Here is a 111,762-nt window from a genome sequence, read left to right as displayed (position 1 = left end):
GTTGCGCATCTGGGCCAGCTGCTCGCGGAAATCTTCCAGGTCGAAGCCCTTGCCACTCTTGACCTTGTCGGCCAGCTTGGCGGCTTTCTCCTTGTCGACGGTGCGCTCCACTTCCTCGATCAGCGACAGCACGTCGCCCATGCCGAGGATGCGGGACGCGAGTCGGTCCGGGTGGAACGGCTCCAACGCCTCGGTCTTCTCGCCCATCCCGATGAACTTGACCGGCTTGCCGGTGATGTGGCGCACGGACAGGGCCGCACCACCACGAGCGTCACCGTCCGCCTTGGTGAGGATGACACCGGTGAGCGGCAGCGCCTCGTTGAAGGCCTTGGCGGTGTTGGCCGCATCCTGACCCGTCATGGCATCGACCACGAATAGGGTCTCGACCGGCTTGATGGTGGCGTGCAGATCCTGGATCTCCGCCATCATCTCGCTGTCGACGTGCAGACGACCGGCGGTATCGACGATCACCACGTCATAGAACTTCTTGCGCGCCTGATCGATGGCGGCGGTGGCGATCGCCACCGGCTTCTGGGTCACGTCGCTGGGGAAGAAGTCGACCGCGATGTCGCTGGCCAGGGTCTCGAGCTGCTTGATCGCCGCCGGGCGATAGACGTCGGCACTGACCACCAGCACCTTCTTCTTGTGGCGCTCCTTCAGCAACTTGGCCAGCTTGGCCACTGTCGTGGTCTTACCGGCACCTTGCAGACCCGCCATCAGTATGATGGCCGGCGGCTGGGCGGCCAGGTTGAGCTGCTCGTTCGCCTCGCCCATGACGGAGACCAGCTCGCCATGCACTATCTTGATGAACGCCTGGCCCGGGCTCAGGGACTTGGCCACTTCCTGGCCGACGGCCCGCTCCTTGACCCGCGCCACGAAGTCACGCACGACCGGCAGGGCGACGTCCGCCTCGAGCAGCGCCATGCGCACTTCACGCAAGGTATCCTTGATGTTCTCTTCGGTCAGCCGACCACGGCCACTGACATTGCGCAGGGTGCGCGAGAGTCGTTCAGTCAAATTCTCAAACATGACGCATTCCGGTTCTTGGCGTAACAAATGAGGCATTATACCCCAGTCAGCACTATGAGGACGATTACTCACCGCTTGCGGTGGCTAGCTGCCATCGAATGGACAGGTGAAATAAATGGGGGGCATTATACCCCAGTCAACGCCAGAGGACGATTATTCACCGCACGGGGTGACCACCTGCTACTTATATATGGGCAGTTAGCTCCTGGCACAACTGGCGAGCATATCTTGTGCAAGGTATACTGCCCCTCTTATCCATAAAGCTTGCTTAACAACGACCTGGTTATGATCGTGATCTCTGTTCTGGCCCTGGCGTTTTACCTGCTGGCCATCATCGCCTCACTGCACCTGCTGCTCAGTGCCAAGCCCGTCGGGCAAGTGTCGCTGTTCGCCTGTGTCGGCCTGGCCCTGACCGCCCATGGCATCGCGGTGGGAAGTGAAGTCCTGGCCACTCACTCCGGCCAGAATCTCAGCATGTTGAACGTCGCCTCCCTGGTCAGCCTCATCATCAGCTGCTTCATGACCTGCGTCACCCGCCGCTTCAACGGCTGGATCCTGCTGCCCGTGGTCTATAGCTTCTCGGCCTTGCTGCTCGCCGCCAGCGCCCTCATTCCCGGTCGCTACATCACCCACCTGGAGGCTCACCCCCAGCTGCTGCTGCACATAGGGCTCGCCCTGATGGCCTACTCGGTGCTGATGATCGCCTGCCTGTTCGCGCTACAGCTCGCCTACCTGGACAGGCAGCTTAAATCCAGAAAAATTAGCAACTTGCCCGCCATGCCCCCGCTGATGACGGTGGAGAAGCGGCTGTTCCAGCTGATCTCGGCCGGCCTGTTCCTGCTGACGCTCTCCATCGCCTCCGGCCTGTTCTTTCTGGAGGACATGTTCGCCCAGGGCAAGTCCCACAAGGCGGTCCTCTCGATCCTGGCCTGGTGCATCTATGTGCTGCTGCTGTGGGGTCACCACACCCGTGGCTGGCGCGGTCGCAAGGTCATCACCCTGAGCCTCATCGGCAGCGTCATCCTGACCCTGGCCTACTTTGGCAGCCGTTTCGTCAAGGAAGTCTTGCTGAGCTGATGGCTCAACCCTCACCCACACATCCAACAGGAGCCCCTTCTTGGACAGTATCTCAACGAGCACATTACTGATTGTTCTCGTTATCTTGATCCTCTTGTCTGCTTTCTTCTCAAGTTCCGAAACCGGCCTGATGTCCCTCAACCGCTACAAGTTGCGGCATCTGGCCCAGACCAAGCACAAGGCTGCCCGTCGGGTAGAAAAACTGCTGGCTCGCCCGGATCGCCTGCTGGGACTGATCCTCATCGGCAACAACCTGGTCAACATACTGGCGTCCGCCATCGCCACCATCGTCTGCATCCGGCTGTTCGGGGATCTCGGGGTCGCCATCGCCACCTTCGGCCTGACCCTGGTGGTGCTGGTGTTCGGGGAGGTTACCCCCAAGACCCTGGCGGCCATGTACCCCGAGAAGATCGCCTACCCGGCCTCCTGGGTGCTCAAGGGGTTGATGGTGCCGCTCTACCCCTTCGTCTGGCTCATCAACGGCATCACCACGCTGCTGCTCAAGCTGATGCGGTTGAACCACACCAAGGATGCGCACTCCCTCAACCCCGAGGAGCTGCGCACCATAGTCAACGAGGCGGGCAGCCTCATCCCCCAGCACCACCAGGAGATGCTGCTCAGCATTCTGGATCTGGACAAGATGACGGTGGAAAACATCATGGTGCCGCGCAGCGAGATCGCCGCCATCGACATCAACGACGACTGGAAAACCATACTGCGCCAGCTGGCTCACTGTGCTCACACCAAGATCCTGCTCTATCGCGACAATATCGACGACGTTGTCGGATTTTTACACGCACGTGACGCCCTCAGGCTGGTTGCCAGAGACCAGTTCAGCAAGTCCAGCCTGCTGCGGGAGGTCGATCCCATCTATTTCATTCCGGAGGGGACGCCACTCAACGTGCAGTTGGCCAAGTTCCAGCGCAACAAGGAGCGGATTGGGCTGATCGTCGACGAATACGGCGATATTCAGGGGCTGATCACCCTGGACGACATACTGGAGGAGATAGTCGGCGACTTCACCACCTCCATGACACCGACGCCGAGCGACGAGGTCCACCCCCAGCCGGACGGCTCCTTCCTGGTGGAAGGCTCCGCCAGCATCCGCGAGCTGAACAAGGAGATGAACTGGCACCTGCCCATCGACGGCCCCCGCACCCTCAACGGGGTGATCCTGGAGTACCTGGAGGAGATCCCCCAACCCAACATCAGCGTCAGGCTGGCAGGCTATCCCATCGAGATCCTCGAAGTGGAGAACAACATGGTGAAAATGGCGCGGATCATACCGCATCTATACCGTGACGAGTCGGGTTACGAGGATTGAAAAAAGGCTGCCGATGGCAGCCTTTTTCGTCTCACTCGCTCTCTTCGTCCGGCTCCAGCACCAGGGTCGGGATCAAGTCACCAAACACCTTCTGCAGCTCGTCGCGATTGGCCAGCAAGTCTTGCAGCGTGTAGCTGTCCATCACCGCCAGGAAGGCGTTCATCGCCTCCTTCAAGGCATTCTTCAGCAGACAGACCGAGACGATGTGGCAGGCGGGGGAGTTGCAGTCGATCCCGTCCAGATTGCCTTCCAGCGCCCGGATCACCTGGCCGATGTTGACGGTGTCCGGCGCGCAGGCCATGCGGATCCCGCCATTCTTGCCACGCTGGGACTGCAGATAGCCCAGCTTCACCAGCTGATTCACCACCTTCACCATGTGATTGCGGGACACGCCGTACAGGGCGGACACCTTGGCCACGCTCGACAGCTCCCCCTCCGGCAGGGTCGCCAGATAGAGCAGGGCTCTCAATCCAAAATCGGTATAACTCGTTAGTCTCATAGTGCCTATGGCGCATAGCGCAAAATTGTTTGTTGATTCAGATCAATTAAACATCTAGGATGCAACTTATTAAGTGACATTTTAAATGCTCAATTAGTAAGGACCTCTTATGTTAGATCAAGCCACCATCGCCGTCATCAAAAGTACCATTCCCTTGCTCGAATCGGCGGGGCCTGCCCTCACCCAGCATTTCTATCAGCGCATGTTCAGCCACAACCCCGAGCTGAAGGATATCTTCAACCTGGCGCACCAGCGCAGTGGTGGCCAGCCGCTGGCCCTGTTCAACGCAGTCGCGGCATACGCCAAGAACATCGACAACCTGGGTGCCCTGGCCGGCGCGGTGGAGCGCATCGCCCACAAGCACACGGGCTTCATGATCCAGCCGGAACAATATCACATTGTAGGTAGTCATCTCTTGGCCACGCTCAAAGAATTGGGTGGTAGTGCGGTCACCGAGGAGGTGCTGGATGCCTGGGGCAAGGCCTACGGGGTGCTGGCCAACATCTTCATCGGCCGCGAGAGCGAGATCTATCAGGAGAAGGCGACCCAGGCCGGTGGCTGGCAAGGCCCCCGCCCCTTCCTCATCAAGGAGAAGCGGGTGGAGAGCGAGCTCATCACCTCCTTCGTGCTGGCCCCCAGCGATGGCCAGCCCGTGCTGCACTTCAAGCCGGGTCAATACCTCAGCATCCAGCTCAACCACCCGCAGCTGGAGTATCAGGAGATCCGCCAATACTCCCTCTCCGATGCACCCAACGGCCGTGATTACCGCATCAGCGTCAAGCGCGAGGCCGATGGCCAGGTATCCAACCTGCTGCACGACCAGCTGCAAGTCGGTGATGAGGTGGCGCTGATGCCACCGACCGGCGACTTCTTCCTGCAAGCCGACGCCGGCACGCCCGTGGTGCTGCTCTCCGCCGGGGTCGGCCTCACTCCCATGCTGAGCATGCTGAACCAGCTGCTGGCCAACGGGCACGACGCCGACATTCGCTGGCTGCACGCCTGCGAACAGGGTGCCTTGCACGCCTTCAAGGAGGAGATCCGGGAGAAGAGCCGGCAGCACGCCAGATTGCAGAGCCGGGTCTGGTATCGCGCGCCTGCCGAGCAGGACGTACTGGGAGAAGACTACGACTTCGACGGCACCATGGAGCTGGAGCAGGTCGCGGCGCTCATCCCGGCCAACGCTCATTACTACTTCTGCGGCCCCCTCGGCTTCATGCAGGCGGTGAAACGGCAACTGTTGGCCTTCGGCGTCGCCGAAGAGAGGCTGCACTACGAGGTCTTCGGCCCCCATCAGGATCTGTGAGTCCTCACTCTCGCTCATGATGCGATGCAACAAGGCCCACGAACGCAGGTTCGTGGGCCTTGTCATAGCAGGAGTCGCAGCGAGTCGGGCTTAGCGCATCGCCTTGGCGCGGGCGATCGCATTGGCGGGCATGCGATTGCCGAGCCGGCTCAGCAGGCTGGCGGCCTTCTGATGGCGGGCCTTGTCACCGATGACGGCGCCGTGCAGCCAGTGGTAGGCCTCCTCGTAATCCAGCGGACTGCCCATGCCCTGCAGCAGCATCTCGACCCATTCCATCTGCGCCCGCTGGAACCCCAGGCTGGCGGCTTCCCGCATCAGGGTCTCGGCCCGCACCAGATCCTTCTGGACCAGGATCCCCTTCCAGTAGTAGCGTCCCAGCTGCTCCAGCGCCGGTGCCAGCCCCTGGTTGGCCGCCTCCCACATGTATTGCACCCCGATCTGGGCGTCGGGCTTGATGCAGACCCCCCAGGCCAGCATGTCCCCCCACAGGAACTGATAGGCGGGGATCTTCATCACAGAGGCGCGCGCCTCTATGTCCTGGGTCAGCTGGCATCTGTCCTGCTTCACCTGGGTCAGATGGCGCCCCTGCTCTATCCAGTTGAGCAGCTCGTCCTGTCGATAGAGTGGCACCGCCTGCAGATCCCCCGTGGTCAGGGGCGCCGGCGTGGCCGCCTTGGGCAAGGGCGCCGCGACGGGCGCCGTCGGCAGCGGGGCAGCCGGCACAGGAACAACAGGTGCGGCTGGCGGTACAGCCAGTGCGGCCGTGGAGGGTAACGGGGTGGCTGCGGCAGCGATAGAGGCGGTGGTCACAGCAGGCGTCGCTGCACTGGAAGCTGCCGATGACAGGGCGGCAGAAGACGCCGGGGCGATCGCTACCGGGGTCTTGGTTGGGGCGGCCGAGACCGGCTCGGCCCCCTGCGAGGGGAGGCTGACGAGACAGATAAGGCCGATTAGGGTACTGGGTTTCATCATGAGGATCTCCTGCTGCCCTCTGTTATCGGCAGCAAACCCCAACCCCTTAGCCCGCCGCGGCGGATCGCCATAACGACAAAGGGGAGCCGAAGCTCCCCTCATGCACGCGCTGGTGCTTATTTGACGAAGTCGACGCCCAGCTGGATGTCGGCCTTCAGGGTGGCCAGCATGCTGTCCATCGCCTCTTGCTCGAAGGCACTCAGCTTGCCGTAGTCCAGCACGGCTTCGACGCCGTTCTTGCCAAGCAGGATGGGCTGCGCGAAGAAGGTGGCGTGCTCGCCATTGCCTTCCACGTAGGCGCACTCGATCACGTTGGCTTCGCCCTGCAGACCCTTGATCAGCGACAGACCAAAGCGGCAGGCTGCCTGACCCATGGAGAGGGTGGCGGATCCGCCACCGGCCTTGGCTTCCACCACTTCGGTACCGGCGTTCTGGATGCGCTTGGTCATGGCAGCCGCTTCCTCGGCGGTGAAGCTGGCGCCTTCGATCTGGGACAGCAGCGGCAGAATGGTCACGCCACTGTGACCACCGATCACGTTGACACGGATCTTGTCGATGTTCAGGCCCTTGGCAGCGGACACGAAGGTCTCACCGCGGATCACGTCCAGGGTGGTGACGCCGAACAGGCGACGCTTGTCATAGACGCCGGCCTTCTTCAACACTTCGGCGGCGATGGCGACCGTGGTGTTGACCGGGTTGGTGATGATGCCGATCAGCGCCTTCGGGCAGCTGGCCGCGCACTTCTCTACCAGGTTCTTGACGATACCGGCGTTGATGTTGAACAGGTCGGAACGATCCATGCCGGGCTTGCGCGCCACACCGGCGGAGATCAGTACGACATCGGCGCCGACCAGAGCCGGGCTCGGATCTTCACCGCAGAAACCTTTTACTTTCACGTCAGTCGGGATGTGGCTCAGATCGGCCGCGACACCCGGGGTGACCGGGGCAATGTCATACAGGCTCAGCTCGGAACCAGCAGGAAGGCGATTTTTCAACAGCAGAGCGAGGGCTTGGCCGATGCCACCGGCGGCACCCAGAACGGCAACTTTCATGATCAACTCCATGTTCAAGCGTAGGTTTAAGGTTGTTTCTTGTTGGGGGTCAAAGCTGTTTCTTATTGTGCGCCTCACCTTAAAGGATCCCCCGATAAAAAACAATCTGATAACAGTTGTAATCACGGGTTCTGTGAGCCAGGGAGCAAGCGGTGACGAAAACGGAGAGGAATATGCGATAAATGGGACGGAAAGCACAGATTTCCTGTGCTTTCCCTTCCATTAAGGGGTAATTACGACTGCTTCAGGACTGGAATGCCAGTGCTCTGCGCTCACACCAGCGGAAACCAATTGTTAACAATCCATTCATGGTCAGATAGAGCGCACCGGCCACGGTGAATACCGCCAGGGTGTCATAAGTCTGGGCGTTGAGACGCTGGGCCAGACCCATGATATCCATGATGGTGATGGTGCTGGCGAGGGAACTGCCCTTGAGCACCAGGATCACCTCGTTGGAGTAGGCGGGGACCAGCCGGCGGGCGGCATGGCGCACCTTCATCCACAGGGTCTGCCCGGCCGAGAAACCGAGCGCCCGACAGGCTTCCACCTCACCGGCGGGGATGGCGTCGAGCGCCCCCTTGAACAGCCGGGTGGAATAGGCCGCCGTGTTGAAGCCCAGCGCCAGCACGGCACAGAACCAGGGCTGCTTGAGCAGCGGCCAGAGCGGCCCGGACTTGAGCCACTCGAACTGACCCGGCCCATAGTAGATGAGGAAGATCTGAATGAGCAGCGGGGTACCGGTGAAGAGCAACACCCACAGCTGTACCAGCTGGGTCGCCACCGGCAGGCGTCGCTCCAGCACCCAGGTCATGGCGGCCGCCAGCAACACCCCGAGCAGCAAACTAAGTGCCGTGAGCTGCAGGGTGATCGCCAGACCACCCAACAGGGTCATGAGATAGTCCTGCATGATCAGCCTCCGTACCGGCGGGTATAACGGGCAGCCTGCTTGAGCGCGAGCTCGCTCACCAGGCTGATCGCCAGATAGATGAGGGCCGCGGCGGCATACCAGGTGAAGGGTTCATAGGTGCTGGCCGAAGCCATCTGGGCCTGACGCATCATCTCGTTCACCCCGATGAGGGAGACCAGCGCCGTGTCCTTGAGCAGCACCAGCCACTGGTTGCCGAGACCCGGCAGGGCGTAACGCCAGGCCTGCGGCAGCACGATGCGAAAGAAGATGTGGGCCTTGCCAAGACCGAGCGCCAGCGCCGCCAGACGCTGCCCGGCGGGCACCGCATTGAGCGCCGCCCGCAGGGTCTGGGTGGCATAGCTGGCAAACAGCAGGGAGAGCGCCAGCACGCCGCAGGCGAAGGGGCTGAACTCCACATACTCACCGGTGATGAGGAACAGCACCTGGGTCGAGCCGAAGTAGATGAACAGCACCACCAGCAGCTCGGGCAGGCCACGGATCAACGTGGTCAGCGTGGCCACCGGCCACACCAACCAACTGCGCTTGCTGAGCTCGGCCGCGCTGAATCCCAGAGCAAGCGCCATGCCCCCGACCAGTGATGCCAAGGCCAGCCCCAGGGTCATCCAGGCTGCATCCAACAACAGGCTCAACATGGCTTACTGCGCGAAGTATTTGTCGAAGATTTTCTGATAGGTACCGTTGGCCTTGATCTCGGCCAGGCCCTTGTTCAGCTGGGTCAGCAACTCCTGATTGCCCTTGGCCACGGCGATGCCAAAGCCGGTACCGAAGTACTTGGCGTCGGTCACAGGGGTACCGATGACGGCATAATCCTTGTGCTGCTTGAGCCAGTCGGCGGCGACGGCGGTATCGGCGAACACCCCGTCGGTACGGCCGTTCATCATGTCGAGGAAGGCGCTCTGGTAGCTGGCGTAAGGCACGGTGAGCAGGCCCTTGCTGATCCACTTGTCCACCAGATAGGACTGGTGCGAACTGCCGTTCTGCACGCCGACGGTCTTGTCGACCAGCTCTTCCGGACCCTTGAAGGCATCCTTCTTGGTCACGAACACCGCGGAGTTCACATAGTAGATGTCGGAGAAGTCGACCTGGGCGGCCCGCTCCGGGGTCACGTCCATGGCGGCGATGGCGGCATCATAGCGACGGAACTTGAGGCTCGGGATCAGGCTGTCGAAGGCCTGATTGTGGAAGCTGCACTCCAGCTTGACCTGGGTACAGATGGCGCGGGCCAGATCGATGTCGAAGCCCTGGAACTCGTTCTTGTCATCCAGGTATTCGAACGGCGCATAGGTGGCCTCGGTGGCGAACTTGATCTCTTTGGCCAGCACCGTGGTGCTCAGCAGGCCCATGGCCGCAACCAACAACAGACTCTTTTTCATGACAGCTTCCTTATCGATTCAGTATCAATGCATCAAGAATTCGGCAAACCGGCTGGTTTGCGGGGCCTGGAAGATGGCGGCACTACCGGATTCGATGATCCGCCCCTTTTCCAGATAAATGACCTGACTGGCGACCTTGCGGGCAAACTCCACCTCGTGGGTGACCACCACCTGGGTGATGCCGGTCTGGCTGAGGGTACGGATGATCTCCGCCACCTCCTTGGTTATTTCAGGATCGAGCGCCGCCGTCGGCTCGTCAAACAGCAGCACCTGCGGATCCATCATCAGGGTACGCGCGATAGCGACCCGCTGCTGCTGACCACCGGAGAGCCGGGCGGGCCAGGCGTCCCGTTTGTCGGCCAGCTGCAGCTGGGCCAGCAGGTAGGCGCCCTTCTCGATGGCAGCCTCACGGCTCATGCCGAGCACCTTGACGGGGGCCTCGATCAGGTTCTCCATCACGGTCAGATGGGGCCAGAGATTGTACTGCTGGAACACCATGCCCACCTTGCGGCGCAGCGCCTGCGCCTGACGGTTGAATTCCGCGGTCGACAGGGAGGACGGGAAAGAAAATTCACTGTCGCCAATGCGCAGAACACCGGCATCCGGGGTGTCCAGCAGGTTCATCATGCGCAGCAGCGAACTCTTGCCCGCACCGCTCGGGCCCAGCAATACCAAGGTTTCGCCGGGTGCGGTCCGAAAGCTGACCTGTTGCAGTACCGGCACCTTGTGCCAGGATTTTTCGATGCCGATTAATTCAATACCCATACGACCTAATTGAATAAGTTTTCAAAATTTCGTCCCGATTTTAGCTGCAACATGGGTGGATGCAAGCTAAATTTGAATCGATATGCAGAACAAGCGCCGCTTCCTTGCCAAAATAGGCATATGAATGCAAAATAGCAGCGCTGTTCGTATCTGCCGCCTGAGCGTGACAGGCGGTCACACCCCTCATTCGTGAGTCCAAGATGAAACATAACGACAAGCAAGAAAAACTGGCCAAGGCCTTTAAAGCCTTGCTGAAAGAAGAGCGATTCGGCTCCCAGGCAGAGATAGTCACTGCCCTGCAAGAGATGGGCTTCGAGAACATCAACCAATCCAAGGTCTCGCGCATGCTGAGCCGCTTCGGCGCCGTTCGCACCCGCAACGCCAAGATGGAAATGGTCTACTGCCTGCCGGTGGAACTGGGTGTCCCCACCACCTCCAGCCCACTCAAGAACCTGGTACTGGATGTCGACCACAACGGCGCCCTGGTGGTGATCCACACCAGCCCGGGGGCGGCCCAGCTGATCGCCCGCCTGCTCGATTCCCTCGGCAAGGCCGAAGGCATCCTCGGCACCATCGCCGGTGACGATACCATCTTCATCACCCCGACCAGCGATACCGACATCGAAGAACTTTACCTCTCGGCGCTCGAGCTGTTCGAGCAGACCCCTTAATCAGGAATGCCGTCCCCCTCTGGCGGCGCCACCTGAACGAAAAATCCCGGCCTAGGCCGGGATTTTTGCTATGGGCGTAGCAACAGGCTTATTTGCCCTGCGCGACCAGAAAGTCTATCGAGGGTGCGAAGAAGGCCGCCCCGGTCACCGCCCTGGTGAAGCGCAGCAGGTGATCGAAGTGGCTGCCCTCCCCCTTGTACATGCTGGCCAGCATGGCATTGAAGTGCTGCGGGGTGCGGCAGCAGGAGATGAAGTAGAGCCCCTGCTCGCGCATGGTGCCCCAGGGCATGCTCTGGCGCAGTATCTCCATGGACTCGCCCTTGGGGGTCTTGAGGTTGACCCGCTTGATGTGGGAGGTCAGCGGCTTGTCGGCCGACTCGTACTCGATGTTGTCGAGCTTGGTGCGGCCTATGATGTCTTCCTGCTCCTTGCGCGCCAGCTTCTCCCAGTCGCTCAGGGCATGGACCCAGCGCTGCACGTGGATGTAGGAGCCGCCGGCGAACTCACCGCCCTCGAGCAGCGCCACCTCGGCCCTGTGCTCACCCTGGGGGTTCTCGGTGCCATCGACGAAGCCAGTCAGATCCCGGCAATCCTGGTTGCGGAAGCCATTGACCTCCTCGGCCAGCTCCACCAGACCGGCCAGCAGCGCCATCACGCGCTGCCCGGCATGGTGCAGCACATCGACCCGGTCGGCGCGCAGCTGCACGAACAGATCAAAGGGCGTATTCGGCGCCTTGTTACCATTGGCTTCCTGAGCCATAAAGCCGCGGAACTGGGGCGGCCGGGCGACCGGATAGAGCGCATCCCAGCCATCGGCACCCACGGCGACCAGACCGGAGAAACCGGCGGCGGGAAAATCGGCACTCACCGCATCCCACAGGGTGGGCAGCTTGGCCAGGCGGGCGGCCAGCTCGGTTGCATCGCCGGTGCGATTGAACATCAGATAGAGGGCATGCAGATTCGGCTCTGCACAGATCCCGGCTTGGGCTTTCATTTCTCTCTCCAAAGGCATGGGTAAAGGCGTGGCGCGATTATAAACCAGAGCGAGTCCAATTCCTTGATTTCACATCGCTATCAGGACGAGAACAGCACCAGCGCATGGGGCGCGACCTCGACCCGCGCCCTCGCGCCCTCGAGGGGCTCGCCTATGCTGGCCTCCAGCACCTGGCCCGCACACTCGACCTGCACCCGGCAGTGATGGCCGAGGAACTGCTGCTCCCGCACCCTCAGCTCGCCATCCTCGGCCGCCGTCAGCACCAGTTGCTGGGGCCTGAGCATCAGCTGCAGCCGCTCGCCCACGGTGTGGCCGTGGGGTTCGCTGCCACGCACCAGCCCCAGCGCGGTTCGCACGCAATGGCTGTCCACCACCTCGGCGGCCAGGTAGTTCACCCCGCCTAGAAACTCCGCCACGAAGCGGTTCTGCGGGCGACGATAGAGCTGCTCCGGCTGACCCACCTGCTCGATGTGGCCGGCACGAAACAGCGCCAGCCGATCGGCGAAGGCGAACGCCTCCTCCTTGCTGTGGCTGACGAAGATGGCCCCTATCCCCTGCTGCTTGAGCAGGGCGCGGATCTCGAGGATCAGCTTCATCCGTACCTGGGTGTCGATGTTGGAGAAGGGCTCGTCCAGCAGCATCAGCCGCGGCTTGCACACCAGGGCGCGGGCGATGGCGACCCGCTGCTGCTGGCCACCGGAGAGCTGATGGGGGTAGCGATCCCCCAGCCCCTGCAGATTGACCAGCGCCAGCGCCTCGTCCACCTGCTGCTGGCGCGCCGTGCGGCGCTGGTTCGCCAGCCCGAAGCCGACGTTCTCGGCCACCGTCAGGTGCGGGAACAGGGCGTAATCCTGGAAGATCATGCCGATGTTGCGCGCCTCGGGCGGCACGCTCAGGCCGGGTTCGTCCAGCAGGCTGTCGCCGAGACGGATGCGACCCTCTGCCAGCGGCAGCAGGCCGGCGATGGCCTTGAGCAGCGTGGTCTTGCCGCAGCCGCTGGCCCCCAGCAGGCAGACGATCTCGTTGTCGGCCACCTGCAGGGAGAGCCGCTCCAGCACGTTCTGGCCGTTATAACGGCAGCTTACCTTCTCTACTTGCAAGCAAGACACGGCTCAGTTCCTCTCGTTTCGTGGCCTCCCCCGCCGATGGCTGGGACGCGTTCATATTCTGTGGTGACGGGCCTAGTGGCCCGGGCTGTCCAGGCTGCGGTTGACCCAGATCAGCGGCAGCAGCCCCACCAGCACTATGACGATGGCGCCGAGCGCCCCCCGCTCCAGCATCTCGTCCGAGACGAACTGATAGACGTGGGTCGCCAGGGTATCGAAGTTGAACGGCCGCAGCAGCAGGGCGGCGGGCAGCTCCTTCATGGATTCGATGAATACCAGCATGGCGCCGGCGAACAGGCCGCGCCGCACCAGTGGCAGATGAACCCGGCGCAGCATGCCGCCAGAGCCCTGCCCCAGGGAGCGGGCCGCCATGTCGAGGCTGGGGGAGATCTTGCCCATGCTGCTCTCCACCGAGCCGATGGCGATGGCCACGAAGCGCACCAGGTAGCCGAACACGATGGCGGTGAGGGTGCCGGTCAACAACAGGCCGGGGCCCTGCTGCCCAAGCCACTCGGCCAGATCGTTGATGCCAAAATCGAGCGCCGTCAGCGGCACCAGCACTCCGATGGCGAGCACAGTGCCCGGCATGGCATAGCCCATGGCGGCGATGCGCAGCGGCAGCAGGCTGCGGACGCCCCCATCAAGGCGCCGGAAGAAGCCGAGCAGCAGGGCTATCCCCATGGCGAGCAGGGCGGTCAACGTCGAGATGGTCAGGCTGTTGCCGGCGAAGCGGACGAACTCCGGGGTCCAGGAGAGCTCGAAGTAACGTACCCCGTAATCGAGCAGGATGGCGAACGGCAGCGCGAAGCCCGCCACCACCAGTCCCCAGCACCAGAGCCCGGCCAGCAGGCGAGGCAGCCCCCTGAGCGGATAGCGCAGCGGCGGCTCATGGCCCATGGACTTCTGGAACACCTGCTGGCGCTGGCGGGAGCGGCGCTCGACGGCGATCAGCAGCACCACCGCCAGCAGCATCAGGCAGGAGAGGCGGGCGGCGGTGGCCAGGCTGCCGTAACCGAGCCAGGTGTCGTAAATCGCGGTCGTGAGCGTGTTGATGGCGAAGAAGTGGACGGTGGCGAAGTCCGCCAGGGTCTCCATTGCCACCAGAGAAACGGCGACCATGATGGCGGGGCGGGCCAGCGGCAGGCTGAGGCGGCGAAAACTCTGCCAGGGGGTGCAGCCGAGCAATCGGCTGGAGTGAATGAGGCTGACCGACTGCTCCAAAAACGAAGCACGGGCCAGCAGGTAGACATAGGGGAACAGCACCAGCGCCAGCACCCAGGCGGCCCCGCCGAGGGAGCGGATGGCCGGGAACCAGTAATCGGTGGGGGTGTTCCAGTCAAACAGGGTGCGCAGCCCCGCCTGCAACGGACCCGAGTAATCCAGCAGGTCGGTATAGACGTAGGCCACTATGTAGGAGGGCATGGCCATGGGCAGCATCAGCGCCCACTGCAGGGCGCGGCGCCCCGGCACCTGGCACATGGCCACCAGCCAGGCGGTGGGAACCCCGAACAGCAGGCTGAGCAGCACCACCCCCAGCACCAGGGCCGAGGTGTTGGCGATGTAGTCGAGCAGCACAGTATCGGCGAGGTGGCGAAACAGCTCCCCGTCCGCCGACAGGGCAGAGAAGATCAGGGCGATAACGGGCAAACCCAGCAGCAGGGCGGTGGCCCAGCTGCCGGCAATCCAACCAAAATTTTTCATGGGACCACAGTGATTGATGGGGCCTTTGGCCCCATCTGATTACAAGTCGAACTTCACTTCATCCAGCAACTGCAAGGCATCCTTGCGGTACTTGGCGTATTCGCTGACCGGCATGGCGTCAGACTTGAAACTGCCCCAGGACTTGACCATGGCGGAAGGCTCGACCCCGGCCTTGACCGGATACTCGGCATTCACATCCGCATAGAGGTGCTGGGCGGTGTCGCCAGAGAGGAACTCCATCAGCTTCTGGGCAGCTTCCTTGTTCTTGGCATACTTGGTCATGGCCACGCCACTCACGTTGACGTGGGCACCGCGGTCGGCCTGATTCGGGAAGTTGATGTAGACCGCATCGGCCCAAGACTTCTGGGCGGGATCCTTGAGCATGGCGCCCAGGTAGTAGCTGTTACCCAGCGACAGATCGCAGATGCCGTCCTTGATGGCCTTGACCTGATCCCGATCGTTGCCCTGCGGCTTGCGCGCCAGGTTGGCCTTGACCCCTTCCAGCCAGGTCTTGGCGTCCGCCATGCCGTGATGGGCGATCATGGAGGAGACCAGCGCCACATTGTACTCATGCTTGCCGCTGCGAGTACAAATTTTCCCTTTGTATTCAGGCTTGACCAGATCTTCGTAGCTGATGGTGTCGAGCTTGCCGAGACGATCCTTGCTGGAGTAGATGGCGCGTACCCGGGTGGTCAGGGCGAACCACTTGTTGTCCGGATCCCGATAGATGGACGGGATGTTCTCCTGCAGGATCTTGCTGTCCACCGGCTGCACCAGATCCTTGTCCACCAGATCGGTCAGGCGGCTGATGTCGACGGTCAGCATCAGATCGGCCGGGGAGAGCTTGCCTTCCCGCTCCAGACGCTCGTTCAGCCCCTCTTTGGCGAACACCACGTTGACCTTGATCCCGGATTCTTTCTCGAACTGCTGGATGATGGGCTTGATCAGCTCATCCTGCCGGTTGGAGTAGACGTTTACTTCAGCGGCGGCAAATGCCGACTGGGCAGCCAGGGTAGAGAAAGCCAGTGCCAGCATCTTCATTTTCATCATCCGTTCCTTGAGTTGTGCATCGAGTGATAACAATTTGCGTTTGCATTCTGCATGAGGCACGACGGCGGGATCAAGGTGGTTTACAGAGGTAGGATCACATATTTAACCGTTGACCGAAGAAAAAGACCGGATGGAATCCCACCCAGCCTCTCGATGACTTAGAGTCACGGTCTGATTGGCCATCAAGGCATGGCGTCAGCCTGCCTTGGCTGATGTCCGGCCTGGGCCCATGCCTGCTCCGGGAAGAGGATGCGGGATCAGAGCGCCTCGTCGTCGCTCTCGCCGGTGCGGATCCGCACCGCCTGCAGCAGGTCATAGACGAAGATCTTGCCGTCGCCGATCTTGCCGGTGTAGGCCGCCTTGCAGATAGCCTCTATCACCCCCTCCACGTTGTCGTCGGCGGTGGCGATTTCCAGCTTCACCTTGGGCAGGAAGTCGACCTGATACTCGGCTCCCCGGTATAATTCGGTGTGCCCCTTCTGGCGGCCAAATCCCTTGACCTCGGACACGGTCAGGCCTTCGACCCCCAGGTTGGCGATGGCCTCGCGCACGTCGTCCAACTTGAAGGGTTTGATAATCGCAGTAATCAGCTTCATCTGGTTGCTCCCAATCCATGGTATGTCATGGATTGGTCATCAATTCTTGTGCCAAGTATTTTTATTGTTTATTTTCATAAAGATAGGCTTTAACCCTTGGACTGCTAAGACCCAAGATCACCAAGGAAGCGCATCTCGCCCCATAATGAGGCACCAAGCTGCACCAGACTCCCTTGATGCACCAAATGAGAGCATCACCCCATGTTAGTCATCTCCAACAGCGTGATCATTCCCTGGCACGAGCTGCAGTTCCAGACCATGCGCGCCCAGGGCGCCGGCGGTCAGCATGTCAACAAGACGGACTCCGCCGTCTGGTTGCGCTTCGATTACCGCGACTCCCCCAGCCTGCCGGACCTTTACAAGGAGGGGCTGGAGAAGCTGAGCGACAGCAGGGTCCATGACGGCTTCATCCAGATCAGGGTCGAGACCCATCGCAGCCAGGACATGAACCGCAAGGAGGCCATGAGCCGGCTGACCGAGCTGCTGAAGAAGGCCGCCTGGCGCCCCAAGGCCCGCCACGCCACCAAGCCGACCCGCAGCTCCCAGCGCAAGCGGGTCGACGCCAAGAAGCGCAAGGGGGACATCAAGTCGGCCCGCGGCAAGCCCGTGCTGGAATGACCCCGACTGCCCACGCCAAGGAACCAACACAGATGAGATACAGCTTCTGCGACAGCGCCCAGGGTCCCCTGCTCGTCGCCATCGACAAGGACGGGCTGCGTTATGTGGAGTTTGTGCGGGGTGAGCGGCCCGTGATGCCGGCCCCCGAGTGGCTGCGGGACGATGTCGCGCTCGCCCCCTTCGTCGCACAGTTCGAGGCCTACTTCGCCGGCCGCTTGCGGCGCTTCACGCTGCCGCTCGCCGCCAGGGGCACGCCCTTCCAGCAATCTGTGTGGCACGCCCTGTGCGACATCCCCTATGGCGAGACCGTCAGCTACCTCGACATAGCCCGGGCCATCGGCAATCCCAAGGCGGTGCGCGCGGTGGGGGCCGCCAACGGCCAGAACCCCTTGAGCATCATAGTGCCCTGCCACAGGGTCATAGGCCGCAACGGCGAGCTGACCGGCTACGGCGGCGGCATTCCCATCAAGCGCTGGCTATTGGCGCTGGAGCAGGAGGGCAGCGGCTTTGAACTGACCCCGCCCGGCGTTTAGCAAAATGAACATAGTATGAAGAATCGCCTCAGAAGGGCTTCAGACAGGGGCTGGCATGATGACCTGACACTTGGATGGTATGGCTCATCCCTCATTCAAGTGGCACCCATGTGACGCTTCCAATCTGTCTTTTCCCCGCGCCTCCTCTGAGGCGCTTTTTTTGTGCCCGAAAACGGCCACGAAAAGGCCCGCCGAAGCGGGCCTTGACCGAAAGTAGCTGACTCGGGGCTCATCAGAGGGCGAGGAACAGACCCGCCAGTGAGGCGCTCATCAGGTTCGCCAGCACCCCCGCCAGGATGGCACGCATGCCGTAACGGGCGATGAAAGCCTTGCGCTCCGGCACCATGGAGCCCAGGCCACCGATGAGGATCGCCATGGAGGAGATGTTGGCGAAACCGCACAGGGCGAAGGTGACTATGGCCTTGCTCGACTCGTTCAGGGTCTGATCCTGCACCAGGGCGATGAAGGCGACGAACTCGTTGATGACGATCTTGGTCCCGATCAGGGCGCCGGCGGCCTGGGCCTGATCCCAGGGTACCCCGATCAGCCAAGAGACGGGGGCGAACAGCCAGCCCAGGATGATCTGGAAGCTCAGCTCCAGCCCGGCCAGATCACCCACCCAGCCCAACAGACCGTTGAGCAGGGCGATCACCCCGACGAAGGCCAGCAGGGTGGCGCCGACTGCCACAGCTATGTTCAGCCCCGCCATGGCGCCGTCGGCCGCCGCCTCGATGACGTTGGTCGCGCGCGGGATCTCCACGTCCTGATGGTTGTCCACCTCATCTGCGGCAGGCGGTACCAGGATCTTGGCCATGGCCAGACCGGCGGGGGCCGACATGAAGGCCGCCGCTATCAGGTATTTCAGCTCGACCCCGATGCTGGCATAGCCCACCAGGGTGCCGCCGGCCACCGAGGCCAGGCCGCAGCTCATCACCGCGAAGAACTGGGAGTCAGACATCTTGGAGAGGTAGGGCTTGACCACCAGCGGCGCCTCCACCATGCCGACGAAGATGTTGGCGGTGGCGGAGAGACTCTCGGCCCGGCCTGTGCCCAGCAGCTTCTGCAGGCCGCCACCGAGCAGGGCGATGACCCTCGGCATCAGGCCGATGTGGTAGAGGATGGCGATGAGGGCAGAGAAGAAGATGATGACCGGCAGCACGTTGAAGGCAAAGATGAAGCCCAGCTTGAACTTGGCCAGATCGCCGAACAGGAAGGCGATCCCCTCCTGACCGTAGCCGATCACGCTGCTGACGCTCTCGCTGACCCCGTTCAGCACATGCTGGCCGGCGGGCAGCCAGAGTACCAGGCCGGCGAAGAGCACTTGCAGGCAGAGGGCGAAACCCACTGTTCGCAACGGGATACGACGACGATTATCAGAACAGAGTGCGGCCAGAGCCAGGATACAGAGGATGCCGAGCAGGGCGATCATGGGGATTCCATCAGGTGAGGCAGAAGATGGGCGCGGATTCTGCGCTCCCTGCCCCGTCACTGCAAGCCCACTTGGTTACGACCCTGTTAGCAAAAACGTTTGCACGACACCGGTTGCGGCAACTGGCTGATTTGGCTAGATTTTAGTATCAGCGGAAAGCCAGTGTTTTTATACAGAAACGATCATTCCCCTGTGCCGGACAATTTACCGCCGAGCCAGGGAGCAAGCCGCTGCTCCCAATAGGGATCTGGGCCGAAGCTCTCCTTGAGAAAGTCGATGAACAGCCGGATCTTCGGATCCAGGTGCTCGCGCCTGACATAGACAGCGTGCACCGCCATCTTCTGGTTCGGCCGCCATTGGGGCAGCAGGGGGATGAGCTGGCCGGACTGCAACTCCTTGTCCAGCAGGTAGTTGGCGACATAGGCGATGCCGAGCCCGGCCAGGGCCGCGTCCCGCACCGCCTCCGCCAGATCCACCCGGTAGTTGCCCGCCACCTGCACCGTCTGCCGCTCCTTGCCCTGGCGGAACGACCATTCGTGGTAGCGCCGCTCCCGGCTCTGGTAGGTGATGCAGTTATGCTGGGCCAGATCCTTCGGGTGCAGCGGGGTGCCGTGGCTCAGCAGATAGTCTGGCGAGGCCACCAGCACGAAGCCTATGTCCGCCAGCCGCTGCCCCACCAGCGCCTCCGGCTTGTCCTCGTAGGTGGTGATCCAGAGATCCAGTCCCTCATCCACCAGGTTGGTGCGGTGATCGAACAAGGAGACCTCCAGCTCCAGCTCGGGGTAGCGATCCTGGAACGCCTTGAGGCGCGGGATCACGTGCAGCCGGCCAAAGGACTGACCGACCCCCAGGTGCAGGACGCCACTCACCTTGCCACGTCGCTCCGCCACCATGGAATCCGCCTCCTGCGCCACCGCCACCAGGGCGCGGCAGTGGCGGGCATACTCCTGGCCGAGTTCGGTCAGGGAGAAGCTGCGGGTGGTGCGCTGCACCAGCTGGGCACCGAGCGCGGCCTCCAGCAGCGCCAGCTGCTTGCTGATGTGGGACTTGGAGACACCGAGCCGACGCGCGGCGGCGGAGATGCCCTGTTCACGGACCAGGGCATCGAAGATCAGCATTTGAGGGAGGCGTTGCAGCACGGGGTTACCAGATAGAGGAGCCTGCCGCCATTATTCCAGAGTAGTCCGGTGAGGCCTAGCGGCCGAGCGCCTGCTTCACCGCGGCCAGCAGGGGATCCGCACCCGGATTCTGGCTGGCGCCATAGCTCGCGATCAGCTTGCCATCGCGTCCGATCAGGTACTTGTGGAAGTTCCAGCCGGGGGCATCGCCACCGGCGGCGGCAAGCCCCTTATACAGGGGGCTGGCATCGGATCCGCGCACGGCGATCCGGTTGAACATGGGAAAGGTCACGCCGTAGTCACGGCGGCAGACGGTGGCGGTCTTGCCCTCATCCCCCGCCTCCTGCCAGAAGTCATTGGACGGAAAACCCAGGATGATCAGCCCCTTATCCTTGTAGCTCTGGTAGAGCGATTCCAGATCCCGGAACTGGCCGCGATAGCCGCAGTAGGAGGCGGTGTTGACCACCAGCACCACCTTGCCCTCGGTCAGCTGGCAGAGGTTATGGCGCCGGGTGCTGTTGAGCTCCCGTTGCTCCACATTGAAGTAGTCGGGGCAGGCGGCCAGCGCCTGGCCTGCGCCGAGCAATAACAACAGAGTGAACCATTTCATCGGGCAACTCCTTTTGAACAGATGAATAGCATACGTATCCGCCGCGGCTCCGGTTCATTTCATGCTCAGTGCAGCGCTATGCCCGTCAGCCAGCCATGGCCCCAGAAGATGAGCAGCGCCGTGAGCGCCAGCCCCGCCCCCACGCAGATCCCCGTGCCCTGCCAGCTCGCCGCCGGGCGCGGTTTCTGCTGCCAGTCCCGCACCGAAATCCAGACGATGCTGACCAGGGCCCATATTCCCAGGCCTCCGAACAGCACCAGGGAGCGCGCCTCGCTGTTCACCGTCAGATGAGCCCCCGCCCACAGCAGGGTACCGATGAGCTGGGGGTGCACCAGCCAGCGCCGGAAGTGGTTGGCCCCCTGCCCGGCACAGAGCAGGATCAGTGCGACGGGCATCAGCCCCATCGCCAGGGCCGGGCCCCAGGCGGGCAGAAAATAGAGTGGCATGGGGCTGGCGCTGCGCCAGCCAGCGAGGATGCAGGCGATGGCGACGAACACCAGTAGCGAGAAGAGTCCCTTGTAACGCTGCACTCCCAGCCGGTCGCGCAGGCGGGCACGGTGGGTCACGGCGAAGCAGGGATAGAGGTGGATCAGGGTAAATAGCACTACCCCCAGGGTCAGCAAGATCATGGGTTGCTCCTCGCACGTTGCCCCTAAGTATGGGGGGGTTCACTATGCCGCAAAGCAGACGGGCAGAATACAAAAACCATATAAAAGACAGCGAGATAATGAAAATGAAAAAAGCCGATCCAGGGATCGGCAAGGTGCGTCAGAGGGTCTGCCAGCAGGCAAGCAACCACATCCGCTACACGGGGCAGAGGGTGGCCGGTGCCCTGCACCGGCCAGAAGAGGGACTAGTTGCGCAGCATATAGAGGGCCGCGACGTTGCGGGCCGTGAGCTGCAGGTTGGTGGTGGCGGTCGCCAGCGCCTCCGGCAGGGACATGGCGCGGTTGACCACGGCAAACACCGCGTCCAGGCCGTGCTCGTGCACCACGCCGTAATCGTCGGTGATACAGCCGGAGATGCCGATCACCGGCTTGCCGAACTGCTTGGCGCAACGCGCCACCCCGATGGGGGTCTTGCCGTGGATGGTCTGGCTGTCGATCCGCCCCTCGCCGGTGATGACGAGATCCGCATCGGCCACCGCCTCGGCCAGCTTCAACGCCTCGATGACGATCTGGATGCCGGGCTTGAGCTCGGCGCCCAGCAGCCCCACCAGGGCGGCGCCCATGCCACCGGCGGCGCCCGCCCCCGGAATGGCCTTCACCTGTTTGCCGAGGGCCTGCTCGATGCAGTCCGCATAGTGCGCCAGATTGGCGTCCAGCTGGGCCACCATCTCCGGGGTTGCCCCCTTCTGCGGGCCGAACACGGCGGAGGCGCCTTTCGGGCCGCACAGCGGGTTGTCCACGTCACAAGCCACCTCTATGGTGAGACCGGCCAGGCGCGGATCCAGCCCGCTCAGATCGATGCGCGCCAACTCACTCAAGGCCCCGCCGCCCAGGGCGATGGGGCTGCCATCGGCCTTGAGCAGCTGGCCGCCGAGTGCCTGGATCATGCCGGCACCGCCGTCATTGGTGGCGCTGCCACCGATGCCGAGGATGAGGTGGGTCACCCCCATCTCCAGCGCCGCCAGGATCAGCTCACCCGTGCCCCAGCTGGAGGTGAGCAGCGGGTTGCGCCGCTCCGGTGCCACCAGGTGCAGGCCGGAGGCCGCCGCCATCTCGATGATGGCCCGCTCGCCATCCCCCAGCAGGCCGACGAAGCCCTGTACCTTGTTGCCGAGCGGTGCAGTCACCTCGACCGGCAGGATGCGACCGCCAGTGGCGTCGATCAGCGACTGTACCGTGCCCTCGCCGCCATCGGCCATGGGCAGCTTGATGTAGGTGGCGTCGGGCAATATCTGCTTGAAACCGGCCTCGATGGCATCGGCCACCGCCATGGCGCTCAGGCTCTCCTTGAATGAATCTGGTGCGATAACAATTTTCATATCAGTTCCTTAGGCGAGACCAAACACGCCAAACATCAGGGTGGAGACGGCTGCAATGGTCAGACCGACGGCAGTTTCGTAGGGGATGAGCTTCAGACGCTCGCTCACGCCCATGTGGACGCTGCCCCCGGTGGCATGGAAGAAGGAGCCGTGCGGCATGTGGTCAAACACGGTGGCACCGGCGTGGATCATGGCGGCGCCGGCCAGGCTGGTGATGCCGAGTTCGATCAGGGTCGAGCTGAACACGTTGGAGGCCACCACGGTACCGGCTGTGGTCGAGGCGGTCGCCAGCGACATCAGGGCGCCGGAGATGGGGGCCAGCAGGTAGGAGGGCAGACCGGAGGCGGTCAGGCCGCTGATCAGCACATCCTTCAGACCGGAGTTGGCAATGATGCCCGCCAGGGTACCGGTGCCCAGCAGCATGATGGCCACCGGCGCCATGCGGGCCAGACCGGAGACCGCAAACTGGTTCACCTTGCTGAACTTGCCCATCATCAGGGCGCCGACCAGGCCGCCGAGCGGCAGGGCGATGAGCGGATCCACGACGATACCGGCCAGCGGGCGCAGGGCCAGCAGCAGGATGGCGACCAGAGGCGCGCTGATGGCGGCCAGGAAGCCGGGCAGCTGGGCACCGTCAAAGCTCACCACCTCGTCGGCGGCGACCTTGCTGCCCTTGTTGTTGAGGCGCTTGGCCAACCAGTAGGCCATCACCAGACCGAACAGGCCCGGGATGATGCCGGCCGCCATCACCGAGGTGAGCGGCAGGTGGAAGGCGTCGGACGCGGCTATGGCGTTCGGGTTGGGGGACATGACGTTGCCCGCCTTGCCGCCACCTATCATGGCCAGCAGGATGGCGGCCTTGGAGAGGTCGGCACGGCGAGCGATGGCCAGGGCGATGGGGGCGACAGTGATGACGGCCACGTCCACGAACACGCCGACCGCGGTCAGGATCAGGGTGGCCAGCGCCAGCGCCAGCAGGGCGCGGGTCTCACCGAGCTTCTTGACGATGGTCTCGGCGATGGTGGTGGCCGCACCGGATTCGATCAGCACGCCGGCCAGCACGCCGGCCGCCAGGATCCGCATCACGGCGGTGGTGATCCCCTGGGCGCCGCCGATCATCAGGGCGACGGTCTGGGTCAGGTCGGCTCCGCCGATCAGGCCACCGGCCAGGGCACCGACGATCATGCCGTAAGCGGGCGGCACCTTCTTCAGGATGAGGAAGATGGCGATGGAGAGCGCAGCGAGAGCACCGAGCGCGGATACAGGGATCATGACGGGCACCTTGAGTGGGAGTAAGTGGTGGCCATTATGGTGATCCCGGGTCGGAAAGCTTTGGCCGAAATGCCAAAGCTTTCGTTTTCATATCGTCATTTTTTGTTCATATGAACAAATCAACCGTCGAGATTGAGCCCGAGATAGAGCAGGAACTTGTCATCTAACTTGTTGAAATTTAACCCTGTTATCTGCTCTATCCGGGTCAGCCGGTAACGCAGGGTATTGGGATGAATGAACAAGGAATCGGCACAGGGATGCAGATCACAATCCTGCAAGAAATATTGGCGCAGCGTCTTTTGCAGCGTTCCCTTTGCATCCTCTTGCGCCAGCCTGAGCAGGGGAGCCCGCAGCTGATCCGCCTGCCAGGAGTCCGCCAGACTGCCGAGCAGCACCGGCAGCCGGTAATCCTCGAAGAAGTAGACCTGTTTGCGCGGCGCCTGGCGCATGCCACGGCGCAGGGTGTCGCGGGCGGTCTGGTAGGAGCGGGCCAGGCCGTCGATCCCGGCGAAGTAATCACCCACCCCGATGCGCACCTTGAAATGGGGAATGCGGGCCAGCAGCTGCTTGATGCGGCTGCGCTCCTGCGCCGATTGCCAGACGCCGTCGCTGAGCTGGGCCGGTTTGAGCACCACTATCTCGTCCAGGCCGTTGATGGCCACCAGGTTGTCCCGCTCCGGGTACTCCAGCAGATGCACCAGCTCCCGCAGCCGAGCGGGATCGGCCTCCTCCAGCGTCAGCACGGCCACCACCCGAGGCTGGGCCAGATCCAGCTCGAGGAAGCGGGCCGCCTGCTGCAGCTGATCGACCCGCCCCTCGCCGCGGATGAGCTGCAGCACCAGCTCCTCCTTGTGGCGCTTGTCCCACTGCAGCTGCTCGGTCAGCGCCGCCTGCTCCAGGATCAGCTCGGCGGTCATCCGCACCAGCTCGGCGTAAGCGCGCACTTCCTCCGGATCCCCCGAGATGCCGATGACCCCGAGCAGCTCCCCCTGATAGGCGATGGGCAGGTTGATGCCGGGCCGCACCCCCTTGAGCTGCTGGGCGGTGGCCTCGCTGATCTCCACCACCCGGTTCTCGGTCAGCGCCAGCACGGCCCCCTCGTGGCGCTGGTGCAGCCGCTCCGGATTGCCTGAGGCGATGATGAGGCCGCGTTCATCCATCACGTTGACCGAGAACGAGAGGATCTTCATCGCCCGGCTGACGATCTGCCGGGCCAGGGTATCATTTAGCTGCATGGGCTCTCCGGGTAAAAGCTGAGGTGACCAGAGGCGATGATAAGACGGCGCCTTCGTCCATCAGGTTGACCGAAAACGAGAGGATCTTCATCGCCCGGCTGACGATCTGCCGGGCCAGGGGGTCATTTAGCTGCATGGTCTCTCCGGGCAAAAAGCTGAGGTGGTCGCGCAAAGATGCCACATCATCAAGACAAGCGAGGGGGGGATCGCTAGAATAGGCCACTTTACCCTAGGTGTGCCCACCATGGATCACGGATTTGGCGCAGGCCCAGTCCCCTGGTGATGGCCCCGTCCTTTCGATATGGATCCCGTTATGGACTATGAATTTCGCCGCGACCCGTTCGGTGGCTATCGCGCCCGGTTCTCCATGGGCCATGAAGCCATAGGTCAATGGCTGATCGACGAGGTGGGAAAGGATGAGGAGAAGCTCGACGAGCTGTTCTCCATCATCGACCAGCTGTCCAACCGCAGCCGTGTCGAATACCGTCTGCTCGGCGGCGACTATTCGCTGCTGCTCACCCATGAGGAGGCGGAGGTGAAGGCCAACGTCCTTAATATCGAGCAGGATGAGGATCTCGACGATCTCGCCTACTACGATGATGAGCAGCTGGCCATGTGCGGACTGGAAGACTTTGCCCAGGTGCTCGGCTCCTGGCGCGCCTTTATCCGCAATGAGGATATGGGCTGATCACCCTCTATTATCGGGCAAGCATGCCCGCTGCAACCCAACAGGATTGACTATGTCTATTTACGATTTTGATGACGAACTGCCGGAAGACGAAGAACAGGAATCCAGCCAGAAAGCCGCCGTGCCCGCCAAGAAGAAGGGCAAGCAGGTGATGAACACTCAGGTCAACCTGAGCCCGCGCGATGCCAGCCGCCTGAACGGCCTGCACGTGGAAGCCATCACCACACTGGACGACGTCAGCCTGCCGAAGAACGTCATCTTCAAGGCCGGCCTCATCGCCCTGGGTGAGCTGGAAGCGACCAAGCGTGCCGATATCATCGCCCGCGTAATTGCCGAATCCGGCCGTTAATACGGCTTGGGCGCGTTAAGTCGCGCCACCACCTCTCACCAAAGCCGGAGCCTCTGCTCCGGCTTTTTTATTGGCCAGACAGCGGCCGACAAGCGGCACAACAGACCGCGGCAGGGATCCGACCAGTCTATCGAGCCTTGTGCCAGGGGGAAGGGATCGTTAAGGTGCGCCCCTTCGCACTCGCAAGGAGACTCAATGTTACTACTACCCGATGCCCTGATCTGGGGAGTACTGGCGCTGGCCGTGCTGCTCTGCCTGGCCCGCCAGCCGAGACCCGGCCTGATCCTGCTGGGGCTCGCCCTGCTGGCCGCCCTCTGGCTGGGGCGCCTCAGCCCCTTCGCCGCGCTGATCAGCCTCGCCGGCCTGTTGCTGGCCTGGCAAACCCCCAGCCTGCCCCAACCCTGGCGTGGCATCGCACTGACGCTGGTGCTGCTGTGGGCCATCGCCCTGACGCTGCATCAGGTGCCGGGCTTTGACAACCTCAGGGTACTGGATCGGGTGCAGGCCGGCCCCGCCAGCGTGCCCTTCAGCCTGTATCTCAATCTGGACAAGCCGCTGATCTTCTTCGGCCTGCTGCTGGCCTGGCCCACCCTGCTCGGCCAGGGAGGCCCCATCCGCTGGCGACCACTGGCCCTGCTCATCCTGCCACTGGCGGCCCTGTTGCTGGCGGCCTGGCAGCTCGGCGCCCTCAGGCCCGAGCCGGGGCTGCCCCACTGGTGGTGGCTGTTTGCCCTCAACAACCTGCTGTTCACCTGTGTGGCGGAGGAGGCGCTGTTTCGGGGCCTGATCCAGCAAGGGGTGGCGAAGCGAAGCAAGCCCTGGTTCGGTCTCCTGGTCGCCAGCCTGCTGTTCGGGGCGGCGCATCTGGCCGGAGGCCCGCTGCTGATGCTGTTTGCCGCCCTGGCGGGGGCCTGCTACGGGCTGGCGTTCCAGCTCAGCGGACGGCTGAGCGTCGCCATCCTGTTGCATTTTTTGTTCAACTTCGCCCACCTGGCCCTGTTCACCTACCCGCTGGCCAGCCGCTGAGGCCACTGACATCGCCTCTTAAGCGAACGACGGACAAAAAAATGCCCCGAACACAGGTTCGGGGCATTTTTCATCGACCCGGCTCAGTCGACGTAGAAGGTCTGCTGGAAGGTCAGCGTCTGCTGCTGCCCCTCGCCCATGATCTTCAGGGTGAACTGATAGGTATCTTCGTTGCGGTAGGGCAGCACCGCCAGATAGTAGATGGAGTCCCCCTCCTTCACCTCCTGGAAGGTCAAGGTACGGATGGTGCCGGTGAGGTTCTTGGCCTCCCCGCTGATGCCCACTGCCTGAGCCACCCCTTGCTTGTTTTGCACCGCGATGTTGACGATGCCGTTGTAGCGGCTGCGCTCCAGACCATAGGCCTTGGCCACCTCGGGGGTGAGGAAGCTGGAGTTGAAGGCGTTGTAATGCACCTGCCAGGGACCCAGCTCCTTCATCTGTTCGGCCCGCAGTGGCAGCGTCATCAACAGTGCCAGCAGGCAGCTAATCCAGGCTGTTTTCATGATGTCATCCTTCTCGTGTTTACGACTCCAGCAGGGCACTGATCTCGGCGGGGATCTGCCTTGGCGCCTCGATGGCGACCGTCTTGTGCCGTCCCAGCTCCCCCCGCACTATGCGGACCTGCCCCTTGGCCACCTTGAACTGCTTGGCCAGGTACTTGATCAGATGGCCATTGGCCTGGCCATCCACCGGCGGCGCCGTGATGGCCACTTTCAACTCCTCGCCGTGCAACCCGACGATCTGATCCCGGCTCGCCTTGGGCTGGATCACCAGATGCAGTATCAGCCCGTCCCCTTCTCGCAGGACGGCCGGCATCAGATCATCAACCACAGTTGGCCGAACAGATCCCCCAACAGATAGTTTATGGCCTGCAAGCCGATAAAGGCGACCAACACCGAGAGATCCAGACCACCCAGTGCCGGCAGGATGCGGCGGATCGGTGCCAGGAAGGGTTCGGTCAGCTGGTGCATCACGTATTCGATAGGGTTGCGACCCTGGCTGACCCAGCTCAGGATGGCGCGGATCAGCAGCACCCAGAAGATCATGGCGCCCGCCTTCTTCAGCACGGTGAGAGCGGCGAACAGGCTGAGGGTGAGCCAGTCGGTCAGCAGCACGTTCATGCTCTTGAGCAGCGCCAGCTTGGCGAAGGCGATGATCAGGGCCAGCAGCACCGAGGCCATGTCCAGGCCGCCGAAGCCAGGGATGATGCGACGCAGCGGCACTACCAGCGGGTTGGTCAGCTTGACCACCGTCTGGCTCATGGGGTTGTAGAAGTCGGCGCGAGCCCACTGCAACCAGACGCGCAGCAACACCACCATGAGGTAAATATCAAAAACCGTATTAATCAGAAAGTAAGCCGTGTTCATCCGGGCTCCTTGTTAAGCCGTAAGCGTGATCAGAAAAGGGTTTCCATCTCGGCGGCCCGGGTGACGGCCGCCTGCATGGCGTGAGCGGTCAGCGGCATCAGCCCCTGCTCCTGGAATGTCTTGACGGCCTCGGCCGTGGTGCCGCCCTTGCTGGTCACCTGCTCGCGCAGGGTCTGCAAGGAGAGCTGGGGATTCTGCTCCACCATGGCGGCGGCGCCGAGGGCGGTCTGCTGCACCAGCAGGCGGGCCTGCTCGGGCGAGAAGCCCATCGCCTCCGCCTGCTCGGCGATCGCCTGCATAAACAGGAAGAAGTAGGCTGGCGCACTGCCCGCCGCGGCGATGACGCCGTTGATGCCGCTCTCCTGCTCCACCCAGAGGGTCTTGCCCACGGCCTGCATCATCTGTTCGGCAAAGTCGCGATCCCCCTGCTCGATGCCCGCCGGGGCATAGAGACCCGTCATCCCCAATCCCAGCAGGGAGGGGGTATTGGGCATGGTGCGGATGATGCGAGTGTGACCCCCCGCCATCTCGCCAAGGCGCGCCACCTTGATGCCGGCGGCGATGGAGACGAGCAGCTTGCCGGTCAGCGACCCCAGCTCGGCGACCAGTGCGCCCAGCATGGTGGCCATCAGCTGCGGCTTGACCGCCAGCACTATGACCTCGGCCGCCCGGGCCGCCTCGGCGTTGTCCTGGGTGATGCGAATGCCATAGTCGCTCGCCAGCGCATCCAGCTTGGGACGGCTGGGGTTGGCGGCGATGATGCGCTCGGCCGGATAACCCGCCTGGATCAGGCCGGCAATGATGCTGCGGCTCATGGTGCCCGCCCCGATGAAGGCGAGGATCTTATGCTGCATCTTGCACTCCTGCTGATGAAATGACTGCGGAGCCCTGCGTGCCCGCCCCGATGAAGGCGAGGGTTCTATGTTGCATCAAACACTCCTGTTATTGGCTGCCAACACCGCGGTTCACCTGCGCCGACGAAGGCGAGGACAGGCGGCACCCCGTGCTGCTGTTTATGAATAATCGCGGGCACCGAAGATGGCGGTGCCGACTCGTACCATGGTGCTGCCATGGGCGATCGCCGGCTCGAGATCCTCGGTCATGCCCATCGAGAGGGTATCGACACTCGGGTATTGTTGCGCAAGCTCGGTGAACAGAGCCTGCATACGCCGCATCTGTGCGGCCAATACCGCCTCGTCACTGGTATGCTCGGGAATGGCCATCAGGCCACGCAGCACCAGCCGCTCACTCCGGGCGACCAGCGCGGCCAAGCGGAAAATCTCTTGCTCCGACGTACCGGATTTGCTGCTCTCTCCGCTAATATTGATTTGCAGACAGACATTTAGCGGAGCCAGCCCAGTCGGACGCTGGCTGTTGAGGCGCTCGATCAGCTTGTCACGATCGACACTTTGTACCCAGTCGAATCGCTCCGCCACCAGTCTGGATTTGTTTGATTGCAGCGGGCCGATAAAGTGCCACTCTATGTCTGCGCAGTCGGCCTGGGCGCGCAGGGTGTCGATCTTGGCCGCCGCCTCCTGGGCATAGGATTCGCCGAATCGGCGCTGACCCGCGGCATAGGCGGCCTGAATGTCCTCCAGCGGCTTGGTCTTGCTGACCGCGAGCAGCTGGATATGTTCGGCTCCGCGGCCAACCCGCCGGGCAGCCTGTACAATACGTTCCTTTACCTGAAGCAGGTGCTGGGCAATCTGGTTCATATTTCGTTCGTGATCTTGTGATGGGAGAATAACAAGTCTATGGATATCACAGAGTTATTGGCTTTTAGTGTAAAGCATAAGGCCTCGGATCTACACCTCTCGGCCGGGGTTCCCCCGATGATCAGGGTTGATGGGGAGGTTCGCAAGATCAATTTGCCCGCCCTGGAACACCGGGAAGTGCACGCCCTCATCTACGACATCATGAACGACCACCAGCGCAAGGAGCTGGAAGAGAATTTCGAGGTGGATTTCTCCTTCGAGGTGCCCAATCTGGCCCGCTTCCGGGTCAATGCCTTCCAGCAGGCGCGCGGCTCGGGCGCCGTGTTCCGCACCATCCCCAGCACAGTGCTGAGCCTTGAGGATCTGGGGGCTCCCGAGATGTTTCGCAAGATCGCCGAATTCCCCCGCGGCCTGGTGCTGGTCACAGGCCCGACCGGCTCGGGCAAGTCCACCACCCTGGCGGCCATGGTCGATTACATCAACGACAACTTCCACCACCACATCCTCACCATCGAGGATCCCATCGAATTCGTGCACGAAAACAAGCGCTGCCTGGTCAACCAGCGCGAGGTGCACCGCGACACCAGGAGTTTCGCCAACGCCCTGCGCTCGGCGCTGCGGGAGGATCCGGACATCATACTGGTGGGGGAGATGCGCGATCTGGAGACCATACGTCTCGCCATGACCGCCGCCGAGACCGGCCATCTGGTGTTCGGCACCCTGCACACCTCCTCGGCCGCCAAGACCATAGACAGGATCATCGACGTCTTCCCCGGCTCGGAGAAGGACATGGTGCGCTCCATGCTGTCCGAGTCCCTGCGCGCCGTCATCTCCCAGACCCTGCTCAAGCGGATCGGCGGGGGTCGGGTGGCGGCCCACGAGATCATGATGGGCATCCCCGCGGTGCGAAACCTCATCCGGGAAGACAAGATTGCCCAGCTCTACTCCGTCATCCAGACCGGGATGACCCACGGCATGCAGACCATGGATCAGAGCCTCAAGCAGTTGGTCAACCGGGGCATAGTCGCCGCCCTCGACGCCAAGGCCAAGGCGGCCGATCCCAACAGTATCTAGGACAAGCTCACCCCAAGGAGACACTATGAACATGGATGTTCTGCTGGCTGAACTGGTTGCCCAAAAGGGCTCGGATCTGTTCATCACGGTCGATGCCCCGCCCACCCTCAAGGTCAATGGGCGCCTGGTATCACTCGGCGATAAACCGCTGGACAGGCCGGCTGCGCTGGCCCTGGTCAGGGAGAGCCTGGACGCTGAGCACTTCGAGCGCTACCTGCATAGCCGGGAGGCGAACTACGCCATCCATCGCGAGGCGCTGGGACGGTTCCGGGTCAGCGCCTTCTGGCAGCAGGATATGCCGGGCATGGTGCTGCGCCGCATCGAGACCCATATCCCCAGCTTCGGCGAGCTGGTGCTGCCCCCCATCCTGCAGGAGGTGGCCATGGCCAAGCGCGGGCTGGTGCTGTTCGTCGGCGCCACCGGCGCCGGCAAGTCCACCACCCAGGCGGCCATGATTGGTTATCGCAACCAGCACGGGGACGGTCACATCCTGACGGTGGAAGATCCGGTGGAGTTCGTGCATCAGCACGGTCGCTGCCTGATCACCCAGCGGGAGGTGGGGATCGATACCGAATCCTTCGATGTGGCGCTCAAGAACTCCATGCGCCAGGCGCCGGATGTCATCCTCATCGGCGAGATCCGCAACCAGGAGACCATGGAGCTGGCCATCCAGTTTGCCGAGACGGGCCACCTCTGTCTCGCCACCCTGCACGCCAACAACGCCAACCAGGCGCTGGATCGCATCCTCCATCTGGTGCCAGAGGCGAAACACCGCCAGTTCCTGTTCGACCTCTCCTTCAACCTGCGCGCCATCGTCGCGCAGCAGCTGCTGCCCTGCACCGATGGCAGCCGCCGGGTCGCCGCCTTCGAGATCCTGCTCAACACCCCGCTCATCACCGACATCATCCGCAAGGGCGAGATGCATCGGCTCAAGGAGGTGATGACCAAATCCAGCGAGCTCGGCATGCAGACCTTCGATCAGGCGCTGTTCGCCCTGTTCTGCGCCGGCCAAATTGGCTACAGTGAGGCCCTTGCCCACGCTGACTCCGCCAACGACCTGCGGCTGCTGATCAAGCTGTCCGGTCGTGAGCAGCTGGGCGCAGGTTCATTGGACAACGTCACCCTGGACGAATGAGGGGCGTGCGTCACCGCTAGAAAGGATAGTTATGCTGATTGTGGTTTCCCCGGCCAAGACGCTGGACTACGAGTCGCCGCTGGTGACTTCCCGTTTCACCCTGCCCGCGTTGCTGGATCACTCCGCCCGGCTGATCACCCGGGCCCGACAACTGGCCCCGGATCAGATCGCCAGCCTGATGAAGATCAGCGACAAGCTGGCGGGACTGAACGCGGCACGCTTCGCGCAGTGGCAACCGGATTTCACCCCGAGCAACGCCCGCCAGGCGCTGCTGGCCTTCAAGGGCGATGTCTACACGGGCCTTGCCGTGGAAGATTTCAGCGAGGCGGACCTCGACTTTGCCCAGGCGCACCTGCGCATGCTGTCCGGCCTCTATGGCGTGCTGCGCCCGCTCGACCTGATGATGCCCTACCGGCTGGAGATGGGGATCCGTCTCGACAACGAGCGCGGCAAGGATCTGTATCAATTCTGGGGCGACATCATCACCGAGCACCTCAACCAGGCGCTGGCCGCACAGGGGAGCGAGGTGCTGGTCAATCTGGCATCCGACGAATACTTCAAGTCGGTGCGCCCGCGGGCACTGAAGGGCCGGATAGTGACGCCTGTGTTCAAGGACGAGAAGAACGGTCAGTTCAAGATCATCAGCTTCTACGCCAAGAAGGCTCGCGGCATGATGGCGCGCCACATCATCAAGCACAGGTTGACCGAGGTGGAGCAGCTGATCGGTTTCAATGCCGGTGGCTACTATTTCGTGCCAGAAGAGTCTGATGCGCACACCCTGATGTTCAAGCGTGCTGAAAATTAATTACAAAATGAGGGAACCAAGTTCAGGATCCCCGGGTCTGAATACGTGAATCCTCTGTTGTAAGCACTTTTTGTTAGCCGACGTTTATGCGTCGGCTTTTTTCTGCGCGTCTTTCCACCCGCCGGCAGGGCGCCGGTGGCAGCAAACAAAACGGCCATCCGAGGATGGCCGTTTTGCATCGGGTATTACTTCTTTTTCTTGGCCGACTTCTTCTTGCCATCCTTAGGTTTCTTCTTCTTCACCGGCACCCGCGCTTCTTTATGCTTGGGACGCAGCACGTCGATCACCCGGCGCTTGAGGCGCTCTTCGGTGTAACGCTCGATCTTGGAGACCATGGCCATATCGTGGGCCTCCACCAGGCTGATGGCGCAGCCACGGTTGCCGGCTCGACCGGTGCGGCCGATGCGGTGCACATAGACGTCGGTGCCGTAGGGCATGTCGTAGTTGATGACATGGCTGACGTTGGGCAAGTCGATGCCACGGGCGGCCACGTCGGTGGCGATGAGGAAGGGCACTTCACCGGCGTGGAACTTGCGGATCGACTCGATGCGCTTGCTCTGCTCCATCTCGCCACGGATCCAGGCGCAGGAGACACCGGCCGCCTGCAACTGGCCGGAGAGCTCAGCCAGCCGCTCACGGGTCTTGACGAAGACGATGGCCTTCTGGGTTTCCGGATCCTTCAGGATGTGGATCAGCAGCGCCAGCTTGTGGGCGGCATCATCGGCCAGGTGCACCCACTGGGTGATAGGGCGACGCTCGCTGCGGGGGGGCTCGGCGTGCAGCTCGACCGGCTCCTTGAGGATCTCGTTGGCGAACTTCTCCAGCCCGGCCCCTTCCAGGGTCGCGGAGAACAGCATGGTGTGCTTGCGGTAACGCGCCTCGGCCACGATGCGGTTCACGTCCTTGACGAAGCCCATGTCCAGCATGCGGTCGGCTTCATCCAACACCAGTACCTCGATGTCGTGGCTCTCGAACTCTTCTTTGTCGATGTATTCCAGCAAGCGGCCCGGGGTCGCCACCACGATGTCGGTGGTCTTGGTCAAGGCCGGCAGCTGCTCTTCGTGGCTGACACCGCCGATGATGGTCTCGATGCTGAGGTGGGTGTGCACCGCCAGCGCCTTGGCGTGGGCACTGACCTGCAGCGCCAGCTCGCGGGTCGGGGTCAGGATCAGCATGCGGCACGGGCCCGGCTTGCGGCGCGGGAAATCCAGCAGGTGTTGCATGGCGGGCAGCAGGAAGGCGGCCGTCTTGCCGGTACCGGTCGGAGCGGATGCCAGAATATCGCGGCCGTCCAGGGCTGGCTCCAGCACCATCTGCTGAATGGTAGTGGGGCGGGTGAATCCCATCTCGGCCAGGGCCCGGTTGAGGGCTGGATTCAGGTCGAAATCATCAAAGGACTGGCTCATGGCAATACTCGGTCATTAAGGAAACGGCAGATTATAGGCGATTATGCCGCCGGCTCCTATGGCGACTATGGCTTAGCCGCTATAATCGCCGACCATTTTGGGTATGGCAGAGAGATGGCGGGGGTCAGATGGGACGAAACAGCGGTTTTACCTTCAAACAATTTCACATCGATCACGATCGCTGCGCTATGAAAGTCGGCACCGACGGCATACTGCTGGGAGCCTGGGCGCCCATCGCCGCGGCGCGTCGGGTGCTGGACATAGGCACCGGCAGCGGCCTCATCGCGCTGATGCTGGCCCAGCGCAGCCATGCCGACTGTCACATCGACGGGGTGGAGCTGGATAAGGATGCAGTCGCCCAGGCCAGAGCGAACGTGGCGGCCTCCCCCTGGCCCACCCGGGTCGGCATCATCGAGAGTGCGATTCAGGACTATCAGGCAGCGCCCTACGATCTCATCGTCTCCAACCCCCCCTATTTCGTGGCGGGTCAGTCGTTTAGCGATCCGGCCAGGGCGCTGGCCCGCCACACTGGCGCCCTCGGCAGCCGGGATCTGCTGGCGGCGTGCGCTCATTTGCTGGCCGCCGACGGGCGGGTGGCGCTGGTGCTGCCGACCACCATGGCGGATGAAATTTTATGCATCTCGGCAGATTATGATCTGTACGGCGTTTGTTATACAGCTGTTATCACCAGAGCAGGTAAAGCGGCAAATCGCGTTTTATTGCTACTTGGCAGAGGATTAAGCAGGTGTGAGCGGGGTGAGATTGTGATCCATTCTACTGCTGGAGGCTATTCCGACAGATACATCCAACTAACCCACCCCTTCTATTTGAAGATGTAAATTTCGCCTTGAACTATTTTTTCACATCATTATGCTGACTGGCAAACGAGCACCCGCTCAAGACCAGCTCAAACCACTGGTCGCGATGAAAAAAGCAGCGGGGCTCTTTTTTTTACCCCTGAACAACACCGGTCATCGACCAATAAAAAACTATAACAAGCAATAGTTTACAAGACAGACGAGGTTGAACTTGACGAAATCACTCACATTATCCGACGTACTCGGATTGGGCTTCATGACCTTTGCCTTCTATTTGGGCGCCGGTAACATCATCTTCCCGCCGCTGGCCGGTTACATGGCAGGCGAGAACCTTCCCCTGGCCATGCTGGGCTTCCTGGTTACCGCGGTGGGCCTGCCGCTCATCACCATCCTTGCCGTCGCCAAGGCCGGCAACGGCTGGGCCGGCATGACCAAGCTGCTGCCCGCCGGCGTGGCCACCACCCTGGCCGTCGCCATCTACATCATCATAGGCCCGGCCTTCGCCGCCCCCCGTACCGGCCTGGTAGCCTACGAGATGGGCCTCAAGCCCTTCATCGGTGACATGGGACAGGCCGGTCTGGTCGTCTACACCCTGTTCTTCTTCGGGGTCGCCATGCTGGTCTCCCTCAACCAGGGCAAGCTGATGGATGCCATCGGCAAGTACCTGACCCCGGTGCTGATGATCCTGCTGCTGACCCTGGCCGTCGGCGTCTTCGTCGCACCCCAGGGCACCATGCCCGCCGCGTCCGGCGACTATCAGCACAGCCCCCTGGTGAAAGGGATCCTGGAAGGCTACAACACCATGGACACCCTGGCGTCCCTGATGTTCGGCGCCCTGATCGTCGATCTGCTGCGCAAGAAAGGCATCAACGACTACCAGAGCCAGTTCAAGTACCTGGCCATCGCGGGCGTCATCTCCGCCATCGGTCTGTCCGTGGTCTATGTCTCCCTGTTCCAGCTGGGTAACACTGCCGCCGGCGTGGCCTCCGACGTCAGCAATGGCGGCGCCATCGTGAACGCCTATGTGCTGAGCCTGTTCGGTCAGCCGGGCCAGTTCATCCTGGCGGGCATCATCACCCTGGCCTGCTTCACCACCGCCGTGGGCCTGATCTCCGCCTGCTCCGACTTCTTCCACAATCTCACCGGCATCAGCTATCAGAAGCTGGTCGTGCTGCTGGGGAGCATCTGTGCCGTGGTCGCCAACGTGGGCCTGAGCCAGCTCATCAGCCTCTCCATTCCGGTGCTGGTTGCCATCTATCCGGTCGCCGTGGCGCTGGTGCTGGTCACCTTCCTGAAGGGCTACTTCGGTCGTCCCCGCCTGGTGTTCCGCTCCGTGTTGCTGGTCGCCTTCCTGTTCGGCTGCCTGGATGGCCTCGGCGCTGCCGGCATGAAGATGGATGCGTTCGCCTTCCTGCCGCTGTTTGACAAGGGCCTGGCCTGGTTGCTGCCGACCCTGCTGGCCTGTGGCCTCGGCGTGCTGGTCCGCACCGGCGACAAGCTGGCCGCCGAAGCCGCCTGATCGTCCGTCATACCGATACAGAGAGGCCAGCATCTGCTGGCCTCTCTGTTTTTGTGTGATTACCGGGGCGCTGCCCTGGTACGGGAAATGGAGCTAGAGCACGGATGCCGGCTTGGGTCTGCCCTCCAGTCCATACCAATGCTGCTCCACCCGACCGGCATGCCACTGGAAGGTGCCCCAGGGCCGGTCTGCCTGCCAGCGCGGAAAGCTGATCAGCACGCTGTTGTCTTCATACTTGTAGATCGAGGTGTTGATCTGGATATCGGACAGGATCAGCAGCAGGACGCCACCGATGAAACTCCATTTCAGCGCTTTCCACATGATGGTTACTCGAAGCAGATTTCGATGGTGGCACGGCCGTAGTCAGAATCGAACGGCATCATGATCTTGGCACCATCTGCCCTGTGGGTGATGGTGTGGTTGGGACCCGAGACGATGATCGGGGTCGCCATGTCAAACTCGTAGCCCTTCTCCCCCAGCATGCGCTTGGCGCCGCCGGTCACCATGTTGGTGATCTCGCCCACCATGTCGGTCACCTCCTCATTGAGGGTGGCCGGTGCCTCCCCCAGCATGCGGCGCATGATCTCGAGCGCCAGCCCCTTCTCGAAGCTGATGGAGAGCGAACCCCTGGTCTGCGGACCCACCATGCCGATGAGACCGGAGACATCCCCTCGTGCCAGCTCATCCGTCTTGCGCTTGGGGGCGCCCGGCTTGAGTTCCAGCTGTGCCATGGTGGAGAGCACGTTGAGCAGGGAGAGCAGGAACGGGTTTACAAAATCAGCCTTCATCTTGACTTCCTACGGTGGACGAACAGCGAGCGCATTGACCATGAGCCTCTATGGTCTTGTTGGTAATAGTAAAACCATGCAGGTGAGCCTGCTCGGAAAAGGCGCCGTCGATGGCCGGATCATGCAGCTCGACCACCTCCCCGCAGCGATCGCAGATCAGCAACTGCATGGGATGGGCATGGTCGAAATGGCAGCAGAAGATGAAGGCGTTGAGGGACTCGACCTTGTGGGCGAAACCCTGCTCGAGCAGAAAGTCGAGCGCCCGGTAGACGGTCGGGGGCTTGGCATGGGCCTCGGTCTGCTGCAGCTGGGCCAGCAGATCGTAGGCGCTGATGGCGTTGCCGTGGGCGGCAAGCAGCCGCAGAACCTGGCGCCGGGTCGGGGTAAACCGGATCCCGCGTTGCTCGCAGAGGCGTTCCGCTCGTTGTAAAAGTTGGTCTTGATTCATGATCACACAGTCACCCTGTCAATTAGCCGGATACTATCACAGGGCCCCAGGTGGCGCGGCGACAAAATTCATTTTCTGGGGCCGTCTCACGTTGTGGTAGAATCCGGCCCCTTGTTTTGCCAACCCGGATAATTTTTATGCAGGCGCAGCGCTTTTCCATCGCCCCCATGCTGGACTGGACCGATCGGCATTGCCGTTATTTCCACCGTCTGATGACCCGCCAGACACTGCTCTACACCGAGATGGTGACCACGGGTGCCATCATCCATGGCAAGGGCGATTATCTGGGTTACAGCGAGCAGGAGCACCCCATCGCCCTGCAGCTCGGGGGCAGCAACCCGGCCGATCTGGCCCGCTGCGCCAAGCTGGCGGAAGAGCGCGGTTATGACGAGATCAACCTCAACGTGGGCTGCCCGTCCGATCGGGTCCAGAACGGCCGCTTCGGCGCCTGCCTGATGGGTGAACCGACCCTGGTCGCCGATTGCGTCAAGGCGATGCGCGATGTGGTGAGCATTCCGGTGACGGTCAAGACCCGGATCGGCATCGACGAGCAGGATTCCTACGAATTCTTACAAGCCTTCATCGAGCAGGTGCGCGACGCCGGCTGCGAGACCTTCATCGTCCATGCCCGCAAAGCCTGGCTGAGCGGCCTGAGCCCGCGTGAGAACCGCGAGATCCCGCCGCTCGACTACCCGCGCGTCTATCGGGTCAAGCAGGATTATGCTGACCTGACCATAGCCCTCAACGGGGGGGTGACCAGCCTGGAGCAGACCCTGGAGCACCTGCAGCATGTGGACGGGGTCATGATGGGGCGTGAGGCCTATCAGAATCCCTATCTGCTGGCCCAAGTGGACAGCCAGGTCTTCGGCCTGGGCGGTGAGCTGCCGAGCCGCCACGAGGTGGTACGGATGATGCTGCCCTACATGGAGTCGGAGCTGGCCAAGGGCAACTACCTCTCCCACATGACCCGTCACATGCTGGGCCTGTTCCAGAACATGCAGGGCGCCCGCGCCTGGCGTCGCCACCTGAGCGAGAATGCCTGCAAACCGGGGGCCGATATCCAGGTGGTACTGGATGCCATGGCCAAGGTACCCGAGTTCGCCAGCCCGCTGACGGTGGAGTAAGCCATGTATCGCTTCACCGGCTCCTGGCTGCACAAGGCGCTGGTCCGCCTCTGCGCCGGCCTGCTCGCCATCCTCGGCATCAAGCTCAGTGCCCTCTACCTGCTCGGGCTGGTGATCGTGCTGGGACGGCACAAGGATCAGCTGCTGGGCTAGCAGCCACCACACTCATGCCGATGAGCCATAAAAAAGCCGGAGCAGGAGATGTTCCGGCTTTTTTATATCGATTTTATAGGGATCGCGGCGCCCTGATTACTCGCTCAGGTCCACAAACTGCAGCTCGGGGGGCGACGAGGTCAGCACGTCGGCGCAGTAGTCCCAAGTAGAGATGCGATAGTGCTGCAGATCCTCGTCCAGATGCAGGCCATCGGACTCCTGATGGAACCAGCTGGCGAAGCGGGACGGGATGATCAGCTGGATCTGCTCCTCTATGGTATGACTGTCCCGGCCTTCCGCCAGGTCGCAATCCTCCATCACCCGCACGGCGAAGATGTGGCGGAAACTGACCCGGCAGAGCGGCTGCGGTGGCAGGTCGATACTGCGCGCGCGGCCCAGCATGACAGTCAGGGTGTCACTCCAGATATCCTGATGCAGCTCGGCCACGACCAGGCCGGGGGGAAGCTGGCGGGAAGGTGCCCAGGGCACGGCCACCTGCCGAATGGCATTCTTCTGTTCCATCATCCACCTCACTACAGCGCATGCCATATTCTGAGTGTATCCGAAACAAATTAGGCTGACGATGGCAAGAAAAAACCCGGCGGGAGCCGGGTTTCATTCGATAACTTTACGCCCTTACTTTACGGCGTCTTTCAGCGCCTTGCCTGCCACAAAGGACGGCACATTGGCGGCTGCAATCTGGATCTCTTTACCAGTTTGCGGGTTGCGGCCGGTGCGGCCTGCGCGATGGTTTACCTTGAAGGTACCAAAACCCACCAACTGAACGGCATCGCCCTCTTTCAGACTCTGGGTAATACCATTGATGATCTCTTCCAGAGCCACTTTGGCCTGAGCTTTGCTCAGGTCTGCTTTGGCGGCAATTGCATCGACAAGTTGAGCTTTGTTCATAACATTTCCTTTATGATCGGGCATTTAGCACCGGGCCACTCTATTCAAAAAAAAACACTCAGGCAAAGGCTTTATCAGCCGGATTGGCTTGAATGCTGGGGTTTTCATCAAGATCTGCGGAAATAGTCACATATCTCGCCCCCTCATCATCATTCATGACCAGAAAGCGGCGAGCAAGTGATGAGGACTTGTACCCGAAGCCCCATCTGATGTAACAATATCCCCACACTCCTATTGACGGTCAACCGTATTTTCCCTAGTTATAGGGGGTGTCGTCAGTCGATGAGAATGACCGGAGGCATGCAGCCATAGCGCCGCATGTCCATGCCCATGGAGGGACTATGTTAACTGAACTGGAACAAACCAAGCGCGCCTTGGCAGGCAAGCACAGGGCGATCGATGACTGGCTGGATGCCAGGCAGGCGTTGCTGGTCGAGTACATGCGATTGGCCGGGCTCATGCCCGCCAGATCCAAGCAGCGATCCCTCCCCGGTCACGTCGACTTGCAGCGCTTCTGCGAGCAGCTGGTCGACTATGTCAGCGCCGGTCACTTCGAGATCTACAACCACGTGGTCACCGCCTTCGAGCAGGCCAGCGGCGACAAGCTGGAGCTGGCCAAGCGCATCTATCCCCACATCCGGGCCTGCACCGAGTTCGCCCTGGAATTCAACGATAAATACAGCAACGCCGACGAGGCTCAGTTACTGCTGCTCGATGAGGATCTGAACCAGCTGGGCCCAGTGCTGGAGGACAGGTTCAAGCAGGAAGACCGGCTGGTCAAGGCATTGCAAGTGGTTGAGTCCCTCAGCCACCCGCAACCCTGATGCTCAATACCGGAGCCACCTCAAGGTCCTGATGAACAAGCTGCATTACACTTTGGAGCATGATTTGTTAGCACTGCGTCCAAACGCAGACCGGAGATGAGCATGCCCGAGCGCCGCCACTTTACCAGGATCTTCTATTTGACCGCCGCCAGCCTGGTGCAGGGCCAGCGCCAATGGCCGACCCAGCTGATCGACGTGTCCCTGCAAGGCGCCCTGCTGCTCAGACCCGAAGCCTGGTCTGGCAGCGACGACAAGGAGTATGAGCTCAGCTTCGTGCTGAGCGGCAGTGACATAGTGATCAGGATGCAGGTAGAGCTGACTCACGAGGCCAGCAAGAAGCTGGGATTCTACTGCCACCACATCGACATCGACAGCGCCAGCCACCTGAAGCGGATGATAGAGCTGAACGTGGGGGAGGAGCAGTTGCTGTATCGCGAGCTGGAGCAACTGCTGGAAGAGCACCAGGAGCACGCTCAGCCCTAGCCAGAGATTCGCCATGAAAAAGGAGCGCCGATGCGCTCCTTTTTGTTGTCTGCTTGCCACTCGATGGCTCGCACTCTTTCTAGAGCGCTTCCAGCGCATCCGCCAGCTTCTTCACCGGCACCACCTCCATCCCTTCGATGGGATGCTTGGGGGCGTTGGCATAGGGGACTATGGCACGACGGAAGCCATGCTTGGCCGCCTCTTGCAGCCGCTCCTGACCGGACGGCACCGGCCGGATCTCGCCAGACAGCCCCACCTCGCCGAACACCACCAGATCCTTGGGCAGGGCCTGATCCCGGAAGCTGGAGACCATGGCCAGCAGCAACGCCAGATCCGCACTGGTCTCCTCGACCTTGACCCCGCCGACCACGTTGATGAAGACGTCCTGATCCGCCATCTGCAGGCCGCCGTGACGGTGCAGCACCGCCAGCAGCATGGCGAGGCGGTTGTGATCCATCCCCACCGCCACCCTCCGCGGGTTGGAAACCTGGGAGTAGTCCACCAGCGCCTGCAACTCCACCAGCAGCGGGCGGGTGCCCTCCCAGATCACCATCACGATGGAGCCCGGGGCCTGCTCGTCACCGCGGCTCAGGAAGATGGCGGAGGGGTTGCTCACCTCCTTCATCCCCTGCCCCGTCATGGCGAACACCCCGAGCTCGTTGACCGCGCCGAACCGGTTCTTGTGGGAGCGCAGGGTCCGAAAGCGCGAGTCGTGGGCCCCATCCAGCAGCACAGAGCAGTCGACGCAGTGTTCCAGCACCTTGGGACCGGCCAGGGTACCGTCCTTGGTGACATGGCCCACCATGAAGATGGCGACATGGTTCTGCTTGGCATAGCGGGTGAGCAGGGCCGCCGACTCCCGCACCTGGGAGACGGAGCCGGGGGATGACTGCACATCCGCCACATGCATCACCTGGATGGAGTCGATGACCATGATCTGCGGCTGCTCCTGCTGGGCGATGATGCAGATCTGCTCCACGCTGGTCTCGGACAGCATGCGCAGCTTGTCGGTGGGCAGCCCCAGCCGGCTGGCACGCATCGCCACCTGTTGCAGGGACTCCTCCCCGGTCACATACAGGGTCTTCATCCGCTCGGCCAGGCCACACATGGTCTGCAGCAGCAGCGTCGATTTGCCTGCCCCCGGGTTGCCGCCGATGAGGATGGCCGAACCGGGCACCACACCGCCGCCCAGCACCCGATCCAGCTCCTTGAAGCCCGAGCCGAAGCGGGGGATCTCGGTGGTCGCGACCTCGGCCAGGGTCTGTACCTGGCTGCCGATGGCGCCGGCATAGCCGGTGTAGCGGGCACTCTTGCCAGGGGTAGTGACGCCCAGCCGGACCTCGGTGATGGTGTTCCACTCCTTGCACTCGCCACACTGACCTTGCCAGCGAGAGAAGTCGGCTCCACATTCGGTACAAACATAGGCAGTTTTGTTTTTGGCCATGGATAACTCGGGGACAGGATGAATTCCTGCTTGATATACTTGTTTGCGACCGACAGATCAAACCCAGAATCGGAAAAGTGACTTTCCGCGGCAGGAATACATGGATTCAGAACAACCACTACACCTGATAGAACAACTCGTCCCCCTGCTCAGAGAAAAGGACTTCGATGAGCTCTTCACCCGCCTGACCCAGAACGAAAACACCAACAGCCGTTTCCTGCTCAAGATGGAGATCAAGCGCAAGTGCACCCCCTGCCGGCGGGTGATCGACATGCGCAATGAGCTGAGCGAACTCTGTGTGGTGTACGAGTTCGAGGGGGTCACCCACTTCATGCCTGCCGAGGCCATCGAGCTGTTTCAGTCCCAGTGCTATCTCTACCGCGACAGCTATACCCTGGGGGTCTACGAGACACTGCACGACTGGTACAAGCATCATCAGGGCAAGGGCGAGAGCCTCGCCCTGCCCGCCAGCCCGTTCAGTCCCTTCGATGTCAGCGCCATCCCCTTTGCCAGCCACTACGGCCGACAGGAGGAGCGGATGCATTTCAGCTCCCCCATGCAGCTCAGGTTGGCCGACGGAGAGAAGCTGCTCGCCAAGAGCTCGGATATCTCGCTCGGCGGGATCCGGGTCTCGGTGCCTTATCTGCCCAGCTACCAGACCGGCGAACAGATCGAGGTCCTCTTCACCGGCCTGGAGCGCGAGCATGCCAACCCCATGCTGCGCCAGCCGATCAGCTACCAGATCCTGGGGGAGGAGCGCAAGGAGGGCAAGTTCTGGCTGCGACTGGTGAAGAGCGGCGAGCACCCCGCCTTTGACCGCTTCCTCGGCGAGTTCATCGAGCATAACCGCAGCCGTTACCGGGTCAGCGTCGACTACCTGCTGTCGGCTGCCGTCATCAAGGGGTATGAGCAGTTCTACCTGCCACGCATGACCGGCATGCCGCTCTTCTTCGGCACGGGACAGAGCCCCTCCCTGGAGATAGCCCTGCGCACCGAGAACAACCAGCACGTGCTCGAGTACTGGCGGGATGCCAAGAACCGCGACATGCTCGCCAGCCTGTTCGGCGCGACCCGCATGCAGGCGCTGTTGCCGGCCAAAGGGGGACTGCGCGAGACCCTGATCTACAGCTTCACCCATTCGGTCCGCAGCCACCTCTACTTCTTCTCGGCCACCCGGGAGGAGCTGCAGCAAAGCGGCCTGACCACCCTGTTCTTCCAGGTCGGGGCACGTCGCCCGAGCTGGCGCGTCTACAAGTTCAGCCTGGAGGCGTGCGCCCTGCACGAGGCCGACCTCGACAACCAGCAGGCCGGGGAGCCGCATCAGTTGCAAGATCTGCTGCTGCGCGAGCGGCTCCAGCAAATCGGCCATGTTGGCCTGCTGCAGGAGATCGGCCTCGACCAGCAGCGCGAAGAGTTTCGCTACGACGCCAGCCAATCCCACAACGCCAACGATCTGCAGCGCTTCGGTCACGACGTCAGCGCCGCCCCCTTCGAGATAGAGACGCTGCACTACGTACAGCTGCGCAAGGAGGCACGCTACGTCCACAAGACGGCGATCGTGATCCGCCACCAGGAGCGTGCCTGGATTGGCTGGACCCGCGACATCTCGGCCCATGGCATGCAAGTCGAGCTGGAGGCGCCCTTCGTCGGGGAGAAGGGGGATATCATCCAGGTCGCCCTGCCGCGGCTGCAGGATCTGGCCAAGAGCATGGATCTGCAGCGCCTCCCCTACCGGCTGGTCAGCCTCAATTTGAGCCGCACCGTGCTGCACCTGTGCATCGAGGGGGAGCCGGCGCGCCACATTGGCCATCACTTCTTCAGCCTGCTTATCGAGAGCAACCAGAACAAGCTCAAGGCCACCAGGGAGCACAGGCGCTACCGCGGCATGGCGCGGTCGCTGCGCAATATCTTCACCCACCACATCTTCGACACGCCGGTCTATATCAATAAGCTCAAGGGCACGCCCAGGCCGGCGGCGGTGGGCCTGGCGCCCCGGCCACGCAGCCTGTCCAGGCTGTTGCACGCCTGCGCCGAGCAAGACGAGCAGGCCAACCTCTATCCCCTGTTTCAGGGGGGGCTGCTCAAGACCCTGCTGCTCGAGCCGTTGCGCGCCATCGAGCGGGAAGACAAGCCAAAGGAGGCGGAAGTCTACATCGCCTGCCTGCGTTCACAGGGGGGGGCCCCCCTGTTCCGTAGCCGGCTGGCCAGCAGCTTCCCGTCGGTGGAGGAGAAGCGCCGCTTCGTCGAGTTGGCGCTGCAGCAGGGAGAGTTCTATTCGGTGCTGGTCGGCATCTCCCGCACCGGCCGCCCGGACACCAGCTTCATCGCCAACGAACTGGACTACATCGCCAAGTTCGCCATTCACAAGGCCAAGAAGCTGGAAGAGGAGTTGTGGAGCGTGATGGGGGTGGGCGAGCTGACCGATACCAGTCAGGCCACCCTGTTCCGGCTTGGCATCACGCCGCCGGTGGGATGAGAAAAGGGCGGCCCCAGAGGGCCGCCCTTTTTGTTCCTGTCCCGTCTCAGGCCGCCTGCGGGTTGCTCAGCCAGGCGAGGATCTGCGGGAAGTGATCCTCCTGTGCCTGGGGGGCCGTCAGCATGTTGATGTGGTCATAATCGAGCCGGTTGCCATTGTCCAGGCCGAGGCGGGTGTGGCGGGTGAGGGAGCCCATCTCGGTGCTGAAACGGCGCACATCTATCGGGTGACCCAGCACCTTGTCGGCCCGGGCCGAGATCATCCAGAGCGGCGGCCACTGCACCCGGCTCGCCGCCTCGTCATAGGCGAAGCCATCGTGGGGATCCTGCCAGGGCCCGCACTTCACCCAGGGAATGGTCTCCTGCAGGTAGCGCAGGGGCTCGTCATCCGCCCCCATCTTCAGCTTGCGCGCCGCCAGGAAGCCGGTGTTACGCGCCAGCCAGGGAGCCAGCCTGTTCCAGATCAGATCCACCTTCAGCCAGCGCTCCGGATTTTGCACCGACACGCCCCGCTTGGTGCCAAAGAACACCAGGCTGGCGATCTGATCGGCCAGCGCCGGGAAGCGCGCCAGGGTCGAGGCCATGAGGACCCCGCCCCAGGAGTGCGCCATCCAGTGCACCCTGGCACCGGCATGACGGGCCGCCACCCAGTGCTGCAGCGCGGGCAGATCCTCGGTGATCAATTCATGCTGGCCGTGCCCTGCCTGCTCGGCGATGGCCGGGGTACTCAGGCCCCGGCCGCGCAGATCGGCCACATAGACCTGATAGCCGTGCCTGGCCAGGAAACAGGCCAGCCCCTTGCCAGATTCGGTGTAGAAGATGCGGCCGTTCTCGATGGCACCGTGCACCATCAGGATGGGCTCGGCATGCACCGCCACGCCCGGCTGGATGTGGCGCACATGCAGCCGATGCTCGCCGCAGGGGATAAACAGGGATTGTTGTAACAGTTCCATCTTGTTGTCAGGCCCTCCTTGACCCTGGTTCAATTCCAGCGGCGCTCGCGACAGGCGATGGCCCCGAGCAGGCAGAGCACCCCTTCCAGATCATGATGATTGAGGGTGGCGGCCGCCTGGGCCCGCACCAGCGGTTTGGCGTGGATGGCGATGCCGAGTCCGGCGACGGCCATCATCTTGAGATCGTTGGCCCCGTCGCCGACGGCCACCGTCTGGGCCGGCTGGATGCCATATTCTGTCGTCAGCCGTTGCAACACCTCGGCCTTGACGGCGGCATCCACGATGCGACCACTCACTCGCCCGGTCAGACGATCGTCCTCGGTGGCCAGCTCGTTGGCGAAGATGGCATCCAGTCCCAGCGCCTGCTGCAATTCGCCGGCGAAGCGGGTGAAACCACCGGAGGCGATCGCCACCTTCCAGCCCGCCTGCTTGAGGGTATCGACCATCAGCTGCAGGCCCGGCATCCAGGGCATAGCCGCGGCCACCTCATCGAGAATGGCGACCGGGGCGCCCTCCAGCAGGGCGACCCGGCTGCGCAGGCTGTCGGCAAACTCCAGCTTGCCCTGCATAGCCGCCGCGGTCACGGCGGAGACCTGCTCTCCCACCCCGGCCAGGCGGGCGATCTCGTCGATGCACTCGATCCGGATGGCGGTGGAGTCCATGTCCATCACCAGCAGACCCGGCTCGCTCAGGGTGGGCAACGCGGGCAGATGGCAGAGATCGATGTCCCACTCCTGCGCCTTGAGGGCCTGCACCAGCTCGGGGGAGAAACGATCCGTACCGAGTAGCAGCAAGGGGATGCCGGCCTGTTCACCGGCGGGGTAGAGGCTAGTCTCGATCCCCTTGTTCGCCAGCAAGGTCGCCAGGCGACTCAGATGGCGGGGCCCGAGATCCTGGCCAAACAGGACTATCCAGGCGCCATCATGGGACCGGGTCGCGGGCAGCAGGGCTTCGGCGGTCAGCTGCCAGCATGGGGCGCCACACAGGGCGGCGGGCCAATCGGACAGGGCGGGGGGAAGCTGGGACAACAACATAGGGGTGACGCCTTCCTTGGAGAGCAGAGGGTTTAGGGTGCTGGCCCAGAGTAGCGTATTGCTTTTTGTACAGGCAAGCGCCAAGATCCGGCCACTGCTCATCACCACGAGGCTCAGCGCTTTGCGTCATCTCCCCATCAAACGTGTTATCAGCCTGGCGGCCGGGAGCCTGCTCGGCCTCTGGGTGCTGGGCCTGCTTATTCACATGCAGGGGGAGAGCCAGGCTGCGCTGCACAGCGAGGCCCGTGATCGGGCCCAGGCCCTGGTGGCCTACGCCGCCCGCGACATGAGACGCTGGATCAAGGAGGACAAGGAGAGCGAGCTGGAGCGACTGGCTCAGGATCTGGCCGCCGAGCCCGAGATCCTCGATGTCACCCTCTATGATGCCCGCGGCATTCCCCTCGCCCAGTCGGATCAGGCCGTGCCACTGGAGAGCCTGTTGCCCATCGGGGCCGACAACAAGTCACTGCCGGAGCAGGGCAAGGGCCGCATCCAGTTCGTGCAGGAGATCCAGGATGACAACCTGACCCTCGGCTACCTGCGCATCACGCTGGAGGAGCAGAAACTCCTGGCCCAGCAGGATATCCGCCTCAAGGTGAGCCAGGAGAAACAGCGCCTGATGCTGCTGGTGATGCTGCTGGCGGGTCTGCTCATCTCTTATGGGGTGCGCCGCAACTACATGCGGGTGCGCAAGCACAAGAAGAAGAGCGCCCAGACGGCGGCGCCCAACGAGCACGCCCCGCCGCCCGGGATCGAATAGCGTCAGTCCGAGACGACTTCACAGGATCCATCCCAGCCTCGACACGCAGCACCGTACGCATCCCCTTTCTTGCCGTTCACCGTGACGGTCTGCTGGAACTCACGGCAGTAACGGCCATTGTTGCTTGACCACTACACTTTTCTGTTGGCCGACGACGGGACCGGCTGGCCTAAACGCCAGAGCGCAACGCGGGGCCGACTGGCCCCGCATCACCTCATGTGATCTCAATAACGCCGCTCTCGGCCCATGCTATTTGCCAAGATTCTATGGTAGGTAAAGAGCCCTAATCACCCTCTTTGCTAACCACCAGCGACCAGCTCTTATCGGGATCGAACAGCTGGATCGCCTCAACGACAGTTGCCGTGTCGGCCCCTAGATCCTTTTGATAAACCCGCCCCTCGTGATTCACCATGAAGGTCATCACCCCACTGTTGGCATAATCGGCTGGCCAAGCGATCAGGGCGACACCGTCTCTTAATTCCCCTTCGACAAAGTACTCTTTCCTCCCCCCATTGGCAGCGGCTCCTTGGGCATACAAGATACGGTAGTAGTAGCCATGATAGGGTGTGCGTTGATCGACCACGGCCTTGTAGCCCTCTGCCGCGGCACTGACGACCTCCTCTCCGGCCGGGCTTGCTGGTTCACCCTTGCCCACAGGCCAATAGAGTCCATTTTGTTGTCCTGCATCACTACGCAGTTTTGCCGCAAAGAGTCCCGCTGTTTGGCCATCATGCCCCACGGCGGCGTACTCTATCTGCGCGTCGATAAAGCCACGGCACACCGCAATCGCCCCCAACTCATTCCGACCGATGCGGCGATAGACGATCTCTTTGGCACCTGTGGCGCCATCGAGATACCACTTGCCATTTGCGGCCACGAGGGGGATTGGCAGTGGCCAATCCCCCTCCCCCACGACCAGTATCATTTTATCCTTACCTTCGGCCACCAGCTGGTGCTTGCTCTTGAAACTCGCGACGAAGGCGGCGCGATCATTGGCATCGGCCACCTCATCCCCCGAGGTGATGGCCTCCTCACTATTTTCGCCGAGTAACAGCGTCAATGCGGTGACATCGTTCCGCTCCAAGACCGTGATCAGGGCCTGCACCGCCTCATCCGGGGTGGCGAAGGTGCGCTGTGCTATGGCGCTTGCGTCGCTGGCGCAGGTCAGGGCTAGCAGGGCCAAACCCCATGAGGGGGCCCAACTCCATTTCAACAAACGCTTCATTATCGCGTACTCCGTCTGGGTTGAGTGGTGCGCCCGGTACGCGCGCTACTAGCCACACTTTCGCGCCCACGTTGGCTGGCGGCGCGCTCGGTTCTGCCCGTATTCTGTACCCCTTGGAAGGCACTCTTTGAGGCAGCAGGTGCTCTGCGTGTTGCAGTCTGTACTGCGCTCTTGCTGTGAGTGGCGCGTGGTTGGACATAGCCGCGATCACGCGTTCCAGCGGTCTGTGGCGTGATTTGCTGCCGCTTGACCTTGTCTCCTGCGTAGTTGCCCTGGCGCGGCGTGCGTTGGGCCACATTCGCCTCCCTACTCACCTGTCTAGCGTCGCGTGTCGCGTTGGCGTTTCCGCTTTTGGGTTGGCGGTTGGCGCCCGCATAGCTCCCCTTCGGCGTGGTTGCGCGAGCCTCCCTGTTCACCTCATTGACAGTGCGTGGTGCGCCGGCGTATTCGCTGTTAGGTTGGCGATTGGCCCCCGCATAACTCCCTTTCGGTGTGGCATCTCGTCGGCCCCCCCCTGCCTCGTTATTCAGCGAGCGTTGTTCCAAGTTAGCCAGCTCAGCACGCTGGGGGCGCGCCGCCGTGATGGGGCTGTCGGCTTGGCGCATGTAGTTATTGGGGCCGCGCTCAAACTTATTGAAGTAATCGTCCCCCTTGGCGTTGATATAGATATTGTTGTTAGAGCCCCGCTGATAGTTGGCCGGACGGTTGTACCCATTGGTGGGACGAAAACCATTGCCATAGTTGGGGTTATAACGATAGGGAGCGTAACCGCCGGGATAATCAGATCCCCACCGCGGGTAATAATAATCGCCCTCATCATCATCGTCGTTGAAGACCTCGTTGACCAACATGCCCGCACCAAAGGCGAGCAAGCCCGTCAAGACCATATCATCGCGGTCGTATTCATCCTCGTTATCGTTGTCGTTATCATCATTTTCTACCACTGTCGTTGTCGCAGGCGCGGTCGTTGTCGTGGTTCCTGTGGTCACCGCTGCTGGGGCTGGCCCGGCAGCTGGCGCGCTATAGACGGCGGTTGGGTCGTATTGCGGGACGTAAACGACGTCAGGGTTGGCCGGTGCAATGGTGACGATCTGCTGATTGTTCTGTTCATCCTTGGCCACTTTCATCTGCTCTGAGTCTTTCAGGTTGCCCACCTCCATCGCCTGTTGGCGCAGGCGCTGAACGGCTGCCAGTACGCCCGGTTCATCGGCCAGGAAGGCACTGCCCAGCTCGGTCGTCCACTCCATCTTCAAGCACATCATGTCCATGACGGTTGGGAAGTGCATCAGCGACATGGTTGGCGGCGTAAAGCCCAGCGGCGCAATGGCGGCGGTCAGCTCTTTCCCTTTGAGATTGGGGTGGGCGACTAGCCAGTTGCCGGCATCGAGCACCTCTTGCGGATTGGTGGCGCTGGCCAACACCTGAGCCAATACCGCATCAGGGTAAAGCGCTACGGGTGCAAGCAGGGTCTCGAGAGCCTCCGGGGTATATTTCGAGGCTGGTGCGTTAACGGGCTGCGCTTGCGGTGCGACCGCAGGGCTGGCAGCGCTGGTTGTGCTGGCAGCAGAGGCTACGCTGGGCTGAACATTTTGCGTGACGGCAGGCGGCTCCTCTTTGCAGGCAGCCAATACCGTGCTGAGGGCGAGCACGGCCGCCAACGCGCTACGGCGAAATAGGGGTTGCTTCATGATCTTGCTTCCTTTTGCTGGAGTGGCTGATGCACCTCTTGCCTGATGATTTCCACAAATGTTGTATCTCATTGCATTCAATGCGGGCGTCTCATACCGAAAACATAAACCACTAATCGAGATCACACCCAAAACCGGCTGAAAAGGCGTGAAAAATTCATTTGCTTCTGTCTCAAGCTACGCCTGAACACCTTAGGGGCTGTCGTCATTAGCTGGTTGAATTGCGTACAACCCCACCCTCTTAGCAGCTGCATCCAACTATCAGATGACTATTCCTGCTCATCGCCGCCACGATATCTCCGACCATGCATGGACTCTGCTTGGCTGGGCAAAAAGGGGGCTGAACAGCAAGATCCATTTGGCAGCGGATGCGCATGGAATGCCAAGATGCATCGTCACCTCTGGAACGACAGCAGATTGTACCCAGGCGTCGGCCTTGATTGAGGGTCTGAAAGCCGCGTATTTACTGGCTGACCGGGGTGATGACACCAATGCCCTGATAGCGCAGGCAGCGTCTCGGAGAATGATGGTGGTGATCCCGTCCAAGCGTAATCGTAAGGAACAGCGGGAGCACGACAGGGAGGTTTATAAGGCAAGGCATAGTGTGGAAAATGTCTTTCTGCACCTGAAGCAATGGCGAGGCATTGCCACGAGGTATGCGAAGAACGCGGCCTCATTTGTGGCAATTGTGCAGCTTAGTTGCGCACCGTTATGGGCTGTCATCTTATGACGACAGCCCCCAGGTTGTGATGCTGTTTGTTGCGGCGCCCTCCTGCCATCCGCCGCCAACAGCTCCTGCCAGGCCATCAGCACGGCCAGCACGAGGGAAAGTATTGCCTTAATGAGGAGATTCACTCTTTTCATAACCTGAACCTCTATATGGGGTTAGGTGAGAGCATAGGTGGCGATCTGGCGCTCCTCTTCCCATCGTCGTTCGACATGATCATCGCCTCGCCAACGCCCCCGCCGTGGACAAAAACCGGGGAAACGGCCGACCGTCGGCCATAAAAAAACGGCGACCCGAGGTCGCCGTTTTGTCTGGAGCCGAAGCGTGGGATCAGTCACCCAGCAGCACGGAGTCCAGTGCGATTTCGATCATGTCGTTGAAGGTCAGCTGACGCTCTTCGGAGGTAGTCTGCTCGCCGGTACGGATATGGTCGGAAACGGTGCAGATGGTCAGCGCCTTGGCACCGTACTCTGCGGCCACGCCGTAGATACCGGCGGCTTCCATCTCGACACCCAGGATGCCGTATTTTTCCATGACGTCGAACATGGAGGGATCCGGGGTGTAGAACAGGTCCGCGGAGAAGATGTTGCCCACGCGCACGGCGACGCCCTTGTTCTTGGCGGCTTGCACGGCATTGGCAACCAGGTCGAAGTCGGCGATGGCGGCGAAGTCGTGATCCTTGAAGCGCAGACGGTTGACCTTGGAATCGGTGCAGGCACCCATGCCGATCACCACGTCACGCAGTTTCACGTCTTCACGCACGGCACCGCAGGAGCCCACGCGGATCAGGGTCTTCACACCGTAGTCGGTGATCAGCTCTTTGGCGTAGATGGAGCAGGACGGGATGCCCATGCCGTGGCCCATGACGGAGATGCGACGACCCTTGTAGGTGCCGGTGAAGCCGAGCATGCTGCGCACGTCACACACCTGCTCGACGTTCTCCAGGAAGGTTTCGGCGATGTACTTGGCACGCAGGGGGTCGCCCGGCATCAGCACTGTGTCAGCAAAGGCGCCATCTTTTGCATTGATATGAGGAGTTGCCATTCTCTTAATTCCTTCACACTAGGTTGAGTTTTATTGTCTTTATTGGGTTGCCCGTCGCCTTGGCGACGGGCGGGTAAATTACAAGAAGCGAGTACCGCTGTGCAACCTGGGCAGGCCCTGCATCCACAACGCGCCACCCAGGGTCGGCATCACAGGAAGCTAGTGCCGTACTGCAACTTGGGCAGACCGTGGTAGGCCGCGATGCTCTGACCGATGTCGGCAAAGGTCTCGCGACGACCGACACTGCCCGCCTTGACCGGCTTGCCGTAGAACAGCACCGGAATGTACTCACGGGTGTGATCGGTACCGTTCCAGGTCGGGTCACAGCCGTGGTCGGCGGTCAGCACCACAACGTCGCCATCCTGCAGTATCTCGAACAGCTCCGGCAGACGGGAGTCGAAATACTCCAGCGCATCGGCGTAGCCCTTGACGTCACGACGGTGGCCGTAGGAGGAGTCGAAGTCGACGAAGTTGGTGAAGACGATGGTGTTGTCACCGGCGGCCTTCACCTCTTCCAAGGTTCTGTCCCACAGCTCGGTCAGGCCGGTACCTTTCACCTGCTTGGTGATGCCCTGGTTGGCATAGATGTCGGCGATCTTGCCGATGGAGACCACCTGGCCACCCGCCTCTTTCATGTAGTCCAGCACGGTCGGCGCCGGCGGCAGTACCGAGTAGTCGTGACGGTTACCGGTGCGCTTGAAGTTGCCCTTGCCGCTGCCCACGAACGGACGGGCGATGACGCGGCCTATGTTGTAGGGCTCCAGCAGCTCACGCACTATGTGGCACAGCTCGTACAGCTTCTCGAGGCCATAGGTCTCTTCGTGGCAGGCGATCTGGAACACGGAGTCGGCAGAGGTGTAGAGGATCGGCTTGCCGGTACGCATGTGCTCCTCGCCCAGATCGTCCAGCACCTGGGTACCGGAGGCGTGGCAGTTGCCCAGGTAGCCCGGCAGACCCGCCTTCTCGACGATGGCGTCCAACAGCGCCTGCGGGAAGCTGTTTTGGTGATCGTGGAAGTAACCCCACTCGAACAGCACGGGCACGCCGGCAATCTCCCAGTGGCCGGACGGAGTGTCCTTGCCGGAGGAGAGCTCCTGGGCGAAGCCATAGGCACCGACCACCTCGATATCTTTCTTCAAGCCGGCCGGGAAGTAGCCGGAAGCCTGCTCCCCTGCGTGGCCCAGACCCAGCTTGTTCAGGTTCGGCAGATGGAGGGCGCCACGGCCTTCGATCTCACCGGCGGCGCAGGCCTTGGCGATATGGCCAAGGGTGTTGGCGCCCACATCTCCGAACTTCTCGGCATCGGCGGCGGCGCCAATACCGAAGGAGTCCATCATCAGAATAAAGGTACGTTTCATGGGTCTTCCCCTTGTTACAAATCGGCCAGACCGATGCGACGGTAAACCTCGGGCAGTGCCTCTGGTCGGGTGTCACCGATCTTGACGGCTGCCTGCACCATGCGGGCGGCCTCGGCAAATTGAGCTTCTGTCTGAGCGTGGATCAGCGCGAGCGGCTTGTCAGCCTCGACGCTCTGCCCCAGGCGGATAAAGTCGGTCAGACCGACCGCATAATCGAGCTTGTCCCCGGCGGCGCGGCGACCACCACCCATGGCGACCACGGCCAGGCCCAGTTCGCGGGTATCCATGGCGGTCACGAAACCGGTCTGCGCCGCATACACGGGGCGCACTATGCCGGCCTTGGGCAGGTAGCTGTCGTAACGCTCCATGAAGTCCGCAGGGCCACCGAGGCCGGTGACCATGCGACCGAAGATCTCGGCGGCCTTGCCGTTGTCCAGCACCGCCTGCAGCTTGGCACGGGCGTCCTGTTCATCGCTCGCCAGGTTGGCGGAGATCAGCATCTCGGCACAGAGCGCCATGGTCACTTCGTGGATGCGCGGGTTGCGATACTCACCGGTCAGGTAGCGCACCGCTTCACGTACTTCCACCCCATTGCCGGCGCTGGAGGCCAGAACCTGGTTCATGTCGGTCAGGAGCGCCGAGGTGCGGCAACCGGCACCGTTGGCCACCGCCACTATGCTTTTTGCCAGCTCCTCAGATGCCTCAAACGTCGGCATGAAGGCGCCTGAACCCACCTTGACGTCCATCACCAAGGCTTCCAGCCCGGAGGCGAGCTTCTTGGAGAGGATGGAGCCGGTGATCATGGCGATGGATTCGACGGTGGCGGTGATGTCACGCACCGCATAGATGCGCTTGTCGGCCGGGGCCAGATCGCCGGTCTGACCGATGATGGCCACGCCGGCTTCTTTCACCACTTTCAGGAAGCGATCGTTGTCGACCGAGGTCTGGTAGCCGGGGATGGCGTCCAGCTTGTCCAGGGTGCCGCCGGTGTGACCCAGGCCACGACCGGAGATCATCGGCACGAAGCCACCGCAGGCGGCGACCATGGGGCCGAGCATCAGGGAAACGACATCACCCACCCCACCGGTGGAGTGCTTGTCGACGATGGGGCCGCCCAGATTGAGGTGGTCCCAGTTCAGCACCATGCCGGAGTCGCGCATGGCACAGGTCAGTGCCACCCGCTCATCCATGGTCATGTCTTTGAAGTAGACCGCCATGGCGAGTGCCGCGATCTGGCCTTCACCGATGCTGTTGTTGGTAATGCCCTGGACGAAGAATTGAATCTCTTGGGTACTGAGCGCTTCACCGTTGCGCTTCTTGCGAATAATTTCTTGAGGCAAAAACATCTTTCATTCCCTCCGCGCGTCATGCACGCATACAGGCCGAACAGGATTCCTTGAAAGGGGACGGCTCGCCGCCCCCTGACACCGCTTAGTAACCGTTGGTATTGGCCGGCTTGTCGCCGTGGCCCAGGGTCGCCAGCAGGCTGGCCAGCAGGCTGGAGGCGCCGAAGCGGAAGGTGCGCGGGGAAACCCAGTCTTTGCCCAGGATCTCTTCGGCCATGGCGAGGTACTGACCGGCCACGGCCGCGTCCTTCACGCCACCCGCCGGCTTGAAGCCGACTTTCGGGTTCTTGGCCTTGATCACTTCCATCATGATGCGCGCAGCTTCCGGAGTCGCATTGACCGGCACCTTGCCGGTGGAGGTCTTGATGAAGTCGGCACCGGCATCGATGCAGATCTCGGAGGCGCGACGGATCAGCGCGGCATCCTTCAGCTCGCCGGTCTCGATGATCACCTTCAGCAGTACGTCAGCGCCGCAGGCTTCCTTACAAGCTTTGACCAGATCGAAGCCGACCTGTTCATTGCCCGCCATGAAGGCACGGTAGGGGAACACCACATCCACCTCGTCGGCACCATAGGCGACGGCAGCACGGGTCTCGGCCAGGGCGATCTCGATGTCGTCGTTGCCATGGGGGAAGTTGGTCACGGTCGCGATGCGCACATCGGCGGCGCCGATCTCACGCAGGGTCTTGCGCGCGATGGGGATGAAGCGGGGGTAGATGCAGACGGCGGCGGTCAGGCCGGCCGGGGACTTGGCCTTGCGGCACAGATCGATCACCTTCTGATCGGTGTCGTCATCGTTCAGGGTGGTCAGGTCCATCAGGTTCAGGGCGCGTTGGGCGGCCAGTTTCAGATCAGTCATGCTATGTCTCCAAAGTCTCGATAAGTCCTGAATACCCGAGTCTGGCGCTCGCCGTTCGAGATGAGATCGGCAAGAGAGCCCGGGTAAACGGGAGATGGAATTACAGCGCAAATGCACAGGCAATACGGCTGCAAATAAGGCAAGAGCCCTGTCACTTTCTTACAAAAGTGCGGACTTGGTTCCATGAAGACTTGAGAAAGGCCGACAACTGCTGACCCGACTTCCCAATCAATTCCATTTGACCGCCAACACCCGGCTTGTCCGGGTATTAGTCAATGCCAGCACCCTGCTGGCATCGCCTATTTCAGCCGAGATACCCCGTGTTTGCAAGCCGGATTTGCCAATTTCAGAGGTACCTCACATCTGACAAATCCGGTACTGGAAAGCGCTTAAGAGAAGAAGCGGGTCAGGATCCAGGAGTAGGCAATCCCCCCCAGATAGACCCCGACGATCCCCATCACCCCGGACAAGACGGGAGGTGCCGGGATCGGCAATTTGAGGAAAGAAAACAACACGCCAACGATAAAGCCGGCTGCAATCGCCAGTAGCACTTCATTCATATAACCTCCGATTCGACTCAATTTTATTATTAGTTTAGAAAGGAAAACGGTTGTCACCGCTCCAAACGCGAACGCCACAGCTTTTCGCTGTGGCGTTCGTCTTTACCTGAGTGTCAGGCAAATATTACATGGCTGTCAGTGCCAGGAAGAAGCCTGCGATGGTGGCAGACATCAGGTTGGACAGAGAGCCGGCCAGTACGGCCTTCAGACCGAAGCGCGCGATAGTTCCGCGACGGTTCGGTGCCATGGAGCCCAGACCACCCAGCAGGATGGCAACGGAGGACAGGTTGGCGAAGCCGCACAGGGCGAAGGAGATGATGGCCTTGGTGTGAGCGGACATGGCCACGCCGTTGATCAGCACTTCATCTTTCAGGTAGGGGGCGAAGTTCAGGTAAGCCACGAACTCGTTCACCACCAGCTTCTGACCGATGAAGGAACCGGCCACCACGGCTTCGCTCCAAGGCACACCGATGAGGAAGGCCAGCGGGGAGAACAACCAGCCCAGCAGCAGTTCCAGAGACAGTTGCGGGTAACCGAACCAGCCACCCACACCGGCGAAGATGCCGTTGATCATGGCGATGAGGCCGATGAACGCCAGCAGCATGGCACCCACGTTCAGGGCCAGTTGCAGACCGGCGGAGGCACCGGCGGCGGCGGCGTCGATCACGTTGGCAGGCTTGTCGTCCAGATCGCCGTCGGCGGAGTTCTCGTCATAGCTGGGGGTCTCGGTTTCCGGAACCAGCAGCTTGGCGAACAGCAGACCACCCGGGGCAGCCATGAAGGAGGCGGCGATCAGGTATTCCATCTTGACGCCCATGGAGGCATAACCGGCCAGCACGGAGCCGGCAACGGAGGCCAGACCACCACACATGACGGCGAACAGCTCGGAATCTGTCATCTTGGAGATGAAGGGACGCACCACCAGCGGGGCTTCAGTCTGACCGACGAAGATGTTGGCGGTCGCAGACAGGGATTCGGTACGGGAAGTGCCCAGTACTTTTTGCAGGCCACCACCCAGCAGCTTGATCACCCACTGCATGATGCCGAGGTAATAAAGAACCGCGATCAGGGAAGAGAAGAAGATGATGACGGGCAGGACGCGGAAGGCAAAGATAAAGCCGCCGCCGCCGAACACTTCAAACATCTTGTTGCTGACCAGACCACCGAACAGGAATTCGATACCGTTTTGGCCATAGCCGATGACGCTGGAAACGGCATCGGATACACCTACCAGAATGTCCCGGCCCACTGGGACGTACAGCACGAATGCACCCAGACCGGCTTGAATTGCAAAGGCACCACCCACGGTGCGGATTTTGATTGCCTTGCGATTGCTGGAAAACAGCACCGCGATAAGGATGAGCGTCGCCATCCCTACCAGACCCATTATTAGATTCATTATTAACACTTCCTCTTTAGTAGCACCTTCCAGCTTGTTAACGTTTTGTATCTTAAAGCCGTTAATCAAGGGTGCGCATTATACTAATTACGGTGCGACAAAGTAGAATGCTGGTCACATTTTATAAGTGTGAAACGCGTTAGACGTCGTTTAATTAGACCGCAAACGATTTTTATGCGCCCTATTTTTTATCACAGCGATATCAATAGTTAACTAAGCGTTAAATTCGTTCGGGGTGAATGGGAATGTCTGCAAAGCGGATTCATGTAACACCGAAATAACATCCTCTAACGACTCTCCTCGCAGCTCGGCCAGGAGTTGCGCAATCAGCGGCAGGCTGGCGGGGGTATTGGGCCCCTCCTGTCCCTGCAGTGGCATGTCGGGGGAGTCCGTCTCCAGCAGCAACGCCTCCAGCGGCATATCGCGGATCGCTTCCCGGGTCTTGTTGGCTCGCTCATAGCTGATGACGCCCCCGATCCCCAGCCTGAAACCCAGCTGCCAGAAGGCGTTGGCCTGCTGCAGCGAGCCACCGAAGGCGTGGATCACCCCGCCCCTTGCGGGCTTGAGCCGCCGCAACGTCTTGGCAACGGTGTCGTTGGCCCGCACCGAGTGGACGATGAGCGGCAACTCATGGCTCATGGCCAGCCTGATCTGCGCCTCGAAAAGCTCGAGCTGCCCCTCCTGCGGCACATGGCTGCGCAAGTCCAGCCCGCACTCACCGATGGCCACCAGCCCCTTGGGCCGGCTCGCCAGCAGACGCTCCAGCCGTGCCAGCACGCCCTCGGTCTGGGCCCCCATATACCAGGGATGGATGCCAAGACCATAGCGGATGCCTGGGTGGCGGTCGGCCAGCGCCATCACCCGAGTCCAGTTTTCTTCTCCCACGGCGGGGATGATATACTCCCCCACCCCCAGCTGACGCCACTGGGCCAGCAACACCTCCCGATCGGGCTCGAAGATCGGAAAGTCGAGATGGCAGTGGGTGTCGATCAGTTGCATATCACTCTTACCTGCTTGTCGTATCTGATGGGTCTATTCAATGCTAAAACGCGCTTCCCACGGCTTTACCCTGATAGAACTGGTGCTGGTCATCATAGTGCTGGCCGTCCTGGCGGTGACCGCCATGCCCCGCTTCATCAATATCCAGGACGATGCGCTCAAGAGCAGCGTCTCCGCGACCGCCGGTGGCTTTGCCAGCGCCGTCCAGCTGGCCCATGCAGGCTGGGCCGTCAAGGTGAAGGGAGAGCCGCTGGCACTCTATAACTTTAGCGGCATGGGGCAGCAGGATCTCGACATCAACTCCCATGGCTGGCCGGTTGGCACCAAGGAGGATCAGGGCGGCCAGGGTCCCGACACCATCTTCCCTGGCGGTGACAGCGATCAGATCTCCGTCAGCAGCCGGGACGATTGCGAGAGCCTGTTCGGCGGCCTGCTCGATACCGACCAGACCGCGGCCGATGAGCTGCATACCGACGCCGACAGCGACTACATCTCGCAGCTCGTCCCGGCCGATGCGCAGACCGACGGGCAACTGCGCCACGACAACTGCCGCTACACCCTGCGCGACTCCATCGGCCGCTTCCCCGCCTATCCGGACGGGTTGGGATTTGAGTACAACAGCGTCAGCGGGGCCGTGGTCCGCAACTTCGATTGAGCGACGAGGGCTCTTCCTCCGATGCCTCGGGTTCCCGCTCATCATGACGCACCGGCGCGCAGCAGCGCCGGTTCTCAGGTACCAGCCCCCACTCCTGACACCAGGCATCGTAGCGAGCCAGCCAACGCAGCAACACACCTTTCATGATCCGCTCCTTGTTCCGATAAGGGCCTTATCATCGCCAGCACCGGTAACACTGGTCACCCGGCATCAGCGGCCCGCCACCTCATGATTTCCCCTGCGGCAACAGCAGGCCCATGCCGATCTCGTCGACATCGCGATCATCCAGTCGATAGGCGTTGCGCCGGATGCCTTCGTCGATAAAGCCGCACTTGCGATAGAGCCCATGAGCCGCCTCGTTATGAGCCATCACTCCCAACTCCAGCCGGCTGATGCCACAACCCGGCGCGGCGGCGATCAGGGTACGTAGCAAACGCTCACCCCAGCCCTGGCCCCGCGCGCCCTGGCGCAGCCCCATCACGATCAGGGCGCAGTGTCGATTGCGCCGCAAGCCACCACCCATCATCAGCGCGAACCCCTGCACCTCGTCGGCCAGGGTCAATAGCCACATGCGCTGATTGGCACTGGCCTGCATGGCGGCCAGACGCTGGCGCTGCCCCTGGATATCGGATGGGCGCTCCCCCGCCTCGAACAGCATGAAACGCGTCTCCCGATCCAGCTGTTGAAAGAAGTGATCCAGCGCCGCGGCGTCCTCCACCCCGGCCAAACGAATGCTCATATCAGGCTCCCTGCCAGTCAGCCACCCCTTGGCGGCCATAAAAAAACGACTCCATTTGGAGTCGTTTTTATCAGAGCCATCTGGCTAATTCCATCTATTCCTGAGGGACATGCCCGGCACGGAGGCGCCCGGCAGGACATCAATCAACCTCTCGCCGATCAACCCTTGGCTGGCAGGCTCAGGTGGGCAACGGCTTCCACGTGCATGGCGCATGGGTGGAACATGTCCACCGATGGACTATCAACCTCTCGCCGATCAGCCCTTGGCTGGCAGGCTCAGACGGGCAACCGCCTCCACGTGCATGGAGTGGGGGAACATGTCCACCGGCTGCACCTCGTCCAGCACGAAGCCCTGCTTGACCAGGTAGGCCAGATCCCGGGCCAGGGTCTGCGGGTTGCAGGAGACATAGACCAGGCGACGGGGGGCCATGGCGACCAGGGTCTGCAGCACCGCCTTGTCACAACCCTTACGGGGGGGATCCATCACCACCACATCGGCGCTCACGCCCTGGGCGTGCAGCTCGGGCATCAACTGCTCGGCCTTGCCCACGTGGAATTCGGTGTGCTCTATGCCATTGAGGGCCGCGTTGCGGCGGGCATCCGAGATCGCGCTCTCCACCGACTCGATGCCAACCACCTTGGCAGCCTTGGCCGCCAGGAACAGGGAGATGGTGCCGATGCCGCAGTAGATGTCGAACACAGTCTCGTTGCCGGTCAGCTCGCTGTATTCGAGCGCCTTGGAGTAGAGCACATCGGTCTGGCTCGGGTTGTTCTGGAAGAAGGAGAGCGGCGAGATCTCGAATTCGAGTTCGTGGATCTTGTCGCGGATGACACCTTCCCCCAGCAGCACCCGGTTGCTCGCGCCCAGGATGCGGTTGGTGCGCTCGTCGTTGACGTTCTGTACCAGGGTGGTGATGGGCAGATCCGCCAGCGCCGCCAGCAACTCGGCTTCGAATGGCAGTGCTTCACCCAGGGTCACCAGCACCACCATCAGCTCACCGCTCTTGAAGCCCTTGCGGGTCATCAGATTACGGACACAACCGCTGTGGTTGACCTCGTCATAGGCCGCGATCTCGTGCGTGCGCATCCAGTTGCGTACCCGGGCATTGAGCTCCACGTGCAGGGAGTCCTGCACCGCGCAGTCGTCGGCGGTGATGAGATCGTGGGAGTGTTTGCGATAGAAACCGATCTCGGCACCGGCCTCGCAGCCACGCACCGCATACTGCGCCTTGTTGCGATAGGCGAAGGGGCTATCCATGCCGAGTATGGGGTTGACCTGGGTAGCCAGCCCGGCCTGATCCAACGCGCTCTGCACCAGCGTCTGCTTCAGCTTGAGCTGGGCCGGATAGGCCAGCGGCCTGACCTGGCAGCCACCGCACTCGGTGTTCGGGCAGAAATCGGCGACCCGATCGGCGGAGGCCTGAGTCAGCTCGACCAGCTTGCCGTGCAGATAGTTCGGTTTGACTTCGGTCAGCTCGACCAGCGCCTGCTCACCGGGCAGCAGACCCTCGACAAACAGAGGGCGATCGAACAGGCGACCCTTGCCGTCCCCTTTGTCGGTCAGTTCCAGAATATCGATCTGATGTTGGTGTCCCACTAACGGCATGAGCGGCTCCGAAGGCATAGATAAAAGGATGGAAGCGGGCTAACCCGGCTACCCCAAATAAAGGGTGGCAGAGTTTAGCGGAGATCCGTCCAAATTGCAGGCATAAATCACCGCCTAAAACAGGCCGGCAGGATTGAATGGCGATCCGGTTGCAGGTTGCAGGCATCAATCTCCGCCTAAAACAGGCCAGCAGGATTGAATGGCGATCCGGTTGCAGGTTGCAGGTTGCAGGCATCAATCGCCGCCTAAAACAGGCCAGCAGGATTGAATGGCGATCCGGTTACAGGTGGCAGGCATAAATCACCGCTTTAACAGGCAGTCTGAAGGCACTGCAAGATCGAAAGGCGATCCTGTTGCATGTGGCAGCCATAAAAAAACCGCCGGACAGGGCCGGCGGCAAGCTTGTTAACGGGAACCCGATGCGGTTACAGGCTGTAGGCCTTCTCACCATGACTGGTGACATCCAGCCCTTCCCGCTCCGCATCTTCCTTCACCCGCAGGCCGATCAGCAGATCCACCGCCTTGTATGCCACGGCGGAGACCAGGGCGGTCCATGCCACCGTCACCAATACGCCGATGATCTGGATCTTCACCTGCGCCAGGATGGAATAGCCCTCGGCGACCTGGTTGGTCACATAATCCCACACCCCGGTACCGCCCAGATCCGGGCTGGCGAAGACCCCGGTCAGGATAGCCCCCAGGATCCCGCACACCCCGTGCAGACCGAATACGTCCAGGCTGTCATCGGCCCTCAGCAGGCGCTTGAGACCATGCACACCCCACAGCCCGGCCACCCCGCTCAGGATCCCGATGATGAGGGCACCACCAACACCGACGAAACCGGCGGCAGGGGTGATGGCAACCAGGCCGGCAACCGCCCCCGAGACCGCCCCCAGCAGGGAGGGACGCCCCTTCATCAGCCATTCGGCAAAGGTCCAGGAGAGGGCGGCCGCGGCCGGAGCCAGCCAGGTGTTGATCAGTGCCAGTGCGGCTGTGCCGTTCGCTTCCAGCGCGGAACCGGCGTTGAAGCCGAACCAGCCGAACCAGAGCAGGGCGGCCCCTATCATGGTCATGGTCAGGCTGTGCGGTGCCATGGGGTCACGACCGTAACCCACTCGCTTGCCGGTCATGTAGGCGCCGACCAGACCGGCAACCGCCGCGTTGATGTGCACCACTGTGCCACCGGCGAAATCGAGCGCGCCATGCTGGAACAGGTAACCGGCGGTGGCCGTCGCCGCGGCCGCCGTGTCGGCCGAGGTGTAGGCATCAGGACCGGCCCAGTACCACACCATGTGCGCCATCGGAATGTAGGCGAAGGTGAACCAGATCACGGCGAACAGCAGCACCGCCGAGAACTTCATCCGCTCGGCAAAGCCACCGACGATGAGCCCGCAGGTGATGGCCGCGAAGGCGCCCTGGAACACCACATAGATGAGCTCGCTGATCCCCACCCCTTTGCTGAAGGTGGCGGCGATCGACTCGGGGGTGACCCCGACCAGCAGCACCTTGTCGAATGAGCCGTAGAAGGCGCCCCCTTCGGTGAAGGCCAGCGAATAGCCGTAGACCACCCAGAGCACGGTGATGAGGCAGAACAGGGTGAACACCTGCATCAGCACGCTCAGCATATTCTTGGCACGCACCAGGCCACCGTAGAACAGGGCCAGGCCCGGGACGGACATCAGGATCACCAGGATGGCCGCCAGCATCAGCCAGGTATTGTCTCCCTTGTTGATGGTCACGGTCGCCGCTGTCTGCACCACATCAGCCTGTGCAGCCACCTCTTCGGCCCAACCCGGGGCGGCCATGGTGGCGGTCAGCACCAGCAGGCCAGTCATTACGAGTCTCTTGAACATACAGCCCTCTCCTTCCCTGTCATCCCGGCACCTGGCCGGGTCCATTTCCTGATATGAATGTCTAACTTGGCTATTCACTCAAACCCACATCGGTAAATCGGTATTGCCCTGTCACAACCCTAGGCATGACCCCGCAGGGATCATCATGGCGACATGATTGTGTTAAAGCATAAAGCAGGCCAAAAAATAAATTACATAATATTCAATATCTTGTGTGATATTCGAAGAAGGGTTGCACCATGTTGGCGCACCTGGTTCACAAACAGGAACGAAATCGCACTCCCGCTGTGCAGAGCCGGGAGGCCGCACCAAGATGTGACAGGGGTCAGGAAGAATGCGGGTACTGCCTTTGCCAAGACGGCCAGCAGGGGTGAGCAGAGGAGAAGCCCCACTTGCAGCAAGTGAGAATCCTGGGCGTGACAGTGGGTGGAGGCACAGAGCATGGGCTGGCGGCCGCCAAGCAGCAGAAAAACAAAAGGCCATCCCTGAGGATGGCCTTTTGTCATTGAATTCTAAATGGTGCCGGGGTCTCTATCGAAACGTGAATTTATACATATGATTTTAAAGGAAAATATCAGATGTGAATTTCACTTATACCCCCAGAAGTACCCCCACCACAGTGACGGTGGCATCTGTATCTCAGGATCATTACGGGATATCTCAAGGTTAAGCCCCTGCTCTGTCTTGAGGAAATTGTCCCTATTTAGGGGAAAGTGACATGCCGGGCAGGTAAGCAACCCAGCTCTCGGTCTCCACCGGCGTACCGGTCCGCGGGTCACCATAAGCAGCTAAGGCCGTAGCCGGCGCGCCCTTCAGTGTACCGATCGGCGTACCGGTCTGCCCCGCCGAATTGTCGGGCCAGGTCACCAGCTACGCCAAGAGTAAACCGGGTAGAGGTCAGTTCCCTATATGCCCACCCTTCACTGGTTTCACACTCACAGTGTTCTACTTCGCGCCGATGTATTTCGTTTTGCGCAGAACTGCGCAATTGCGCACTCTCTAAATCCCTCACCTTCTCCCCAGGCCTTGCCAAGCCTCGAACGCCCTATATTGGGCTATCCATTGTGTTTCGATTTTGCGCAGCAGCTTGTGCGCAGAGAGGTGCGCAATTTGCGCAGTTAGTAGTGCGCAGTTCAGAGGGGATTGCGCAGGTACTGATAGGGGCAAATGGCCGGCCCAGGAGGGATGGTTCATTCGGTAGCGGTGGGAGGTCGTTTCACCTGCCGTGGCAGGAGCGCTCCATCACCCCCTTGGCTTTCTGCCGGCTTAGGCGCGGAGTTTGCGGTCAGTGGCGGTACCGGGTGTAACGGAGCCTAGTCGAGTTAGGTGCGGAGTTACCGCTATCAGAGCGGTGGAATATGAGCCGTGTCAGGGAAACCATACCTCTGTCGATGCAGGGAACCCCTGATTACGGCGGCTGGTTTTAATCGCCGGGGTAAAGTTGATGGTCTGGATCAAGCCATACAACGTGAAACACATCACCATTGAAAAAACCATGAACGCGCCCGTGCTCATTACGTGATATAGCAAACTGATAGGGGGAGAGGCTTTGAAACTGCTCATTGAGATGTGAAAAACCGGCAGGCTCTGATGTGGTTTCCCAGTCTATGCAATGAGACTTGATCGCCGGGTTTCGGTTGGAAGTGAATTCAAGCGATGTGAAGGATGATAGGTCTTTGAGGCGATCAATGACTTTGCAAAAATAGGCTGCACCTTGTCCTGCAAAACCGAATTTAGCATGAGTGGAGTCAATATACTGGAAAGAAAAGCTGATCGTTCGCGGTGTTGTACTAATCGTTCCAGCAACAATATTGCCAGTTGCTGCCTTTACTTTCCCTGGCTTGATTTTACCTTTAGACACAGACTCAGGAATCCATCATGCCACGATAAAAATAAGCGGTTAGCTCTTTATCAATTGGGTTCTGACAAATTGCATTTGCAGGAAGAGCTCCCCTAGCCTGGAGCCAGGGTTCTTCTTGGTGAGTCATTTGCTCAAGCTCATACGCGCTGAACCCACCAAAAATCTCATAAATCTCATCTAGGTGTTCGATCACTTCTTCGGGCAAATTAGGGCGTTCAATTGGCTGAATGATAGGCTGCCACTTGTAATCGGCAAACCGACCATATAGCTCCCTTGCTACCGGGCCATGTACCCATGCTTCAAAGCGATCGGGCACCAACTCCGCTCCATCGTTAAGTGCCATGTACCAGGCATCAGCATAGAAAACCATTTTCTGCAGTTTCAGGGGTGTCATGACATCCCCGTGTTCTTGCGAGAAGTGGAGCAGATAATCCGCCACATGGTTTAAATTTGTTACAGCCATCACTGATCCTCCTTCTGACAACTGAGTTGGCATGGTTAAGTCTGGAGACATTCAGGTAAAGCCTGCAGACATTGAACGCTGCAGATCATCGCATATAACAACTCATAAATCGCGTAGCAAAGTGCAACTTCTTGCTCTTTTATGATACTTCATGATTCAAACAGCGTTGCTGGTCACTGTTCAATGGAGAAGCATTTCTGCTTACGCCAACCGGCTCTTGAGCCACCGAGTTACCACTGCAGGGTCGGCCAACAGCTCAGCCAGTGGCACATGCCGCACGCAGAATTCGACCTCCGGATACTGAGTGGCGGTGGTCCACTGTTCGGTAGTCTGGGGCCATGGGATTTTGTCCCAAAGGGTATCAAAGCTATGTTCACTATCCTTGCAGCAGCGAAACAGGTGTACCTCTACTACCGCGTTGCCTTTCTCCAACCTTAACGGGTCAGGCTCTCCTTTTCGACCCAAGCGCTGGGGGGAACCGTCCCTAATGGCATCATCGACATAGAGCCGAAACGCCAAGCTCATATCGCCACTACGAGCCTTACCACCATCCCAAGTCCGGTAGCCGTGAGTAGAGGCAAAGAGTGGTATATAGTCCCACGCCCAGGCACTCGAAGGCCTGGTACTTCTGGCACAAGGGCGGCCATTCTCACTGGGTTTCCAATACCAGAATGTGGCATCAATAGACTCTTGGGCCATCTGATCAAACAGCGGCAAGATTCGCTGATAGAAACCGGCCACCAAGCGGTGGGCTTGCCCCAACTGTTCAACCAATTTTTCTGTCTGGGCTAATTTATCAGTCATCCGATAAATCCTTATCTGGCCAATCTGGCCTGTAATGGTGAAGGCAGCCTATTGGGCGTTGGTGGCCAGCAAACGGTGATCTAGATTCAAGCCATTGGAGAAATTCAGCAGGGGTTGCCAGCTTGGTACCATTGGCAGCATGCCAAACAGTCTGAAGGCTTCCAGCAAATCCTTACGGATAGCCCCATCCTGGCGGGCAACCTCATCTTGCCGATTGATTGTGAAAACTTCGTCATCTTGCAATAAGCGGCGCAGAACGGTCCACTCCAGTTGAGTCATGGGGGTAAAGCGTTTGGGGTGTTCATGTATGGGCAAAGGGGCTGGCAGGGTATTGCCGAGAGCAACAAAGTGAATCTGCTCGTATTCTAGATACTCAGTTTCGACACTTAGCGCCGTCATCTGTGCCCGCCATTGTTCCTGGTACTGGGCACGGCCAAAGGGAGGCTTGACTTCTACCATCACCAGTTCATTTTCAAAACGCAGGATCACATCGGGCTCGACATACCCACGCTCTTCCCATTCAGTGAGGCGAGGCCAGAGTTCAATTTCAATGAAGGTAGGTGCTAGCCGCTTTGCCTGCTCCAATCCAATTAGGCAACCCAGCACAGCCTCGAAAGCACCATTCGATAAATAGGGGAGTCGGCCAAAGAAGGTGGCTGTGAGCAAGTCCTCGTTGCGCTTAAAGAGCTCACTCCAGCGGATAGACAGGCCACCTTGCTCAACTCTTCCGGCCTTGCCATGCAAAATGGCATGCAACATCTCAACTCCTTGTCATATCGATATTTCAGGCAGGCTATCTCCACGGAGAAAAGCCTTCGAGATCCTGCTTGAATACCCACTCGACTACCAGCTGTCCCATCACAAAATGGGGCAAAATGTTTGACTGGATGGGGAGCTACTCTCTATTGTTGCTCACAACATGACCCCGGCCGCTTGGTTGCTTGCAACTTACGCCGGGGTTCTTATTTGAAGACGGTCGCTTTGGGAAACAAAGGCGATTCGGCACCCTGCCAGCAGTCAGGCCAGAGCGCCCTCCACCAGCAACTCGGCCAGGGCAAGCTGTGCCTGCTGGCTGGTTCGTAGGCGGGATTTTAGATGATCGCAGAGGGTCATCAACTCATCGACTTTGGCGACAATACAACTTTTTTCATTTTTGGGTGGGATGGCAATTAGGCAGCAACGTAATTGTGTTTTGTTGATCGATGCTAAATTAGTCGTTTGCTTGCTTGAACCAGCGAAATAATCTCTAGCTGAAGGTCCGTTCAGAAACATTTCTAGCCAAGCCTCATCCTGCTCTTGGAGGAGCTTTCTAGCCTTAAATACATGATTCTGGTGTGCGACATATGGCATTTCATCAGCCCAAATTGCTGTGCGTCCAACCTTATCCCAGTCACCACCTTCAGTAATTAAAAGGTCACCAGTCAAAACCTGATATTTTTCAACCTCATCAACAGGAAGTTCAACTGACTTAATACCGGTTACATCCACATACCCACGTTGAACGTTGGCAACACTTAAATAAGGTACTGTGATTAGTTCCCGATTAGTTAATTTCCTACCTTTTGTTATCCCACTTTGGATGTCGACGATATCTTCAAAGCGGCACCACTCCCATCCCTGTGGCAATTCAAATGGTTTCTCATATTCGCTGATCGCAGGTAGCGGTTTCTCTTTTTTGATTTTCTTCTCTGTGACCAGCAGTGCCTTTTCGGCGGCGATGCGTTCCAGCAGGGCGGAGGCGGGCTCATCGTTCGGATCTTGCGGCACCAGCTTGCCCATCACCGCCAATTGCAGAATGGTCTGTTTCAAGGCGTCGATACTGGCCTCGGTGGTAAAGAGGGTATCGAAGTGAGTGCTTAGCCGCGCCCAGTTTTGCGCCAGCTCGTCGGCATCGCAGGAGTCTGTCAGCGTAGCGAGCAGGGCCTCCACCAGCGTCTGATGGGCCGCCAGTTGCGATTCGCTGCACAGCTCCAATTGGTCGCAGAGGGCCATTAACTCATCGACTTTGGCAACGATGCGATGCTGTTCGGCAATTGGAGGAAGTGGGATAACGGTACTCGCAATTTTGCCAATATTTAAATTCGGTTGTGCCCCACCTGCCGCATGCTCCCTTAATTCAAGGTAGGCTTTCCGGAAGAACAATTTTACAAAATCCTTATGGGCTTTTGTTTCATCAATTAACCTAATTGCAGCGCATGCTTGGTTAGTGCCTGCTGATTCAAGTAATTCAGTTATTTGCCCTCTTGTTTTCCCTTGTCCATACATTGCAACAATTAAAGTGCCCGCAGGATAGATAGAAACGTTAGTTTCTTTTATTGCTAAGTTCGATATTTGCTCTTTCGTTTTACCAACAAATAGATCCGCCGTCTCCCCACTAGATACCCAGTTAATTTCCGCTGGTTCCCAATAGGCTGGATTGCTTCTCGATGGTGTAGCACCAGTGCCTACAATTCCAAATACAGCGATCCTTTCAAACACCCATCCCTGAGGCAGTTCAAACGGTTTTTCCTCTTCACTAATCGCAGGCAGCGGTTTCTCTTTTTTAATTTTCTTCTCTTTGACCAACTGGGTTTTTTCGACCGCAATCCGTTCCAGCAGCACGCTGGCCGGTTCATCGCTGGGGTCTTGTAGCACCAGTTTGCCGCGCACGGCCAGCTCCAGGATCAGTTCACGCAGCTTTTTGATGCCGGTGAGTTCCAGCTTGCTGTTGTTGCCGCGCCCGGCACTGCTTTTGGGGCGCACCGCCGCAGTCCAGAGATCCAGATGGTCGGTAATCAGGTTCTCGATCGCCATTATGCCTGCTCCCCCTGATTGGCTACGCCCTTACCCAGAGCTTCGCCAAGAATCGATTTGAGCTGATTACGCAAGCTCTGGATCTTCTTTTGCTCACATCGGTATTTGGCTAGTAGTTTGACCGGATCGTGGCTCACCTGCTCACCCACATGGGGGTTTTTAATATCGAGGTTGAAGTTGCGCTCGATGATGGTGTCGATACTGACCTTCCAGGCTTGCTCGGTCTCAACCCGGGCGGCAAAGCCATCTGCCTCGTCACCCCACCAAGCGATCTCGGTCTCAAACTCCTCAAACTTCATCGGCTTGGTCTTGCTGTAGCTTTTGGACCCGGCCGGGTAGGGATGCTCATAGAACCAGATATCTTTGGTTGGCAGGCCCTTGGTAAAGAAGAGGATATTGGTCTTGATGCCGGTATAGGGGGCAAAGACGCCGTTGGGCAGCCGCACTATGGTATGCAGGTTGCACTCGCTGGTGAGCAGTTGCTTTATCTTGGTCTTGACCCCTTCGCCAAACAGGGTGCCATCGGGCAGCACCACGGCGGCGCGGCCACCTTTTTTCAGCACCTCAATGATGAGTTGCAAGAAGAGGTCGGCAGTCTCTCGGGTGCGCATGTCTGCGGGGAAGTTCTGCTCGATGCCGTCCTCTTCGGTGCCACCAAAGGGTGGGTTACTCAGGATGACATCGATATCGCAGTCCCAACTGGAGAGCGGTTGATTAAGGGTGTTGCCGTGGCGGACCTGAACTGGTACTTCAATGCCATGAAGCAGCATATTGGTGGTGCAAAGCAGATGGGGCAGTTGCTTCTTCTCCACCCCCAGGATCTGCTGCTGCAGGGTTTGATGGTCGCTGACTGACTGGACGTAACGCTCTTTCACATGGTCAAACGCACAAGCCAGGAAACCGCCGGTACCGCAAGCCGGGTCCATGATCCTCTCCCCCAGTTTGGGGTCGATACGGTTGACCATAAAACGGGTCACTGCGCGCGGAGTGTAAAACTCACCGGCGTTACCAGCGCTCTGAAGGTCACGCAGGATCTGCTCGTAGATGTCACCAAACAGGTTGCGCTCGCTGCTGTCGGTAAAGTCGATTTCGTTGAGCTTGTTGATCACCTGGCGCAACAGAGTGCCGTTCTTCATGTAGTTGAAAGCGTCAGAGAACGCCTCTTTCACCACAAAGCCACGGGGATTAAGTTTGATGCTGACAGGCAGGTTTTTCAGGCTATCAAACAGATCGTTGTTGATGAAGTCGAGCAGTTCATCACCAGTGATCCCTTCACCATCGGCAGCCCAGTTACGCCACAAGAAGCGCTCGGGAATGGGGTGGCGATATTCACTGCCATGTTCAAATTCCAACTCCTCTTCCTGGGCATCGAAGATTTTAAGAAACAGCAGCCAGGAGAGCTGGCCTAGGCGCTGGGCGTCGCCGTCGATACCGGCGTCCTTGCGCATAATGTCCTGGATAGATTTGATGACTGAGCTGATGGATGACATGGTTTTCTCTTTCTTGCGAAGACGTCAGAAACATCGATAAAAACAAGTGGCCATAGTCTGTATGGCCACTCGGGTTACTGTTCTATTGCCTTGAGGCCGTCAGGCGCGCTGCTGCTGGCTGTAGATCTCTTGCTCCAGCTCGGTGATGGCCTGTTCAAACTGTTGGGGGCCACCAAAGCCTTTTTTGGCCAATTCCAGCGGACGCCCCAGCTCGGTAAAAGGGGCGACTTTGAGCGCATCCTTGGTTTCTATTTCGGCAACGCCTTGGTCAGCATACTTGTCGAGCAGATTGGTCAGAACCTGCTGAGCGGTCTCGTTGTACTTGGTGAAGTAGTTACGCTTTTTGACGTTGTCGGCCCGCTCGCGGCGGGTCAGCGGCGGCTGATCGTATACCACATGGCAGATAAGGTCGAACGGGTCGAGCTCTTGGCCCACTTCGGCACTCAGGACGTCCCACAGCACCCCTGCCTGGGCCAGCTCATCCATAATGGCCTGCTTGCGCTCAGCAGCCTGCCAACGTCTAGTGAAGTCATCAAGGGTGGCGCACTCCTTGAGCAGGGTCTTACGGGTGTAATCCTTGAACGACTCGGTCACCAGCTTGCCATCGGCATCGTAATACTGCACCCGCTCGGCAATGATGCTGACGGAAACCCCGTTGACATAATACTTGCGGACTTCCGATTGAGGATCGCTTGTTGGGTCGAAGGGGCCACCCTGGCCACCACCCGTGCTACCTGTGGTATAGGTTCCTTCTCCTTCCCCAGTATTGCCAACCGCTCCCGGCTCACTTCCATCACCTCCCTCATCTGCTGGTAAGGGGTCTGCACCATCGATGATGTCGCTAAGACCATCATCTGGGTCATTAATGGCTTCCGGTTTGGTAACGATGACTCGTACAGGGTCACCATCAAAACGAGGATCGGCAAACAGCTCCGTGGCCTTCTTGAAGTCGAGGATGGTGAACCAGAGCTTGCCGTACTTATCGTCTATACGGGTTCCACGGCCAATAATCTGCTTGAACTTAGTCATGGACTGAATGTTCTGATCGAGCACTACCAGCTTGCACGTTTTGGCATCCACCCCTGTGCTCATCAGCTCGGAAGTCGTGGCGATGACAGGATATGCCCTCTTGGGGTTGATGAAGTTATCGAGCTGGGCCTTGCCAAGATCATCATCACCGGTGATTTTCATCACGTAGCGCTCGTCCTTGGCCATCTGCTCTGGATTGAGGTTGACCAACGCCCGTCGCATCCTATCGGCATGATCGATGTCGTTACAGAAGACAATGGTCTTTGCCATCGGATCGGTTTTCTTGAGGTAGTTCGTTATGGTCTCGGCCACCAGCTGGGTGCGTTCGTCAATCACCAGGGTGCGGTCGAAGTCCTTCTGGTTGTAGATGCGATCTACTATCTCGTTACCCTGTTTATCCAACTGCCCCTTAGTGGGCCGCCACCCTTGCAGGTCCACGTCGATATCGACCCGCACCACCTTGTAAGGGGCAAGAAAGCCATCCTCTATCCCTTCTTTCAGAGAATAGGTATAGACGGGGTCACCGAAGTAATCGGTGCTAGAGACGGTTTCGGTTTCTTTAGGAGTGGCTGTCAGGCCAATCTGTGTGGCCGATGAGAAGTATTCGAGGATCTCGCGCCAGGCACTATCCTCGGCAGCGCTGCCGCGGTGACACTCGTCGATGATGATGAGGTCGAAGAAATCTGGAGAGACTTGTTTGAAAGCTTTCTGAGCCTCTTCTGGTCCAGTCAGAGCTTGGTAGAGGGCAAGATGAATTTCAAAAGCTGGATCGACGGTGCGACCCGTCACCTTGGTCATTGCTGAGCCGAAGGGCTGAAAATCGTTCTGCTTAGTCTGATCCACCAAGATATTACGGTCGGCAAGGAATAGGATGCGCTTCTTGGCTTTGGCCTTCCACAAGCGCCAGATGATTTGAAAAGCGGTATAGGTCTTGCCGGTACCGGTAGCCATCACCAACAGCACTCTATCCTCGCCGGCAGAGATGGCCTCTATGGTCTTGTTTATAGCCTGCAGTTGATAGTAACGAGGGCTCTTGTCGCTACCATCCGAATAATAGTCCTGGCTGATCATGGGTAGTTGAGCTGATGTGTAGCCTTTCCAGGAACAGAACTTGTCCCACAACTGATCAGGAGTGGGGAAATCAACTAGCGAGACCTCTGTCTCCAGCTGCTGACCATTAGTTTTGTCATGGAAAATGAAACCGTCACCGTTGCTGGCAAAGACAAAGGGCACATCCAGCATGCGGGCATAGTCGAGCCCCTGTTGCATGCCCTTACCGATCTCATGCTTGTTGGCTTTGGCCTCGATAACCGCCAATGGCAAGCCCATCTTGTGATAGAGCACGATATCGGCCGATTTCACCTTCTTGCGGGCCGCCATCTGGCCTCGTACCACCACTTTACCGTCCCGCAGTTTCACCTCCTGGCGGATCTGGGTCAGGTCATCCCAACCCGCGGCCTTGATAGCAGGCAACAGGTATTTGGAGATGATGTCGGCTTCGGTGAGGGTTGCCTTGTTGATCTCGGCCATGAGTGATTTCCGTATACGGGACAGAATTAGTCGAAATCATCTCATAGAATCAGCCAAATTTGGTTGATCTTGGACTCATTAAGGATACTAATTGAGACGCCTTGGGACGACATGATCCCCAGGCATTACTGACCCCCACTAGCTGACGAGGTTTTCCAGGATCCGGTCCGCCTCTGGCATACCTTGGCGATCGCTGACCATCAGGTAGCGGAGGGTGTCCTTGGCTTCATCCCGGGTCCGCGGCCGTAGCTCTGCCAGCTGACCGAAGATGAACCAGTCTCGGGCAGACGACTCCATGCGGTGCTCGTAATCGCCACTGGTATCACAGGCCTTTCGCAGGTAGTGAAGGTCATTCCAGTAGGCCAGCTCGTGAAGGCAGTCACTCAAAGTGTGCGGCATCAGTTCGGGTAGAGCTTTGAACCGATCGGCCACTTGTTCCGGCGGGTAGTCCCATTTCACCCGCTCAACTGTTCGCAGACTCTCCAGACAAAATATCTCCGCCGGCGTGTCATCCCACAGTTCATCCCCAAAGCGCCCGATCGCCTCGGCCTCCCGGGCTCGTCGTTTGATGATGCGCTCAGCCAGGCTATCAAGATTGGCAAAGCCGATGCTGCCAAGGCCCGCCATGATATGCCCGGCACTGGCCACCAGCCACTTACCGTAGCGCGTTTCCAGTTCATCGAGTGGGGTGGATATCCGGCATGCCGCCTCCTTGGCTTGTTCAATGCGGCCCGGGTCACCCGTCTCAATCACCTGGCGCAGCCAGAGAAGGGCATCAATCTCCTTATCTCCGGTCACCACCTGCTGGGGTGGCAGCTCAGGAGCTGCCGGCAAGGTCTCCCTGCAGCTTTGTCGTGGAGGCAGGGTGAACATGGCCCGGTGCCTTGGGTTATCGGCAAACAGCCCCGACCGGCTGATGATGGACTTCACGGTACCCAATGGCAGACCGGTTATCTCGGCAACCTCACTCAGTGAATGACGGCGGCGCAGTTCGAGCACCTGCTCTCGTTGTTCGTTGGTCAATCTCAAGGCAACCCCCTGATGCAGTAAAAGTGTGATCTCGATCGGCTGTCTGCACTCTATATATGAAAAAAACGGTGGCTACAGCGGCTACGCGGCTACAACTCCCCTCTAGACCGCGCCATTGCTGGGTTTGTCGTGTAGCCACTACCCAAAAAGGTGGTGGCTACAGGTGGCTACACACCCCTTACTCGGTGGCTACAGCCCCCTTTTGTAGCCACTGTAGCCAATGTGTAGCCACTAAAAATCAGCCTAGTGGCTACACCTCTATCCTTTGATACATAAGGCCTGCAGAGGTGTTTCGTTGTGGTGTAGCCACTGTAGCCACCATTTTTGTTTCTTCTTTCACGCGCGCGCCTGAGGCAGAAAAGGCAAGGGCCACACTCGGTGGCCCTCTGGTTCCTGTTGGCTGAGGTTATTCATCCTCCAAGCCATCCCCTTCATCACCCAATACTCGCTCACCCAGCACATAGACCCTCATCCCCTTACCCATGCCTGGTAATCTGACCTGTCGCTGGAGCCGCTTCTTGTCTTTGCCTGTCAGCAGATAGCCAGCCTCAAGGCTCAAGATGGCCGCTCGCTTGGGATCTCGCCCCTTGGTGATCTCAAGCCAGCCCTGGGGCAGTACAAAGAAGCTCACCCCATCCGACTCCACCTTGCGAAAGCCCACCATGTTGGCAGGACGATGGCTAGAGTCGAACCAGTCGGCAAAGCGTGTGAACTGGTGGGCAAAGACAAATCCACGTACCTGCATCAAGGTAGCAGCGTCCTCCTGGTTGCCCAGGTGTCCCCGCTCTGCAAGCCATGCTTTGAGGCAAACCCTTACTGCCCTGATGGCTTCCCCCTCTGGCCAGCCGGTCACCCCCAATCGGGTGGCCAATTCCCCGGCTGCGGCCACCAGCGCAAACCGGTTGATGGCTCGGCCAACCTGATTACCCGCACCCTCGGGGGTTAGTTCTGCTGCCAATTGCTTAATCTCGGCCCTCAGCCGCTCTCTCTGCTCATCCATGGTCTGAGTCAGGGCATGGGCATAGGTGCGAAAAGCGATGCCGTGATGTGCTTCTGTGTTGGCTTTCAGTGTGTCGGCAAAGCTGCGTCCTCCATCCATGCCATGCAGCCACTCAAAGGCGCCATGGTGCCCGGTATCGCTGGGGATCTGGATTGTCCGCACCTCCATGCCGGCCTGGGTACTCTTCCCGACACTGGCGGCATGGTCCTCGAGACTTAGCTCACCGGTGGAGAGGAACAGCAACCGCCAGGCCCTACGCTCCCTCAGCTCCCCATCCTGCTTACTGCGGCCCTTGCCTTGGCCGTTGGCCAGCATATAGGCAGTTTGGCCTGCTTCCCGGCCGTCCAGCTCGCCCAGTTCATCCAGACAGAGCAAGGCATCATTGCGCCGGCTGGCGATCCCCTCGATGGCATTACCGGTGGCCCGCCAGGTTTGGGCATAGCGCTCCGGGTGACCATAGACACTGGCGGCCGCCTTCATCACCGTGGTTTTGCCGTCGGTACTCTCGCCCTTGAGGTGGAAGCCACCGCCCTCCATGCCTACCAGAGAAAGCAGGGGAGCCGCAAAGGCGAGTGACAGTGCAAAGCAGAGGCGGGAGTTGCCCACAGCCAACCCTGCCACCCCTTGTTGCCAGCCGGCCAGGGTACCGCGCTCAGTAAAGTCGCTGGCGGTGTAGCCAGCGGTCTGCAGAATGACCCCCTCGGCATCCGGCCCAATGGACCCACCGGGCAGCACATAGGCATGGCCATGCCACCCTGTGCGCTCGACACAGGTGATACGGCGCTTGGGCTGGCAGCTCATCAGGTAGGCCGCCAGCCTGCGTTTATGGCTCAGCTCGATAAAGGGCAGCCCCGCATCCAGCAGCGCGGCAAACACCTCCTCACCGTTGCGCGGGACCAGGGAACGCACCGGCATGGCCCACTGGCGCACCCGCCCGGCGCTGTCCCGCCACTCCAACAAGCGGCCATAGCCTCGGCCCTGCTCGTCAGCGGTCTCTGCCAACACATGAACTGGGCTGGCAATGGGTACCCACTCTTGCCGGGCATCCTCACCCCGGCCCACTGTCATCAGGGCGCACAGGCGCGAGCCCCGCACCTCGAACCCTGCCGGTAGCTCTGGCCCTTCCTCTGGGCTGCTTTTCACCAGATGGAGCGGAGCCACATTGTCTGGCCAGGGCGCCTCGTCCGGTGGGGTGTCTGCCGCCAGTGTCTGCTCGAAGGCCACCACATCCACCAACTGCCAGGGCTCGGCATTATGGCCAGGGTTGCCGCGGTAGAGCTCGGCCTTGGGGGCTTGCTTGCGCAGAGCCACGATCAGCCGCTTGGCCTTCTCGGGGGCGAGGTTGCCGAACTGGTGAACGATGACCCTCTTGGTGGCATCCCGATCGGCCATCTTGTAGAGCCTGGCGCCGTCATCCAACTGGGCGGGCCCCACATACAGCGTCTGCTCTGGCTCCACCTCTGGGTCAATCGGGTTGTCTGTGGCCACCGCCTCGTTGTGTGCTCGCTGCAGGGTAGCCCTGATGCCGGCATCCCGACTTGCTTGCTCGCCGGTGTGGATCACGACCACCTGCAGATCGTCCAGGTCCGCGAACTTGAGGAGGGCGCCGGCCCGGGATGGCGGGCTGCTTTGATGACCGGGGCCTGCTGCCCCTTGGTGTATCGCTGTCATTGCATCGCCCTCCGCTTGCTCTCACTCGCCAGCTCAACCACGGGATCCTTTCCCTCTTCCAGCATCTGGTGAACATCTGCGCAGAAGGCGCAATACATCTGATCCACCACCAAGGCGCCCAGAGGGGTCAAAGTCCCGTTAACCACCATGTGCCGCAGCATCAGCAAGGCATCGGCCTGTCCCTGCTGAGCCCCGGCATTTTCGAGGTGAGCGCCCACGATATTGTTATGAATGGCCATCGTCAGTGACTCAGCAGCAAGGGGAAGCTGGATCCCCAGGTGAGTAAACACATTACCCCGGGCGGCCAGGTAGGCCTGGGCCAACTGCTCCACCAGCTTATTTATCTCAGTCATGGCAACCCCCTGTTGCATTGCGCTCGCCTGGTTCTTTCTGGGCCTTGGTCACCCGCTTGAAGAGCTCCCGCAGTACCGCAGGGCGCAGTGGATTGCGTGATAGCTCGCGCCACATGCGGCCATTCAGGGTGTTGATCAGTCGATTACTCATGGCGTGTCCCTCCCAGCAGAACGGCAACCAGTTCCTTGAACGCCCGATCATCCAATCCGGCTTTCAGTTCTCGAGCCTCCTTGGCTGTGACTGCCACCGCGGCGCCCTTGGTCTGGGCAATGAAACGATCCCGATCGCTTCGCCACTGGAAGGCGCTCAGGCTTCCCTGTTGTGAACGTTTCCCGGTACGGGGGTGAGTTGGGCCAATGAAGGTGGCCGGCTCGCTGCTGTTGGCCCATGCGAAATAGGTCATGCCAGCACCTCCTGGCAGAGCCCAACCTCAATGCGCAGGGCATCAAGCAAAGCGCTGAATTGCGCACGCTCTTGCAGGCACAGGTCGGTTTGTTCCAGGGTGCCGGCAAACTGCTCGAGCAGTGCCTCTAAGCGTGATGGGGTGGATTGGGTCATGCTGCCACCCCCTGCAATAGCAAGTGGGTAGCAAATTCAGGGCGAGTTTGGGTACACTTCGGCTTAGCCATAGCGTTAGCTTCCTTAACGTTATTGGTTAGAAGCCCTGTAGGTGTTGCAACCACCTTCGGGGCTTCGCTGTTTTTGCGCCTTAGATATGCTAAGGTGAACACCACTATAACGATAGGTGAACACCACCTCAAGCATTTAAAACCCAAGGAGGCAGTAATGGCAACAGGTAGAAAAAACAGCAAATCCCTGCAAATGTCGGTAAGGCTTCCGCTAGAAGATTTGGAAGCAATCGAACAGGTGAAAGCTGAAGGGGAAAGCACAGCAGGTTTTCTCATCACCGCCGCTAAGAGCGAGATCAAGCGTCGCCAACGTAAACTAGCCAAAAGTGACTCTAAGGATTGATCAGCTACCCACCAGGTTTTGGACAAGACCATCATATGTGGCCCCACCGTTCTATCTGAGTGGCCAGCATCACACCCAAGTGCGCTTTGCGCTCAGAAAATGGCATGCCGGCATCAATCAGGGTGGCGTTGCTGCGTTCAAGGTAGGCGATCTGTTCGAGCTGATGAGAGTCCATGTGCTGGCGTACTTCCCGGCAACCACCATGCAGTTCAGACCAATGCTTGGCATCCACCCCTAACACCAACCGGTTGAGCATATTTAATTCGTTGCTGTAGTGGTGAGCTTTGGTTTCCTTACCTGCGCTGGTTCGGGTCTGCTGCAGAGCACGGCACATCAACCCATGGTAGTCCTTGGTCACCTCCCGCTGTGCCTGCCAATGAGCCACCGCGGCGGCTTGCTGCTCAGGTGCCACTATGGATAAGCGGCGCTCACACTCAATGAAGTAGTGGCGAGCCCGCCGGCCCTCGTCGTTGCGTTCGACCATTGCCAGCTCTTTGGCCATGTCGAGCGCAAGATGGTATTCCTTCACTCGCTGCGGGCGTGCTTTTGAGCTCCCCGAATTGGGGGAGCTCAAAGTTTCGACAACGGTGTAATCCATTCCCTCGATAAAGCAATACTCCCCGATCCGCTCCTGTACCCAGGTGGAGAAGTCACGGCCCACCTTGAGGAAGGCGTGAAGTTCACGGGCGTTGACGGCCTGAATTGGCTCTCCGCCGATATCTTGCTGATGGAGTGGCAGCAATTCTGACAAGGGATGGCTGTTTTTGGGCAAGGCTTCGCCCTGGGCAGTGAGCCCATATTGTTCTTTCATGGCATACCTCGGGATTAAGCGGCGGGAGGGAAGGGGATGGCTGCCGGCGTGCGAGCGCACAGAATGGCAGCGTACTCATCTGCCAGCGGGGCGGCCTGGCGCTGGTGTCGCCAGTGGTTGATCAGAGCCACCAGCTTATGGGCTTGCTCACGGTCGGCCAGCCAATAGTGCTTGAAGCGAGTGGTCCCGCCACCACTGTGCTGGTGCTCAAAGAACGCATCGGTGATAGCTACCCCGTGATTTCGACGGAGCAGGCCAATGCTGTTGCGCAAGTTGAGGTCATGGAGCCCAGCTAGTCCGGACAAGGCGCTGACGCCCAGGGCTCCCTGCTCCAGCAGGTGGGTGGCGACCAATTCATACTTGGTGATATGCTGACCCTGCTCAAGCTGGGTCGTACCGTTCACGGTGCGGCCTTTTTCTTTTTGCATCGTCCTCTCCTTACGCGGCTTGGCCTTGAGCGTTGATCCATTCGTGAACCTCTTCACAGCGCCAGGCGGTGACCCGGGCTCCCAACTTGATTGGCTTCGGGAACTTGCCTTCACCAACCATCCTCCACAGCGTTGACTTGCTGAACGGCAATGGGCCCACCTTGCTGGCCGTGGTCACCAGTTGTGCCTCTCGAATAAATCCTGTTTCCGGTATTGTCATGTGAGTTCTCCTGAAATGAAAAAGCCCGACACAGTGGTCGGGCTTAAAATGGATAAAGCAGTATTTGATGATGAATGGGGCTGATTTTGACTTGGGATCCTCCAACGCAAAAACCCGGCACGATGGCCGGGTTTGGATATGAAAAAGGCCCAATCTCGAGAGAATGGGCCATGATGGGGAAATCCTAACGCTGGTGTGATAACGAGTCAAGCAGTCGCTTAGCGTGTCACCCCCTCCTACCTCTTACCCTGATCTGTGGAAGTTTACCGGACGAACATTACCGCCCTGTTGTGACTCATAGAAGTCAGCAAGCCACTGCAAGAGCTTGCGGCGGTCATCCAGGTACTCGGCCCTATGGTAGGCCGCCCGCACCTTGTTGCGCTCAGCATGGGCAAGCTGGCGCTCGATGACATCCGGATCAAAGCCCTCCTCATTGAGGGTGGTGGATGCCAGCGCCCGGAAGCCGTGTGGGGTGGCAATCCCCTTATAACCCATTCGTCCCATGGCATAACTCAGGGTGTTCTCGCTCATGGGGTCAGTCAGCTTCCGCTCGCTCGGGAACAGCAGCTCACAGTGCCCGGATATCTGGCGCAGCTCCTCAAGTACAGCAAGGGCCTGTCGGGAAAGGGGCACGATATGGGGAACTCGCATCTTCATGCGCTCAGCCGGGATCCGCCACTCAGCTCGCTCCATGTCGAACTCATCCCAGCGAGCAAAGCGCACCTCACCAGGGCGGGTCATCGTCAACATCAGTAAGTGGAAGGCCAGGCGGGTTGCAGGATTCAACGGCTCAGCAGCCAAGCGCCGGTAAAATTCCGGCAGTTCAGCCCGCGGGAGTGCCGGCCGGTGTTCCTGCTTGGTGGCCCTCAGTGCCCCTTTCAGATCTTGGGCTGGGTTGTAGCTGGCCCGCCCGGTCTGGATGGAGTAACGCATGACAGAGCTGATCCGCTGCAGTACCCGCCCAGCAGTCTCGGTAGCCCCCCTTGCCTCAACCTTGCGTAGAGCATCCAACATGATAGGCGCTGTCAGCTCTGCAACCGGCACCAGCCCCAGATCGGGAAAGGCATCCACTTCCAAAGACTCGATCACACGCTTGGCATGGCCTGGGCTCCAGCGAGCTAACTGACTCTGGTGCCACTCCCTGGCTATGGCCTCAAAGCTGTGTTCGCTGGCGAGCCGGCTGGCCACCTTGCTCTGCTTACGGGCAAGGCTGGGGTCGATACCCTCTGCCAGCAGCCTGCGAGCCTCCTCTCGCTTAGCTCTCGCCTCTTTCAAGGAAACCTCTGGGTAGACCCCCAGAGCCAGCACCTTCTCCTTTCCAGCGAAGCGGAACTTGAGGCGCCAGTATTTCCCCGACGAGGTGATCAGCAAAAAGAGGCCCTTTTCATCAGACAGCTTCTGCTGTTTGCCATTGAACTTGGCTTGTCGGGCGGCGGTATCGGATAGCGGCATGGGGGTATCTCCCGTTTTAACTTGGGGGTACATGGCAGGCGCTGGGGGTATAAGCTACCACCTCACAGACCAGGAATGGCGCAGGATGGCGAGCTGTGGGGGTACTTTTTACCCCTGCTGAAGTTTGTACCCCCAGAGATACCCCCAATAATGGGGGGATGTCATGAGGCTTTATGATACGACGAGAGACAACAAAAAACCCGCAAGCCTTACGCTATGCGGGTTTCTGGTCTGCCGTGATACGGCATGAAACTGTAATATGGTGCCCGGGGTCGGACTCGAACCGACACGTCTTTCAACGGCGGATTTTGAATCCGCTGCGTCTACCGATTTCGCCACCCGGGCAACTGCGAGGGATTATACGAATGGCGCTTGGGCATGCAAGGTGTTTTTCTCGCGTCGGATCCCGTTTGCTCATTTATTCAACGCCTTGCCGATGTGTGGTCAGTTACATAGAATGCCCGCATCATATTAATGGAATAAGCATCATGGCCAAGCGCAAGACAGTCTCCTCCCAGACCCCTCCCCCTCAGCATCAATATCCCTCCGCCGGTCTGCTGCGCCGCCTGGGCGCCCTGCTCTATGACTATCTGGTGGTCATCGCCCTGTTGATCATCGCCGGCTTCATCGGCATGGGGGTTGCCCAGTTGCTGCTGGCCACCGGTATGGCAGCCGTGCCCGAGGGCAAGGATGCCTCCTGGCTGCTGACCAGCCCGCTCTACAGCGCCTGGCTGGCCCTGGTGATCTGCGGTTTCTACACCTGGTTCTGGACCCGTGCCGGCCAGACCATCGGCATGCGCGCCTGGCGCCTGCGCATCCAGAATGTGGATGGCAGCAACATCCGCATCACCCAAGCCCTGATCCGGCTCGGGACTGCCGCCTTCGGACTCGGCAACCTGCTGTGCGTGATGAACCGCCAGCGGCCACGCGCCTTCCAGGACATCTGGTCCGAGTGTGAGGTGGTGGTGCTGAGCAAGCAGGAGAATCTGGAGCAGCTGAACAAATAAGGTAGCTTGAATGACAAGAAGGGCACCCCGGGGTGCCCTTCTCACTACCTGCCTCCATGGCCCGTATCGCCGTGGACAGCATGAAAAAAGGGCCCATGAGGGCCCTTTTCGTTTCGGCATCCGGCTATCGCCTGCGGCTCAGGATATAGAAGGAAATACCGCCGAACAGCAGGCTGGGGGCGATAGCGGCCAGGATGGGCGGCATCGCATACACCAGGCTGACGGGGCCGAACACCCGATCGCTCACATAGACCGCGAAGCCGGTCATGATCCCCATCAGCATCCTCGCCCCCATGCTCACCGAGCGCAGCGGGCCGAAGATGAAGGAGGAGGCCAGCAAAATCATGGCCACCACAGAGAGCGGCGACAGCAGCTTGCGCCACATCTCCAGCTTGTAGCGCCCCGCATCCTGCTTGTTGGCATCCAGATAGCCGATATAGTCGCGCAGGCCGGAGATCGGCAGGTTCTCGGGATCTATGCTGACCACCCCCAGCTGTTTGGGGGTCAGCTCCGAGCTCCACGCCATCTGTTCATGCTGCTCGTCCTGGATCTGCTTGGGATCATCGAAGCGAGTGATATGCACCCGCTTGAGCAGCCAGTGATGCTGTTCGAACACCCCCTCCTGCGCCTGTACGACGTCGATCAGCTCACGGGACGGAGTGAAACGGTACAGGGTGATGCCAGTCAAGGCGCCGTCGTTGCGTACCCCGTTGATATTGACGAAGTTGTTGCCATCCCGGGCCCAGACACCATAGGCCGAGACGGTCAGCCGTCCTTCCGACATGGCGCCCGCCTTGATGTCATCCGCCATCCGCTTCGCGGCGGGGGCCACATATTCCCCCATCAGTCCTACCAGCAACATCAGGGGGATCGCGGTCTTGAGCGCCGCCATCACTATGCTGATCTTGGAGCGGCCCGATGCCTGCATCACCACCAATTCCGAGGTGGTCGCCAGCTGACCGAGCCCGATGAGCCCCCCCAGCAGGGCCGCCAGCGGGAAGAACAGCACCGCCTCCTTCGGCATGGAGAGCAGCACGAAATAGAGCGCGTTGAGCATGTCGTAGTTGCCTTCCCCCACCGCCTTGAGCTGCTCCACATACTTGATGAGCGCAGCCAGCCCGACCAGGGTCAGTTCACACAGCAGGATCGACATGAAAATGACCCGGCCAATATATCTATCGAGAATGCCAAACATCAGCCGAGACTCCCAGGTTGCAGCATCATGCTGATTTTCCCTTGAAATGCGGTGCACGGAACATGAATCGATACGGGGGCGACCCTGTTGATATGCCTGTCGAGAATGTCAAACATCAGCAGAGATCCCTATGTTGCAGCATCATGCCGATTTCATTTTGAAGAAGTGGCTCTTCACCCCGTTCCACCAGGTCGTACCATGCAGGTTGAGCGGCAGGCCGATTGCCAGCAGATAGACCATAGGCACCAGGAACATGCCTGGCCAGTGGGGCAGACGCCCGCTGTCGATGGCCGAGCGGGCGGCGCTGAGCAACAGGAAATAGGAGAGATAGAGCAAAATGGCGGGCAGCAACTTGGCGTAGCGACCCTGGCGAGGGTTGACCCTGGCCAGCGGCACCACCAGGAAGGTGAGCACCAAGATGGAGACTGGCAGCGACAGGCGCCACTGCAACTCGGCCATCAGCTGGTTGTCCTGGGTGCCGAGCAACGCCATGGTCGGCTTGGCCGCCGCCTTGCGGTTGGAGCGCTCCATCTCCTGCTGGCGGATCACCAGGCTGTACTCGTCGAAGTTGGAGATCTGGAACTGCTTGCCGGTGAACTGGCCCTCATAGCGGGAGCCATCTTTCAGGGTCAACCACTGCAGGCCGTTGCTGTCTGCGGTCACATGCCCCTCGCTGGCCACCACGACGGAGGGCGGCGAGGTGCCTTCGGCGCGCTGCAGCACGAAGATCTTCTGCAGCTCCGAGCCCTTGTCGTTCAGATCCTGGATGTAGGCGACCAGTCGTCCCTTGTCGAGCTCCATGAAGCGACCCGCCTGCAGGAAGGAGATGCCCGGATCGGCCTTGAATTCGTCGATCACCTGATACTCGCGCTCCTTTGCCTGGGGCGCGATCCAGCCGGTGTTGAACGCCGCCACCGCCGCCGTCAGCAAGGCCAGCAGCATGGCGCTGCGCATCACGAAGCGGTGACTGAAACCCACGGCATGCATCACCGTCATCTCGCTTTCGGCATACAAACGACCATGAGCAAACAAAATGGCAAGGAACAGACTGATAGGCAGCATCAACAGCGCCATATTGGGCAGGTTGAGCAGCAGCAGGGTGGAAACCAGGCGCGTCGGCACCTCGCCATCGGCGGCATCGCCGATGATCTGGATAAATTGCTGGCTGACGAAGATAAGCAGCAGTACGAATAACACCGCCAGCTGGGTTTTCAGGGTCTCCCTGAACAAATATCGGAAAACGATCACAGTCATTCCCAAGTAAACTTGTGTTTTTAGTCGAATGCCTGAAAAATAGGGCCCTATATTGGATTTTTACCAGTTTGAACTGCGGAGCCTGTGGCTGTTCGCTCCGCCTCTGATACCCCAACAAGCACCGCATTATTCAATAAAAGGTGCCTTTTGTCTTTAGGATGTAGGAGATTCCATGGAGTTCAGTGTAAAGAGTGGCAGTCCTGAGAAGCAACGCAGTGCCTGCGTCGTGGTTGGCGTGTTTGAGCCCCGTCGCCTCTCTCCGGTCGCCGAACAGCTGGACAAGATCAGCGACGGCTACATCAGCTCGCTGCTGCGCCGCGGCGATCTGGAAGGCAAACCAGGCCAGATGCTGTTGCTGCATCAAGTACCGGGCGTGCTCAGCGAGCGCGTACTGCTGGTCGGTTGCGGCAAGGAGCGGGAACTCGACGAACGCCAGTACAAGCAGATCATCAACAAGACCATCACCACCCTCAACGAGACCGGGTCCATGGAAGCCGTCTGCTTCCTGACCGAGCTGCACGTCAAGGGACGGGATACTTACTGGAAGGTGCGTCAGGCGGTGGAAACCACCAAGGCGGGCCTCTACAGCTTCGATCAGTTCAAGACCAACAAGGCCGAACCGCGCCGCCCGCTGCGCAAGCTGGTGTTCAACGTGCCGACGCGTCGGGAACTGACCATAGGCGAGCGCGCCATCGCCCACGGCCTGGCCGTGGCGAAAGGGGTGCGGGTCTGTCGCGACGTGGCGAACATGCCGCCCAACATCTGCAACCCGGCTTACCTAGCCTCCCAGGCCCGTCGTCTGGCCGATGCCTATGACAACATCACTACCAAGGTGATCGGCGAGCAGGAGATGGCCGAACTCGGCATGAACTCCTACCTGGCGGTGGCCCGTGGCTCCGACAACGAAGCCATGATGGCCATCATCGAGTACAAGGGCAACGGCGACGCCAAGCCCGTCGTGCTGGTCGGCAAGGGACTGACCTTCGACTCCGGCGGTATCTCCATCAAGCCGGCCGAGGGCATGGACGAGATGAAGTACGACATGGGTGGCGCCGCCTCCGTGCTCGGCACCATGCACGCCCTGGCCCAGTTGCAGCTGCCCATCAACGTCATAGGCGTGCTGGCCGGTTGCGAGAACATGCCGGGTGGCAACGCCTACAGGCCAGGTGACATCCTCACCACCATGTCCGGCCAGACCGTCGAGGTGCTCAACACCGACGCGGAAGGGCGCCTGGTGCTGTGCGATGCGCTCACCTATGTCGATCGCTACGATCCCGAGACCGTCATCGACGTGGCGACCCTGACCGGGGCCTGCATCATCGCCCTCGGTCACCACACCTCGGGTCTGCTGGCCAACCACAACCCGCTGGCCCACGAGCTGCTGAACGCCTCAGAGCAGGCCGGTGATCGCGCCTGGCGCCTGCCGCTGTTCGATGAGTATCAGGAACAGCTGGAGAGCCCGTTCGCCGACATGGCCAACATCGGCGGCCGCCCGGCCGGTACCATCACCGCCGCCGCCTTCCTGTCGCGCTTCACCAAGAAGTACAACTGGGCCCACCTGGACATCGCAGGTACCGCCTGGAAGAGTGGCAAGGACAAGGGCTCCACCGGTCGTCCGGTGCCCCTGCTGACCCAGTTCCTGCTGAACCGGGCCGGCGTGGCGGATGTCGAAGACAAGGAGTGATTCCTCACGCCCGCCGCACCCTGTGCGCGGCGGTGAGGCGTTGACTCGTATCACAAGGAAGAGGCCCGCCTCTTCCTTGTTTCATTGAGAGAACTGGGGGAACCATGCCCGGCATGGCCCCCCACCGACGGCCAATCGCTGTCCGTCACAGCCAAACGGGACCCAACCTGATGAGCCAAGTGACCTTTTACCTGATGAGTGAGCCGGATGACGCGCAGGCTTCCGCCGTCGAGCGGCTCGCCTGCCAGCTGGCGGCCGATGCCTGGGGCGCGGGCCATCTCTATCTGCATTGTGCGGACCAGGCTCAGGCCGAGCGCCTGGACGAGCTGCTGTGGCAGCTGCCACCGGATCGCTTCGTGCCGCACCAGTTGCAGGGCGAGACCGGTCAGGCCCCAGTCGAGATCGGCTGCCAACCACCGAAGCGGCGCTATGCCTGCCTCATCAATCTGGCCGAACAGACACCTTTGTTTGCAGGACACTTCGCTCAAGTGGTAGATTTTGTTCCCACTGACGAAACGCGAAAGCAGCAAGCCCGCGAGCGCTACAAGCACTATCGCCAGGCAGGCCATGCCCTCGAGATGAGGGATCAGCCCGTCCTTGCCGCACCGGATCCGGCGCAGCCCTGACTGCCGCCCCCGCGATCCAGACCCCATCAACACCAGAATTCATCCAGAATACGGCGAGACCATGGAAAAGACTTTTAATCACAACGCCATCGAACAGGCGCTCTACCAGCACTGGGAATCCCAGGGTTACTTCAAGCCCCACGGTGACACCAGCAAAGACTCCTTCTGCATCATGATCCCGCCGCCGAACGTCACCGGCAGCCTGCACATGGGTCATGCCTTCCAGCAGACCCTGATGGACACCCTGATCCGCTACAACCGCATGCAGGGCAAGAACACCCTGTGGCAGGCGGGCTGTGACCACGCCGGCATCGCCACCCAGATGGTGGTGGAGCGCAAGATCGCCGCCGAAGAGGGCAAGACCCGTCACGACTACGGCCGCGATGCCTTCATCGACAAGATCTGGCAGTGGAAGGAAGAGTCCGGCGGCACCATCACCCGTCAGATGCGTCGCCTCGGTGACTCAGTGGACTGGGAGCGCGAGCGCTTCACCATGGACGAGGGCCTCTCCGAAGCCGTGCAGGAAGTATTCGTGCGTCTGTATGAAGATGGCCTGATGTACCGTGGCAAGCGTCTGGTGAACTGGGATCCCAAGCTCAACACCGCCATCTCCGATCTGGAAGTGGAAAACCGCGAGATCAAGGGCCACATGTGGCACCTGCGTTATCCGCTGGCAAATGGCGCCAAGACCGCCGAAGGCCAGGATCACCTGATCGTCGCCACCACCCGTCCCGAGACCATGCTGGGTGATACCGCCGTCGCCGTGAACCCGGAAGACCCGCGTTACAAGGCGTTGATCGGCCAGCACATACTGCTGCCACTGGTGAACCGTCTGATCCCCATCGTCGCCGATGAACACGCCGACATGGAGAAGGGCACCGGCTGCGTGAAGATCACCCCGGCCCACGACTTCAACGATAACGAAGTGGGCAAGCGCCACAACCTGCCGATGATCAACATCTTCACCCTGGACGCCCACGTGCGCGCCGAGGCCGAAGTGGTCGACACCAACGGCAACCCCTGCACCGCCTATGACGCCGCCCTGCCGACCGAATTCGCCGGGCTGGAGCGCTTCGCCGCCCGCAAGGCCATCCTGGCCAGACTGGACGAGCTGGGCCTGCTGAGCGAGACCAAGGATCACGTGCTGCAACAGCCCTACGGCGATCGCGGTGGCGTGCCCATCGAACCCATGCTGACCGACCAGTGGTACGTACGCGTGGCCCCCATGGCCAAGACCGCCATCGAGGCGGTGGAAGATGGTCGCATCCAGTTCGTGCCCAAGCAGTACGAGAACATGTACTTCTCCTGGATGCGCGACATTCAGGACTGGTGCGTCTCCCGTCAGCTGTGGTGGGGTCACCGCATCCCGGCCTGGTATGACGAATCCGGCAAGGTCTACGTCGGCCGCGACGAGGCCGAGGTGCGCGCCAAGCACAACATCCCGTCCGTGACCGTGCTGCGTCAGGACGAAGACGTGCTCGACACCTGGTTCAGCTCCGCCCTGTGGACCTTCTCCACCCTGGGCTGGCCGAACAACACAGAAGCGCTCAAGACCTTCCACCCGACCGACGTGCTGATGAGCGGCTTCGACATCATCTTTTTCTGGATTGCCCGGATGATCATGATGACCATGCACTTCATCAAGAACGAAGATGGCACCCCGCAGGTTCCCTTCAAGACCGTCTACATCACCGGCCTAATCCGGGATGAAGAGGGCCAGAAGATGTCCAAGTCCAAGGGCAACGTGCTGGACCCGCTCGACATGATCGACGGTATCAGCCTGGAAAATCTGCTGGAGAAGCGCACCGGCAACATGATGCAACCGCAGATGGCCGAGAAGATCGGCAAGCGCACCGCCAAGCAGTTCCCGGAAGGGATCGAGGCCCACGGCACCGACGCCCTGCGCTTCACCCTGGCGGCGCTGGCCAGCACGGGTCGTGACATCAACTGGGACATGAAGCGCCTGGACGGTTACAACAACTTCTGCAACAAGCTGTGGAACGCCTCCCGCTACGTGCTGATGAACACCGAAGAGCAGGATTGCGGTCTGAATGGCGGCGAGATGCAGTTCAGCCTGGCGGATCGCTGGATCCAGTCCCAGCTGCAGGTCGCCATCCGCGACTTCCGCACCGCGCTCGACACCTACCGCTTCGACATGGCCGCCGGCGTGCTGTACGAATTTATCTGGAACCAGTTCTGCGACTGGTATCTGGAGCTGACCAAGCCGGTGCTGGGCAAGGGCTCCGAGGCCGAGCAGCGTGCCACCCGTCACACCCTGGTGACTGTGCTGGAAACCCTGCTGCGCCTGGCGCACCCCATCATTCCGTTCATCACCGAGACCATCTGGAAATCGGTGGCGCCGCTGACCGGGGTCCATGCCGACACCATCATGCTGCAGCCCTTCCCAGAGTTCGATGCCGCCAGGCTGGATGAGACCGCCATGGCGGATCAGGAGTGGGTGAAGGAGTTCATCGTCGGCATCCGCAACATCCGCGCCGAGATGAACGTGGCGCCGAGCGTGGGCCTCAACGTGCTGCTCCAGTGCGATGCCAAGGATGCCCAGCGCGCCGGTGACAACGAGGCCTTCCTCAAGTCCCTCGCTCGCCTGGAGTCCATCCGCGTGCTGGCAGACGGCGACGTCGCCCCGCTGTCGGTGAAGAAGCTGATCGGCAGCACCGAGCTGATGATCCCCATGGCCGGCCTCATCGACAAGGAAGCCGAGCTGGCCCGTCTGGCCAAAGAGGTGGCCAAGCTGACCGGTGAATGCGCCCGCATCGAAGGCAAGCTCGGCAACGAGGCCTTCGTGGCCAAGGCGCCGGAGGCGGTCATCGCCAAGGAGCGCGAGAAGCTGGAGGAGTACCGCCTCCAGCTGGTCAAGCTGGAAGCCCAGCAGGTCGAGATCGCCGCCCTGTAAGCGACCCCGCTTCGCGACAAGCCCCCGTTTATCGGGGGCTTTTTTATTGGCTCACCGCCGGTCCCACCATGCCGCAGCCTCCAGAGGATGGCGGCTTTCGGTTGTCCAGCGCCCGGCAAGGCCGCTTTTCTTCCCCACGCAATTGAAAAATTAGCGAGCCCAGTCACCCGCTTTCACAAGCGCATCGCCCGTAAATTCATTACACTGCCAGCGATCTTTTCTATTTGGAGTGCTGTCGCAGTATGGAAATATTGATCCTGCTCGGATTGATTTTGCTCAATGGCGTCTTCGCCATGTCGGAAATCGCCATCGTCACCGCGCGCAAGGCCCGCCTCAGCAAGATGGCAAGCGAAGGCAGCCGCTCCGCCGCCATTGCGCTCAAACTGGGCGAGAATCCGACCCATTTCCTCTCTGCCGTCCAGATAGGCATCACCAGCATCGGCCTACTCAACGGTATCTACGGTGAGTCCCTGCTGGCACAACCCTTCGCACAATGGCTGCAGGAGTGGGGCCTCTCCGCCAAGAGCAGCAGCCTGCTCGCCACCGTCATCGTTGTGGTGCTGGTCACCTACCTCTCCATAGTGGTGGGGGAGCTGGTCCCCAAGCGCCTCGGCCAGCTCAATGCCGAACGCATCGCCTGCCTGGTGGCCCGCCCCATGCAGTGGCTGGCGACCCTGACCCGCCCCTTCGTCTGGTTGCTGTCGGCCTCGACCCATGCCAGCCTGCGCATCCTGCGGGTCGATCAGAACAACAGCAACAACGTCACCCAGGAGGAGATCCACGCCATGCTGGTGGAGGGCTCCGAGGCTGGCATCATCGAGGATCAGGAACACACCATGCTGCGCAATGTGTTTCGTCTCGACGAGCGCAGCCTGGCCTCCCTGATGGTGCCGCGCAGCGACATCCGCTATCTGGATCTCTCCCTGCCACTGGAGACCAACCTGCAGCGACTGGTGGAGTATCGCCACAGCTTCTTCCCGGTCTGTGACGGCAGCCTGTCGGATCTGGTGGGCATCCTCAACGTCAACAAGGTGCTGCACGCCTACATCAAGGGGGAGCCCATCGATCTGGCGGCCCTCACCCAGGATGGCAGCCTGCTGCCGGAGACCCTCAACGGCCTCGAGCTGCTCAATCACTTCCGCGCCCACTCCGAACACATGGTGCTGGTGGTGGACGAGTATGGCGAGCTGCAGGGGCTGGTCACTCAGCAGGATCTGCTGGAGACCCTGGCCGGTGACTTCCAGCAGGAGGATGGTGAGGACAACTGGGCATTCCAGCGCGCCGACGGCAGCTGGCTGCTGGATGGCCTCATCCCCCTGCCGGAGCTGAAAGATTGTCTGGAGCTGGTCCGCTTGCCGGAAGAAGAAAAACATCACTATCACACCCTTGGAGGGCTTATCATGCTGCTCCTTGGTCGCCTTCCCCGGACCGGAGACCTGGTCACCCTGGAACAGTGGCAACTGGAAATTGTAGATATGGACGGCCTGCGCATCGACAAGGTGCTTGCCATGCCCTTGACCGACCAACCCAGCTAATCTGCGGAGTTTGCACGTATGGAGCAGTTTTACCACCTGGCTCACGCCTTCATTAATCAGGATCTGGCGACCCTGTCCGATCCCAAGATGGTCTTCATGGTCTATATCGTCCTGCTGACCTTCCTGGTGTTGGAGAATGGCTTCATCCCGACCGCCTTCCTGCCCGGCGACACCCTGCTGATCCTGACCGGCGTGCTCATCTATCAGGGCGTGCTGCCGCTGGCGGTCATTCCGCTGCTGATCATGGCTACCTTCGTCGGCACCTGGTGCGGCTACATGCAGGGGCGCTTTCTCGGCCATACCCAGATGTACCACAGGCTGATGTCCCACCTGGACGACAAACACAAGGAGAAGGTGCACTACCTGCTCAACAAGTACGGCATCATTACCCTGATCACCGCCCGCTACATCGCCTTCGTGCGCACCGCCTATCCCTACATCGTCGGCGCCAACGAGATACCGCAGGGGCGCTTCCTCATCGTCAACCTGATCAGCTCCATCATGTGGATCTGCCCGCTGGTCGGGCTGGGTTATTACCTGAGCCACACCAAGCTGGCCGCACAGTATGAGTCCCAGTTCCTCAGCATCATCCTCTGCCTGCCGCTGGTGCTGCTGGTCGGCGGTTTGATCGCATTGATCTGGCGCTGGCTGAGCAAACGCAAGGCCCCCGCCTCCCGGGATTGAGGCAAAGGCTGAGACAAATCATCAGGGTCGCCAGGGGCGGCCCTTTTTTATGGAAATAATGACGAATTCCTCGCCGCCGCTCTTGTAAAGCAAGGGCAAAAATGAGTGAATCTAGCGCCTTTTTTCGCTGTGGATGGAGTCGGTTGTATGGGGTGTCGAATTCGCGCAATTGCGCTGCTGTGTGGGTTGGCTGGATTGCTCGGATTGCCTGCGGCCCTGGCGGCGCCCAACCCGGCCAATCTGAAGTTGCAATCGGGCAGTGCTCTGGTGATGGACGTCAACACGGGCAAGACGCTCTATCAGAAGAATGCCACCCGGGTGCGTCCCATCGCCTCCCTCACCAAGCTGATGACCGCCCTGGTGGTGCTGGATGCCCGTCAGAGCCTGAGCCAGACCCTGACCGTCGATCAGAACGACAGGGACAACATCAAGCACACCTATTCCCGGGTGCGTTTCGGCACCAAGGTGACCCGCCGCGATGCCCTGCACCTGGCGCTGATGTCCTCAGAGAACCGCATGGCCTCGGCCCTGGCCCGTCACTACCCGGGTGGCCGCTCGGCCTTCATCCGCGCCATGAACAACAAGGCCAAACAGCTCGGCATGCGCAACAGCCGCTTCTATGACTCCACCGGCCTGTCGACCCGCAACGTCTCCACCGCCCAGGATCTGGCCAGGCTCATCTCGGCGGCCTATCGCCAGCCGCTGATCCGCCAGTTCACCCAGGACACCAACATGGAGATGCGCTTCATGGCTCCGGCCTACAGCCTGATGTTCAACAACACCAATCCGCTGGTGAAGAACCCGGACTGGGACGTGCGCCTCTCCAAGACCGGTTTCACCGACGAGGCGGGCCGCTGCCTGCTGATGCGCGCCAAACCGGACCGCCAGGAGCTCGCCATCGTGCTGCTCAACTCGGTGGGCAAGCGCACCCCGATCGGGGATGCCAACCGCATTCGCAAGTGGCTCAAGAGCTGATCGCCTCGCCAGAATGAAAAAAGGATGCCTTGGCATCCTTTTTTATTGCCCGCTGACGGGCTCGCGTTCGATGACACCAACCGGCGCGCCTGCACGCTCTGGGCGCAGCCAAGGCACTTGGCTGACGCCATACCATGACTGGGCAATGGAACGCCGTATGAGGTGATAGCGCAGGGGATAAGGCCTTGGGGCGAGACATGCCGGCACCCTGACGGAGGCGGCGCCGAGTGCGGCCGCAGCGCAGACATGTCGTCATCCGGCGGCGGCCCATAAAAAAACAGCCCCGACCTAAGTCGAGGCTGTCTGTATGGTGCGCCCGGGAGGATTCGAACCTCCGACCACCTGGTTCGTAGCCAGGTACTCTATCCAGCTGAGCTACGGGCGCTCATTAACTGTTAACACTGCTTTCAAAATGGTGCGCCCGGGAGGATTCGAACCTCCGACCACCTGGTTCGTAGCCAGGTACTCTATCCAGCTGAGCTACGGGCGCTCACAAACTTTTGACACTGCTTTCAAAATGGTGCGCCCGAGAGGATTCGAACCTCTGACCACCTGGTTCGTAGCCAGGTACTCTATCCAGCTGAGCTACGGGCGCTCATAAATCTTTGATTTCACTTTAAATGGTGCGCCCGGGAGGATTCGAACCTCCGACCACCTGGTTCGTAGCCAGGTACTCTATCCAGCTGAGCTACGGGCGCCCTGATTTAAAACGATAAAAAAAGCCTACTTATCAGTAAGCCTTTTCTAAAGTGTCGACTTGCTGATGGTCAACACATGACTCTTGCTTGAGTCGTAATATGGTGCGCCCGGGAGGATTCGAACCTCCGACCACCTGGTTCGTAGCCAGGTACTCTATCCAGCTGAGCTACGGGCGCAAATGGCGGAGAAGGGGGGATTCGAACCCCCGATGCGGGTATAAGCCGCATACTCCCTTAGCAGGGGAGCGCCTTCAGCCTCTCGGCCACCTCTCCGTTTGCGGGGCTGATAATACTTCACAGGGATTTTTAGTCAAACACTTTTTTGGAGAAAACAGAGCGTTCGCTCAGCATTTGGTCAAAGAGTGGAATATTCAAACAATATCGGTACTTACCCTGTAGTTCCGCCCCCTGCAGGCCCATTCTGCCGGGCCAGAAAAACAAAAGGCGACACAGCAAGTGTCGCCTTAAAAGCAGCTATCGATGCGGCTTAGAAATTCGGTTGGCCCGGGACTTTCTCGGCCTGTATCCGCATGTAGATCTCTTCGCGGTGCACGGAGACCTCTTTCGGTGCGTTCACACCGATACGAACCTGATTGCCTTTAACGCCCAGTACGGTGACAGTCACTTCGTCACCAATCATCAGGGTTTCCCCTACACGACGAGTCAAAATAAGCATTCGCTTGCTCCTGTATCCTGTTTTGTATTTATATCGATATGCGACATTATCTTACAAAGATACCGATATGGTAAATGGTTGAAACTAAATCAATCAGGGATTGTTCCCCAAGGGCTGCTCATGAGGCTCATTATCCAGCCCGAAAGCGGAGTGCAACGCGCGCACCGCCAGCTCCAGGTACTTCTCGTCAATCACTACGGATATCTTGATTTCAGAGGTGGAAATCAACTGCATGTTGATCCCCTCCTCGCCCAATACCTTAAACATGGTGCGAGCGACGCCGGGGTGATTCCACATGCCGACCCCAACGATGGAGACCTTGGCGATCTCCCCGTTGCCCTGCACGCAGGCGGCCCCCAGCTCGGTGGCGGTCTCCTCCAGCAGCGCACGGGCCCGGCGATAGTCATCCCGATTCACCGTGAAGGTAAAATCGGCGGTGCCATCCCCCAGGGTGTTCTGCACTATCATGTCGACATCAATGTTGGCATCGCTGATCGGATTGAGGATCTGCGCCGCCACGGTGGGCCTGTCCGGCACACCCAGAATGGTCAGGCTGGCCTCATTGCGATTGAACGCGATGCCGGATACCAGGGGTGCTTCCATCCTCTCATCTCCATATGTGATCAAGGTTCCCTCTCCGTCGACAAAACTCGACAGCACCCGCAGTGGCACGCGGTACTTGCCCGCGAACTCCACCGAACGGATCTGCAGCACCTTGGCCCCCAGGCTCGCCATCTCCAGCATCTCCTCGAAGGTGATGGTGGAAAGGCGCCTGGCCTTGGGCTCGATGCGCGGATCAGTGGTATAGACCCCATCCACATCGGTAAAGATCTGGCATTCATCGGCCTTGATGGCCGCCGCGACCGCCACCGCCGTGGTATCCGAACCGCCACGCCCCAGGGTCGTGATGGCGTTGTGCTCATCGCGGCCCTGGAAACCGGCGATCACCACCACCTTGCCCGCGCTCAGTGCAGACTGAACCTGCTCGGTATCTATGTGGCTGATCCTGGCCTTGCCATAGGCGGAATCGGTGTGGATACGCACCTGATCACCGGTCATTGAGACCGCAGCACAACCCCGTTTGTTCAACGCGATTGCCAGCAGCGCTATGGTGACCTGCTCACCGGTGGAGACCAGCACATCCATCTCGCGCCGATTGGCATCAGGATCCAGTTGCTGGGCCATGCCCAGCAACCGGTTGGTTTCGCCCGACATGGCGGACACCACCACCACCACATCGTGTCCTTGGGCTCGGCTCAGCTGAACCCGCTCAGCCACCGCCTCGATCCGCTCCAGCGTGCCGACCGAGGTGCCGCCGTACTTCTGTACATAAAGTGCCACAGATCACCTCGCCCGTTTACAGGCGCTCTTCCAACCAGGAGTGAACGGATTGCAGCGCCGCCGGCACGGCTTCTGGCTGGGTTCCCCCCGCCTGGGCCATGTCGGGACGACCACCGCCCTTGCCGCCCACCTGCTGGGCCACCAGGTTGACCAGCTCGCCGGCCTTCACCTTGGCGGTCAGATCGTTGGTCACACCGGCGATCAGGTTGACCTTGTCATCGCTGCAGGTCGCCAGCAGCACGACACCGGACTTCATCCGGTTCTTCAGCTCGTCCAGCATGCCGCGCAGGGACTTGGGATCGGCCCCGTCCAGTGCGGCGATCAGCACCTTCTGACCCTTGATCTCGACCACCTGGCTCAGCAGGTCGCTGCCGGCCTGAGCGGCCAGCTTGGCCTTGAGCTGCTCCAGCTCGCGTTCCATCATCCTGGACTTGTCCAGCAGCTGGCGCACCTTGCTGCCGATGGAGAACTGATCCCCTTTCACCAGGGCCGCGGCTTCTTCAAACTGCTCTGCCAGCTGGTGCATGAAGTCGATGGCGCCCTTGCCGGTCACCGCCTCGATGCGGCGCACCCCGGCGGCGACACCGCTCTCGGCGATGATCTTGAAGAAGCCGATGTCACCGGTACGCTTGGCGTGAGTACCGCCACACAGCTCGGTGGAGTAGTCACCCATGCGCACGACCCGCACATCGTCTTCATATTTCTCGCCAAACAGCGCCATGGCGCCGGCGGACTTGGCCGCTTCCAGATCCATCACCTGGGTGACGACATCGTGGTTGGCACGGATCTGGGCGTTGACCAGCTCCTCAACCCGGCGAATGGTCGCCATGGTCAGGCCTTCGAAGTGGGAGAAGTCGAAGCGCATGCGATCGGCCCCGACCAGCGAGCCCTTCTGGGTCACGTGATCACCCAGCGCCTGGCGCAGGGCTGCGTGCAGCAGGTGGGTGACCGAGTGGTTCAGGGCCACGGCCTGGCGGCGCTCCCCATCGACCACGGCTTCCACCACGGCCCCCTTCTCCAGGGTACCCAGCTCCAGATAGCCCTTGTGAATGATGGCCTTGCCCGCTTTCTGGGTGTCGGTCACGGCGAAGATGCCGTCATCCACCTTGAGGATGCCGCTGTCACCCACCTGGCCGCCGGATTCGGCGTAGAAGGGGGTCTCGGCCAGCACGATCACGGCTTCTTCACCGGCGATCAGGCCGCTCACTTCAATAGCATCCTTGTAGATGCCGACCACCTGAGTCGTTTGGCTCAGCTGCTTGTAACCGGTAAATGGGGTCTCGAAATCGAGTTTCAACACCTCGTTGTAGTTCACACCGAAGCTGGAGGCCTCTTTCGCACGGGCGCGCTGCTTCTCCATCTCGACACGGAAACCTTCTTCGTCGATGCCGATCTCGCGCTCGCGCACCACATCGGCGGTCAAGTCCGCCGGGAAGCCGTAGGTGTCATACAACTTGAACACCACCTCGCCCGGGATGACCTTGGCATCACCCAGGTTCGCCAGCACGTCCTCCAGCAACAGCAAGCCGCGATCCAGAGTGCGGACGAACTGCTCTTCCTCGATGCGCAACACGCGCTCGACCAGCGGCAGCTGGGCGATGAGTTCAGGGCCTACGTCCTTCATCTGCACCGCGAGCTCGGCGGCCAGCTTGTAGAAGAACACCTCGGTGGCACCCAGCTTGCGACCGTGGCGCACGGCGCGGCGGATGATACGGCGCAGCACATAGCCACGACCCTCGTTGGAGGGCATGACACCGTCTGCCACCAGGAAGGCGCAGGAGCGGATGTGGTCGGCGATGACGCGCAGGGACTGATTGCTCAGATCTGTGGTGCCGACGATCTCGGCCGCCTTCTTGATCAACGCCTGGAAGATGTCGATCTCGTAGTTGGAGTGGACGCCCTGCATGATGGCGGAGATACGCTCCAGACCCATGCCGGTGTCCACAGACGGACGGGGCAGCGGTTCCATGGTGCCGTCGGCCTGACGGTTGAACTGCATGAACACCACGTTCCAGATCTCGATGAAACGGTCGCCGTCCTCTTCCGGTGAACCGGGAGGGCCACCCCAGAGGTGATCGCCGTGGTCATAGAAGATCTCGGTGCAGGGGCCGCACGGACCGGTATCGCCCATCTGCCAGAAGTTATCGGAGGCAAAGGGGGCGCCCTTGTTGTCGCCGATGCGTACGATGCGCTCGACTGGCACGCCCACTTCGTTTGCCCAGATGTTGAAGGCTTCATCATCCGTTTCATACACGGTGACCAGCAGGCGCTCTTTGGGCAGCTTGAGGGTCCCGGTCAGGAATTCCCAGGCAAAACGGATGGCGTCCTGCTTGAAATAGTCACCGAAGCTGAAGTTACCCAGCATCTCGAAGAAGGTGTGGTGACGAGCGGTATAGCCGACGTTTTCCAGGTCATTGTGCTTACCGCCGGCCCGCACGCAACGCTGGGCCGTGGTGGCCCGGTTATAGGCACGCTTGTCGGCGCCAAGGAAGGTATCCTTGAACTGGTTCATACCTGCGTTGGTGAACAGCAGGGTCGGGTCGTTATGCGGCACCAGCGAGCTGGAGGAGACAACCTGGTGCCCCTGGGAGCGGAAATACTCGAGAAACGCTGAGCGCAACTCTGACGTGGACATATACATGGGAAATCCTGCTTGATTCGAATACGGACTTTTAACCGCATTAATGTAAGTTTTCTGCGGGGTAAAGTAAAACGCGCAGGCCCGCCATGGGTGAAAAAGCACGCATCGCGGACGGACTCTCAGATTAGCAGGGGAAAGGAGCCATGAGGCAGGAAGAAGAACGAGAGGCGGAAAGGTGTCGTTTGTAGCGCTAGGGCCCACCAGCGCCGGGCCGACTCGGCAAGCACCGCCGGGGAATTTGTTTGGAGCATCCTCCATTCGGCCAGCTAATCGCCCCTATTGCACTCAGACCAGTCAGGCAATAAGTGGCCGGTATGAACCGGGTCGTTACTCGCCCTGCTCCTGCATGGCCGAGATGGCATGACGGGCCTGATCCTGATTGAAGCCTCGCCCGAGCAGATACTTTAGCCACTTCATCCGCAACTTGAAGTCGCCCAGATCGCTCGCCCTGGCCCGACGTTGCAGCAGCTCGGATGCCAATTCGAACCAGTCCAGTTCAGGCTGCTCGAATGCGGTCTCTATCTGGGCATCGCTGAGCCCCTTGCGGCGCAGATCGAAGCGGATCTTGATGGGGCCCTGCCCCTTGGTGGCACCGGCCCGCACCGCCATGGCGCCATAGCGTTCGTCATCGATCCAGTGGTAGCCGCGGCAATAGTCGAGCACCGCCTCTATCACCTCTGCGTTGAAACCCTGCCTGCGCAGTCGGCCGGCCAGCTCGGACTCGGCACTCTCGCGGCGAGCCAGGCTGCGCATGGCAAAGGTACGGGCCGCGGCGAACAGCTCCTCAAACGAGGGTTCGACGGGTTCGGGTATCGATTCATCAGCCATAAATGACAAGGCCGGGGGTTAGCCCGGCCTTCCTGTTATTCGAACTCTTGTTCGCTTTCGGCTTCGAGCTCGTCAGCGTCAGCCGCCACCGGCTTCTCGGCCGGCACATCACCGGAGAGCAGCAGCTCACGCAGTCTGGCTTCGACCTCGGCCGCCATCGCCTTGTTCTCGGAGAAGAGCTTCATCACGTTGGCCTTGCCCTGACCGATCTTCTCGCCGTTGTAGCTGTACCAGGCACCGGCCTTGTCGATCAGCTTGTGCTTGACGCCCAGATCCACCAGCTCGCCCTCCTTGGAGATACCGACACCGTAGAAGATCTGGAACTCGGCTTGCTTGAAGGGAGGGGCCACCTTGTTCTTGACTACCTTGACGCGGGTCTCGTTACCGACCACCTCATCGCCGTCCTTGATGGCGCCGATGCGACGAATGTCGAGACGCACTGAGGCGTAGAACTTGAGCGCGTTACCACCCGTGGTGGTCTCGGGGCTGCCGAACATGACGCCAATCTTCATCCGGATCTGGTTGATGAAGATACAGAGGCAGTTCGCGTTCTTGATGTTGGCGGTCAGCTTGCGCAGCGCCTGGGACATCAGGCGGGCCTGCAGACCGACGTGGGAATCCCCCATCTCGCCTTCAATTTCCGCCTTCGGCGTCAGGGCGGCCACCGAGTCGACGATGATGACGTCGACCGCGTTGGAGCGCACCAGCATGTCGCAGATCTCCAGCGCCTGTTCACCGGTATCCGGCTGGGAGATCAGCAAATCATCGACGTTGACGCCCAGCTTGGCGGCATAGATGGGATCCAGCGCGTGTTCCGCATCGATGAAGGCACAGACCTTGCCTTTCTTCTGGGCTTCCGCGATCACCTGCAGGGTCAGGGTTGTCTTACCAGATGATTCCGGACCGTAGATCTCGACGATACGACCACACGGCAGGCCGCCGATGCCCAGCGCCACGTCCAGGGAGAGGGAACCGGTGGAGATGGCTTCGATGTCCATGGTCTTGCTGTCGCCAAGACGCATGATTGAACCCTTGCCGAACTGCTTTTCAATCTGGCCCAGCGCAGCCGCCAGTGCCTTCTGTTTGTTCTGATCCATGCCAATCTCCGCTGGGAATCGTGATGAAGAAGTGAAGTCGGGCTAAGTATACTGTCTATTCATACAGTATCAAGCCCAATTTATCTGAGCAGGGCCAACAGCCCGGACAATGCCTGCCTGACCGCCTGCTGGCGAACCTGGCGCCGGTCGCCGTCGAAGCGGGCCAGCAAGGAGTGCTGACGCCCGCTCTTGTCCGCCCAGGCGAACCAGATGGTGCCAACCGGCTTGTCGTCGCTGCCGCCACCCGGCCCGGCGATGCCGCTGATGGCGACGCTGATCCCCGCGTCGGAGCGCGCCAGCGCGCCCCTGGCCATCTCCAGCACCACGGCCTCGCTGACGGCACCGTGGCGCAGCAGGTTGTCGATGCTGACCCCCAGCATCTGCTGCTTGGCCTCATTGGTGTAGGTGACGAACCCCCGATCGAACCAGCCTGAGCTGCCCGCGATGTCGGTGATGGCGGTGGCGACGCCGCCGCCGGTGCAAGACTCCGCCGTGGCGGCCAGCCAGCCCCGCGCCGTCAGCGCCTCGCCCAGCTCCCGGGATAAGCGGGCGATCTCTGTCTCAAGCCCCATCATCAATGCCCTCTTTGGCCAAACCCGGCTTCATTATGCGATCGCCCCGGACCCCGAGCAACCAACCAGCTCCCCCGTGGCGACCGGTTCAGACCAGGGACAGCAGCTGTCGCAGGCTTTATGCATAACGCCCAGCACATCAACAAGTTGTCATCGCTTAAGCTTCAGTACATGGGGGCTTCCTATAATCAGCAAGCACCGCCATGAGCGCGGTTCCAATGGAGAAAATAGATGAAGCATCAATTTAAAGTCGCCATGGCTGCCCTGGCGATCTGTTTTGCCACCAATACCATCGCCGCCGAAAGCGCCCCCGAGCTGCAGAGCGAGACCACTCTGGCACAGGAGCTGAACCTCTCCTCCGCACAAGTGGAACAGATCAAGGGTCTGCGTGAGCAGGCAGTCAAGAACATGAGCTCGGTCAAGCTCGATGCCATCGGTCAGGACGTCATCGTCAACATGATCAAGACCGGCAAGTGGGACGAGGCCGCCGCCAAGAAACAGCTGCAAACCATCAGCAGCGTGCAGGCCGAAGCCCGCTACTATCGCGCCCATTACCTGTTCGAAGTGAGCAAGGTGCTGACCGCCGAGCAGAAAACCAAGCTGCACGAGATGCTGAGTGGCGGCGAGGCCATGTACTAAGGGCTCATCCTGACGCTCTGACCACAATCCCCGCGCTGATGGCGGGGATTTTGATCCCCTTCTTTCCCGCGTATTAACAACCCCTCACAAGCACTAGCCTCCGGGTTCCCAGCTGACCACACCACTAAACTCAGCCCTCTTTACCCTCTCCCTCCCGCACGACCCAGACGCCCCAAAGACAGAGATAACTCCCCACCATCCGGCCCTGAGCATGTAGAATGGCCGCCAGATTCAGACCCATTACGGCAGACGCTTGCCCGCAAGAGCACCCTCTGGAACAGAACATGACAGCACAGCACCAAGCCACCGGCGCCAACCTGAGCGCCCACACCCCCATGATGCAGCAGTACCTTGGCCTCAAGGCCGAGAATCCCGAGATCCTGCTGTTCTACCGGATGGGCGACTTCTACGAACTCTTCTATGACGATGCCCGCAAGGCCTCCCAACTGCTCGACATCTCCCTGACCAAGCGCGGCCAGTCGGCGGGCAGCCCCATTCCCATGGCGGGGGTGCCCTATCACGCCATCGAGGGTTACCTGGCCAAGCTGGTGCAGCTCGGCGAGTCCGCCGCCATCTGCGAGCAGGTGGGGGATCCCGCCACCAGCAAGGGGCCGGTGGAGCGCAGGGTCGTCCGCATCATCACCCCGGGCACCGTCTCCGACGAGGCGCTGCTCTCGGAGCGCCAGGACAACCTGATCGCCGCCGTCTACCACGACGGTCGCCGCTTCGGCTACGGCACCATGGACATCGGCTCGGGCCGCTTCTTCATCAACCAGTTCGACAAGGAAGAGACGTTACTGGCGGAGCTGCAACGCACCAATCCGGCCGAGCTGCTCTACCCGGAGTCCTTCGAGTTCCTGCGCCACGTCGAGGGCCGCCGCGGCCTGCGCCGTCGTCCCGAGTGGGAGTTCGAGCTTGGCACCGCCCGCAAGCTGCTGTGCCAGCAGTTCGGCACCCAGGATCTGGTGGGCTTCGGGGTCGAGCAGAGCGAGACGGCGCTCTGCGCCGCCGGCTGCCTGATGCAGTACGTGAAAGACACCCAGCGCACCGCCCTGCCCCACATTCGCGGCGTGCGCCTCGAGCAGCCGGATCATGCGGTCATCATGGATGCCGCCACCCGCCGCAACCTGGAGCTGACCCAGAACCTGGCGGGAGGCTATGAAAATACCCTGAGCGATGTGCTGGATCGCACCGCCACCCCCATGGGCAGCCGCCTGCTCAAGCGCTGGATCCACCAGCCGATCCGCGATCGGGTGATCCTCAAGGGGCGCCAGAGCACCATCCAGAGCCTGATCGAGCAGAACCTCTATGACGATCTCGGCAGCCTGCTGCGCCAGGTCGGCGACGTGGAGCGGGTGCTGGCCCGCCTCGCCCTGCGCTCGGCCCGCCCGCGCGACCTCACCCGATTGCGCCAGGCCTTCCAGCAACTGCCCGAGCTGCAACGCCAGCTGGCCGATAGCCAGCACGAGGCGGTGCAACAGCTGGCCGAGCGGGCCAGCACCTTCCCCGAGCTGCTGAGCCTGCTGGAGCGCGCCGTGATGGAGGTGCCACCGGTGCTGATCCGCGATGGCGGCGTGATCCGCGATGGCTTCAACCAGGAGCTGGACGAGCTGCGGGATCTGGCCAACGGCGCCACCGCCAGCCTGGCCCGCATCGAGGAGCGCGAGCGGCTGCTGACCGGCATCAACACCCTCAAGGTGGGTTACAACAGGGTGCACGGCTTCTACATCGAGGTGAGCCGCGCCAACAGCCAGCTGGTGCCGGCCCACTACATCCGCCGCCAGACCCTCAAGAACAACGAACGCTACATCATCGACGAGCTGAAGAAATACGAGGACAAGGTGCTCACCGCCCAGGCCCAGGCGCTGGCGCTGGAGAAGCGGCTGTACGAGGAGCTGCTCGACAACCTGCTGCCTCACCTCGGCGATCTGCAGGAATCCGCCGCCGCCCTGGCGGAGCTGGATGTGCTCGCCAACCTGGCGGAGCGGGCCGAGACCCTGGACTATCGCTGCCCGCAGCTCATCGACGAGGAGCAGATCCTGATCGAGGCGGGCCGCCATCCGGTGGTGGAGCAGGTGATGAGCGATCCCTTCATCGCCAACCCGATCCGGCTCGATCGGGCACGGCGCATGCTGATCATCACCGGCCCCAACATGGGCGGTAAGTCCACCTACATGCGCCAGACCGCCCTCATAGTGCTGCTGGCCCATATCGGGGCCTTCGTGCCCGCCGACAGCGCCCGCATCGGCCCCATCGATCGCATCTTCACCCGCATCGGGGCGTCGGATGATTTGGCGTCAGGAAGATCCACCTTCATGGTGGAGATGACCGAGACCGCCAACATCCTCAACAACGCCACCGCCCGCAGCCTGGTGCTGATGGACGAGATCGGCCGTGGCACCAGCACCTACGACGGTCTGTCGCTGGCCTGGGCCTGCGCCGAACAGCTGGCGAGCAAGATCGGCGCCTACACCCTGTTTGCCACCCACTACTTCGAGCTGACCCGCCTGCCGGAGTTGATGGATGGCCTGGCCAACGTCCATCTGGACGCGGTTGAACACGGCGATACCATCGCCTTCATGCACGCGGTGCAGGAGGGGGCGGCCAGCCGCTCCTACGGCCTGCAGGTGGCGGCGCTGGCTGGGGTGCCCAAATCGGTGATAAGCCAGGCCCGCCACAAGCTGGCGGAGCTGGAGAGCGCGACCCCGGTCCATGCCAGCCAGGCCTCAAGCGGCGTGCGGCCCATGCCCGTGATCACCCAGCCCCATCCGGTGGTGGACGAGCTGGCATCCGTGCGGCCCGACGAGCTGAGCCCCCGCCAGGCGCTGGATCTGCTCTATCGCCTCAAGCAGTTGCTGTAACCCGCCCGGCCGACGCCACAGACAAAAAAGGGGAACCTCGCGGTTCCCCTTTTTCATTGCGCGCCTTGCCCTGGAGCATCAGGCCGGACCTATGCGATCCAGCAGGCTCATGTGGGAGGAGCTGTCGTGGCGCTTGAGGTTCTGCCGGTATTCGAACTGGTGCTGGCTCTCCTGCTTGAGGCCCAGCATCAGCGAATAACACATGGCCAGCATGATCAGCGAGAACGGCAGCGCGGCTATGATGCTGGCCGCCTGCAGGGCCGCCAGTCCGCCGGACACCAGCAGGATGGCGGCTACCAGCCCCTGGCCCAGCCCCCAGATGGCGCGGTGCAGCACGGGAGGCTCCTGATCGCCGATGGAGAGCAGGGTGGTGATGACCAGCGTGCCCGAGTCACTGGAGGTGATGAAGTAGGTGCAGATCAGCAGGGTCAACACCCCCTTGGCGATCCAGCCGAAGGTGTCCCAGTGCAGCAGCTCCACCGTCTGATAGAGCGCCAGGGTCACATCCTGGTTGACCGCAGCCACCACGCCGCCACCGCCGAACAGCTCCAGGTTCATGGCAGTACCGCCAAACACGGTGAGCCAGAACATGCCGAGCAGGGAGGGCACCAGCAGCACGCCGAGCACGAACTCACGGATGGTGCGGCCCTTGGAGATGCGGGCGATGAACATGCCGACGAAGGGGGCCCAGGCTATCCACCAGCCCCAGTAGAAGGCGGTCCAGCTCGATTGCCAGGCCGAGGTGCCGTTGGCTTCGGTGTTGGTCCAGAAGCTCAGTTTGACGATGTTCTGCAGGTAGTCGCCGATGTTCTGCACATAGGCGTTGAGGATGTAGGTGGTCGGGCCCAGCACCAGGAAGAGAGCGAGCACGAACACGCTGAGCCAGATGTTGAGCTCGGAGAGCAGCTTGACCCCGCGCCCCACCCCGGAGACCGCCGACAGGGTGGCGATCAGACTGATGCCGCCGATGAGCCAGAGCTGGTTGCTCTGCGAGACCCCCATGCCGAACATCTGGTTGAGACCGGTGTTCATCTGGGAGACGCCGAGGCCGAGGGAGGTCGCCACCCCGAACACAGTGCCGAATACCGCCAGCACGTCGGCGGCATGGCCCCAGAAGCCGTAGATCCGTTCACCCAGGATGGGATAGAGCACCGAACGGATCGCCAGCGGCAGCTTGCGGCGATAGCTGAAGAAGGCCAGCGACAGGCCGACGATCACATAGATGGCCCAGGGATGCAGACCCCAGTGGAAGAAGGTGAGCCGCATGGCGACCTGGGCCGCCTCCGGCGTCATCCCCTCGGTGATGAAGGGATTGCCCTGCAGGTGATTCATGGGCTCGGCGATGCTCCAGAACACCAGACCTATGCCCATGCCGGCGCTGAACAGCATGGAGAACCAGGCGAAGTAGCCGAACTCCGGTACCTGGTCGTCGTCGCCCAGTCGGATGCTGCCGAAACGGCTGAACATCAGATAGACGGCGAAGAACAGAAACAGGGCGACGACCAGAATGTAGTACCACTTGAAGCCGGCGATGATCTGATCCTTGGCGCCGACGAACCAGGCAGCGGCCGTCTCGGGAACGAACACGCCAAACAGCAGAAACAGGGTCACGACGGTGAGGGCCGTCATGGCCATGGTGGGGTTGAGGCCTTTCAGTAGCCCTTTGGTTGCTCTCATCGGGCCTCCTTAGTCATTGTTGAAAAAATCTTCGCCCACGTGCTCGCCCGCACCACCGATGGCGCGATAGACCATCTGGCCCGCCGCCTGGGCACGGTGATCCACCAGGGTGACCGAAGGCTGGCCGTTCACCGCGTGGCGTTTGCCGAGGAAGATGGCCATGGGCACGCCCAGATTGGAGATGCCACTGGTGATCCAGAGCCGGTTGAAGTCGTAGGAGCCACCGATGAACTCGAGCTGGGCCAGGCCGGTGTCGAGGCCGGTCAGGTAGAAGTTCATGGCGCTCTCGTCGGGGAACAGGTGCACCAGCACATAGGCATAGCGTATTTCGTTCACCAACTCCTTTAGACTGAAAGCACCTGTGTCGCTGTAGGAGAGCGGCAGCTCGCCATCATAGTGGTGCACTTTCAGGTTGTTGGGGTCTTCATCATAGGCGGGCTGATAACGCACGAAAGCCGAGGTATCCGGCAGTTCATAACGTACTCTGACCACCCGGAGATCGGCAACCAGCGACTTGATATCCAGATCGTTGCTCATCATTTCGTTCCTCAAAATCGGGTTATAATTCGGAAATTACCCGATAACCTAACACAAAAATCATTAGAGCAGAAATCATTAGACCAAAAACCATATTGACCTTGTGACGAATTAGGCGGAGAATTTTGCGCCTCTCAACTGCTCCCCAATGACTCAAACCCCATGGAAAAACATGATGAAGTGCTGGTCGCATTGCGCCAGATCATCCGTGCCATCGACATGCACTCCAAGCGCTTGATCAAGGAAGCCGGGCTGACCTCGCCGCAGCTCCTGCTGCTCAAGGGGATCAACGAGCTGGGGCAGATCTCCATGCGCCAACTGGCCGACCACACCAACATGAGTCAGGCCACCGCGACCACCATCATGGACCGGCTCGAGAGCCGCCAGCTGGTGCAGCGCATTCGCAGCGAAACCGACAAGCGCAAGGTGCATGCGACACTGACTGACGCGGGTCGCGCCCTGCTGGCGCAGGCCCCCACCCCGCTGCAGGAGAGTTTCATCCAGCGCTTCCAGGCGCTGGAAACCTGGGAGCAGAGCCTGCTGCTCTCCTCCCTGCAGCGGATCTCGTCGATGATGAATGCCCACGAGATCGATGCCGCACCTGTGCTGAGCGTCAGACCGCTCACCGAGTAGCAGGCATAAAAAAAGCTCCCGAACGGGAGCTTTTTTGCATGGGGCTTTTTCTACAGCACCCGTGGCGGGGTCACTCTTCCAGGCTGATGCCGATGTTGGAGACACCGTCCTGAGCCGCGAAGGTGCGGATCGCCAGGATGCGATCGCTGTCGCGCTCATGGGCCACCCGCTTGAGCAGCTCGACCTGAAACTCCAGCTCGGCCTCGATGTACTCGTGCTCGTAGAGCTCCTCATCGGTCAGCTCGCGCTCTTCCAGCATCTCGATGAAACCGGCCACCGTGCCCACCGAGGCATGGCTGGCATCTTCGGCTTCCTCGCCGACCCGGCAGATCACCGAGTTGTAGGCGCAGCCCAGTGCCACACAGGCATCCAGCGCCGGATAGGCGCCATAGGATTCGAACTTGCTGGGTTCCGGGATATAGACTTCAAACGCCTCCAGAATGGCGCCCAGATTGACGCGGGATCCCTTCACGGTGAGGTAATTCCACATCTGATCCAGCGCGTTGCGGAATGCCTTCGCATCACCGAAACCGGCGGCCTGGCTAAACAGCGCATAGTTGGGGTACATGCGCTCTGCCAGCGCCAGGGTGTAGACGGTCTGTTGCCAAGGCTGTAGCTCGGCCAGTCGCTTATAAAACTTGTCACCAAACACTGGAGTCGGATCCTTTGCAAAATGTGGGGCAGATTGTAGCCCACGAGGGGCCCTGCGAAAACGAAAAAGCGGCCTGGTCGGCTATCTTGCCCGATCAACTCGGGTAAGATGAGGACAGTACCTCCTCCGCCGTGCCGTAAACATGATAAGGAACAAGAGTATGAGCCAACGTACCCTGCTTCTGCTCAGCCAGGACAACAACCACTATGAGCGCCTGCTCAAGGCCGCCCGCCTTCCCCATCTGCACATACTGCGGGCCGACAACCAGGCCGAGGCCGAGAAACTGATCGGCGAGGCCCACATCCTGATGGCCGAACCGGCGCGGGCCAAGCCGCTGCTGGCCAAGGCCGACAAGCTGAGCTGGATGCAGTCCACCTATGCCGGGGTCGATGTACTGCTGGACGCCAGCTGCCGCCGCGACTATCAGCTGACCAATGTGCGCGGCATCTTCGGCCCGCTGATGAGCGAGTACGTGTTCGGCCAGCTGCTCAGCCTGTCGCGCCAGCTGCCGCTCTATCGCGAGCAACAGCAGCAGCGACTGTGGCAGAGCCATCCCTATCAGGGGCTCAAGGGACGCACCATGCTGATCCTGGGCACCGGCAGCATAGGCCAGCATATCGCCAACACCGCCAAGCACTTCGGCATGAAGGTGCTCGGCATCAGCCACAGTGGCCACGAGCGCGCCGGCTTCGATCAGGTTTATCAGCTGCCGGCCCTCAACAAGATGCTGGCCCAGTCCGACATCATCGTCAGCGTCCTGCCCTCGACCCGCGAGACGCGTCACCTGTTCACCGCGGCCCGCTTCGCGCACTGCAAGCCGGACGCCATCCTGTTCAACGTCGGCCGGGGCAGTGCCATCCACGAAGGCGATCTGCTGGAGGCGCTGCGCGGTGGCAAGCTCGCCATGGCGGTACTGGATGTGTTCGAGCAGGAACCCCTGCCCGCCGACAGCCCACTCTGGCACCAGCCCAATCTGATCATCACCCCGCACAACAGCGCCTACAGCTTCCCGGAGGATGTGGCCCAGATCTTCGTGCGCAACTACATTCGCTTCATCGATGGTCAGCAGCTGGATGGACGGATCGACTTCGACAAGGGCTACTGAGTACGACGCCGGTCCCAACGAAAAGGCCCCGCCAGACTGGCGGGGCCTTTTTCATGGCCGGGATGAAACCGGGCTCAGCCCGCTGCCATCTCCTTGCGATAGCCCTTCACCTTGGCGAGGAACTGGCGCTTGTCCTTGCCGCTGAGGGGTTCTGCCATCGGCAGCTTGACCTTCATGGCATCGACCGGGCGGTTGTTGATCCGCACCTCATAGTGCAGGTGAGCACCAGTGGAGCGCCCAGTGTTGCCGGAGAGCGCGATCTTGTCACCCATCTTCACCCGCTGACCGGGTTTCACCAGCAGCTTGCTCAGGTGCAGATAGCGCGTCATCAGGGTGCGACCGTGCTTGATGACCACATAGGTACCGGCCAGCGGGTGGCGGGTCGCCTTGAGCACCACGCCATCCCCGGTAGCCATGACAGGCGTGCCGACCGGCAGGGCGAAGTCGGTGCCCTCATGCGGACGGACCTGGCCGGTGATCGGGTGGCGCCGGTTCGGGTTGAAGCTGGAGCTGACCCGGTAGCGGCTGTGGGTCGGATAACGGCGGAAGCCGCGCTCCAGACTGTTGGCCTGACCGTCATAATAATTGCCATCTTCCGACAGCCAGGCCGATACCGCCTTGCCCTGGCTGAACACTTCCACTCCCAGCAGCTGGGTGTTGCCCGTACTCTTGCCCTCGACCGTCTCCTGGCGGACCAGCACCTTGAACTTGTCGCCCTTTTGCAGATCCTTGGCGAAATTCAGCCGCCACTGGAACAGGTTGGCAATCTTCTGGATATGGTTCGCCGGGATCCCCGCATTGCGGGCACTGACATAGAAGCTGCCGTTGATGATGCCGTCATAGCTCTTCTGCTGCCACTGCACCTCTTCATTGAGCATGTTGGCGCTGTAGCTGTCGTCGGTGCGCTCCAGCACCAGGGTCTGCTTGATGTTCAAGCGGATCTTCAGCTGCTGCAGAATGTTGTCCTGATCGATCAGCAACTCTATGGTCTGGCCGGGCTTGAGGCGGGCCAGATTGTTCTTGGCATCCGCATCCAGCACCTTGTAGAGGGTGGTGGTCGAGAGCCCCAGATTGTTGAAGATGGTGGTCAGGTTTTCACCGTTGCGCACCCGGTAATCCTGCCACTGGGGCGTCGCATCGGCCGGAATGTCATCCTCCGGTGTCGCGGCCTCTACCAGCTCGTGATCCGGGATATCGTTGAAGTCGGTGTTGTCTTCGTTGGTCGCTGTGCCAGTAGTGGCGATCGGCAACTCCAGACGCAGTGGCCGCTCCAGGATGTCACCCGGGGCTGGCAATACCGCTACCGCTGACAGCGTCATGGCCGTGAGCAATAACATGGCATAAAAATGTTTGCGGGGAACCGGGGGTTCCCAGTTGGCAGCCTGTGCTACCAAGGGACGGAGACGTTTCATCCGCTATCCTGTCATT

At 60.6% G+C, this 111,762-nt stretch carries 110 protein-coding genes, 7 tRNA genes and 1 pseudogene (1 of these 118 running past the window's edge); 34 read left to right on the top strand and 84 right to left on the bottom strand.

What is annotated here, in order from left to right; translation table 11 throughout:
* Positions 1-1,029: the 5' portion of a signal recognition particle protein gene (gene ffh, locus KW821_RS08980; RefSeq protein ID WP_218291184.1), read on the bottom strand. 348 nt of this gene lie to the left of the window's left edge; the window shows 1,029 of its 1,377 coding nt (coding positions 1-1,029); its start codon is at positions 1,027-1,029; the stop codon falls past the left edge of the window.
* Between the two features lie 285 nt (positions 1,030-1,314).
* Between ffh and KW821_RS08975 the strand changes: the two genes are divergently transcribed.
* On the top strand, positions 1,315-2,106 hold the full coding sequence (locus tag KW821_RS08975) for an inner membrane protein YpjD (RefSeq protein WP_042652115.1): 792 nt from the start codon (positions 1,315-1,317) through the stop codon (positions 2,104-2,106).
* Between the two features lie 40 nt (positions 2,107-2,146).
* A complete protein-coding gene (locus KW821_RS08970; RefSeq protein WP_042652114.1) occupies positions 2,147-3,430 on the top strand; it encodes an HlyC/CorC family transporter in 1,284 nt (427 codons plus the stop codon).
* A 31-nt stretch (positions 3,431-3,461) separates the two neighbouring features.
* Here KW821_RS08970 and KW821_RS08965 read toward each other — a convergent pair whose 3' ends face one another.
* Positions 3,462-3,929, bottom strand: coding sequence for an Rrf2 family transcriptional regulator (locus tag KW821_RS08965; RefSeq protein WP_042652113.1), 468 nt, complete (start codon positions 3,927-3,929; stop codon positions 3,462-3,464).
* 109 nt (positions 3,930-4,038) lie between these two features.
* Between KW821_RS08965 and hmpA the strand changes: the two genes are divergently transcribed.
* Positions 4,039-5,232, top strand: coding sequence for an NO-inducible flavohemoprotein (hmpA, locus tag KW821_RS08960; RefSeq protein ID WP_218291183.1), 1,194 nt, complete (start codon positions 4,039-4,041; stop codon positions 5,230-5,232).
* A 90-nt stretch (positions 5,233-5,322) separates the two neighbouring features.
* Here the strand turns inward: hmpA and KW821_RS21710 are convergent, their stop codons facing one another.
* The 6 genes from KW821_RS21710 to KW821_RS08930 form a co-directional block, all read right to left on the bottom strand.
* Positions 5,323-5,913 carry a tetratricopeptide repeat protein gene (locus KW821_RS21710; RefSeq protein WP_170176024.1) on the bottom strand — a complete coding sequence of 197 codons (591 nt, stop codon included), beginning with the start codon at positions 5,911-5,913 and terminating at the stop codon, positions 5,323-5,325.
* Positions 5,914-6,320: 407 nt separating this feature from the next.
* Entirely contained in the window at positions 6,321-7,256 is a 936-nt protein-coding gene (mdh, locus tag KW821_RS08950) for a malate dehydrogenase (protein WP_042652201.1), read from the bottom strand.
* 244 nt (positions 7,257-7,500) lie between these two features.
* Positions 7,501-8,163: an arginine ABC transporter permease ArtM gene (gene artM, locus KW821_RS08945; RefSeq protein WP_042652110.1), complete on the bottom strand. Its 663-nt coding sequence runs from the start codon at positions 8,161-8,163 to the stop codon at positions 7,501-7,503.
* Positions 8,164-8,165: 2 nt separating this feature from the next.
* Positions 8,166-8,816, bottom strand: coding sequence for an arginine ABC transporter permease ArtQ (gene artQ / locus KW821_RS08940; protein ID WP_218291182.1), 651 nt, complete (start codon positions 8,814-8,816; stop codon positions 8,166-8,168).
* 3 nt (positions 8,817-8,819) lie between these two features.
* Entirely contained in the window at positions 8,820-9,557 is a 738-nt protein-coding gene (locus KW821_RS08935; protein WP_218291181.1) for a transporter substrate-binding domain-containing protein, read from the bottom strand.
* A 24-nt stretch (positions 9,558-9,581) separates the two neighbouring features.
* On the bottom strand, positions 9,582-10,322 hold the full coding sequence (locus KW821_RS08930) for an ATP-binding cassette domain-containing protein (protein ID WP_042652107.1): 741 nt from the start codon (positions 10,320-10,322) through the stop codon (positions 9,582-9,584).
* Positions 10,323-10,522: 200 nt separating this feature from the next.
* On the opposite strand from KW821_RS08930, the gene argR reads away from it, so the two are divergent.
* Positions 10,523-10,993 (top strand): transcriptional regulator ArgR, encoded by a 471-nt coding sequence (gene argR / locus KW821_RS08925; RefSeq protein ID WP_005308670.1) that lies wholly within the window; start codon positions 10,523-10,525, stop codon positions 10,991-10,993.
* A gap of 88 nt (positions 10,994-11,081) precedes the next feature.
* Here argR and KW821_RS08920 read toward each other — a convergent pair whose 3' ends face one another.
* The 5 genes from KW821_RS08920 to glnK all read right to left on the bottom strand — a co-directional run bounded on the left by KW821_RS08920 (position 11,082) and on the right by glnK (position 16,440).
* Positions 11,082-11,987, bottom strand: coding sequence for a Dyp-type peroxidase (locus KW821_RS08920; RefSeq protein WP_218291180.1), 906 nt, complete (start codon positions 11,985-11,987; stop codon positions 11,082-11,084).
* An 80-nt stretch (positions 11,988-12,067) separates the two neighbouring features.
* Positions 12,068-13,096 (bottom strand): ABC transporter ATP-binding protein, encoded by a 1,029-nt coding sequence (locus KW821_RS08915; protein ID WP_218291179.1) that lies wholly within the window; start codon positions 13,094-13,096, stop codon positions 12,068-12,070.
* A 72-nt stretch (positions 13,097-13,168) separates the two neighbouring features.
* Positions 13,169-14,794, bottom strand: coding sequence for an iron ABC transporter permease (locus KW821_RS08910; RefSeq protein ID WP_218291178.1), 1,626 nt, complete (start codon positions 14,792-14,794; stop codon positions 13,169-13,171).
* A gap of 39 nt (positions 14,795-14,833) precedes the next feature.
* Complete coding sequence (locus tag KW821_RS08905; protein WP_218291177.1) at positions 14,834-15,841, bottom strand: Fe(3+) ABC transporter substrate-binding protein; 1,008 nt, start codon at positions 15,839-15,841, stop codon at positions 14,834-14,836.
* Between the two features lie 260 nt (positions 15,842-16,101).
* A complete protein-coding gene (gene glnK, locus KW821_RS08900) occupies positions 16,102-16,440 on the bottom strand; it encodes a P-II family nitrogen regulator (protein ID WP_011704615.1) in 339 nt (112 codons plus the stop codon).
* 201 nt (positions 16,441-16,641) lie between these two features.
* On the opposite strand from glnK, the gene arfB reads away from it, so the two are divergent.
* Together arfB and KW821_RS08890 are read left to right on the top strand one after the other, a co-directional pair.
* Complete coding sequence (gene arfB, locus KW821_RS08895; protein WP_042652102.1) at positions 16,642-17,058, top strand: alternative ribosome rescue aminoacyl-tRNA hydrolase ArfB; 417 nt, start codon at positions 16,642-16,644, stop codon at positions 17,056-17,058.
* A gap of 32 nt (positions 17,059-17,090) precedes the next feature.
* Complete coding sequence (locus tag KW821_RS08890; RefSeq protein ID WP_218291176.1) at positions 17,091-17,591, top strand: methylated-DNA--[protein]-cysteine S-methyltransferase; 501 nt, start codon at positions 17,091-17,093, stop codon at positions 17,589-17,591.
* A 232-nt stretch (positions 17,592-17,823) separates the two neighbouring features.
* Here KW821_RS08890 and KW821_RS08885 read toward each other — a convergent pair whose 3' ends face one another.
* From KW821_RS08885 to KW821_RS08850, 8 genes are all read right to left on the bottom strand, one after another.
* Complete coding sequence (locus KW821_RS08885) at positions 17,824-19,020, bottom strand: NupC/NupG family nucleoside CNT transporter (RefSeq protein ID WP_218291175.1); 1,197 nt, start codon at positions 19,018-19,020, stop codon at positions 17,824-17,826.
* A gap of 182 nt (positions 19,021-19,202) precedes the next feature.
* A complete protein-coding gene (locus tag KW821_RS08880; protein WP_218291174.1) occupies positions 19,203-20,138 on the bottom strand; it encodes a LysR family transcriptional regulator in 936 nt (311 codons plus the stop codon).
* 76 nt (positions 20,139-20,214) lie between these two features.
* Positions 20,215-20,748, bottom strand: coding sequence for a glutathione peroxidase (locus KW821_RS08875; RefSeq protein ID WP_218291173.1), 534 nt, complete (start codon positions 20,746-20,748; stop codon positions 20,215-20,217).
* 65 nt (positions 20,749-20,813) lie between these two features.
* A complete protein-coding gene (locus KW821_RS08870; RefSeq protein ID WP_218291172.1) occupies positions 20,814-21,377 on the bottom strand; it encodes an NnrU family protein in 564 nt (187 codons plus the stop codon).
* Between the two features lie 224 nt (positions 21,378-21,601).
* Positions 21,602-22,735: a glycerate kinase gene (locus tag KW821_RS08865; RefSeq protein WP_042652097.1), complete on the bottom strand. Its 1,134-nt coding sequence runs from the start codon at positions 22,733-22,735 to the stop codon at positions 21,602-21,604.
* A 9-nt stretch (positions 22,736-22,744) separates the two neighbouring features.
* Positions 22,745-24,007: a GntP family permease gene (locus tag KW821_RS08860; protein ID WP_033129222.1), complete on the bottom strand. Its 1,263-nt coding sequence runs from the start codon at positions 24,005-24,007 to the stop codon at positions 22,745-22,747.
* Positions 24,008-24,126: 119 nt separating this feature from the next.
* Complete coding sequence (locus KW821_RS08855; protein WP_218291171.1) at positions 24,127-25,242, bottom strand: sugar diacid recognition domain-containing protein; 1,116 nt, start codon at positions 25,240-25,242, stop codon at positions 24,127-24,129.
* Positions 25,229-25,378: a hypothetical protein gene (locus tag KW821_RS08850; RefSeq protein WP_218291170.1), complete on the bottom strand. Its 150-nt coding sequence runs from the start codon at positions 25,376-25,378 to the stop codon at positions 25,229-25,231. The genes KW821_RS08855 and KW821_RS08850 overlap by 14 nt, the downstream gene beginning before the upstream one ends.
* Before the next feature lie 177 nt (positions 25,379-25,555).
* On the opposite strand from KW821_RS08850, the gene KW821_RS08845 reads away from it, so the two are divergent.
* The 3 genes from KW821_RS08845 (at position 25,556) to KW821_RS08835 (ending at position 27,305) form a co-directional block, all read left to right on the top strand.
* Entirely contained in the window at positions 25,556-25,930 is a 375-nt protein-coding gene (locus KW821_RS08845; protein ID WP_042652094.1) for a YacL family protein, read from the top strand.
* A gap of 52 nt (positions 25,931-25,982) precedes the next feature.
* The gene (locus KW821_RS08840) at positions 25,983-26,279 is read left to right on the top strand and encodes a hypothetical protein (RefSeq protein ID WP_005332293.1); all 297 of its coding nucleotides are present in this window, start codon (positions 25,983-25,985) and stop codon (positions 26,277-26,279) included.
* A 195-nt stretch (positions 26,280-26,474) separates the two neighbouring features.
* Positions 26,475-27,305, top strand: a complete 831-nt coding sequence (locus tag KW821_RS08835; protein ID WP_218291169.1) for a CPBP family intramembrane glutamic endopeptidase — start codon at positions 26,475-26,477, stop codon at positions 27,303-27,305.
* Positions 27,306-27,388: 83 nt separating this feature from the next.
* Here KW821_RS08835 and KW821_RS08830 read toward each other — a convergent pair whose 3' ends face one another.
* The 5 genes from KW821_RS08830 to KW821_RS08810 form a co-directional block, all read right to left on the bottom strand.
* On the bottom strand, positions 27,389-27,808 hold the full coding sequence (locus KW821_RS08830) for a DUF4426 domain-containing protein (RefSeq protein WP_042652092.1): 420 nt from the start codon (positions 27,806-27,808) through the stop codon (positions 27,389-27,391).
* A gap of 19 nt (positions 27,809-27,827) precedes the next feature.
* Entirely contained in the window at positions 27,828-28,121 is a 294-nt protein-coding gene (gene yggU / locus KW821_RS08825) for a DUF167 family protein YggU (RefSeq protein WP_218291168.1), read from the bottom strand.
* The gene (locus tag KW821_RS08820; RefSeq protein WP_042652090.1) at positions 28,121-28,672 is read right to left on the bottom strand and encodes a YggT family protein; all 552 of its coding nucleotides are present in this window, start codon (positions 28,670-28,672) and stop codon (positions 28,121-28,123) included. Before KW821_RS08820 ends, yggU begins: the two co-directional genes overlap by 1 nt.
* A 29-nt stretch (positions 28,673-28,701) precedes the next feature.
* Positions 28,702-29,526, bottom strand: coding sequence for a pyrroline-5-carboxylate reductase (proC, locus tag KW821_RS08815; RefSeq protein WP_218291167.1), 825 nt, complete (start codon positions 29,524-29,526; stop codon positions 28,702-28,704).
* Between the two features lie 159 nt (positions 29,527-29,685).
* Positions 29,686-30,387, bottom strand: coding sequence for a YggS family pyridoxal phosphate-dependent enzyme (locus KW821_RS08810; RefSeq protein WP_218291166.1), 702 nt, complete (start codon positions 30,385-30,387; stop codon positions 29,686-29,688).
* Between the two features lie 39 nt (positions 30,388-30,426).
* On the opposite strand from KW821_RS08810, the gene tapT reads away from it, so the two are divergent.
* From tapT to yaaA, 3 genes are read left to right on the top strand one after another with little or no spacing between them, the layout of a single operon-like run.
* Positions 30,427-31,461: a type IVa pilus ATPase TapT gene (tapT, locus tag KW821_RS08805; RefSeq protein WP_042652087.1), complete on the top strand. Its 1,035-nt coding sequence runs from the start codon at positions 30,427-30,429 to the stop codon at positions 31,459-31,461.
* 25 nt (positions 31,462-31,486) lie between these two features.
* Positions 31,487-32,596, top strand: a complete 1,110-nt coding sequence (locus tag KW821_RS08800; protein WP_042652086.1) for a PilT/PilU family type 4a pilus ATPase — start codon at positions 31,487-31,489, stop codon at positions 32,594-32,596.
* A gap of 31 nt (positions 32,597-32,627) precedes the next feature.
* Positions 32,628-33,401, top strand: coding sequence for a peroxide stress protein YaaA (gene yaaA, locus KW821_RS08795; protein ID WP_042652085.1), 774 nt, complete (start codon positions 32,628-32,630; stop codon positions 33,399-33,401).
* A gap of 185 nt (positions 33,402-33,586) precedes the next feature.
* Here the strand turns inward: yaaA and srmB are convergent, their stop codons facing one another.
* Positions 33,587-34,807, bottom strand: coding sequence for an ATP-dependent RNA helicase SrmB (srmB, locus tag KW821_RS08790; protein ID WP_042652084.1), 1,221 nt, complete (start codon positions 34,805-34,807; stop codon positions 33,587-33,589).
* A 128-nt stretch (positions 34,808-34,935) separates the two neighbouring features.
* Here srmB and KW821_RS08785 point away from each other — a divergent pair, with 128 nt between their 5' ends.
* On the top strand, positions 34,936-35,646 hold the full coding sequence (locus tag KW821_RS08785; protein WP_218291165.1) for a tRNA1(Val) (adenine(37)-N6)-methyltransferase: 711 nt from the start codon (positions 34,936-34,938) through the stop codon (positions 35,644-35,646).
* 235 nt (positions 35,647-35,881) lie between these two features.
* Entirely contained in the window at positions 35,882-37,144 is a 1,263-nt protein-coding gene (gene brnQ, locus KW821_RS08780; protein ID WP_242380592.1) for a branched-chain amino acid transport system II carrier protein, read from the top strand.
* Positions 37,145-37,237: 93 nt separating this feature from the next.
* Here brnQ and KW821_RS08775 read toward each other — a convergent pair whose 3' ends face one another.
* Genes KW821_RS08775 through zur form a run of 3 tightly spaced genes read right to left on the bottom strand, consistent with a single transcriptional unit; the run spans position 37,238 to position 38,380 of the window.
* Entirely contained in the window at positions 37,238-37,465 is a 228-nt protein-coding gene (locus KW821_RS08775; protein WP_042652082.1) for a hypothetical protein, read from the bottom strand.
* Positions 37,466-37,470: 5 nt separating this feature from the next.
* Positions 37,471-37,932: a chemotaxis protein CheX gene (locus tag KW821_RS08770; RefSeq protein ID WP_042652081.1), complete on the bottom strand. Its 462-nt coding sequence runs from the start codon at positions 37,930-37,932 to the stop codon at positions 37,471-37,473.
* Positions 37,922-38,380 (bottom strand): zinc uptake transcriptional repressor Zur, encoded by a 459-nt coding sequence (gene zur, locus KW821_RS08765; RefSeq protein ID WP_042652080.1) that lies wholly within the window; start codon positions 38,378-38,380, stop codon positions 37,922-37,924. Before zur ends, KW821_RS08770 begins: the two co-directional genes overlap by 11 nt.
* Before the next feature lie 137 nt (positions 38,381-38,517).
* Between zur and dusA the strand changes: the two genes are divergently transcribed.
* Positions 38,518-39,504 carry a tRNA dihydrouridine(20/20a) synthase DusA gene (gene dusA / locus KW821_RS08760; RefSeq protein WP_218291163.1) on the top strand — a complete coding sequence of 329 codons (987 nt, stop codon included), beginning with the start codon at positions 38,518-38,520 and terminating at the stop codon, positions 39,502-39,504.
* A gap of 3 nt (positions 39,505-39,507) precedes the next feature.
* Positions 39,508-39,657, top strand: a complete 150-nt coding sequence (locus KW821_RS08755; protein ID WP_218291162.1) for a hypothetical protein — start codon at positions 39,508-39,510, stop codon at positions 39,655-39,657.
* A 96-nt stretch (positions 39,658-39,753) separates the two neighbouring features.
* On the opposite strand, the gene KW821_RS08750 is transcribed toward KW821_RS08755, so the two are convergent.
* Positions 39,754-40,179, bottom strand: coding sequence for a hypothetical protein (locus KW821_RS08750; protein ID WP_042652078.1), 426 nt, complete (start codon positions 40,177-40,179; stop codon positions 39,754-39,756).
* A 114-nt stretch (positions 40,180-40,293) separates the two neighbouring features.
* Complete coding sequence (hupA, locus tag KW821_RS08745) at positions 40,294-40,566, bottom strand: nucleoid-associated protein HU-alpha (RefSeq protein WP_005305063.1); 273 nt, start codon at positions 40,564-40,566, stop codon at positions 40,294-40,296.
* Between the two features lie 341 nt (positions 40,567-40,907).
* Here hupA and KW821_RS08740 point away from each other — a divergent pair, with 341 nt between their 5' ends.
* Together KW821_RS08740 and KW821_RS08735 are read left to right on the top strand one after the other, a co-directional pair.
* Positions 40,908-41,390, top strand: a complete 483-nt coding sequence (locus KW821_RS08740) for an Rsd/AlgQ family anti-sigma factor (protein WP_042652077.1) — start codon at positions 40,908-40,910, stop codon at positions 41,388-41,390.
* Between the two features lie 102 nt (positions 41,391-41,492).
* Positions 41,493-41,873: a PilZ domain-containing protein gene (locus KW821_RS08735; protein ID WP_042652198.1), complete on the top strand. Its 381-nt coding sequence runs from the start codon at positions 41,493-41,495 to the stop codon at positions 41,871-41,873.
* 79 nt (positions 41,874-41,952) lie between these two features.
* On the opposite strand, the gene radA is transcribed toward KW821_RS08735, so the two are convergent.
* Positions 41,953-43,317 carry a DNA repair protein RadA gene (radA, locus tag KW821_RS08730; RefSeq protein WP_042652076.1) on the bottom strand — a complete coding sequence of 455 codons (1,365 nt, stop codon included), beginning with the start codon at positions 43,315-43,317 and terminating at the stop codon, positions 41,953-41,955.
* A 100-nt stretch (positions 43,318-43,417) separates the two neighbouring features.
* On the opposite strand from radA, the gene KW821_RS08725 reads away from it, so the two are divergent.
* The gene (locus KW821_RS08725; RefSeq protein WP_218291161.1) at positions 43,418-45,793 is read left to right on the top strand and encodes a PilZ domain-containing protein; all 2,376 of its coding nucleotides are present in this window, start codon (positions 43,418-43,420) and stop codon (positions 45,791-45,793) included.
* 46 nt (positions 45,794-45,839) lie between these two features.
* On the opposite strand, the gene KW821_RS08720 is transcribed toward KW821_RS08725, so the two are convergent.
* Positions 45,840-46,745 (bottom strand): alpha/beta fold hydrolase, encoded by a 906-nt coding sequence (locus tag KW821_RS08720; protein ID WP_218291160.1) that lies wholly within the window; start codon positions 46,743-46,745, stop codon positions 45,840-45,842.
* A 29-nt stretch (positions 46,746-46,774) separates the two neighbouring features.
* Positions 46,775-47,779 (bottom strand): phosphoserine phosphatase SerB, encoded by a 1,005-nt coding sequence (gene serB / locus KW821_RS08715; protein ID WP_218291159.1) that lies wholly within the window; start codon positions 47,777-47,779, stop codon positions 46,775-46,777.
* A 121-nt stretch (positions 47,780-47,900) separates the two neighbouring features.
* Here serB and KW821_RS08710 point away from each other — a divergent pair, with 121 nt between their 5' ends.
* The gene (locus tag KW821_RS08710; protein ID WP_218291158.1) at positions 47,901-48,539 is read left to right on the top strand and encodes an AhpA/YtjB family protein; all 639 of its coding nucleotides are present in this window, start codon (positions 47,901-47,903) and stop codon (positions 48,537-48,539) included.
* Positions 48,540-48,822: 283 nt separating this feature from the next.
* Here KW821_RS08710 and KW821_RS08705 read toward each other — a convergent pair whose 3' ends face one another.
* Together KW821_RS08705 and KW821_RS08700 are read right to left on the bottom strand one after the other, a co-directional pair.
* Positions 48,823-49,764, bottom strand: a complete 942-nt coding sequence (locus KW821_RS08705; RefSeq protein ID WP_218291157.1) for a DUF2950 domain-containing protein — start codon at positions 49,762-49,764, stop codon at positions 48,823-48,825.
* A complete protein-coding gene (locus tag KW821_RS08700) occupies positions 49,764-51,452 on the bottom strand; it encodes a DUF3300 domain-containing protein (RefSeq protein WP_218291156.1) in 1,689 nt (562 codons plus the stop codon). The genes KW821_RS08705 and KW821_RS08700 overlap by 1 nt, the downstream gene beginning before the upstream one ends.
* 331 nt (positions 51,453-51,783) lie before the next feature.
* Here KW821_RS08700 and KW821_RS08695 point away from each other — a divergent pair.
* Positions 51,784-52,182, top strand: a pseudogene (locus KW821_RS08695) (IS5 family transposase); the annotation flags it as partial.
* A gap of 327 nt (positions 52,183-52,509) precedes the next feature.
* Here the strand turns inward: KW821_RS08695 and deoD are convergent.
* From deoD to KW821_RS08660, 7 genes are all read right to left on the bottom strand, one after another.
* A complete protein-coding gene (gene deoD / locus KW821_RS08690; RefSeq protein WP_042652069.1) occupies positions 52,510-53,223 on the bottom strand; it encodes a purine-nucleoside phosphorylase in 714 nt (237 codons plus the stop codon).
* 149 nt (positions 53,224-53,372) lie between these two features.
* On the bottom strand, positions 53,373-54,581 hold the full coding sequence (locus KW821_RS08685; RefSeq protein ID WP_218291154.1) for a phosphopentomutase: 1,209 nt from the start codon (positions 54,579-54,581) through the stop codon (positions 53,373-53,375).
* A 14-nt stretch (positions 54,582-54,595) separates the two neighbouring features.
* A complete protein-coding gene (gene deoA, locus KW821_RS08680) occupies positions 54,596-55,927 on the bottom strand; it encodes a thymidine phosphorylase (RefSeq protein ID WP_042652067.1) in 1,332 nt (443 codons plus the stop codon).
* An 85-nt stretch (positions 55,928-56,012) separates the two neighbouring features.
* Entirely contained in the window at positions 56,013-56,786 is a 774-nt protein-coding gene (deoC, locus tag KW821_RS08675; RefSeq protein ID WP_218291153.1) for a deoxyribose-phosphate aldolase, read from the bottom strand.
* 389 nt (positions 56,787-57,175) lie between these two features.
* Positions 57,176-57,346, bottom strand: coding sequence for a XapX domain-containing protein (locus KW821_RS08670; RefSeq protein ID WP_005332215.1), 171 nt, complete (start codon positions 57,344-57,346; stop codon positions 57,176-57,178).
* A gap of 124 nt (positions 57,347-57,470) precedes the next feature.
* A complete protein-coding gene (locus KW821_RS08665; RefSeq protein WP_042652064.1) occupies positions 57,471-58,745 on the bottom strand; it encodes a NupC/NupG family nucleoside CNT transporter in 1,275 nt (424 codons plus the stop codon).
* Positions 58,746-58,958: 213 nt separating this feature from the next.
* Positions 58,959-59,744: a TatD family hydrolase gene (locus tag KW821_RS08660; RefSeq protein ID WP_218291152.1), complete on the bottom strand. Its 786-nt coding sequence runs from the start codon at positions 59,742-59,744 to the stop codon at positions 58,959-58,961.
* A 40-nt stretch (positions 59,745-59,784) separates the two neighbouring features.
* Between KW821_RS08660 and tppF the strand changes: the two genes are divergently transcribed.
* On the top strand, positions 59,785-60,399 hold the full coding sequence (gene tppF / locus KW821_RS08655) for a type IVa pilus pseudopilin TppF (RefSeq protein ID WP_042652062.1): 615 nt from the start codon (positions 59,785-59,787) through the stop codon (positions 60,397-60,399).
* Here the strand turns inward: tppF and KW821_RS08650 are convergent.
* The 17 genes from KW821_RS08650 to KW821_RS08570 all read right to left on the bottom strand — a co-directional run bounded on the left by KW821_RS08650 (position 60,368) and on the right by KW821_RS08570 (position 79,178).
* The gene (locus KW821_RS08650) at positions 60,368-60,544 is read right to left on the bottom strand and encodes a fructose-bisphosphate aldolase (RefSeq protein ID WP_218291151.1); all 177 of its coding nucleotides are present in this window, start codon (positions 60,542-60,544) and stop codon (positions 60,368-60,370) included. The genes tppF and KW821_RS08650 overlap by 32 nt on opposite strands.
* A gap of 81 nt (positions 60,545-60,625) precedes the next feature.
* Entirely contained in the window at positions 60,626-61,138 is a 513-nt protein-coding gene (locus tag KW821_RS08645; protein ID WP_218291150.1) for a GNAT family N-acetyltransferase, read from the bottom strand.
* Positions 61,139-61,393: 255 nt separating this feature from the next.
* Positions 61,394-62,743, bottom strand: coding sequence for a 23S rRNA (uracil(1939)-C(5))-methyltransferase RlmD (gene rlmD, locus KW821_RS08640; protein ID WP_218291149.1), 1,350 nt, complete (start codon positions 62,741-62,743; stop codon positions 61,394-61,396).
* Between the two features lie 425 nt (positions 62,744-63,168).
* Complete coding sequence (amt, locus tag KW821_RS08635; protein ID WP_218291148.1) at positions 63,169-64,596, bottom strand: ammonium transporter; 1,428 nt, start codon at positions 64,594-64,596, stop codon at positions 63,169-63,171.
* Positions 64,597-66,019: 1,423 nt separating this feature from the next.
* Positions 66,020-66,457: a hypothetical protein gene (locus tag KW821_RS08630; RefSeq protein WP_218291147.1), complete on the bottom strand. Its 438-nt coding sequence runs from the start codon at positions 66,455-66,457 to the stop codon at positions 66,020-66,022.
* Positions 66,458-66,461: 4 nt separating this feature from the next.
* The gene (locus KW821_RS08625) at positions 66,462-66,920 is read right to left on the bottom strand and encodes a Panacea domain-containing protein (protein ID WP_218291146.1); all 459 of its coding nucleotides are present in this window, start codon (positions 66,918-66,920) and stop codon (positions 66,462-66,464) included.
* A gap of 201 nt (positions 66,921-67,121) precedes the next feature.
* On the bottom strand, positions 67,122-67,724 hold the full coding sequence (locus KW821_RS08620; protein ID WP_218291145.1) for a hypothetical protein: 603 nt from the start codon (positions 67,722-67,724) through the stop codon (positions 67,122-67,124).
* Positions 67,725-67,772: 48 nt separating this feature from the next.
* Positions 67,773-68,483 carry a hypothetical protein gene (locus KW821_RS08615; RefSeq protein WP_218291144.1) on the bottom strand — a complete coding sequence of 237 codons (711 nt, stop codon included), beginning with the start codon at positions 68,481-68,483 and terminating at the stop codon, positions 67,773-67,775.
* Positions 68,484-68,741: 258 nt separating this feature from the next.
* A complete protein-coding gene (locus tag KW821_RS08610; RefSeq protein ID WP_218291143.1) occupies positions 68,742-70,517 on the bottom strand; it encodes a restriction endonuclease subunit S in 1,776 nt (591 codons plus the stop codon).
* Positions 70,517-72,007 carry an N-6 DNA methylase gene (locus tag KW821_RS08605; protein ID WP_218291142.1) on the bottom strand — a complete coding sequence of 497 codons (1,491 nt, stop codon included), beginning with the start codon at positions 72,005-72,007 and terminating at the stop codon, positions 70,517-70,519. Before KW821_RS08605 ends, KW821_RS08610 begins: the two co-directional genes overlap by 1 nt.
* 99 nt (positions 72,008-72,106) lie before the next feature.
* On the bottom strand, positions 72,107-74,566 hold the full coding sequence (gene hsdR, locus KW821_RS08600; protein ID WP_218291141.1) for an EcoAI/FtnUII family type I restriction enzme subunit R: 2,460 nt from the start codon (positions 74,564-74,566) through the stop codon (positions 72,107-72,109).
* Between the two features lie 138 nt (positions 74,567-74,704).
* Positions 74,705-75,595 (bottom strand): hypothetical protein, encoded by an 891-nt coding sequence (locus KW821_RS08595; RefSeq protein ID WP_218291140.1) that lies wholly within the window; start codon positions 75,593-75,595, stop codon positions 74,705-74,707.
* Between the two features lie 406 nt (positions 75,596-76,001).
* On the bottom strand, positions 76,002-78,266 hold the full coding sequence (locus KW821_RS08590) for a DUF927 domain-containing protein (protein ID WP_218291139.1): 2,265 nt from the start codon (positions 78,264-78,266) through the stop codon (positions 76,002-76,004).
* On the bottom strand, positions 78,263-78,637 hold the full coding sequence (locus tag KW821_RS08585) for a hypothetical protein (protein WP_256353382.1): 375 nt from the start codon (positions 78,635-78,637) through the stop codon (positions 78,263-78,265). The genes KW821_RS08590 and KW821_RS08585 overlap by 4 nt, the downstream gene beginning before the upstream one ends.
* Positions 78,612-78,770 carry a hypothetical protein gene (locus tag KW821_RS08580; RefSeq protein WP_218291138.1) on the bottom strand — a complete coding sequence of 53 codons (159 nt, stop codon included), beginning with the start codon at positions 78,768-78,770 and terminating at the stop codon, positions 78,612-78,614. Before KW821_RS08580 ends, KW821_RS08585 begins: the two co-directional genes overlap by 26 nt.
* Positions 78,763-79,023 carry a hypothetical protein gene (locus KW821_RS08575; protein WP_218291137.1) on the bottom strand — a complete coding sequence of 87 codons (261 nt, stop codon included), beginning with the start codon at positions 79,021-79,023 and terminating at the stop codon, positions 78,763-78,765. The genes KW821_RS08580 and KW821_RS08575 overlap by 8 nt, the downstream gene beginning before the upstream one ends.
* Positions 79,020-79,178 (bottom strand): hypothetical protein, encoded by a 159-nt coding sequence (locus tag KW821_RS08570; RefSeq protein WP_218291136.1) that lies wholly within the window; start codon positions 79,176-79,178, stop codon positions 79,020-79,022. The genes KW821_RS08575 and KW821_RS08570 overlap by 4 nt, the downstream gene beginning before the upstream one ends.
* Before the next feature lie 228 nt (positions 79,179-79,406).
* Here KW821_RS08570 and KW821_RS08565 point away from each other — a divergent pair, with 228 nt between their 5' ends.
* Positions 79,407-79,592 (top strand): YlcI/YnfO family protein, encoded by a 186-nt coding sequence (locus tag KW821_RS08565; protein ID WP_218291135.1) that lies wholly within the window; start codon positions 79,407-79,409, stop codon positions 79,590-79,592.
* Between the two features lie 31 nt (positions 79,593-79,623).
* Here KW821_RS08565 and KW821_RS08560 read toward each other — a convergent pair whose 3' ends face one another.
* The 5 genes from KW821_RS08560 to KW821_RS08540 all read right to left on the bottom strand — a co-directional run bounded on the left by KW821_RS08560 (position 79,624) and on the right by KW821_RS08540 (position 82,848).
* Positions 79,624-80,403, bottom strand: coding sequence for an antA/AntB antirepressor family protein (locus KW821_RS08560; protein ID WP_218291134.1), 780 nt, complete (start codon positions 80,401-80,403; stop codon positions 79,624-79,626).
* Positions 80,404-80,417: 14 nt separating this feature from the next.
* Positions 80,418-80,831 (bottom strand): hypothetical protein, encoded by a 414-nt coding sequence (locus KW821_RS08555; protein WP_218291133.1) that lies wholly within the window; start codon positions 80,829-80,831, stop codon positions 80,418-80,420.
* A 10-nt stretch (positions 80,832-80,841) separates the two neighbouring features.
* Entirely contained in the window at positions 80,842-81,051 is a 210-nt protein-coding gene (locus KW821_RS08550) for an AlpA family transcriptional regulator (protein WP_139406556.1), read from the bottom strand.
* Between the two features lie 243 nt (positions 81,052-81,294).
* Positions 81,295-82,503, bottom strand: a complete 1,209-nt coding sequence (locus tag KW821_RS08545; protein ID WP_218291132.1) for a tyrosine-type recombinase/integrase — start codon at positions 82,501-82,503, stop codon at positions 81,295-81,297.
* A 260-nt stretch (positions 82,504-82,763) separates the two neighbouring features.
* Positions 82,764-82,848, bottom strand: a tRNA-Leu gene (locus KW821_RS08540).
* Positions 82,849-82,991: 143 nt separating this feature from the next.
* On the opposite strand from KW821_RS08540, the gene KW821_RS08535 reads away from it, so the two are divergent.
* Positions 82,992-83,510 (top strand): RDD family protein, encoded by a 519-nt coding sequence (locus KW821_RS08535; RefSeq protein WP_218291131.1) that lies wholly within the window; start codon positions 82,992-82,994, stop codon positions 83,508-83,510.
* A gap of 124 nt (positions 83,511-83,634) precedes the next feature.
* On the opposite strand, the gene lptG is transcribed toward KW821_RS08535, so the two are convergent.
* Both lptG and lptF read right to left on the bottom strand, forming a co-directional pair.
* Complete coding sequence (gene lptG / locus KW821_RS08530) at positions 83,635-84,705, bottom strand: LPS export ABC transporter permease LptG (protein ID WP_218291130.1); 1,071 nt, start codon at positions 84,703-84,705, stop codon at positions 83,635-83,637.
* A 141-nt stretch (positions 84,706-84,846) separates the two neighbouring features.
* The gene (lptF, locus tag KW821_RS08525; RefSeq protein ID WP_218291129.1) at positions 84,847-85,959 is read right to left on the bottom strand and encodes an LPS export ABC transporter permease LptF; all 1,113 of its coding nucleotides are present in this window, start codon (positions 85,957-85,959) and stop codon (positions 84,847-84,849) included.
* Between the two features lie 172 nt (positions 85,960-86,131).
* Here lptF and pepA point away from each other — a divergent pair, with 172 nt between their 5' ends.
* The 6 genes from pepA (at position 86,132) to pbpG (ending at position 94,377) form a co-directional block, all read left to right on the top strand.
* Positions 86,132-87,643, top strand: a complete 1,512-nt coding sequence (pepA, locus tag KW821_RS08520) for a leucyl aminopeptidase (RefSeq protein ID WP_218291128.1) — start codon at positions 86,132-86,134, stop codon at positions 87,641-87,643.
* Between the two features lie 170 nt (positions 87,644-87,813).
* Positions 87,814-88,269: a DNA polymerase III subunit chi gene (locus KW821_RS08515; protein ID WP_218291127.1), complete on the top strand. Its 456-nt coding sequence runs from the start codon at positions 87,814-87,816 to the stop codon at positions 88,267-88,269.
* A gap of 61 nt (positions 88,270-88,330) precedes the next feature.
* Complete coding sequence (locus tag KW821_RS08510; protein WP_218291126.1) at positions 88,331-91,183, top strand: valine--tRNA ligase; 2,853 nt, start codon at positions 88,331-88,333, stop codon at positions 91,181-91,183.
* A 242-nt stretch (positions 91,184-91,425) separates the two neighbouring features.
* The gene (locus tag KW821_RS08505) at positions 91,426-92,718 is read left to right on the top strand and encodes a hemolysin family protein (protein ID WP_042652052.1); all 1,293 of its coding nucleotides are present in this window, start codon (positions 91,426-91,428) and stop codon (positions 92,716-92,718) included.
* Between the two features lie 18 nt (positions 92,719-92,736).
* Positions 92,737-93,402 (top strand): DedA family protein, encoded by a 666-nt coding sequence (locus KW821_RS08500; RefSeq protein ID WP_042652051.1) that lies wholly within the window; start codon positions 92,737-92,739, stop codon positions 93,400-93,402.
* Between the two features lie 147 nt (positions 93,403-93,549).
* A complete protein-coding gene (gene pbpG, locus KW821_RS08495; RefSeq protein ID WP_042652050.1) occupies positions 93,550-94,377 on the top strand; it encodes a D-alanyl-D-alanine endopeptidase in 828 nt (275 codons plus the stop codon).
* Positions 94,378-94,685: 308 nt separating this feature from the next.
* Here the strand turns inward: pbpG and KW821_RS08490 are convergent.
* The 12 genes from KW821_RS08490 to pncC all read right to left on the bottom strand — a co-directional run bounded on the left by KW821_RS08490 (position 94,686) and on the right by pncC (position 102,230).
* Positions 94,686-94,762: transfer RNA gene (locus KW821_RS08490), tRNA-Arg, on the bottom strand.
* Positions 94,763-94,790: 28 nt separating this feature from the next.
* Positions 94,791-94,867 (bottom strand) — tRNA-Arg (locus KW821_RS08485).
* Positions 94,868-94,895: 28 nt separating this feature from the next.
* A tRNA-Arg gene (locus KW821_RS08480) sits at positions 94,896-94,972 on the bottom strand.
* Positions 94,973-94,998: 26 nt separating this feature from the next.
* A tRNA-Arg gene (locus KW821_RS08475) sits at positions 94,999-95,075 on the bottom strand.
* A gap of 100 nt (positions 95,076-95,175) precedes the next feature.
* Positions 95,176-95,252: transfer RNA gene (locus KW821_RS08470), tRNA-Arg, on the bottom strand.
* 3 nt (positions 95,253-95,255) lie between these two features.
* Positions 95,256-95,348 (bottom strand) — tRNA-Ser (locus KW821_RS08465).
* 214 nt (positions 95,349-95,562) lie between these two features.
* Positions 95,563-95,751 carry a carbon storage regulator CsrA gene (gene csrA / locus KW821_RS08460; RefSeq protein ID WP_005315760.1) on the bottom strand — a complete coding sequence of 63 codons (189 nt, stop codon included), beginning with the start codon at positions 95,749-95,751 and terminating at the stop codon, positions 95,563-95,565.
* 93 nt (positions 95,752-95,844) lie between these two features.
* Positions 95,845-97,092: an aspartate kinase gene (locus tag KW821_RS08455; protein WP_042652049.1), complete on the bottom strand. Its 1,248-nt coding sequence runs from the start codon at positions 97,090-97,092 to the stop codon at positions 95,845-95,847.
* Positions 97,093-97,108: 16 nt separating this feature from the next.
* On the bottom strand, positions 97,109-99,733 hold the full coding sequence (alaS, locus tag KW821_RS08450; protein WP_218291125.1) for an alanine--tRNA ligase: 2,625 nt from the start codon (positions 99,731-99,733) through the stop codon (positions 97,109-97,111).
* Positions 99,734-100,060: 327 nt separating this feature from the next.
* A complete protein-coding gene (locus KW821_RS08445; RefSeq protein WP_218291124.1) occupies positions 100,061-100,561 on the bottom strand; it encodes a regulatory protein RecX in 501 nt (166 codons plus the stop codon).
* Positions 100,562-100,596: 35 nt separating this feature from the next.
* A complete protein-coding gene (gene recA, locus KW821_RS08440; RefSeq protein ID WP_042652046.1) occupies positions 100,597-101,658 on the bottom strand; it encodes a recombinase RecA in 1,062 nt (353 codons plus the stop codon).
* A gap of 80 nt (positions 101,659-101,738) precedes the next feature.
* Entirely contained in the window at positions 101,739-102,230 is a 492-nt protein-coding gene (gene pncC, locus KW821_RS08435) for a nicotinamide-nucleotide amidase (protein ID WP_042652195.1), read from the bottom strand.
* Positions 102,231-102,461: 231 nt separating this feature from the next.
* Between pncC and KW821_RS08430 the strand changes: the two genes are divergently transcribed.
* The gene (locus tag KW821_RS08430) at positions 102,462-102,869 is read left to right on the top strand and encodes a Spy/CpxP family protein refolding chaperone (protein WP_232018896.1); all 408 of its coding nucleotides are present in this window, start codon (positions 102,462-102,464) and stop codon (positions 102,867-102,869) included.
* 284 nt (positions 102,870-103,153) lie between these two features.
* Positions 103,154-105,730 carry a DNA mismatch repair protein MutS gene (gene mutS / locus KW821_RS08425; RefSeq protein WP_218291123.1) on the top strand — a complete coding sequence of 859 codons (2,577 nt, stop codon included), beginning with the start codon at positions 103,154-103,156 and terminating at the stop codon, positions 105,728-105,730.
* Between the two features lie 78 nt (positions 105,731-105,808).
* Here the strand turns inward: mutS and KW821_RS08420 are convergent, their stop codons facing one another.
* Both KW821_RS08420 and KW821_RS08415 read right to left on the bottom strand, forming a co-directional pair.
* Positions 105,809-107,407 (bottom strand): BCCT family transporter, encoded by a 1,599-nt coding sequence (locus KW821_RS08420; RefSeq protein WP_042652044.1) that lies wholly within the window; start codon positions 107,405-107,407, stop codon positions 105,809-105,811.
* A 9-nt stretch (positions 107,408-107,416) separates the two neighbouring features.
* The gene (locus KW821_RS08415) at positions 107,417-107,944 is read right to left on the bottom strand and encodes a hypothetical protein (protein ID WP_042652193.1); all 528 of its coding nucleotides are present in this window, start codon (positions 107,942-107,944) and stop codon (positions 107,417-107,419) included.
* Between the two features lie 162 nt (positions 107,945-108,106).
* Between KW821_RS08415 and KW821_RS08410 the strand changes: the two genes are divergently transcribed.
* Entirely contained in the window at positions 108,107-108,577 is a 471-nt protein-coding gene (locus tag KW821_RS08410) for a MarR family winged helix-turn-helix transcriptional regulator (RefSeq protein WP_042652043.1), read from the top strand.
* A gap of 70 nt (positions 108,578-108,647) precedes the next feature.
* On the opposite strand, the gene KW821_RS08405 is transcribed toward KW821_RS08410, so the two are convergent.
* A complete protein-coding gene (locus KW821_RS08405) occupies positions 108,648-109,229 on the bottom strand; it encodes a YjaG family protein (RefSeq protein ID WP_042652042.1) in 582 nt (193 codons plus the stop codon).
* A 160-nt stretch (positions 109,230-109,389) separates the two neighbouring features.
* Between KW821_RS08405 and KW821_RS08400 the strand changes: the two genes are divergently transcribed.
* Positions 109,390-110,334 carry a D-2-hydroxyacid dehydrogenase gene (locus KW821_RS08400; protein WP_218291122.1) on the top strand — a complete coding sequence of 315 codons (945 nt, stop codon included), beginning with the start codon at positions 109,390-109,392 and terminating at the stop codon, positions 110,332-110,334.
* A 74-nt stretch (positions 110,335-110,408) separates the two neighbouring features.
* On the opposite strand, the gene mepM is transcribed toward KW821_RS08400, so the two are convergent.
* Positions 110,409-111,746, bottom strand: a complete 1,338-nt coding sequence (mepM, locus tag KW821_RS08395) for a murein DD-endopeptidase MepM (RefSeq protein WP_042652040.1) — start codon at positions 111,744-111,746, stop codon at positions 110,409-110,411.
* Between the last annotated feature and the right edge of the window lie 16 nt (positions 111,747-111,762).

Origin of the sequence: Aeromonas sp. sif2416 (assembly GCF_019218665.1) — a bacterium.
GTDB lineage: Bacteria > Pseudomonadota > Gammaproteobacteria > Enterobacterales > Aeromonadaceae > Aeromonas > Aeromonas encheleia.
This window is presented reverse-complemented; position numbering and strand designations above follow the sequence as displayed.

What these genes read in the sequence shown, in the direction of transcription:
- KW821_RS08885 (WP_218291175.1), bottom strand. Translation starts at nt 19,020, where the DNA reads ATGATCGCCCTGCTCGGCATCCTCTGTATCCTGGCTCTGGCCGCACTC.
- srmB (WP_042652084.1), bottom strand. Translation starts at nt 34,807, where the DNA reads ATGAGCCAGTCCTTTGATGATTTCGACCTGAATCCAGCCCTCAACCGG.
- tapT (WP_042652087.1), top strand. Translation starts at nt 30,427, where the DNA reads ATGGATATCACAGAGTTATTGGCTTTTAGTGTAAAGCATAAGGCCTCG.
- yaaA (WP_042652085.1), top strand. Translation starts at nt 32,628, where the DNA reads ATGCTGATTGTGGTTTCCCCGGCCAAGACGCTGGACTACGAGTCGCCG.
- KW821_RS08685 (WP_218291154.1), bottom strand. Translation starts at nt 54,581, where the DNA reads ATGAAACGTACCTTTATTCTGATGATGGACTCCTTCGGTATTGGCGCC.
- dusA (WP_218291163.1), top strand. Translation starts at nt 38,518, where the DNA reads ATGCAGGCGCAGCGCTTTTCCATCGCCCCCATGCTGGACTGGACCGAT.
- KW821_RS08705 (WP_218291157.1), bottom strand. Translation starts at nt 49,764, where the DNA reads ATGAAGCGTTTGTTGAAATGGAGTTGGGCCCCCTCATGGGGTTTGGCC.
- KW821_RS08545 (WP_218291132.1), bottom strand. Translation starts at nt 82,503, where the DNA reads ATGCCGCTATCCGATACCGCCGCCCGACAAGCCAAGTTCAATGGCAAA.
- KW821_RS08590 (WP_218291139.1), bottom strand. Translation starts at nt 78,266, where the DNA reads ATGACAGCGATACACCAAGGGGCAGCAGGCCCCGGTCATCAAAGCAGC.
- KW821_RS08565 (WP_218291135.1), top strand. Translation starts at nt 79,407, where the DNA reads ATGGCAACAGGTAGAAAAAACAGCAAATCCCTGCAAATGTCGGTAAGG.
- KW821_RS08740 (WP_042652077.1), top strand. Translation starts at nt 40,908, where the DNA reads ATGTTAACTGAACTGGAACAAACCAAGCGCGCCTTGGCAGGCAAGCAC.
- deoD (WP_042652069.1), bottom strand. Translation starts at nt 53,223, where the DNA reads ATGGCAACTCCTCATATCAATGCAAAAGATGGCGCCTTTGCTGACACA.
- KW821_RS08810 (WP_218291166.1), bottom strand. Translation starts at nt 30,387, where the DNA reads ATGAACCAGATTGCCCAGCACCTGCTTCAGGTAAAGGAACGTATTGTA.
- rlmD (WP_218291149.1), bottom strand. Translation starts at nt 62,743, where the DNA reads ATGCCGTTAGTGGGACACCAACATCAGATCGATATTCTGGAACTGACC.
- KW821_RS08670 (WP_005332215.1), bottom strand. Translation starts at nt 57,346, where the DNA reads ATGAATGAAGTGCTACTGGCGATTGCAGCCGGCTTTATCGTTGGCGTG.
- KW821_RS08445 (WP_218291124.1), bottom strand. Translation starts at nt 100,561, where the DNA reads ATGGCTGATGAATCGATACCCGAACCCGTCGAACCCTCGTTTGAGGAG.
- KW821_RS08910 (WP_218291178.1), bottom strand. Translation starts at nt 14,794, where the DNA reads ATGAAAAATTTTGGTTGGATTGCCGGCAGCTGGGCCACCGCCCTGCTG.
- KW821_RS08560 (WP_218291134.1), bottom strand. Translation starts at nt 80,403, where the DNA reads ATGAAAGAACAATATGGGCTCACTGCCCAGGGCGAAGCCTTGCCCAAA.
- KW821_RS08400 (WP_218291122.1), top strand. Translation starts at nt 109,390, where the DNA reads ATGAGCCAACGTACCCTGCTTCTGCTCAGCCAGGACAACAACCACTAT.
- hupA (WP_005305063.1), bottom strand. Translation starts at nt 40,566, where the DNA reads ATGAACAAAGCTCAACTTGTCGATGCAATTGCCGCCAAAGCAGACCTG.
- KW821_RS08650 (WP_218291151.1), bottom strand. Translation starts at nt 60,544, where the DNA reads ATGAAAGGTGTGTTGCTGCGTTGGCTGGCTCGCTACGATGCCTGGTGT.
- KW821_RS08965 (WP_042652113.1), bottom strand. Translation starts at nt 3,929, where the DNA reads ATGAGACTAACGAGTTATACCGATTTTGGATTGAGAGCCCTGCTCTAT.
- KW821_RS08615 (WP_218291144.1), bottom strand. Translation starts at nt 68,483, where the DNA reads ATGTTGCATGCCATTTTGCATGGCAAGGCCGGAAGAGTTGAGCAAGGT.
- lptF (WP_218291129.1), bottom strand. Translation starts at nt 85,959, where the DNA reads ATGACTGTGATCGTTTTCCGATATTTGTTCAGGGAGACCCTGAAAACC.
- KW821_RS08880 (WP_218291174.1), bottom strand. Translation starts at nt 20,138, where the DNA reads ATGCTGATCTTCGATGCCCTGGTCCGTGAACAGGGCATCTCCGCCGCC.
- pbpG (WP_042652050.1), top strand. Translation starts at nt 93,550, where the DNA reads ATGGGGTGTCGAATTCGCGCAATTGCGCTGCTGTGTGGGTTGGCTGGA.
- pncC (WP_042652195.1), bottom strand. Translation starts at nt 102,230, where the DNA reads ATGGGGCTTGAGACAGAGATCGCCCGCTTATCCCGGGAGCTGGGCGAG.
- KW821_RS08580 (WP_218291138.1), bottom strand. Translation starts at nt 78,770, where the DNA reads ATGAGTAATCGACTGATCAACACCCTGAATGGCCGCATGTGGCGCGAG.
- KW821_RS08890 (WP_218291176.1), top strand. Translation starts at nt 17,091, where the DNA reads ATGAGATACAGCTTCTGCGACAGCGCCCAGGGTCCCCTGCTCGTCGCC.
- lptG (WP_218291130.1), bottom strand. Translation starts at nt 84,705, where the DNA reads ATGTTTGGCATTCTCGATAGATATATTGGCCGGGTCATTTTCATGTCG.
- KW821_RS08855 (WP_218291171.1), bottom strand. Translation starts at nt 25,242, where the DNA reads ATGCAGCTAAATGATACCCTGGCCCGGCAGATCGTCAGCCGGGCGATG.
- artQ (WP_218291182.1), bottom strand. Translation starts at nt 8,816, where the DNA reads ATGTTGAGCCTGTTGTTGGATGCAGCCTGGATGACCCTGGGGCTGGCC.
- KW821_RS08725 (WP_218291161.1), top strand. Translation starts at nt 43,418, where the DNA reads ATGGATTCAGAACAACCACTACACCTGATAGAACAACTCGTCCCCCTG.
- KW821_RS08905 (WP_218291177.1), bottom strand. Translation starts at nt 15,841, where the DNA reads ATGAAAATGAAGATGCTGGCACTGGCTTTCTCTACCCTGGCTGCCCAG.
- deoA (WP_042652067.1), bottom strand. Translation starts at nt 55,927, where the DNA reads ATGTTTTTGCCTCAAGAAATTATTCGCAAGAAGCGCAACGGTGAAGCG.
- KW821_RS08570 (WP_218291136.1), bottom strand. Translation starts at nt 79,178, where the DNA reads ATGACCCAATCCACCCCATCACGCTTAGAGGCACTGCTCGAGCAGTTT.
- KW821_RS08720 (WP_218291160.1), bottom strand. Translation starts at nt 46,745, where the DNA reads ATGGAACTGTTACAACAATCCCTGTTTATCCCCTGCGGCGAGCATCGG.
- KW821_RS08420 (WP_042652044.1), bottom strand. Translation starts at nt 107,407, where the DNA reads ATGAGAGCAACCAAAGGGCTACTGAAAGGCCTCAACCCCACCATGGCC.
- KW821_RS08865 (WP_042652097.1), bottom strand. Translation starts at nt 22,735, where the DNA reads ATGAAAATTGTTATCGCACCAGATTCATTCAAGGAGAGCCTGAGCGCC.
- KW821_RS08610 (WP_218291143.1), bottom strand. Translation starts at nt 70,517, where the DNA reads ATGGCGATCGAGAACCTGATTACCGACCATCTGGATCTCTGGACTGCG.
- mdh (WP_042652201.1), bottom strand. Translation starts at nt 7,256, where the DNA reads ATGAAAGTTGCCGTTCTGGGTGCCGCCGGTGGCATCGGCCAAGCCCTC.
- KW821_RS08935 (WP_218291181.1), bottom strand. Translation starts at nt 9,557, where the DNA reads ATGAAAAAGAGTCTGTTGTTGGTTGCGGCCATGGGCCTGCTGAGCACC.
- hsdR (WP_218291141.1), bottom strand. Translation starts at nt 74,566, where the DNA reads ATGGCCGAGATCAACAAGGCAACCCTCACCGAAGCCGACATCATCTCC.
- csrA (WP_005315760.1), bottom strand. Translation starts at nt 95,751, where the DNA reads ATGCTTATTTTGACTCGTCGTGTAGGGGAAACCCTGATGATTGGTGAC.
- radA (WP_042652076.1), bottom strand. Translation starts at nt 43,317, where the DNA reads ATGGCCAAAAACAAAACTGCCTATGTTTGTACCGAATGTGGAGCCGAC.
- KW821_RS08770 (WP_042652081.1), bottom strand. Translation starts at nt 37,932, where the DNA reads ATGAAGGCTGATTTTGTAAACCCGTTCCTGCTCTCCCTGCTCAACGTG.
- KW821_RS08920 (WP_218291180.1), bottom strand. Translation starts at nt 11,987, where the DNA reads ATGAAAGCCCAAGCCGGGATCTGTGCAGAGCCGAATCTGCATGCCCTC.
- recA (WP_042652046.1), bottom strand. Translation starts at nt 101,658, where the DNA reads ATGGATCAGAACAAACAGAAGGCACTGGCGGCTGCGCTGGGCCAGATT.
- KW821_RS08660 (WP_218291152.1), bottom strand. Translation starts at nt 59,744, where the DNA reads ATGCAACTGATCGACACCCACTGCCATCTCGACTTTCCGATCTTCGAG.
- KW821_RS08850 (WP_218291170.1), bottom strand. Translation starts at nt 25,378, where the DNA reads ATGCAGCTAAATGACCCCCTGGCCCGGCAGATCGTCAGCCGGGCGATG.
- deoC (WP_218291153.1), bottom strand. Translation starts at nt 56,786, where the DNA reads ATGACTGATCTGAAACTGGCCGCCCAACGCGCCCTGAACCTGATGGAC.
- KW821_RS08700 (WP_218291156.1), bottom strand. Translation starts at nt 51,452, where the DNA reads ATGAAGCAACCCCTATTTCGCCGTAGCGCGTTGGCGGCCGTGCTCGCC.
- KW821_RS08840 (WP_005332293.1), top strand. Translation starts at nt 25,983, where the DNA reads ATGTCTATTTACGATTTTGATGACGAACTGCCGGAAGACGAAGAACAG.
- KW821_RS08755 (WP_218291162.1), top strand. Translation starts at nt 39,508, where the DNA reads ATGTATCGCTTCACCGGCTCCTGGCTGCACAAGGCGCTGGTCCGCCTC.
- KW821_RS08585 (WP_256353382.1), bottom strand. Translation starts at nt 78,637, where the DNA reads ATGCAACAGGGGGTTGCCATGACTGAGATAAATAAGCTGGTGGAGCAG.
- serB (WP_218291159.1), bottom strand. Translation starts at nt 47,779, where the DNA reads ATGTTGTTGTCCCAGCTTCCCCCCGCCCTGTCCGATTGGCCCGCCGCC.
- KW821_RS08555 (WP_218291133.1), bottom strand. Translation starts at nt 80,831, where the DNA reads ATGCAAAAAGAAAAAGGCCGCACCGTGAACGGTACGACCCAGCTTGAG.
- KW821_RS08860 (WP_033129222.1), bottom strand. Translation starts at nt 24,007, where the DNA reads ATGATCCCTGTATCCGCGCTCGGTGCTCTCGCTGCGCTCTCCATCGCC.
- KW821_RS08550 (WP_139406556.1), bottom strand. Translation starts at nt 81,051, where the DNA reads ATGACAATACCGGAAACAGGATTTATTCGAGAGGCACAACTGGTGACC.
- pepA (WP_218291128.1), top strand. Translation starts at nt 86,132, where the DNA reads ATGGAGTTCAGTGTAAAGAGTGGCAGTCCTGAGAAGCAACGCAGTGCC.
- KW821_RS08505 (WP_042652052.1), top strand. Translation starts at nt 91,426, where the DNA reads ATGGAAATATTGATCCTGCTCGGATTGATTTTGCTCAATGGCGTCTTC.
- KW821_RS08930 (WP_042652107.1), bottom strand. Translation starts at nt 10,322, where the DNA reads ATGGGTATTGAATTAATCGGCATCGAAAAATCCTGGCACAAGGTGCCG.
- KW821_RS08415 (WP_042652193.1), bottom strand. Translation starts at nt 107,944, where the DNA reads ATGAGCAACGATCTGGATATCAAGTCGCTGGTTGCCGATCTCCGGGTG.
- KW821_RS08645 (WP_218291150.1), bottom strand. Translation starts at nt 61,138, where the DNA reads ATGAGCATTCGTTTGGCCGGGGTGGAGGACGCCGCGGCGCTGGATCAC.
- KW821_RS08605 (WP_218291142.1), bottom strand. Translation starts at nt 72,007, where the DNA reads ATGTCATCCATCAGCTCAGTCATCAAATCTATCCAGGACATTATGCGC.
- KW821_RS08620 (WP_218291145.1), bottom strand. Translation starts at nt 67,724, where the DNA reads ATGACTGATAAATTAGCCCAGACAGAAAAATTGGTTGAACAGTTGGGG.
- KW821_RS08575 (WP_218291137.1), bottom strand. Translation starts at nt 79,023, where the DNA reads ATGACCTATTTCGCATGGGCCAACAGCAGCGAGCCGGCCACCTTCATT.
- KW821_RS08510 (WP_218291126.1), top strand. Translation starts at nt 88,331, where the DNA reads ATGGAAAAGACTTTTAATCACAACGCCATCGAACAGGCGCTCTACCAG.
- hmpA (WP_218291183.1), top strand. Translation starts at nt 4,039, where the DNA reads ATGTTAGATCAAGCCACCATCGCCGTCATCAAAAGTACCATTCCCTTG.
- argR (WP_005308670.1), top strand. Translation starts at nt 10,523, where the DNA reads ATGAAACATAACGACAAGCAAGAAAAACTGGCCAAGGCCTTTAAAGCC.
- yggU (WP_218291168.1), bottom strand. Translation starts at nt 28,121, where the DNA reads ATGCCGGCCGTCCTGCGAGAAGGGGACGGGCTGATACTGCATCTGGTG.
- KW821_RS08430 (WP_232018896.1), top strand. Translation starts at nt 102,462, where the DNA reads ATGAAGCATCAATTTAAAGTCGCCATGGCTGCCCTGGCGATCTGTTTT.
- KW821_RS08625 (WP_218291146.1), bottom strand. Translation starts at nt 66,920, where the DNA reads ATGGCTGTAACAAATTTAAACCATGTGGCGGATTATCTGCTCCACTTC.
- KW821_RS08875 (WP_218291173.1), bottom strand. Translation starts at nt 20,748, where the DNA reads ATGAAATGGTTCACTCTGTTGTTATTGCTCGGCGCAGGCCAGGCGCTG.
- mutS (WP_218291123.1), top strand. Translation starts at nt 103,154, where the DNA reads ATGACAGCACAGCACCAAGCCACCGGCGCCAACCTGAGCGCCCACACC.
- KW821_RS08830 (WP_042652092.1), bottom strand. Translation starts at nt 27,808, where the DNA reads ATGAAAACAGCCTGGATTAGCTGCCTGCTGGCACTGTTGATGACGCTG.
- mepM (WP_042652040.1), bottom strand. Translation starts at nt 111,746, where the DNA reads ATGAAACGTCTCCGTCCCTTGGTAGCACAGGCTGCCAACTGGGAACCC.
- KW821_RS08775 (WP_042652082.1), bottom strand. Translation starts at nt 37,465, where the DNA reads ATGTGGAAAGCGCTGAAATGGAGTTTCATCGGTGGCGTCCTGCTGCTG.
- KW821_RS08665 (WP_042652064.1), bottom strand. Translation starts at nt 58,745, where the DNA reads ATGAATCTAATAATGGGTCTGGTAGGGATGGCGACGCTCATCCTTATC.
- KW821_RS08535 (WP_218291131.1), top strand. Translation starts at nt 82,992, where the DNA reads ATGGCCAAGCGCAAGACAGTCTCCTCCCAGACCCCTCCCCCTCAGCAT.
- zur (WP_042652080.1), bottom strand. Translation starts at nt 38,380, where the DNA reads ATGAATCAAGACCAACTTTTACAACGAGCGGAACGCCTCTGCGAGCAA.
- KW821_RS08835 (WP_218291169.1), top strand. Translation starts at nt 26,475, where the DNA reads ATGTTACTACTACCCGATGCCCTGATCTGGGGAGTACTGGCGCTGGCC.
- artM (WP_042652110.1), bottom strand. Translation starts at nt 8,163, where the DNA reads ATGCAGGACTATCTCATGACCCTGTTGGGTGGTCTGGCGATCACCCTG.
- alaS (WP_218291125.1), bottom strand. Translation starts at nt 99,733, where the DNA reads ATGTATATGTCCACGTCAGAGTTGCGCTCAGCGTTTCTCGAGTATTTC.
- arfB (WP_042652102.1), top strand. Translation starts at nt 16,642, where the DNA reads ATGTTAGTCATCTCCAACAGCGTGATCATTCCCTGGCACGAGCTGCAG.
- KW821_RS08515 (WP_218291127.1), top strand. Translation starts at nt 87,814, where the DNA reads ATGAGCCAAGTGACCTTTTACCTGATGAGTGAGCCGGATGACGCGCAG.
- KW821_RS08800 (WP_042652086.1), top strand. Translation starts at nt 31,487, where the DNA reads ATGAACATGGATGTTCTGCTGGCTGAACTGGTTGCCCAAAAGGGCTCG.
- KW821_RS08845 (WP_042652094.1), top strand. Translation starts at nt 25,556, where the DNA reads ATGGACTATGAATTTCGCCGCGACCCGTTCGGTGGCTATCGCGCCCGG.
- KW821_RS08410 (WP_042652043.1), top strand. Translation starts at nt 108,107, where the DNA reads ATGGAAAAACATGATGAAGTGCTGGTCGCATTGCGCCAGATCATCCGT.
- proC (WP_218291167.1), bottom strand. Translation starts at nt 29,526, where the DNA reads ATGCAGCATAAGATCCTCGCCTTCATCGGGGCGGGCACCATGAGCCGC.
- KW821_RS08870 (WP_218291172.1), bottom strand. Translation starts at nt 21,377, where the DNA reads ATGATCTTGCTGACCCTGGGGGTAGTGCTATTTACCCTGATCCACCTC.
- KW821_RS08750 (WP_042652078.1), bottom strand. Translation starts at nt 40,179, where the DNA reads ATGGAACAGAAGAATGCCATTCGGCAGGTGGCCGTGCCCTGGGCACCT.
- amt (WP_218291148.1), bottom strand. Translation starts at nt 64,596, where the DNA reads ATGTTCAAGAGACTCGTAATGACTGGCCTGCTGGTGCTGACCGCCACC.
- tppF (WP_042652062.1), top strand. Translation starts at nt 59,785, where the DNA reads ATGCTAAAACGCGCTTCCCACGGCTTTACCCTGATAGAACTGGTGCTG.
- brnQ (WP_242380592.1), top strand. Translation starts at nt 35,882, where the DNA reads ATGACCTTTGCCTTCTATTTGGGCGCCGGTAACATCATCTTCCCGCCG.
- KW821_RS08820 (WP_042652090.1), bottom strand. Translation starts at nt 28,672, where the DNA reads ATGAACACGGCTTACTTTCTGATTAATACGGTTTTTGATATTTACCTC.
- KW821_RS08500 (WP_042652051.1), top strand. Translation starts at nt 92,737, where the DNA reads ATGGAGCAGTTTTACCACCTGGCTCACGCCTTCATTAATCAGGATCTG.
- KW821_RS08975 (WP_042652115.1), top strand. Translation starts at nt 1,315, where the DNA reads ATGATCGTGATCTCTGTTCTGGCCCTGGCGTTTTACCTGCTGGCCATC.
- glnK (WP_011704615.1), bottom strand. Translation starts at nt 16,440, where the DNA reads ATGAAGCTGATTACTGCGATTATCAAACCCTTCAAGTTGGACGACGTG.
- KW821_RS08735 (WP_042652198.1), top strand. Translation starts at nt 41,493, where the DNA reads ATGCCCGAGCGCCGCCACTTTACCAGGATCTTCTATTTGACCGCCGCC.
- KW821_RS08785 (WP_218291165.1), top strand. Translation starts at nt 34,936, where the DNA reads ATGGGACGAAACAGCGGTTTTACCTTCAAACAATTTCACATCGATCAC.